This is a genomic window from Corynebacterium afermentans subsp. lipophilum (genome assembly GCF_030408375.1).
In the GTDB taxonomy this organism is placed as follows: domain Bacteria; phylum Actinomycetota; class Actinomycetes; order Mycobacteriales; family Mycobacteriaceae; genus Corynebacterium; species Corynebacterium lipophilum.
Map to the genome: position 1 here is coordinate 339,238 of NZ_CP046530.1, position 110,042 is coordinate 449,279.

The following is a 110,042-nucleotide window of genomic DNA, read 5'->3' on the forward strand; positions in this document are numbered from 1 at the left end:
CTGAGGAGAAGGACGAGTTCGACGTCGTTCTCGAGGACGCTGGCGACAAGAAGATCGGCGTGATCAAGGTTGTCCGCGAGCTGGTTCCGGGCCTGGGCCTGAAGGACGCCAAGGAAATGGTCGAGGGTGCCCCGAAGGCAATCCTCGAGGGCGCCAACAAGGACGACGCCGAGGCTGCCAAGACCAAGCTCGAGGAGGCTGGCGCAAAGGTCACCCTCAAGTAAGAGCTTTTTGCTTGACGACGATCACCCCCTCCGGTTCGCACACGCGGCCGGAGGGGGTTTCGCGTGTGTGGCTGCGGTAAAGTAGCCCACCATGCTGCCCACTTCCCGCATTCTTTCCGTGTTGCTCGCCGGCGTCGGTGCTGCGCTGGTGGTGGCGGGGCTGCTGGCGCCGAGCGTGCTGCTTTCCGGCAACCGCCTGCCGCTGGCGCTGGGGGAGGCCACGTGGACCATCGCGGACCCGAACGGCACCCGCGAGGGCGAGGCGGCGCCGGTGACGCGCCAGCTGCACATGGAGATTCAGGAGCCGTCCGACGGTGACTCGGCGAGCGTGCGCGTGGGCGACACGCTGCGGGCGGGGGAGTCCGGCTCGGACTTCAACGACCTGCTCACGGCCTCTACGTGGTCCTACGCCGTGGATCGCGTTTCAGGCGCCGCGCAGGGCCCGGCGGAGGCGCTTTTGGTTATGGGCATGCCCGCAACGCAGGTGCCTATCGACGGCGCGTGGTTGACCTTCCCCGCCCCCGCGCCGCAGGACACCGTCGAGGTCTTCGACACGGTGCTGCGTGGCGCGGCGCCGGCGGAATTTTCTGGCGAGGAGGAGATCGCCGGGCGCACGGTGCACCGCTATACCCAGCGCATTGCGCCGACGAACGTGGCCAAGCGCTACGCCGACCCGCGCAACACGCTCACAATGGAGGATGAAAACGGCGAGCCGCAGCGCACCTTCCTGCACCACGCCGCGGAGCGCGAGATCCTGGTGGACCAGGAGACCGGCGTGGTCGTGGGCATCGACGAGAAGGTGGACGATTACTACGCCGACGCAGAAGGCAACGGCGTGAACAACGTGGTCACCTATGACGGGGTGATGGACCGGCAGGACGTCGAGAAGCTTGTGCGCAAAGTGGATGATGCGCAGACCGCCGCGGCGGACCGCGGGCTGTGGCGCGTGCTGGCCTGGATTGGTGCAGCGCTGAGCCTTGCGGGCCTGGCGGGCGCGCTGCGGCCGGGGCGTGCGGCGCGTCGCGATTGACCGCGCGCGCATGCCGGGTGGTAGGCTTCCGGCAGCAACCGCACGAGTGGCCCAGACGGCATCGGGCAGACCGGCGGAAGTGATGGCGGGGGCCTTTACAAACGGGGGAGATTACTCTATGGTTGTTCTTTGCGCTGGAAGCCGTCTCCAGTACGCATAGAGAGCCTTGTGCAACGGGAACGAAAAAACCCGATTTGACAAGGTGATTTTGTTGTCTCTGGGGGCGGGTCTTCCGAAGCAGACCGAATGCTAACTTATCCTGCGGAAACGCCGCCGGACCGCGAAGCCAGACGCGGTGCGGCGAGCCTCCGCCAGAGGTGCTGGAAGGACCCAACTTGGCAGTCTCAGACCAGACCATGAACATGGCTGATACCCCCGGGGCTCCCGAACGTTACTCGTTCGCGAAGATTAATGAGCCGATCACCGTCCCGGGGCTTCTTGATGTGCAGCTCGAATCGTTTGCGTGGCTCGTCGGCACGCAAGAGTGGCGCGAGCGCGAACAGGCCAACCGCGGCGACGATGCACGCATCACGTCCGGCCTGGAGGACATCCTCGAAGAGATCTCCCCGATCGAGGACTACTCCGGCAACATGAGCCTGACGCTGTCCGAGCCGCGCTTCGAAGACGTGAAGTACACGATCGACGAGTGCAAGGACAAAGACATCAACTATTCCGCGCCGCTGTACGTGACCGCGGAGTTCATCAACAACGACACGCAGGAGATCAAGTCCCAGACAGTGTTTATCGGCGACTTCCCGCTGATGACGGACAAGGGCACCTTCATTGTCAACGGCACTGAGCGTGTCGTCGTCTCGCAGCTGGTGCGCTCCCCGGGCGTGTACTTCGACGAGACCATTGACAAGTCCACGGAGCGCCCGCTGCACTCCGTGAAGGTCATCCCGTCGCGCGGCGCGTGGCTGGAGTTCGACGTGGACAAGCGCGACACCGTCGGCGTGCGCATCGACCGCAAGCGCCGCCAGCCGGTCACCGTGCTGCTGAAGGCCCTGGGCTGGACCACCGAGCAGATCACGGAGCGCTTCGGCTTCTCCGAGATCATGATGTCCACCCTGGAAAACGACGGTGTGTCCAACACCGACGAGGCGCTGCTGGAGATCTACCGCAAGCAGCGCCCGGGCGAGCAGCCGACGCGCGACCTTGCGCAGTCCCTGCTGGAGAACTCGTTCTTCAAGGCCAAGCGCTACGACCTCGCACGCGTGGGCCGCTACAAGACCAACCGAAAGCTCGGCCTCGGCGGCGACCACGACGGTCTGATGACGCTGACCGAAGAGGACATCGCCACCACGCTCGAGTACCTCGTGCGCCTGCACGCCGGCGAGACCGAGATGACCTCCCCGGCCGGCGAGATCATCCCGATCAACACCGACGACATCGACCACTTCGGCAACCGCCGTCTGCGTACCGTTGGCGAGCTGATCCAGAACCAGGTCCGCGTCGGCCTGTCCCGTATGGAGCGCGTCGTGCGCGAGCGCATGACCACCCAGGACGCGGAGTCCATCACCCCGACGTCCCTGATCAACGTGCGCCCGGTCTCGGCCGCGATCCGTGAGTTCTTCGGTACCTCGCAGCTGTCGCAGTTCATGGACCAGAACAACTCCCTGTCCGGCCTGACCCACAAGCGCCGCCTGTCCGCGCTTGGCCCGGGCGGTTTGAGCCGTGAGCGCGCCGGCATCGAGGTGCGAGACGTGCACCCGTCGCACTACGGCCGCATGTGCCCGATTGAGACCCCGGAAGGCCCGAACATTGGCCTGATCGGCGCGCTATCCACCTACGCGCGTGTCAACGCCTTCGGCTTCATCGAGACGCCGTACCAGAAGGTCAACGACGGCAAGCTCACCGGCCAGATCGATTACCTCACCGCCGACGAGGAAGACCGCTACGCCATCGCCGAGGCCGCGACCCCGATGGACAAGGACAACAACCTCACCGGCGAGCGCATCGAGGTCCGTCTCAAGGACGGCGACATCGGCGTTGTCGGCCCGCAGGGCGTTGACTACCTGGACATCTCCCCGCGCCAGATGGTTTCTGTCGCTACCGCGATGATTCCGTTCCTGGAGCACGACGATGCGAACCGTGCGCTGATGGGCGCGAACATGCAGAAGCAGGCTGTGCCGCTGCTGCGCGCCGAGTCCGCCTACGTTGCCACCGGTATGGAGCAGCGCGCCGCGTACGACGCGGGCGACACCGTCATCTCCAAGAAGGCCGGCGTGATCGAGAACGTCACCGGCGACTTCATCACCGTCATGGACGATGAGGGCGGCCGCGACACCTACATGCTGCGCACCTTCGAGCGCACCAACCAGGGCACCTGCTACAACCAGACCCCGATCGTCTCCGCGGGCGACCGCGTCGAGGCCGGCCAGGTCATCGCTGACGGCCCGGGCACCAAGGACGGCGAGATGGCGCTCGGCCGCAACCTGCTGGTTGCGTTCATGCCGTGGGAAGGCCACAACTACGAGGACGCCATCATCCTCAACCAGCGCGTGGTGGAGGAGGACATCCTCACCTCCGTGCACATTGAGGAGCACGAGATCGACGCCCGCGACACCAAGCTGGGCGCCGAGGAGATCACCCGCGAGATCCCGAACGTCTCCGAAGACGTGCTCAAGGATCTGGACGAGCGCGGCATCATCCGCATCGGCGCGGACGTGCGCGACGGCGACATCCTCGTGGGCAAGGTCACCCCGAAGGGCGAGACCGAGCTGACCCCGGAGGAGCGCCTGCTGCGCGCCATCTTCGGCGAGAAGGCCCGCGAGGTCCGCGACACCTCCCTGAAGGTGCCGCACGGCGAGCAGGGCAAGGTCATTGCCGTGCGCCGCTTCTCCCGCGAGGACGACGACGATCTGTCCCCGGGTGTCAACGAGATGATCCGCGTGTACGTGGCTCAGAAGCGCAAGATCCAGGACGGCGACAAGATGGCCGGCCGCCACGGCAACAAGGGCGTTGTGGGCAAGATCCTGCCGCAGGAGGACATGCCGTTCATGGCTGACGGCACCCCGGTGGACATCATCCTGAACACCCACGGTGTGCCGCGTCGTATGAACATCGGCCAGGTCCTGGAGATTCACCTGGGCTGGCTGGCCAAGGCCGGCTGGACCGTGAACCCGGACGACCCGGCAAACGCCAAGCTGCTCGAGACGCTGCCAGAGCACCTCTACGACGTGCCGGCTGATTCGCTCACCGCAACCCCGGTGTTCGACGGCGCGACCAACGACGAGATCGCAGGCCTGCTCGCCAACTCCAAGCCGAACCGCGACGGCGACGTCATGGTCGACGGCGAGGGCAAGACCACCCTGTTCGACGGCCGTTCCGGCGAGCCGTACAAGTACCCGATTTCCGTCGGCTACATGTACATGCTCAAGCTGCACCACCTGGTGGACGAGAAGATCCACGCCCGTTCCACCGGCCCGTACTCCATGATTACGCAGCAGCCGCTGGGCGGTAAGGCCCAGTTCGGCGGCCAGCGCTTCGGCGAGATGGAGGTGTGGGCGATGCAGGCGTACGGCGCCGCCTATACCCTGCAGGAGCTTCTGACCATCAAGTCGGATGACGTGGTGGGCCGCGTGAAGGTCTACGAGGCCATTGTGAAGGGCGACAACATCCCGGATCCGGGCATTCCGGAGTCCTTCAAGGTGCTGCTCAAGGAGCTGCAGTCCCTGTGCCTGAACGTGGAGGTCCTCTCCACCGACGGCACCCCGATGGAGCTCGACGGCGACGACGACGAGTTCGATCAGGCCGGCTCCTCGCTTGGCATCAACCTTTCCCGTGACGAGGGTGCAGCGGCGGACACCGCCTAAGCGCCAGGTAGCCGTCGTGAAGCAATTGCTTTTCGACGGCACGACGAACGAACAGCACACATCTAGAAGAAAAGGAACTTTTACGTGTTTGACGTAAACCTCTTCGACGAGCTTCGCATCGGCCTGGCCACCGCCGACGACATCCGCCGTTGGTCCCACGGCGAGGTGAAGAAGCCCGAGACCATTAACTACCGCACCCTCAAGCCGGAGAAGGACGGCCTGTTCTGCGAGCGCATCTTCGGCCCGACCCGCGACTGGGAGTGCGCCTGCGGCAAGTACAAGCGTGTCCGCTACAAGGGCATCATCTGTGAGCGCTGCGGCGTTGAGGTGACCAAGTCCAAGGTGCGCCGCGAGCGCATGGGCCACATCGAGCTGGCCGCTCCGGTGACCCACATCTGGTACTTCAAGGGTGTCCCGTCCCGCCTGGGCTACCTGCTGGACCTGGCGCCGAAGGACCTCGAGCGCATCATCTACTTCGCGGCGAACATCGTCACCTCCGTTGACGAAGAGGCCCGCCACACCGACATGTCCACCCTCGAGGCGGAGATGTTGATGGAGAAGAAGGATGTCGAGGACGACACCAACTCCGAGATCGCGGACCGCGCGCAGAAGCTGGAGGAGGACCTCGCCGAGCTCGAGGCTTCCGGTGCGACCGCCGCTGCCCGCAAGAAGGTGCAAAACGCTGCGGACAAGGAAATGCAGCACATGCGCGAGGCCGGCGAGCGCGAGGTTGAGCGCCTGGACGAGATCTGGACCACCTTCCAGAAGCTCGCGCCGAAGCAGATGATCATCGACGAAAACCTCTACGAGGAGCTCGTCGACCGCTACGAGGACTACTTCACCGGCGGCATGGGCGCCGAGGCGATCCAGACCCTGATCCGCAACTTCGACCTCGAGGCCGAGGCCGAGGAGCTGCGCGGCATCATCGCCGAGGGCAAGGGCCAGAAGAAGGTCCGCGCGCTGAAGCGCCTGCGCGTCGTCGCGGCCTTCCAGCGCTCCGGCAACGACCCGGCCGGCATGATCCTGGACGCGATCCCGGTGATCCCGCCGGAGCTGCGCCCGATGGTCCAGCTCGACGGTGGCCGCTTTGCCACCTCCGACCTGAACGACCTGTACCGTCGCGTGATCAACCGCAACAACCGTTTGAAGCGCATGATCGACCTGGGCGCGCCCGAGATCATCGTGAACAACGAGAAGCGCATGCTGCAGGAGTCCGTGGACGCCCTGTTCGACAACGGCCGCCGCGGCCGTCCGGTCACCGGCCCGGGCACCCGCCCGCTGAAGTCCCTGTCCGACCTGCTCAAGGGCAAGCAGGGCCGCTTCCGCCAGAACCTGCTGGGCAAGCGCGTGGATTACTCCGGCCGTTCCGTGATTATTGTCGGCCCGCAGTTGAAGCTGCACGAGTGCGGTCTGCCGAAGCGTATGGCGCTCGAGCTGTTCAAGCCGTTCGTGATGAAGCGCCTGGTGGACAACGACTACGCGCAGAACATCAAGTCCGCCAAGCGCATGGTGGAGCGCCAGCGCCCCGAGGTGTGGGACGTGCTGGAAGAGGCGATTTCGGAGCACCCGGTGCTGCTCAACCGCGCACCGACGCTGCACCGCCTGGGTATCCAGGCCTTCGAGCCGAAGCTGGTCGAGGGTAAGGCCATCCAGCTGCACCCGCTGGCCTGTGAGGCGTTCAACGCCGACTTCGACGGCGACCAGATGGCAGTCCACCTGCCGCTGTCTGCTGAGGCGCAGGCTGAGGCCCGCGTGCTCATGCTGTCGTCGAACAACATCCTGTCCCCGGCGTCCGGTAAGCCGCTGGCTATGCCGCGCCTGGACATGGTCACCGGCCTGTACTTCCTGACCATGGAGAAGGGCCCGCAGGAGATCGGCGGCGAGGGCGCGTACGCACCTGCCGACGACAACGGCCCGGCCCGTGGTGTCTACTCGTCCTACCGCGAGGCCATCATGGCCTACGACCTGGGCGTTTTGGGCCTGCAGGCGCCGATCAAGGTGCGCATCGACCACCTGCGTCCGACCCCGGAGATCGAGGCCGAGCAGTTCCCGGACGGCTGGGAAAAGGGCCAGGCCTGGATGACGGACACCACGCTCGGCCGCATCATGTTCAACGAGCTGCTGCCGTTCAACTTCCCGTACCAGGAAGGCGCCATGGTCCGTAAGGGCGGTGGCGGCGGCAAGCTGCTGCTGGGCGACATCATCCAGTCCATGGTTGAGAAGTACCCGATGATCACCGTCGCGCAGGTGCTGGACAAGATGAAGGACGCCGGCTTCTACTGGGCCACGCGTTCCGGCGTCACCATCTCCATGGCCGACGTGCTCATCCTCCCGAACAAGACCGAAGTCCTCGAGCAGTACGAGAAGGAAGCCGAGGCCATCGAGCGCAAGTTCTGGGAGAAGGGTGCGCTGACCGAGGAGAACCGCTACGACCGCCTGGTCGAGCTGTGGCAGGATGCCACCAACAAGGTGGGTCAGGCCGTGGAGGATATGTACCCGGACCACAACCCGATTCCGATGATCGTGAAGTCCGGTGCTGCCGGTAACATGCGCCAGATCTGGACCCTGGCCGGCATGAAGGGCATGGTCGTGAACTCGCGCGGCGAGTACATCACCCGTCCGATCAAGACCTCCTTCCGCGAGGGCCTGTCCGTGATGGAGTACTTCAACAACTCCCACGGTTCCCGTAAGGGCCTGGCCGATACCGCGCTTCGTACCGCGGACTCCGGCTACCTCACCCGTCGTCTGGTGGACGTGGCGCAGGACGTCATCGTCCGCGAAGAGGACTGCGGCACCCGCCAGGGCGTCCGGGTTCCGGTTGCGGTCGAGTCCGGCGACTCCTTCGTGCGCCACGACCTGGTCGAGACCTCCGTGTCCGGCCGTGTCCTGTCGTCCGATGTCAAGGGCGCCGACGACAAGGTCATCGCCGAGGCGGGCACCGAGCTGACCGAGGAGCGTATCGACGAGCTCGTGGCAGCCGGCGTCACCGAAGTCAAGGTCCGTTCCGTGCTGACCTGCCAGACCCCGACCGGTGTCTGCGCCAAGTGCTACGGCAAGTCCATGGCGTCCGGCCAGCTCGTCGACATCGGCGAGGCTGTCGGCATCGTGGCCGCCCAGTCCATTGGTGAGCCGGGTACGCAGCTGACCATGCGTACCTTCCACCAGGGCGGCGTCGGCGGCGACATCACCGGTGGTCTGCCGCGTGTGCAGGAGCTGTTCGAGGCCCGTGTGCCGAAGAACCGCGCCCCGATCGCGTCCGTTGCCGGCACGATCTCGCTCGAGGACGAGGGTAACTTCTGGACCCTGACCATCCACCCGGATGACGGCTCCGACGTGGTGGTCTACGAGAAGCTGTCCAAGCGCCAGGGCCTGGCCCAGGTGCGCCGCCCGATGGAGTCCAACCCGGACGCCATGATCGAGCGCGGCCTGCGCGAGGGCGACCACGTCGAGGTGGGCGAGCGCCTGCTCCGCGGCGCCGCCGACCCGCACGACGTGCTCGAGGTCCTCGGCCGCCGTGGTGTGGAAAAGCACCTGATCGACGAGGTCCAGGCTGTGTACCGCACCCAGGGTGTGTCCATCCACGACAAGCACATCGAGATCATCATCCGCCAGATGCTGCGTCGCGGCACCGTCATCGACTCGGGTTCCACCGAGTTCCTGCCGGGCACCCTGGTGGATCTGTCCGAGGCGCGCCAGGTCAACGCCGCAGCTGTGGCGGACGGCGGCGAGCCGGCGGAGATGCGCTCCGAGATCATGGGCATCACCAAGGCCTCGCTAGCCACGGAGTCCTGGCTGTCGGCGGCCTCCTTCCAGGAGACCACCCGCGTGCTCACGGACGCCGCGATCAACAAGCGCTCCGACAAGCTGATCGGCCTGAAGGAGAACGTGATCATCGGCAAGCTGATCCCGGCCGGTACGGGCATTTCCCGTTACCGCAACATCCAGGTCAAGCCGACCGAGGCGGCACGCTCCGCGGCGTACTCCATCCCGACGTTCGGCGACTCCATCTACGGCGACGAGGGCTACGGCGAGTTCACCGGCGCCTCCGTGCCGATGGACGAGTTCGGCTTCGAGGAGCTGTAAACGCAAGGCCCAGCACTCTGGCTTTTAGCTAGGTCTGCGTAGAAAACGCCCGGCCTCCCCGCAGAAGGGAAGCCGGGCGTTTTGCATATCATCGGGGCCATGACTGGGTTTTCCGACGCAGAACGCGAGGCCATGCGCCAGCGCGCCGAAGACCTGGTACGGAATGCCCGTGTGGGAGAACGCGGACGGGGTTGTGGTGTTTTTGCAGGTAGCGTCCAAATTCGGCGTGCGCTACTCCACCCTCGGCTTCCAGGACGGCGCGCAGCTCGACGAGGGGGATATGTGGCCGACGAGTTACGCGGTGCGATCGCTTAACGACGCCACCAAAGGCCGGATCCGCGACCTGATCCGCCGCGCCGCCGGCGACGCCGCCGGGAAGTGACGTAAGAAGGCGCCTTACTCCACGTGGGCGCCGCGGGCCGCGCGGACGATTCCCACGCCGCCCATCAGGGCGAGGCCGCGGACGCGGACCACCGGGGCGTCGGCAGGCAACTCCGCGACGGAGACGGTGCAGGAGGGGTGGTCCTCCACACCAAAGCCGCCCATGATGCCTACACCGTCGTCCACGACGCGGACATCGTCGGGCACGATGATCTCGATGCCACCCATCAGCGCAAGGGCGTTGATTACCGTCTCCTGGGCCGCAAAGCGCGCGTCCCGCAGATCCAGCGAGTTGCCGCCCATGAGCGCGACCGAGGTGTGCGTCGGCGCGACGAGCCATTGTCCGGTGCGTTCGGCGCCGCCCATGAGCGACAGGGAGAACGCGGAGCCGTTGCTCTCGCCGGTGACCACTGCGCGGGAGCTGGCGCTGGCCGTCGCGGGGGTGGGGCGGTCCGGGCGCTCGACGGGGGAGAGGTCTTCTACCAGGGCGGGAAGCTCGTCGGAGTAGGTGGCTGCGTAGAGGGCGCGGGAGCGGTCGTCGAATTCGGTCAGGGAGATTTGACCGTCGGCAAATGCGGCTTGGAGATGTTTGGCTGCTTTATCGCGCTCCGAGTCGGAAGCGCGTTTGCGGGGCGGGTTGGGGTTGTTCATACTTTGGACAGTAGTCGCCGAAGGTGGCGTCGGCAGGCGAAAGGCGCGCAGAAATGCCCGGATTCTGCTTAGATTCCACGTGTGAGCGAAAAGTCGGCGAAAAGCCAGCGCATGCGGGGGCTGGCAAAGTCGGTCGCGGCGGACTTCCGCACGAGAACCAACGCGACCATCGCGGGGTTGCTCGCGCTTGCCGGCGTGACCGGGATGGCCGGCGGATTCGAGGAAGCGGAGCCGGAGGAGGTTGTCACCGCCAGCGAGGTGGCGGACCCGGTTGCGCAGCCGGAAGAGCTGGAGATTGCGCCGCTGACAATCCAGGTGCAGCGCGCTTACGTCCTCGACGGCGCGCGGGTGGTGCACATGCGGCTGACTAATACCGCGGAGCGGCCCATCTACGCGGAGCAGTGGCACCAGGCGTTTAACCTGGAGGAGTCCGCGGCAGATACGCAGCCGAAGTTCCAGAAGACCGACGTACGGCTCACCGGCGACGACAGCCTCGAGAGTGTCCCACTGCCGGATAACCAGGTGCTCAACCCGGGTGTGCCGCAGGATATCGCGCTGGTGTTCAGCGGCGATGGCGTCGGCGACACGCTCGCAGTGTGGTCGATGGAGTACCGCAAGTCGTTCCTGGACGGCGATTCCACCTGGTTTGTCAAAGAGCGCGTGGCGGAAGTGGAGCTGCGATGAAGTTCAGGCGTGTGTGGACCACAGCCGCGGCATTGGCGCTGCTGGTGCTGGGCATGCAGATCCGCGACGTGCTGCCCAACGCCGCAGACCGCGCCGCCGAAAGCTTCGACTACGACAATTCCGCCCCTGTCATCGGTGCGGTGGATGACGTGCGAGCCACCGTAGCGGAGACTTTCAACGGCGCCGCCTCCAACGCCAAGTGGGTGGTGGTGGACTACCAGTTCACCCAAGACCAGGAGGTGCTCATCGGCGCGGAGATAGAGGCGGCCGGCGGCAACCTGTATGCGCCGCAGAACTCCCCGGGCAACGCGTGCGAGCTGACCTACCCGGGCTTAGGCAGCCCCTGCACCCTGGCGTTTGAGATGCCGGAGGAAGAAGTCGACGGCGCCACGTTGTACTTCTACGTGGCCAACCGGATGGGCCCGCGCGTGGTTGTGCAGCTGCCTGAGGCGCAGCAAGACCGCGACGTGGCCCGGGAGGCGGTGTGGCTGTGAGGAAGCTTTGGTGGTTAGGCGCGCCCGTGGCTGCCGGGCTGATGCTGGCGGCGTCGTCCCAGCCGTACTTCAGCCTGGTCAGGCCGTGGACGTGGTCGCAGGAGCAGGTGATTGAGGCGGGTTCTCCGGGCAGCTTCGACCTACCGATCGCGGATTTCGGCGCAGCGAGACACCATGCCGACATCGAAGTGCTCGGCTTCCAGTCGGTGGAGGACGAAAGTCAGATCGGCCTGCATGCCCCGGAGGGCTTCACCATCTGGGCGGTGCTGACACAGTGGAATGCGCCGGAAGAGTCGGTACTGGAGAACTGCCGCATGTGGGTGACCGGCTCAGACGGCAAGGAGTATCTGCGCAAGGACAAGCTGTTCGGCACGCCCATCGACGACTTCAGTGCCATGCACGCCTGCACCCCGCCAGGGGAGGCCGGCCCGGTGGTCCGCGTGGGCGAGATCGGCTCCACCGAGAAGCATCTCGAGCCGGGAGATCCTCGTCCGGGGCAGTGGCGCAAGGTCACCCCACTCGCGCTCCCGGACGGGGTGCAGCCGGAGAAGCTTCACATCGGGTGGGATGTTCCCCACTACGCAACGGTGGAGCTGCCGGAGCCGAAGGTTTACGTGGACACGCCGGCGGACTCCTCCTCTGCCGGGTCTGCCGAGTCTTCCGGCGAGTAGCTGTGGCGCAGGAAGAAATCCAGGCCTGAGGCGATCAGGCACACCACTACCAGCAAGTACACCGCCCGCGCTACAACGAGCAGGTAGTTGAGGGCCTGTTCTGCGACCATCTTGCTGTCCACGGGGCCGATCAGCGCGCGCCCTAGCTCCACCACGCCGAGCTCCACGCTGGTGGCGAGCATGAACACGATGCAAAAGATCGTCATCGGCACCAGCCCCGCTCGCGCAAGCGTGCGCAGTCCCTTCAGCGTCGCCTTAATCGGCCCGGCCACGGGCTTGATTGCCTCGTCGACAGCGTGCTTGGCTTCGTTGTGGGCGGCGGTCTGCATGCGCTTGCGAATGCTTATCGACGACCCCTTCGGCACCTCTTCGCCCTGTTCAGCCTCCGTTTTCGATGTTTCGGCCTTCTTGGCGGCGAGCGTGGTGCCAAAGATCACGGCGCCGAGCGTCAGCCACGCAATCGGAATGGTCACCAGCTGGTTCAACGCCGGCAGCTGGGCGGTAAGCCACGCCCACGCGTCGCCGAGGACGCCGGAATGTTCGGCCACGTCGGTTTTCAGCCCCTCGTAGGCCTGGTGAGCGGGCGCGAGACTGCGGCGGGACAGCGCCCAGTCCTGCACGGCGCTTAAGCGGTTGGTCAAAAACACCGACACCGTGGTCATCCACAGTACTTCCAGGTAGGCCGCCAGGTAGCTCAGCCCGAGGCCTTTTTCCGCCAGGGCGAAGTAGCCGATGATCTTGCGCAGCAGGATCGTGCCGACGATCAGGCCGATCAGGGCGGCGGTGTCGTCGATAAATACGCGCGAGAAGTCCGCCTCGAAGCCTTGATTGAAGTACTCGTCGTAGGTGGCGGCGCGCCTGAAGGCGGCGAGGTCCTCTTTGAGCAGGCCGTGAGTGGAATACACGGTGAGAAAGGAGATGAGCATGCCGCCGGCGGAAAGCAGCCGCACTCGCGAGGAGCCGTCCTTGCGGTCCGGGAACGTCGCCGCGAGGAAGGGCAGCGAGGGGCGCAGAAGCCACAGTGAGAAAATGATGGACAGCATCACCATCAGCGGCGCGAGCGGCATGATGAGGCTGGCGGCCAAGCTGCTGAAGGTGGACAGCCACACCGCGAGCCAGATCACGGCCTGGCGCCCGGCAAGCCCGAGGCAGATGACAGTGACCAGCTGGGGCAGATGCCGAAACAGCAAGCTCACCGCGCGTATTGGAATCACCGCGGACTCGACTGCCACGTCACGCAGCGACCGGGAGACACCCGTCCAAGGAGTCATATCGGCAGTGTAACCGGAGGATCGTCGGCACGCAGTTTGCTTTGCAGCGATCCTCCGGTGTATTTTTGACGAGGTTTCGCCCGTACCACGCGGTGCGAAGTACTACGAACTCCGAGCGACTCGTTCACACGGTAGTTCATGCAATCGGCAGGGCCCCGAAGAAGAGCCCCCATTTTTGCATGTATGGCCGGGTGTGAGCGGGAAGCGCTAACAGAAAGAGCGTGAATGCCTACTATTCAGCAGCTGGTCCGCAAGGGCCGCCACGATAAGTCCACCAAGGTGGCAACCGCTGCGCTGAAGGGTTCCCCGCAGCGCCGCGGTGTGTGCACCCGCGTGTACACCACCACTCCGAAGAAGCCGAACTCTGCTCTGCGTAAGGTCGCCCGTGTGCGCCTGACCTCCGGCATCGAGGTTTCCGCATACATCCCGGGTGAGGGCCACAACCTGCAGGAGCACTCCATGGTGCTCGTGCGCGGCGGTCGTGTGAAGGACCTGCCGGGTGTGCGCTACAAGATCGTCCGCGGCGCTCTGGATACCCAGGCTGTGAAGGACCGCAAGCAGGCTCGCTCCCGTTACGGCGCAAAGAAGGGACAGTAATCAATGCGTAAGCAGCAAGCACCGAAGCGTCCCGTCGTTAAGGATCCGGTTTACAACTCCGAGCTGGTCACCATGCTCGTGAACAAGATCCTGCGGGACGGCAAGAAGTCCACCGCAGAGCGCATCGTCTACGGCGCTCTCGAGCAGTGCCGCGAGAAGACCGGCACCGACCCGGTTGGCACCCTGGAAAAGGCAATCGGCAACATCCGCCCGGACCTCGAGGTTCGTTCCCGCCGTGTCGGTGGCGCGACCTACCAGGTGCCGGTGGACGTTAAGCCGGCCCGCTCCACCACCCTCGCCCTGCGTTGGCTGGTCACCTTCACCCGCCAGCGTCGCGAGAACTCCATGATGGAGCGCCTCGCCAACGAGATCCTGGATGCTTCCAACGGTCTCGGCGCCTCCGTGAAGCGCCGAGAGGACACCCACAAGATGGCCGAGGCCAACCGCGCCTTCGCCCACTACCGCTGGTAATCGCTGGAGCAAGGCGACGCATGGACACCCGGAAACTGCATACCCGCTTCCACGTGGAGCGAGCTGGTGCGTTTCCGGGTTTTTCCAGCTGAGTCGAACCTCACGCTGCTACTTCCGCGATGAAGTGGCAGAATTGACAAAGGACAACTGACCGACATAGGCGCCGACAGGCGTCGACGACTTCAAAGTTGGGGTATTTAACGTGGCACAAGAAGTGCTTAAGGATCTGAACAAGGTCCGCAACATCGGCATCATGGCCCACATTGACGCCGGTAAGACCACCACTACCGAGCGCATCCTCTTCTACACGGGTCTCAACCGCAAGGTTGGCGAGACCCACGACGGTGGCGCCACCACTGACTGGATGGAGCAGGAGAAGGAGCGCGGCATCACCATTACGTCCGCCGCTGTTACCTGCTTCTGGAACAACAACCAGATCAACATCATCGACACCCCGGGTCACGTGGACTTCACCGTTGAGGTGGAGCGCTCCCTGCGCGTGCTCGACGGCGCTGTTGCCGTGTTCGACGGCAAGGAAGGTGTGGAGCCGCAGTCCGAGCAGGTGTGGCGACAGGCCGCCAAGTACGACGTCCCGCGTATCTGCTTCGTCAACAAGATGGACAAGCTGGGCGCCGACTTCTACTACACCGTCGGCACCATCGTCGACCGCCTCGGCGCGAAGCCGTTGGTCATGCAGCTTCCGATCGGCGCTGAGGACAACTTCGACGGCGTTGTCGACCTCATCGACATGAAGGCCCTCCTGTGGCCGGGCAAGGTCGAGACCGGCACCCCGCCGCAGATCGAAGAGATCCCGGAGGATCTCAAGGAGAAGGCTGAGGAGTACCGCGAGAAGCTGCTCGAGACCGTCGCTGAGTCCGACGAGGAACTCATGGAGAAGTACTTCGGCGGCGAGGAGCTGACGAAGGACGAGATCCAGGCGGCTATCCGCAAGTTGACCATCGCCTCCGAGGTCTACCCGGTGTTCTGCGGCACCGCATACCGCAACAAGGGCATCGAACCGATCCTCGACGCTGTTGTCTCCTACCTGCCGAGCCCGATCGACATCGGCGAGGTGCACGGCACCTCCGTCAACGGTGAAGAGGACCTGACCCGCAAGCCGTCCGTCGAGGAGCCGTTCTCCGCTCTGGCGTTCAAGATCGCCGTCCACCCGTTCTTCGGCAAGCTCACCTACGTGCGCGTTTACTCCGGCCAGGCAATCCCGGGCGAGCAGATGCTCAACTCCACGAAGTCCAAGAAGGAGCGCGTGGGCAAGCTCTTCCAGATGCACGCGAACAAGGAGAACCCGGTCGATCACGCTGACGCCGGCAACATCTACGCGTTCATCGGTCTGAAGGAAACCACCACGGGCGACACCCTGTGCAACCCGGACCACCCGATCATCCTGGAGTCCATGGACTTCCCGGATCCGGTGATCCAGGTGGCTATCGAGCCGAAGACCAAGGCTGACCAGGAGAAGCTGGGCACCGCTATTCAGAAGCTCGCCGAAGAGGACCCGACCTTCACCGTCCAGCTGGACGAGGAGACCGGCCAGACCGTCATCGGCGGCATGGGCGAGCTGCACCTTGACGTGCTGGTGGACCGCATGAAGCGCGAGTTCAAGGTCGAGGCGAACATCGGCTCCCCGCAGGTTGCGTACCGCGAGACCATCCGCAAGAAGGTCGAGTCTCTGGACTACACCCACAAGAAGCAGACCGGTGGCTCCGGCCAGTTCGCAAAGGTCATCGTCACCATCGAGCCGTACTCCCCGGATCCGGAGGAGCTGGAAGAAGGCGAGTCCGCTTCCTACAAGTTCGAGAACGCCGTCACCGGTGGCCGCGTGCCGAAGGAGTACATCCCGTCCGTCGACGCTGGTATCCAGGACGCGATGCAGTACGGCTTCCTCGCCGGCTACCCGCTGGTGAACATCAAGGCCACCCTCGAGGACGGCGCGTACCACGACGTCGACTCCTCTGAGATGGCGTTCAAGCTCGCTGGTTCCCAGGTGCTGAAGGAAGCTGTCGCTAAGGCGAAGCCGGTCCTGCTCGAGCCGGTCATGGCCGTCGAGGTTGTGACCCCGGAGGAGTACATGGGCACCGTCAACGGCGACATCAGCTCCCGCCGTGGCCAGGTCTTCGCAATGGAGGACCGCTCCGGTGCGAAGGTTGTCAAGGCGAAGGTGCCGCTGTCCGAGATGTTCGGCTACATCGGCGACCTGCGTTCCTCCACCGCCGGCCGCGCGAACTTCACCATGGTGTTCGACTCCTACGCTGAGGTTCCGCAGTCCGTGGCTCAGGAGATCATCGACGAGCGCAACGGCAACTAAATAGTCGCCGCCCCTCCCTTCTCAACGGGCCGCACCGCGTGCCAGCGGTGCGGGATTAACCCTGTGGGATAGGGAGAACGGAGGGCAGCGGCCGCGCTGAGATACCGCACGAACCGACAAGGCGGGCGGTGTCTGAGCCGGCCGTTACCCTCTAGGTCGATCCGGGGGAAACGGCAAGGCCGGTTTGAAAAACGGCCGCTGGAAACCTAGGATCTTGTAACTGGCACATTGTGAAATGGCTCCCGTATCCGTGCCCTGCGCTGGGCGCGGGCCGGGGCGTATGTAAACCACGTGGCTGCGAAGGTCGTAGCCACCATGAAGTCCAGGAGGACAACAGTGGCAAAGGAAAAGTTCGAGCGCTCTAAGCCGCACGTGAACATCGGCACCATCGGTCACGTCGACCACGGCAAGACCACCACCACCGCCGCTATCACGAAGGTGCTGGCTGACCAGTACCCGGAGGAGAACAAGGCCTTCGACTACGCGATGATCGACAAGGCTCCGGAGGAGCGCGAGCGCGGCATCACCATCAACATCTCCCACGTGGAGTACAACACCCCGAAGCGCCACTACGCTCACGTGGACGCCCCGGGCCACGCCGACTACATCAAGAACATGATTACCGGCGCTGCTCAGATGGACGGCGCAATCCTCGTGGTTGCTGCTACCGACGGCCCGATGCCGCAGACCCGCGAGCACGTGCTGCTGGCTCGCCAGGTTGGCGTTCCGTACATCCTCGTTGCGCTGAACAAGTGCGACATGGTCGACGACGAAGAGATCATCGAGCTCGTCGAGATGGAGGTCCGCGAGCTGCTGGCTGAGCAGGAGTACGACGAGGAAGCTCCGATCGTCCACATCTCCGCTCTGAAGGCTCTCGAGGGCGACGAGAAGTGGGTTCAGTCCGTCGTTGACCTCATGCAGGCTTGCGACGACTCCATCCCGGATCCGGAGCGCGAGACCGACAAGCCGTTCCTGATGCCGGTCGAGGACATCTTCACCATTTCCGGCCGCGGCACCGTGGTTACCGGTCGTGTGGAGCGTGGCGTGCTCAACCTCAACGACGAGGTCGAGATCATCGGTATCCGCGACAAGGCCACGAAGACCACCGTCACCTCCATCGAGATGTTCAACAAGCTTCTCGACACCGCTGAGGCCGGCGACAACGCAGCTCTGCTGCTCCGCGGCCTGAAGCGCGAGGACGTCGAGCGTGGCCAGGTCGTTATCGCACCGGGCGCTTACACCCCGCACTCCAAGTTCGAGGGTTCCGTCTACGTCCTGTCCAAGGACGAGGGCGGCCGCCACACCCCGTTCTTCGACAACTACCGTCCGCAGTTCTACTTCCGCACCACCGACGTCACCGGTGTTGTGAAGCTGCCGGAGGGCACCGAGATGGTCATGCCGGGCGACAACGTCGACATGTCCGTCGAGCTGATCCAGCCGGTCGCCATGGACGAGGGTCTGCGCTTCGCTATCCGCGAGGGCTCCCGCACCGTCGGCGCTGGCCGCGTCACCAAGATCCTGGACTAATTCCAGACCTGGTGTAACCAGCTGAAGTAAAAGCCGTCTTCCCCGCTGGGGAGGGCGGCTTTTCGCATGCGTTAGGCTCTGATGCGTGCACGACCCCACCCGCATCCCACGACTGACGCAGGCCCTCCAGCGCGCCTGGGAGGGCCAGCCGGACCTCACTCTTGCCCAACTGATCGGGGTGCTGGAGAACAGCGGCTTGGGCTGGGGCACAACAGACGAGGAAGCCGTCGAGTTGCTCACAGCGATGGAGCGCGAGCATCCGTCGCTTATCGACGCCGCGTCCGGCCCCCACACCATCACGACCGTCAACCCGCCCCATCTAGTCACAATCACAAACGGATACGTCGTGGTGCGAAACGGCGCCGACCCCGAGCGCATGCCGGCGGTGTGGCACATGGGCGGGATGCGCAAGGCGGGACCCGGCCTACCGCTGGTTATCGCCGATGCGGAAGGGGTGGAGCACCGGCTGGGGATCGTGTTGTGAGTGATCTTCGAAATGTAGCCCACTGGCGCTCTTTGAAAAGTAGCCCAGTGTGGTCGTAGTTATTGTGCCTGATTTGCTTGTGGTGTAGTGAGTTCGCGTCCTTTGATGCGGTGGCTTACTCCTCGGTGTTGGAAGATTTTTGCGTGGTGGACGATGCGGTCGACCATGGCAGTTGCGACGGTTATGTCTCCGAAGCATTGGGCCCATTGGGAAAAGGCCAGGTTGGATGTGACGATGATGGATCCGTGTTCGTATCGGCGTGAGACGAGTTGGAAGAAGAGGTTTGCTGCGTCTGCTTCAACGGGGATGTATCCGAGTTCGTCGATGATCAGCAGGTGGTATCTGTTTAGGCGTTTGAGTACGGATTCGAGTCGTCCGGTGTTGTGTGCCTCGGTGAGTGTGTTGATCCATCCTGCGGCGGTGTCGAACAGTACTCGGTAGCCTTGCTGAGCAGCGGTTATGCCTAGGGCTGTGGCGAGGTGTGTTTTTCCGGTGCCTGGTGGGCCTAGAAGGACGACGTTTTCAGCGGTTGCGACCCAGGCTCCGGTTTCTAGTCGGGCGATGTCAGCGCGGTCGATGCCGGGTTGGGCGGAGAAGTCGAAATCGGCGATGGTTTTGACTGCTGGAAAGCCGGCTCGTTTAACGCGTTGGCGTGCTCCGGATTCAGCGCGTGCGGTGGCTTCTACTGAAAGTACCGCGGCGAGGTATTCCTCGTAGGTAAACGATTCTGCGCGCGCTTGTTCGGCAATGGTGGCGTAGACGGTGTTGATACGTGGGGCTTTCAGCGTCTGTGACAGGTGCGCAATCGTTGCTTGGGTGTCGTGGGCGTGTGTGTGGGGCATAGTCGAATCCAATCTTCTTTGGGGCTAGGCGATTGAGTCGTAGATGGCCAAGTCGGCTACCTCTACGTCGTTGTCTGGTGTGTGGGTGTGTTGTTGGGCTCCGGTGATGAGCTGTCGCATGCGTCGTGCGGCGTGTTGGTGGGCGGGGTCGGTGATGACGTGGTGTTTGCCCCAGTAGCGCCGGTGGCAGGCGGCGATTTCGCCGGATGGTCCTGTGACAGTGATTTCTTCTAGGCAGGTGCGCACGGTTACGAGCCTGTCGATGAAGGTGGGGTCGACGCTGTATTGGTTGGTATCGACGGTGATGTAGTAGTTGCGTGGCAGACGTACCGCAGGACGGATCCCGATCGTTGGGGTATACGGCGGAAGTGGACGCATGGACTGTTGGTCGGTGTGAAACAGATCGATCGGGCGGGTTTTCAACGTGGCGTGGGTGCGGGTATTGGCCACGGTGCTAAACCATTCATCGAGCTGGTCTTGCACGTCCTGCGGGTTGCTGAAGTGCCGGCCTGGGAAAAAGGAGCGCTTCATATAGCCGTTGGTGCGTTCAACGATGCCTTTCGATTCCGGATCTCGCGGCGGGGCTTGGACGATCTTGGTGCCAATTGCACCGGCGAACGCAGCGACTGGCTCACACAGACGGGCCTTACCGATGCCCGCTTCGCGGTCCCATACCAGCCGGTCGGGCACGGCTTTGAAGTCACGCTCGATGAGCTGCCACATCCCAGCGATCAGGTCATCCGTTCTACGAGTCGGAAGCAGACAGGCGGCGGCGAATCGGGAATGCGATGCCGCCATCACCAGCACCGGCAATGGCCGGTGCACACCATTTGCATCGGGCAACCCGCCGGCGGCAAACGTCAGGTCGCACTGGATTTCACGTCCGGGAAGATGGGTGAGCGTGTCCACGGGGTCTGCGGGAAGATACTCGGGTCGGATCCGGGCAACGTTTTTGCGCAGCCACGATTCTGACCCAGTCCACCCAACGCGTTGTCCGATGACTTTTGCGTTAAGACGTGGAGTTTCAGCCAGCAGCGCTCGTACTTGTGGTTCAAAGGCATCGAAACTTGTGGTTTTAGCCCGACGCGGCGGGTATTTCGGAGGTGAATCCGAAGCGAGTGCTCGCTCGACAGTCTTCTTCGCGCAGCCAACCTCGTTGGCGATCTTGCGTATCGATAAACCCTGCCCACGCAGGTACCGGATCTGTGCCCATTGTTCCAAAGAAATCACCCGTCCAATCTTTTTCGGATGGGCTACTTTTCGGGGAGCGTTTTGGGCTACTTTTCAAAGAGCGCTGACACGTGTCTTTGTTAACGCGACTGGAGGGGGCACCGGAGGTGTCGATAAGCATGGCCCGCGAGGACGTGGGTAATAGGCGATGGCTAGTGCTTTTCGACGATGGCACGCGGGCCGTGGTCGGGCAGCGCATCCGTATCTGGCGGATGGAAAGACGCAGCGTGGTGAGTGAACGTATCGCCTGGAGCGAAATTGTGCGCTGCAAACCGGGCACGGAGATGGAAATAGCCCCAGCGGGCGGCGGAAAGCTGCGCACGCTGGGGCTGGTCAAGCTCGTGCTGGAACTGGAACGCTAAGCGGTAATCCGGTCCAGGTGGAGCTTCCACACCGTGTCGATTTCCATGGTGTGGTTGGCTTCGCGGAAATCCTTGTCCGCGCCCTCGATGACACGCACGGCATCATCGAACGGGTACTCCGGGTTGGCGAAGACGGTAAACGTCGCGGTAGGGCGCTTGCCCACCATCGCCACCTTGGAGGAGGCGCGGCGGATCTCATTGGCGTGCTCCAGGGAAGTGCAGGCCGCCTCAGACACGCGCTGGACGTTGACGATCGTCTCGCCGTGTTCCGGGTCTGCCGGCAGGATGCCGCGGTTCGAAAACGCGCGGGACCGGATATTCGCCAGCAGGATCCACAGGCCCAGGATCGCTGAGACGACAGCGCCGATGATCAGGGCGGTGACGTAGAAGTCCTGGTAGCCCAGGTCGATCAGTCGGGTGCGGTCGACGAAGTCGGCCGCGTCGACCAGGTACGGGATCTGCCAGTACTCGGCGATCGGGAAGAGGCCAGCGAGAATCAGCAGCAAGCCGAGCAGGAAAACCACCAGGCGGTTGAAGAAGCTGAGCGTCTTAGTCATCGCGACACCTCCGGGGTCGTCTCGGCCGAAGCGGATCCGGCCGCCTGCTGAGGCGCGTTAGCGCGCTGCGCGGCGACCTGTTGCGCGGCTGGGTTGGGCAGCAACTTCACGGACACCGCCGGCGGCGTCTTGAGCACACGGAACTCGTCGTTCAGCGCACGAGTGATGCGTTCCTGCATCGCCGGGCCGGAGCCATCCTCGACCACCTGTACCTTCACGGACTTCCGGTTCGCCTTCGTGCTCACCTGCTCGCCGCCGAGGTCGCCGCGGGTGGTGAACGTCGACTTGCGGGCGATGTCCACCGGGCGGGTCCAAATGGAGGCGGGCGAATCCACGCGCACGTGCCCGTGCGGGCGCGGTTTGAACGTGAAGAACAGCAGGATCAAACCAAGGAGCACAAGCAGAATGCCCACCACGACCGCGGTGACATCCGCTGTGAAGGAACCGAGGAAATCCCAGGTGCGGCCGAGCCAGGAACCCGACGGGGCCTCATCGCCGTAGAAGTGGTACCACAGGTCGCGTGCAGCCACACCAGCCAGCGAGAGCAAAAGCAGGCTGATGAGCACCGCAAACCAACGCGATGCCGGGTTGCCCAGCGGCTCGTCGCCCGGGTGCGGGCCGACAGCTGCGTTGGAAGATGCTGCGTTGGCGGGCGCGGTGTTAGCGGGAGCGGTCATAGTACTTCACCACCGGTTCAATCGTGATCTGCTTAAGCGGCTTCGGCGCTGGTGCCTTGGGCACAATCACCGGCCGCGGCGCGGGTGTGGAAGACAACGGGGCCCGCGGCGCCGGCTCCACCACGATGGGTTTGAGCGGCGGGCGGTTGACCGTGATCGGCTTCAACGGCGCGCGGTTCGGCATCGGGACATCGTGGGGCTGTGCGAAACGCTTGATGTCCACGGGCTTGAGCGCCTGCAGCGGAGGCAGCTGCGGGTGACGGGGGATAACCCCGTTCGCCTGCGGTGCCCACGGCCGGATCGGCTCCGGCGGGAACGGCACGCGCGCTTCCGTCCGCGAGGTGTGGATGGCAGCGAGGCGCTGCGGCTCCGGGACCTCGGGAGAGAACGTGCGCACCGGCTCCGGGGTTGCAACGCTTGCCGCGCGCGGCGGCTCCGGCTGCTCGGGGTGCTCCACCTCGATCGGGGCGGGGACAACGACGTCGCGCATGTCGTCGACAAGCGAGCGCGCCTCGACCGGCGCGAGCTGCTGAAGCGGTTTCGTCGTGGGGTGCTCCACGTGGGTCGGGGAGACCTCGATGGGGGTCGGGATCACGAAAGCCTCGTGCTCCGCCACCTGGTCCCAGGTCACGCGGCCGGTGTCGGGGAGAGTTTCCACATTGGCCACGGTGACTTTCACGCGGGAGACGTCAAGGCCCACCAGCGTGCGAATGTGCGCGATGATGGTCGCGCGCACTGCGTCGGTGATGGCAGCAACCGGGGCGGGGTAGGAGGTGGCAATTTCGGTGTCCACCGCCACTGTGCCCGTCGCCTGGTCCAACCGGGCGTTGATCCGCGGGAAGCTACGTCCCGCGAGCCCGGCCAACTTTGCGTCGATAGTCCGGCAACCCGGAACCGCCGCAGCTGCCACCTCAGCGACACGCTCGATGGTGCGCTCACTGACGTGGTAGAAGGAATTATCCATTAGCTTCGGCCTCTGCCGGTGCCGTTACTCAGGGCCGCGGACAGATCCAGACGGCCGTCGAGCTGGGCCCCGACAACCCCGCCGATGATTGTGAACAGCAGCAGCCAGAGCAGGCCCGGCCAACCGCCGAAGGTGACAAAGAAGGCGACCACAACACCAATGAGAATGCCGGTCAGCGCCTTGTTAGCAAAAAGATTCATAATAAAACCACGTTTCGGGTTATGAGGTTGGGGCGGGCACCGCTACTGCGCGTCGCCTGCGACAACGTCCACGAACTCCGCGTCGGATGCGCCGAGCACAGCCGCGCGGACATCCTCGGCCACATCCTGCACCTGGCGGCCGGACGCGACGTCGAAGACGAAGTGGACTTCAAATCCGTTTCGGCCGTCCCGCGAAATGGCCTTCAGGCCTTCGATACGGGCGTTGGGCAGGTAGGTCGCAATCTCGCCGACACGGCCGCCGTGCAATGCGGCGACCCCGTCGACGGCGACGGCGGCATCGCGGACGCCCTCCGCAACCTCGCGGCTAACGGGGGTGTACGCCATGGCTTACTGGTTGATCGGCTGGTTGACGGCCTGGTAGTTGGCGTTGGAGTTGGTCTCCTCGTACTGCTCAGCGCCCTCCTGCTCCGGCAGGTGCACGTCGTGCACGGTGACGTCGACGCGGTCGACGACCAGGCCGGTCATGCGGGTGATGGCGACGGTGACGTTCTCACGGATCGCGTTCGCGAGCTCGTGGATAGCAACGCCGTACTCAGCGATGATGGCAACCGCGACGGAAGCGTGGCCGTCCTCGACAGCGACGTTGACGCCCTGCTGGACGTTGGTGGAGGAGGTCAGGGACTCGCGCACAGCGCCCCACATACGGGCTGCGCCGCCGCCGAGGTTGTTCACGCCGGAGACCTCGCGGGCAGCAATGCCTGCGATCTTGCCCACAACGTTGTCGTCGATGACGGTGGAGCCGTGCTCGGTCTCCAGGTTTTCGTTGCGCGGGCGAACCTGCTCCGGCTCCACGGCGGTGGAGGAGGAAGCCGGGGTGTTTGCGCCGGTCTTCGCTGCAGCAGTGTTCGGGGTGTTTGCAGAGGTCTCGGTGGTGTTCTTGTCGGCCATGACGGTCCTTTCGTTCTGTAAATACTGTGAATCCGCGCGTCCTGAATTACGAAGCGCACGGCCTAGAAACAAAGGGTACACACATATTTCAGGTAGAGCTGGGCCACAAACAAGGTGATACCAAGTTGAAATAATCCGGGACTGGCCGAAGGTTCGTCGAGAAGCGGGCTTGTGCTTCCTGCAACCTTGTGTTTTAATACCCGGGTTGCCTTGACATGGGTCGGAATAAACCGGCCGGTGGCCAGGCAAACATGACACCTTCCAACCGGAAGAACCGGAGAAGGGCCATGGTAAATTCACAGCGGCAGTACGCAAGGGTCACGCGCCCTTCCGAGTCTGACACCCAGGCATGTGCTTATAGACGGACACGCCTTGGCGGAAGCACTGAAACAGCATGAATTTGCTCGGTCACCTTCCGGACGTGTCATGACAGTCAGAAACGACACTGGCGTTGAGCCATGGGCCCAGCCCGGACAACGTTATAGAGAAACTAGAAGCTACAAACCCCACCGCTTCGGCCCGTTTCTCACTCCGTTCGAAACGAGCGGAAGAGAAAAGGACGAACGTGGGGATGCGAGGAAGAGGTAAGCGTGGCGGGACAGAAGATCCGCATCAGGCTCAAGGCTTACGACCACGAGGCGATCGACGCATCCGCGAAGAAGATCGTCGAGACGGTCACCCGCACGGGTGCCCGCGTCGTTGGCCCGGTGCCGTTGCCCACCCAGAAGAACGTGTACGCCGTTATTCGTTCTCCCCACAAGTACAAGGATTCTCGCGAGCACTTCGAGATGCGCACTCACAAGCGCCTCATCGACATTCTCGACCCGACGCCCAAGACGGTGGACGCGCTCATGCGCATCGACCTGCCGGCAAGCGTCGACGTGAACATCCAGTAGAGCAATCCCCAACGCAAGTAGTGGAGAACTAACAACATGTCTGAGAACCAGATCAAGGGCATTCTGGGCAAGAAGCTCGGCATGACCCAGATCTTCGACGAAGACAACCGAGTTATCCCGGTTACCGTCGTCGAAGCTGGGCCGTGCGTGGTCACCCAGATCCGTACCCCTGAGACCGATGGCTACTCCGCCATCCAGATCGCCTACGGCGACATCGATCCCCGTAAGGCAAAGAAGCCGCAGGCCGGCCACTTCAAGAAGGCCGGCGTGAACCCGCGCCGTTTCGTCACCGAGATCCGCATGGATGACACCTCTGGTTACGAACTCGGCCAGGAATTCAACGCAACCATCTTCGAGGGCGACTCCTACGTGGACGTCGCCGGCACCACCAAGGGTCACGGCTACGCCGGCGCTATGAAGCGCCACGGCTTCGCCGGCCAGGGTGCCGCACACGGTAACCAGGCTTCGCACCGCCGCGTGGGCTCCATCGGCGCCTGCGCAACCCCGGGCCGCGTGTTCAAGGGCACGCGCATGGCAGGCCGTATGGGCGGTAACCGCGTTACCACCCAGAACCTGAAGATCCAACGCATCGACGGCGACAACAACCTCATCCTGATCAAGGGCGCCATCCCGGGCGCTAAGGGTTCCGTTGTTACCGTCAAGACCGCAGTGAAGGGCGGTGCTCACGCATGACGAACCTGACGCTTGACGTCCACACCGCTGACGGAGCCACCAAGGGCTCTGTCGATCTCCCGGCCGAGTTCTTCGACCGCGAGGCATCCGTGGCGCTGATGCACCAGGTTGTGAACGCACAGCTTGCTGCCGCACGCCAGGGCACCCACGCGACGAAGACTCGCGGCATGGTCTCCGGTGGCGGCAAGAAGCCGTTCCGCCAGAAGGGCACCGGCCGCGCACGCCAGGGTTCCATCCGTGCCCCGCACTACACCGGCGGTGGCACCGTGCACGGTCCGCAGCCGCGTTCCTACGCGCAGCGCACCCCTAAGAAGATGATCAAGGCTGCCCTCGCGGGCGCCCTGACCAACCGCGCACAGAACGAGCGCATCCACATCGTGGAGGACCTGGTTCCGGGCCAGACCCCGTCGACCAAGTCCGCCCGCGCTTTCATCGAGCGCCTCACGGACCGCAAGTCGGTTCTGCTGGTGATCGGCCGTGATGACCAGAACTCCCGTCTTTCCGCAAGGAACCTGCCGGGCGTCCACGTCATTGAGCCGACTCAGCTGAACGCATACGACGTACTCAACGCTGACGATGTCGTGTTCTCGGTCGAGGCGCTGCACACCTTCGTCAACCGCGGCAAGGAGCTCGCTACCGCCGCTGCGGAGGAGGAGAAGTAAATGGCTAAGATCGCGAACCCGCGCGACATCATCATCGCGCCCGTGCTCTCTGAGAAGAGCTACGGCCTGATGGAGCAGAACACCTACACGTTCTTCGTCGCTCCGTCGGCCAACAAGACCCAGATCAAGATTGCCGTGGAGCAGATCTTCGGCGTCGACGTCGCTTCGGTGAACACCGTCAACCGCGAGGGCAAGCGCAAGCGTTCCCGCACCGGCTACGGCCAGCGCAAGGACACCAAGCGCGCCTACGTCACGCTCCGCGAGGGCAGCGACTCCATCGACATCTTCGGAGGTGCGACGGCCTAACGGCTATCGCACAGCGAAGAGGACGATAGAAAAGGAACCATTATGGCTATTCGTAAATACAAGCCGACAACTCCGGGTCGCCGTGCCAGCTCCGTCTCCGCGTTCGACGAGATCACTCGCTCGACCCCGGAAAAGTCGCTGCTGCGCCCGCTCCCGAAGAAGGGTGGCCGTAACTCCCACGGCCACATCACAACCCGTCACCGCGGCGGCGGCCACAAGCGCCGCTGGCGCGTGATCGATTTCCGCCGCTCCGACAAGGACGGCGTGCTGGCAAAGGTCGCTCACATCGAGTACGACCCGAACCGCACCGCAAACATTGCGCTGCTGCACTACTTCGACGGCGAAAAGCGCTACATAATCGCGCCGAAGGGCCTGACCCAGGGCACGATCGTCGAGGCTGGTCCGAACGCCGACATCAAGGTCGGCAACAACCTGCCGCTGCGCAACATCCCGACCGGTACGACCATCCACGCAGTGGAGCTCAAGCCGGGTGCTGGTGCGAAGCTCGCCCGCTCTGCAGGCGCTTCCATTCAGCTGCTGGGTAAGGAAGGCAACTACGCAGTCCTGCGTATGCCGTCTTCCGAAATCCGCCGCGTGGACATCCGCTGCCGCGCCACCATCGGCGAGGTTGGCAACGCCGACCAGATCAACATCCGCTGGGGCAAGGCCGGCCGTATGCGCTGGAAGGGCTGGCGCCCGACCGTGCGTGGTGTGGTTATGAACCCGGTCGACCACCCGCACGGTGGTGGCGAGGGCAAGACCTCGGGTGGCCGCCACCCGGTGTCGCCGTGGGGCCAGAAGGAAGGCCGCACCCGCAACCCGAACCGTTATTCCAACAACATGATCGTGCGGCGTCGCCGCTCGAAGAAGCGCTAAGAGGAGGTAAACAGACATGCCACGTAGCCTGAAGAAAGGCCCGTTCGTCGATGAGCACCTCCTCAACAAGGTGGACGCTCAGAACGATGCTGGTACCAAGCAGGTCATCAAGACCTGGTCGCGCCGTTCGACCATTCTCCCCGATTTCATCGGTCACACCTTCGCCGTCCACGACGGCCGTAAGCACGTGCCGGTGTTCGTCGACGAGTCCATGGTCGGCCACAAGCTCGGCGAGTTTGCACCGACCAAGACCTTCAAGGGTCACGTCAAGGAACAGAAGGGACGTCGATAAGCAATGGCTGACACCATCACCACTGCATCCGCGACGGCCAAGTTTGTCCGCGTCTCGCCGATGAAGGCCCGCCGCGTGCTGGCTCTCGTCCGCGGTAAGGACGTTGCCGAGGCCCTCGCGATCCTGAAGTACGCGCCGCAGGGTGCTGCCAAGGACGTTGCGAAGGTTGTCGCCTCCGCAGCAGCCAACGCTGAGAACAACTTCGGCCTGGACCCGCGCACGCTCGTCATCTCCGAGTGCTACGCAAACGAGGGTCCGACGATGCGCCGCTACCAGCCGCGCGCTCAGGGCCGCGCCTTCCAGATCCGGAAGCGCACCTCCCACATCACCGTTGTTGTCGAGTCCAAGGAAGGGGCCAAGTAATGGGCCAGAAGATTCACCCGCACGGCCTGCGCCTGGGTATCACTTCCGACTGGAAGTCCCACTGGTACGCCGACAAGAACTACGCCGACTACGTTGCGGAGGACATCAAGGTCCGCGAGTGGCTTGAGAAGAACCTCGAGCGCGCCGGCATCTCCGACATCGTCATCGAGCGCACCCGCGACCGCGTGCGTGTGGACATCCACACCGCTCGTCCGGGCATCGTCATCGGCCGCCGCGGCGCCGAGGCCGACCGCATCCGCCGCGAGCTGGAGAAGCTCACCGGCAAGATGGTCGCGCTGAACATCATCGAGGTCAAGAACATCGATGCCGACGCAACCCTGGTTGCGCAGTCCATCGCCGAGCAGCTGGTCAACCGTGTCGCGTTCCGTCGCGCCATGCGTAAGGCCATCCAGTCCGCGATGCGCAACCCGCAGGTCAAGGGCATCAAGGTTATGACGTCCGGCCGCCTCGGCGGCGCGGAAATGTCCCGTGTCGAGCGTTACCACGAGGGTCGCGTTCCGCTGCACACCCTGCGTGCGGAGATCGACTACGGCACGGCAGAAGCACACACCACCTTCGGCGTCATCGGCGTCAAGGTGTGGATCTACAAGGGCGACGTCGTGGGCGGTGTCCGCGAGTCCGAGCTGAACGCCCCGAAGAACGAGCGCGGTGGCCGAGGCGACCGTCGCCCGCGTCGCGGTGGCCAGCGTCGCCAGCGTGCAGAGCAGAAGAAGGAGGGCTAATTCATGCTCATCCCTAAGCGCGTGAAGTACCGCCGTCAGCACCGCCCGAACCGCTCGGGTGTGTCCAAGGGCGGCAACACCATCACCTTCGGCGACTACGGCCTGCAGGCACTCGAGCCGGCGTACATCACCAACCGCCAGATCGAGTCCGCACGTATCGCCATCAACCGCCACGTCAAGCGTGGTGGCAAGGTGTGGATCAACATCTTCCCGGACCGTCCGTTGACCCAGAAGCCGCTCGGCGTGCGTATGGGTTCCGGTAAGGGCCCGGTAGAGAAGTGGGTGGCCAACGTTAAGCCTGGCCGCATCCTCTTCGAAATGTCCTACCCGAACGAGGAGACTGCAATTGAGGCTCTGCGCCGCGCTGGCGCGAAGCTTCCGTGCAAGGTCCGCGTGATCAAGAAGGAGGACCAGTTCTAATGGCAACCGGTACCCCCGCATCTGAATTCCGTGAGCTGAGCGATGACGAGCTGCGCACCCGCCTGACCGAGGCGAAGGAAGAGCTGTTCAACCTGCGCTTCCAGCTTGCTACCGGCCAGCTCACCAACAACCGCCGCATCTCCACCGTGAAGCGCGACATCGCTCGCATCTACACGGTGCTGCGCGAGCGCGAGCTCGGCCTGTCCGTCGTCCCAGAGTCCACGGGAGCTGAGGCATAACCATGAGTGAGGCAAACGTGACTGAGAACACCAAGGTCAAGGCAGTGCAGAAGCGTCGTCGTGGCTACGTCGTGTCCGACAAGATGGACAAGACGATCGTCGTTGAGGTCGAGGACCGTAAGTCCCACGCCTTGTACGGCAAGATCGTGCGTACCACCACTCGCGTGAAGGCACACGACGAGGACAACACCGCCGGCGTCGGCGACCTCGTTGTCATCGAGGAGACGCGTCCGCTGTCCAAGGACAAGCACTTCCGTCTCGTCGACATCATCGAGAAGGCTCGCTAAGAGCACTTAGCTTCTCGACGACGTACCCGTCCAACCTGTGTTGGGCGGGTATTTTCGTTTTTGGTGGGTCCCATCACGCAAGTTCGACAAGTGTTTACCTGGATTTCCCACTGGCCGGACGGTGTCGACTACGTTCCGCGCCCGGCTGTTGCACAGGTGTTCCGCACCGACGGCCAGAAGATCGGCATGGAAAAGGCATAAGGTGCAATCCGATTAACCCCGCCGCTGACCACGAATGTGGTCCGGGGCGGGTTTTCACTTTTTACAGACCCCTATACAGGAGTACGATTTTTCCCATGTGTGGAATCGTTGGATACGTCGGCGCCGGAACCGCTGAGCGCGACGCGAAAAATGTCATTGTCGAGGGACTTCGCCGCCTCGAATACCGCGGATACGATTCCGCAGGTGTTGCCGTGGCCAACAACGGCGTCATCGAGTGCCGTAAAAAGGCCGGCAAGGTCGCGGACCTCGAAGCCGAAATTGCCGATAACCCCATCGCCTCTTCGAAGCTGGGCATCGGGCACACCCGCTGGGCAACCCACGGCGGCCCGACCGACGCCAACGCCCACCCGCACGTGGTCGGCGACGGCCGCATGGCTGTGGTCCACAACGGCATTATCGAGAACTTTTCGGCGTTGAAGGCGGAGCTCGTCGATAAGGGCTACCGCTTCATCTCCGAGACCGACACTGAGGTTGCCGGCACCCTGCTGCTGGACATCTACGACAGGGAAGCCGACGGCGACCTCACCCGCGCGATGCAGCTGACCGCACAGCGTCTTGAAGGTGCGTTCACCCTGCTGGCGATCCACGCGGAGCACCCGGACCGCATCGTCGCCGCACGCTGGAACTCCCCGCTGGTCATCGGCGTGGGTGAGGGCGAGAACTTCCTCAGCTCCGACGTCGCCGGCTTCATCGAATTCACCCGCGACGCGGTGGAGATGGATAACGGCCAGATTGTCACCCTCACCGCCGACAGCTACGAGGTCTGCGACTTCGACGGCAACCCCGCCGAGGCCAAGCCGTTCACCGTTGAGTGGGACGTCACCGCTGCGGAGAAGGGCGGCTTCAACTCCTTCATGGAGAAGGAAATCCACGACCAGCCTTCCGCCGTCCGCGACACGCTCTACGGGCGTTTCGACGAACACGGCAAACTCATCCTCGACGAACTGCGTATCGACGAATCCGTGCTGCGCTCGATCAACAAAATCATCATCGTCGCCTGTGGCACCGCTTCCTACGCGGGCCAGGTGGCGCGCTACGCCATCGAGCACTGGTGCCGCATTCCGACGGAGGTAGAGCTCGCCCACGAGTTCCGCTACCGCGACCCGATTGTCAACGAACGCACCCTAGTGGTGGCCGTGTCCCAGTCCGGCGAAACCATGGACACGCTCATGGCCGTGCGCCACGCCCGCGAGCAGGGCGCGAAGGTGATCGCGATTTGCAACACCGTCGGTTCCTCCATCCCGCGCGAGGCAGACGCGTCGCTGTACACCTACGCCGGCCCGGAGATCGCCGTGGCGTCGACGAAGGCGTTTATCTCCCAGATCGTCGCCGCCTACCTGCTCGCCCTGTACCTGGCGCAGGTGCGCGGCAACAAGTACGCCGACGAGATTCGCCAGATCGTTGACGAGCTGCAGGAGATGCCGGACAAGATCCAGAAGGTGCTTGACAACGAGGGGCAGGTCAAGCAGCTGGGCCAGGACATGTCCGATGCGAAGTCTGTGCTGTTTTTGGGCCGCCACGTCGGCTTCCCGGTCGCTCTCGAAGGAGCTTTGAAGTTGAAGGAAGTGGCTTACCTGCACTCAGAGGGCTTCGCAGCCGGCGAGCTCAAGCACGGCCCGATCGCGCTCGTGGAGGAAGGCCAGCCGGTGTTCATCATCGTGCCGTCCAAGCGCTCCCGCAATAACCTGCACGCCAAGGTCGTCTCCAACATCCAGGAGGTCCGTGCCCGTGGTGCGGTGACCATCGTGATCGCGGAAGACGGCGACACGGACGTGGAGGCCTACGCCGACCACATCATCCGCATCCCGGAGTCCGCCGGCCTGATGCAGCCGCTGTTGTCCACCATCCCGCTGCAGATCTTCGCCTGCTCCGTGGCAGAGGCCCGCGGCCTGAACGTGGACCAGCCGCGCAACCTGGCCAAGTCGGTCACGGTGGAGTAGGGAGTTTTTCGGCTTTTCGGGCGCCGACCCCGGGCGGTGCCGCCCGGGGTCGGCGCCTTTTTCGTGCCGGTTGTGCGGATCGTCTAGCAGTGGGCCGGAGCGTGCTAGACGATCAAGCGTTGGGCGAGACGTTTGCCCAGGTGATGCTGGAAATGTTTGCCGTTAGGAGTGTGATCGTCTAGCAGCGGCGGCGTGCTGCTAGACGATCAACGCGGCGGGTAAGCACCTACCCCAGTTCGTGCAGGTACGGCGTGTCGGCCCCGGTGCGGGCGACAGTGACGGCGGCGGCGCGGGCGGCGAAGTCGAGGATCTCGCGCCACTCTTCCGCGCCAAGGTCCAACAACGCGCAACGGTCGAGGCCGCGGGCGTCGAATTGGTGCACGAGCGCGGCCATGACTGTGTCGCCGGCGCCGATGGTGTCCGCGACCTCAACCTGCGGGGCCTGTACTTCCGCGGTGCCGAAGGGTGCGCGGACGCGGATTCCGCCTCCTCCCAGCGTGGTCACAACAACGGGCACGTGCGAGGTGTCGCCCAAAAACTCCACTTCCTCGTCGGAGAGTTTCAGCACCGTAACTGCCTCAAGCATGCCGCGCAGAAAAAGCCGGTGCTTCTCGGATGCGAAGGCAGGGCGGATGTTCGGGTCCAGGCACACCACGGCCCCGGCGTCCGCGGATTGTCGGGCGGCTTCGGCGTAGCGCAGCGACGCGGGTTCCAACGCGAGCGAGAGGGTGCCGAACACTGCGTAGCCGCCGCTCACCGGCACCGGTTCGGCCAGCCTGTCGGCGGTGCCGTCCACGTAAAAGGTGTAGGTGGCGGCGCCGTGTGCGTCGAGTGACGCGACGGAGAGGGTGGTCGGTTCTTCGCCCGTCAGGCAGTGGGAGAGATCCACCCCGTCGGCGGTGAGGGAATCGCGCAGCGCCGCGCCGTACGCGTCGGCGGAGAGACGCGACTGGAAGGCCACAGGAGACCCGAGACGCCCCAACGCGCGGGCCACGTTGAACGGGCCGCCGCCGAGCGCGGGCGTGAGGGGCGCGAGCGGGCCGGCACCGGCGGGGACGAGGTCGACCAGGGCTTCGCCGTACACGGTGATGGAGGAGGTCATGCCCCGTAGACTACGGAACCATGCCGTACCGGCCGAAACATTGCTTCACAGCGCCGCAGGAAGCCGGTTACACCCCGCCCGCGAGCCGGTAGAGGCGGTGGAAGTGGTGCACCGGCCCGTGGCCGCGGCCGATGTGGAGCTCGTCGGCGTGGGCGATCGCCTCGTGGAGCCACTCGGATGCCCAGGTAACGGCGTCAGTGGCGCTGCCGAGCGCCATGCGTGTTGCTAACGCGGAGGACAGGGAGCAGCCGGTGCCGTGGGTGTTTTTCGTCGCTACGCGGGGCACCTCGGCGATGTGGGTGGTGCCGTCGGGGGCGACGAGCGCGTTGGAGGCACGCTCGCCGCTGAGGTGGCCGCCTTTGACCAGGACATGCACGTCTGCCTCGCGGGCGTAGCGCTGCCCCAGCTCCACCGCCGCGTCGAACGAATCCGGCTCGGGCTCGCCGGTGAGTACCGCCAGCTCCGGGATGTTCGGGGTGACCACGGTGGCGTGGTCGGCCACTAGCTGGCGCAGCGCGGCCTCGGCGTCGGCGGAAAGCAGCCTGTCGCCGGAGGTGGCCACCATCACCGGGTCCACCACAACGACCGGCACAGGGTGGGCGGCGAGGTAATCGGCGACGGTGCGGGTGGTCTCCACGTCGCCGAGCATGCCGATTTTCACGGCGTCGACCTCGACATCGTCGAACACCGCGTCGAGCTGCGCACGCAAAAATGACTGCGGGGGTGTGTGGATCTCGCGCACACCCTGGGTGTTTTGCGCAACCAGGGCGGTGACCACGCTCATGCCGTACCCGCCGGCGGCGGCGATGGCCTTCAGGTCGGCCTGGATGCCGGCGCCTCCGGTGGGGTCGGTGCCGGCGATGGACAGAACTCTGGGAATTTGTGCCATGCCCGCCGACCGTACAGGGAAACTAACCGGCGGCCACGGCGATGCGTTCGACGAAGCGGGAGTAGTCCTCCCGGATGGCCAGAAGCGGCTCGACGACGGCGGTCTGGGAGACTTCCGCGACCTGTTTCTGCACCGCCGAGTGGGTGCGCCGCTTGACCCCGGAGCCGAGCATCCCGCCGAACACCGCGGAGATCAGGCCAATGACTAGGCCGGTGAGCAGCCCCGCCATGATCAAAAGCGTCGGGATCGGCCAGCCCTCCGCGTCGGGGACGAGGTCGCCGCCGAGCAGCGGCGTGAGCACGCCCGGCACGAACGCGACCAGGAGGTACCACAACACGCCTACCAGGGCGGCCAGCAGCGCCAGCCACTGGATCACGGTGAGCAGCGACCAGCCCTTGGACGGCTCCGCGGGCAGCGTGGTGCGGGCCACGGCGCGGTCCAGCTCCGCGGGCAGGCCGGCGGAGACCTCCTCGGCGCGGTCGGCTACGGCGGCGGACCACTCGTGCGGCAGCCCGTCGGAAACGGCGCCCGCGTAGTCGCGCACGCCCCGGTTGGCTACGGCCTTCGAGGCGGCGTCGAGCTCCGGCATGGAGCTGCGGTGCACACCGATCTCGTCGGATGCTTCGCGCAACCCCAGACGGCGTAGTGGGTCGGGCTTGAAGCGGGTGATCCAGGAGGTCAAAAGCCACCCGGTGCGCTCGCGCAGCCGTTTGCGGTAGGCCGCGGCGGTGGTCTCAGCGATGCGGTCCGCGCCGGCGGCCTGTGCGAGCACGGCGTCCATGTCGCGTTTCGCATGCTTTGTCACGTCTCCGGCACCCTTCACCCCGGCGTACCCCTCGGCAACGGAGCGGATGTCCGCCTCGATGCGCGCAGTCTGCGCCGTGTGGGCCTTGGCCACTTTCGCGATCGCGGCGCGCAGATCCCCGATGCCGGCACCGGTCAGGGTGGAGGTGGGGACGACTTGGACGTTGGAAAGGCCGTCGTCACGCAACAGCCCCGCATAGGAGTCCGCGACGGTGCCGACATCGCCTGCGGAAAGCAGGTCGGACTTGTTCAGCACCGCCAGCGTCACGGCGGAGTGGTTGGCGTGCGGGCGGATGAACTGGTCGTGGATGACGGAATCCGCGTACTTCTCCGGGTCGGAGACCCACACCAGCACGTCCACCTGGCCGGCGAGCCGCTCCGCGATGGCGCGGTTGGACGCTTCCACCGAGTCGAAGTCGGGCAGGTCCAGCAGGATCAGCGGGCCGGCGCCGCGGGCGAACTCACCTTCGCGGGCGCGGCGGTCTTCCACACCGAGCCAGTCCAGAAGTTCCTCGGAGCCGTCCGGTTCCCAGATCGCGGCCAGCGGCGAGGAGGTGGTGGGGCGCCGCGCGGCGGCCTTGCCCAGGTCCTCGCCGACAACCGCGTTGAACAGGGACGTCTTGCCGGAGCCTGTGGCACCGAAGAAGCCCACCACGGTGTGGTCGCCGGACAGCGCGCGGCGTTCCGCGCCCGCCTTCGCCACGCGCTCGAGACCCTCGCGGTGTGCGGGGGAGAGGTACGGTGCGCCGATCTGCGCGGCTTCTTCCAGCGCCGCGAGCCGCTCGGTCAGGCCAGCCTTCTTCCTAAACATTGCCGTCTCCCTTGCCAAAGTTGCCGCGCAACTGGTCGAACAAGCCGCGCAGCGTGCCGCGCTCGAAGCTTTCCTCCACGTCGTCTCGGGTTGCAGGAACTGCAGGAGCCGCGGGCTTATCGACGAGCCCAAGGAGCCTCACGTCCACAGCCCGCTTCGCCTCCGCAGTCGCCCCGCGCAGCTGCTCGGCGGTCGCGCCCTCGAGCAGGGGATCCGTGAAGGCGTGGTAGCGGTCTCGCTCCGCGGCGAAGAGCTCGCCCAGGCGCTGGTTCAGGTCCTCGCGGGCCTCGGTGACCATGCGGCGCACGGTGTCCTCGCCGAAGATGGTCTCCAACAGCTTCTGGCCCACGACGGCGGAACCGCCCGCAATGGCGACCTCGCTGCCAGTGATACCCGCGGTGGAGGCGAACACGGCCAGCATCAGCGCCACGGTGACCACGTTGAGGCCGAAGGACATGATGCGGGCGCGCTGGCGCTTGTCGCCCGCGGTGTCCTGGATGCGGGTGACCATGTCTTGCTGCCAGTCGCGCACCAGCTGCGCGGCCTGCTCGGAGATGTCGGCGCTGGCGCGGGCCAGTGCCGGGTCCGCGTCGGCCCGCAGCTCCGGGGCTACTGAACCGGCGTGGGACCAGGCGCGCGAGGCGGCGGTTTCGGCGGCGTCCACGATCACGGCGTGGAGGCCGGACTCGATTTCCGTTTCCACTTCGCGCAGGGGCGCGGGCTGGCCGGTGAAGAAGCTGCCCACCTTGTCCACGGCGCTGGAGAACCAGCGCTCGAAGCCGCGGAATACGTCGGAGGTGCCGATGACGTCCTGCCAGCGGTCCATCACCTCGGAGCGCAGCAGCTTGCCGTCGGAGGTGGCGTCGATGACGTGGCGGTTCGCGGCGGTGTAAAACTCGTGGATCGACTCGTCCAGCTGGTTGGCAAAGTTTTCCTGTCGCTCCCGGCGGCCCACCAAGGCGTCCACGCGGTGAAGTGCCGATTCCACCGCGCCAGCGACGGTTTTGCCGGCCACGTCGCGCCGGGCGGCGGTGTCGTCCGCGAGCGTGGTCAGGTAGTCGCGCAGGTCAGCGACGAGCTCCTCGCCCAGGAACTCGCTGGATTGCTCGCCGCCCAGGTCCGCCACGAACGGGACGGTAAACACGGTGGCCTTGGACAGGCCGGCGTCGTTCATCATGCGGCGCAGGTCGTCCGGCACGGTCTCCGCGGCCTTTTCGTCGAGGCGGTTGAGCACGACTACGACCTCGATGCCGCGGCCGGCGGCGTCGTTGAGGAAGCTCCACACCAGCTGATCCGCGTAGCGCGCCGGGGTGGTAACGAAAATCCACAAGTCCGCCGCGGCGAGGAGCTGGGACGCCAGTGCCCGGTTCTGGTCGTCGATGGAGTCGAAATCGGGGGCGTCGAGAAGCGCTAGACCCTCCGGGATGCGGGGCGTGTCCACGACACGCAGTGTGGTGGAGCGCTCGTCTCCTGCGCCGTGGGAGCGGGCGAGGCCAGGCAGGACTTGCGGGGAGTTGAACCAGTCCGAGTCGGCAGGGTTGGCCACCAGCACCGGCTGGCGGGTAGTCGGACGGATCACGCCCGGGTTGGACACCCGCTCGCGCAGAAGCGCGTTGACGAGGGTGGACTTGCCGGAACCGGTGGAGCCGCCGATGACGGCAAGCAGGGGAGCGTCGAGGTTGGCCAGGCGCGGCAGCACATAGTCGTCGAGTTGATTGACTATGGCACGGGCTTCGGAGGCGACGTCGACAGGCAATGCGGTGTCCGCTACCGCATCGCGCACGCCGCGCACGGCCTGAAGGACATCTGGAGCCGAATGGGAAACAGGTGTATTCACCTGTCCCATTCTGGCAGACGGTGAGAGACTAGTCCTTGTAGTCCGTCTTCGTGCGGTTGAGCCAGCCGTACAGGCCGCCCATGATCAGGCCGCCGCCGACGAAGTTGCCCAGCCACACGACGACCCAGTTGCGGATGACGTTCCAGTTAGTGAAGCCCTCGATCACATCCGGGCCGAGCGTAAAGCCGCCCAGGCTGGTGAGAATGAAGTTCGCGATGGAGTGCTCGTAGCTCATGGTGGCGAACGACGGGATGATCAGGATGACACCCCACAGCTTCGCGCTGTAGTCCTTGCCCGCCTGGGTAGCAAGCATGAAGGCGATGTTCACAACGACGTTGGCCAAGATGGCCTCGACAAACAGCGTTTTACTGGATTTCTGCAGCTTGGCCACAAGCAGGTCGTGGAGGAATCCGTCCACCTCAACCAACTGGCCCATGGTGGTTCGCGAAATCAACCACGCGATGGCCACAGAGCCGATGAGGTTGAAGATGGTGACAAACAGGACCAGCAGCAGGCCCTTGGGAACGCTGTTCTTCTTGTGGATTGCGCCATAGGTCATGAACATCATGTCGCCTGTGGCGAGTTCGCCTTGCAGCACGATGATGATGTACAGCGTGGAAGCGAAGATGGCGCCGAACGCGTACTTGCCCCAGCCTGGGGCGTAAACGTCCAGCAGTTGGGCGGTGGAGGCGGCGAACGCCGTCATGATGCCCAGGTACACGCCCGCCAAGACTGCACGGGTAGCAAACCTGGCGGGTTCTTGGGTAAAGAGGTCAACCTTGTTCTTGATCGCCGTAGGGGCGGCTTCGTAAAAACTCACGGGTTTTAACGTACAAGAGGTAATACTTTTAGGGAAAACTAGCGATGAATAGCAAAATCGCGATGACCTGCGGTGTTAATACATTTACCGCCCGATGTGTCCAGATTCACAGACACAAGTCACTTTTTCAGGCGGCCGTTCGAGTAGGGGCTGACGGTGCACGCGCGTTGTGGCGGGGCCGGATTTGGGGAATCTGCCCAGCTCGTGGTTGAATACCCCAGTTGTCTACTGCTGGTCGGATGCGACGCGCGTTTCCGAGCTGAACATCCGAGACCCTTCGACCACGGTGCGCTCTCCTCGTGCGCGAGGAACGAGCGTACGAGGTTCGTCGATAAGCAATGGGCACCGAAAGCATTGACCACGTGCGTGCAGGACGGAAATCTGGCGCACATTGATCCAGGTCAGGAGACCAACTGTGATTCAGAAAGAATCGCGTCTGAAGGTCGCCGACAACACTGGTGCACGCGAAATTCTGTGCATCAACGTTCTCGGCGGTTCTGTTCGACGCTTCGCCGGCATCGGCGACACGATTGTCGCCACCGTGAAGGAAGCAGCCCCGGGCGGCAACGTCAAGGAAGGCGAGGTTGTCAAGGCCGTCATCGTGCGCGCCAAGAAGGAAACCCGTCGTCCGGACGGCTCCTACATCTCCTTCGACGAGAACGCTGCCGTCATCATCAAGAACGACACCGAGCCGCGCGGTACCCGCATCTTCGGCCCGGTTGCTCGTGAGCTGCGCGACAAGCGCTTCATGAAGATCGTGTCTCTCGCACCGGAGGTGATCTAACTTATGAAGATCAAGAAGGGCGATATGGTCCAGGTCATCGCCGGCAAGGACAAGGGCGCTCAGGGTCGCGTCATCGAGGCGTACCCGCAGCGTGACAAGGTCCTGGTCGAGGGCGTGAACCGCATCAAGAAGCACGTCGCCAACTCCTACACGGAGCGCGGCGCCGAGTCCGGCGGCATTGTCACCCAGGAAGCCCCGATCCACGTGTCCAACGTGATGATCCTGGATTCCGACGGCAAGCCGACCCGCGTCGGCTTCCGCTTCGACGAGGACGGCAAGAAGATCCGCGTGGCCAAGTCGAACGGGAAGGACATCTAATGACTGAGAGCATTCAGAACTACACCCCCCGCCTGAAGACGCGTTACCAGGACGAGATCCGCACCAAGCTCAACGACGAGTTCTCCTACGACAACGTCATGCAGATCCCGGCCCTGACCAAGATCGTTGTGAACATGGGTGTGGGCGACGCTGCCCGCGACTCCAAGGTCATCAACGGCGCACTCGAGGACCTCACCGCGATCACCGGCCAGAAGCCGCAGCTGCGTCGCGCGAAGAAGTCCATCGCTAACTTCAAGCTCCGCGAAGGCATGCCGATCGGCGCGAAGGTCACCCTCCGCGGCGACCGCATGTGGGAGTTCCTGGACCGTCTGCTGACCGTGGCCCTGCCGCGTATCCGCGACTTCCGCGGCCTGAACGACAAGCAGTTCGACGGCAACGGCAACTACACCTTCGGCCTGTCCGAGCAGACCATGTTCTACGAGATCGACATTGACAAGATCGATCGCGTCCGCGGCATGGACATCACGCTCGTCACCACTGCCACGAACGACGACGAGGGTCGCGCCCTGCTGACGCACCTCGGCTTCCCGTTCGCTGACAAGGACGGCAAGATGAAGCGCGCGTAAGCGTTTTGCTTTGCAGCTTTGCGACGATGCCTCCGGTTCTCCTTGAACCGGGGGCATTCTCGCGTCTTGGTGGGATTTTCGCTGTGTGTGGGCGGTGATGCTTCTGGCCGTGCCATCCCGGGCAGAATTCGAACGCTAGATTACGAAAATGGCCTTGAATCTGGCCATTTTCGAAGTCCTCCGTTCGAAAACTTGCTTTGGGGTGCGGATGCGCGGCGCAAGCTAAACCTCAAGATCTGGGTTGTGGCTCTTGTCGGCGATTTTGCGGTAGTAACGAGCTGCAACTAACGAGTTCTGTGGGTGGGCTCGGGCGGGGGAACCTCGGCGAGCTTCAGTGGGCAGTCTGTGGTGAATGGAAGCTTTTTGTTCCACGCGACTGCGAGATATGATTCCGTTCGTAAATTATGCAGACGAGACGGCAGGAAGCGTCCATGTCAATCTTCTCCCGGGGCGCGATCATCGCGCCTAAGGAATTCAACCGCTGGCTCATCGTCCCGGCGGCGCTGGCCATCCACCTCTCCATCGGTCAGGTTTACGGGTTCTCCGTGTTTAAAAAGCCGATGATGGAGCACTTCGGGGTGGGGGAAGTTGCCGTGGGCTGGATCTTCTCGCTGGCGATCGGCATGTTGGGCACCTCGTCTGCGCTGTTCGGCTCGTGGGTGGAAAAGGTCGGGCCGCGCGCGTCCATGTCTGTCGCCGGCCTGCTGTGGGTGGCCGGGTTCCTGGTTGCCACGCTGGGCATTCACACCGGCAACCTGTGGCTGGTATACGTCGGATACGGGTTCATCGGCGGCATTGGTCTGGGCATCGGATACATCTCGCCCGTGTCCACGCTGATGAAGTGGTTCCCGGACCGGCCAGGCCTGGCCACCGGGCTAGCGATCATGGGCTTCGGCGGCGGCGCGCTTATCGCGTCGCCGGCGTCTAACCGGCTGATGGAGGCGTTCGGCGGAGGCGCTGAGCTCGCGGACCGCGCCGCGGGGCTCGAACCGACGTTTATCACGCTTGCGGTGGTGTACCTGCTGGTCATCGCTCTGGGCGCGTACTGCATCCGGCTGCCGCACCCGGATTGGACCCCGTCTGGCGCGCCGAAGTTGAAGGTGAAGCCTGCGAAGGTCGCCATCGTTGGTGCCAATGTCAGCGCGAATAACGCGATCCGCACGCCCCAGTTCTGGTGCCTCTGGGTGATCCTGTTCTGCAACATCACCGCCGGCATCGGCATCTTGGAAAACGCCGCGCCGATGGTGCAGGACTACTACCCGGCGCTGACCGCCGCGGCTGCCGCCGGGTTTGTCGGGCTTTTGTCGCTGGCCAACATGGGCGGGCGCTTCATCTGGTCCTCCGCCTCCGACGTCATTGGCCGCAAGAACATCTACATGGTCTACCTGGGGGTTGGCCTGATCTTCTACTTCGTGGTCGCATCCGCCGGCCACACCAGCCTGGCGCTGTTCGTGGTGAGCACCTTGATCCTGCTCACCTTCTATGGCGGCGGGTTTTCCACCATCCCGGCCTACCTGCGTGACCTCTTCGGCGTGTACCAGGTCGGCGCGATCCACGGCCGGTTGCTCACCGCCTGGTCCGCGGCGGGCGTGGCGGGCCCGCTGATCATCAACATGGTGGTGGAGCGCCAGGCCAGCCGCGGCAACTCCGGCCCGGAGCTGTACCAGCTCTCGCTCTACATCATGTGCGTGCTGCTCGCGGTCGGCTTGATTGCGAACATCTTGGTCAAGCCGGTTCACAAGAAGTGGTTCGAGGACCCGGAGACGGTGCAGGCCAAGGTGGAGGCTGATCGGGCGTCGGCGAGAGCATCCGCTACGACGTCTACCGGCAGCGGCGCTGGATCGCTGCACGCGCTGGCGGCTGTGGTGCTCGCGGTGGTTATCGCGGCGCTGCTCGTCTATGGGCTGTGGGAGACCGCGGTGAAGGCCTCGCAGATGTTCGCCGGTTAGGCCCCCTTAAGCCCCGGCGTAGACGCTGAAGCGCTCCTCGTTCACCTCGCCGACGAGCACCGTGTTGGTGGCCCGGGCAAGCTCTACTGCCATCGACGTCACGCCGGCAGTAGTGGCCACCGCGCCGAACCCGGCCGCCGCGGCGGCGCGCACGATCTCGAAGCCCACCCGCGCATCGGTTGCAAGGGTGAGGGCGGGGGACGCGGAGGCGTCGAGAAGCATGTGCCCCGCAATCTTGTGCACGGCGTTCAAGGCATCGAGGTCCTGGCGACCCGTGCCACCCGCGACGGCGGTGGGCAGGTCGCGCGTGCGGTGCTGCGACAACACCGCAGGAAGTGCGAAGATCTCGGAAGGCTCGAGCTCCATGAACGTATCTCGCACGTCGAGGTTGGCGGCGAGCTCGCGCACCCGCTGCTCGGCGGAAATGCCGCAGGCGTCGCCTGGGATCGGGTCGATGAACTGCGGGGAAGCGGGGCGCGCGAGCTGGATATCCAGCAGGTTGTACGTGTTCTCGCCGCCGATCGCGCCCTCGCAGTAGCGGGCGGTGACCACGTCCTCGACGCGAGTGATCATCCCGCGCGCCAGCAGCAGGCCGTGCGCGAGCTCGATGTCGTGGCCTGGGGCGCGCATAAGCGTAGCGACGCTCACGCCACCGGCCCGGATCTCCAGCGGCTCTTCAACCGCGACCTGGCCCGCGCGGGTGTCGCGGGTGCCGTCGGCGGAGATTTTGGTGACTGCGAAGCTGCGTTTGGTCCTGCTCATTGCCCCGATGCTAGTTGCCGGGGTTGACGGTTGTGGCGGGCGTATGCTGTGCGCCATGCAAGCGATTGTGTACAGGCAATACGGCGGCCCTGAGGTTGTGGAGCGCACGCAAGTCGACCGCGCGGAGCCCGCACCGGACGAGCTGTTGATCCGCACCAGCGCAGTAGGGCTCAACCCCGTTGACGTGATGCAGCGCAACGGCAGCTTTAAAGCGCTCGACCCGTACACCTTCCCCAAGGTCGCCGGCAATGAATTGAGCGGCACTGTAGAGAAGGTCGGTTCCGCCGTCGCGTCCTTTGCCGTGGGCGATGAGGTGGTGGCTCGCGTTGGGGTCAGCGGCCTTGGCGCGTTCGCGGACTATGTTGCGGTCCGCGCGGACTGGGTGGCCAAGGCCTCGCGGGAGCTGTCGCTAGTGCACGCCGCCGGGCTCCCGCTCGCCGGGTTGACCGCGCAGCAAGCCCTGGGCGCGGACCACCTGGCGGTGGGGCAGGGGGACCGGCTGCTCATCACCGGCGCTTCCGGCGGGGTGGGATTGATTGCGGTGCAGTTGGCCAAGCTCGCGGGTGCGCACGTCACGGTTACCGCCTCGGAAAAGGGGGAATCGCTCGTGCGCGAAGCGGGCGCCGACGCGGTGATCAACTACACACAGCGCTCCGTCGCCGAGGGCGGGGAGCGCTTTGACAAGGTGCTCGACCTTGTCGGTGGCGACCAGGTAGCTGAGCTGTTCCAATCGGTGGAGGCCGGCGGCTGCGTGGTCAGCGTGTCCGGTGCGCCGACGCCGGGCAGCCTCGAATCGGCAGCGGCGCCGAAGCGACGGCTGCTGGCCAAGATCGTCTCGCGGCTCGGCAGCGTCAGCATCCGCCGCGCAGCGAAGCGGGCCGGCGTGCACTACGAGTTTTTCCTCATGCACCCGGACGGTGCCGGGTTGGCCGACCTTGTGCGCCTCGTCGACGACGGCAAACTCCGTCTCACGGTGGATACCGTCTACCCGTTGGATGAGTACCGGGCCGCGTTAGAGCATCTCGAGTCGCGCCGGGCGAAGGGCAAGATCGTCATCGACTGGAGCTAGCGCTTACCAATCCAGGTCGAACTCGGTGGTTCCCTTCACCTGCTGCGGATCGGTGCGGGTGGCGATGCTCACGCGGTTGAAGGTGTTGATCGCGCAGATGGAGACCAACAGGTTGTGCGTGCCATCTTCGCCGAAGTGCTCCACTGCGGCGTTCCAGAGCTCGTCGGGCACGGAGGCGTAGCCGTCGATGTGCGTGACCGCGTCGGTGAGCGCAAGGACGGCGCGCTCGTCGTCGGTGAACTCCGCTTCGTGGTTGGTCCAGTCCTCCGCGGCGAGAATGCGCTGCTGGTCCATGCCGTCGGCGCGCGCGTCGCGGCGGTGGGTGGCAATGCAGGCTTTGCAGTCGTTGAGCACGGAGGCGCGCAGGGCGATTAAGTGACCAAGTTCGGCTGGGACGGTGTGCTTCGAGTGCTTGACCATGGGCAGCAGCGAGCGCATCGCCTCACCGCGCATCTGTGTCCGGGGTTCGACCATGCGGCCAATGTACCTGCGAAAACTCCGGTTATCCACAGGGGATCGGACGCGAATTCCACAAGCGTAAAAACACAGGCCTTGACGCCCCGCTACAACTGCACCCACACATCCGAACACAGAAAGGGGTGGGTGCGTCCGATGCGTACCGAAGACAAGATCAAACAACGGCTGCAAAAACTGCTCAACCAGGCCCGCGACCGTGAGGGCACACCGGAAGGCGACGCGTTCTATGCCAGAGCCTTCGAGCTCATGGCCGAGTACGGCTATGAACAACGCGACCTCGACACCGATGACGGCGACGAGGTGGGTCAGCGCGTTTACGAATTCGCCGGCGCCTACACGGAGATGCAAGCGAACCTGCTGCTGACCATCGCGTTCGCGCTGCACTGCACGGGCTTTTCGCAGCGCGTGTACAACTCCACGCGCATGAAAGACGCCGTCATCTTCGGCTGCGCGCGCCACCTGGAGCGGGTGGACATGCTGTACGCGCTGCTGCTGCCCGTGATGCTTGCGGATGCTCAGAAGGTGCGCGCGACTAGCTGGGGTGAATCGGCGGTCGTGCGCCGCCGCAGCTTCATGTCCGGCTTCGCCGCCAGCATCGGCGCGCGCCTCGCCGAGGCGGAAAAGACCGTGGAGGAAGCGGACGGCGAGTATGGGCTCGTGCTGGTCAGTGATTTCCAAAAAGCCACCGAAGCCCGCGACACATTCGCCGAAGAGATGGGCTTCTTTCTCGGCAGCTTCTCGTCCAAGCGGTCCTTCGACGCGGACGCCTTCGACCAGGGCCACGAGGCGGGGCAGCGCTCCGACATCGGGCAGACGCGGGTGCGTTCGCGCCCGGCGCTGCCGTTCTAGCCGCGCTGAAGGGGAATCTAGGTCGAGGGGCTGTGGCCCATCGCGATTGTGCAACTTTTCTTGTATGGTCATCGTGCAAGAAAAGTTGCACATTATTTGGAGAATCGATGACACCACGCGAATACCACCATCCAGTAGTTGAAGAAATCACTCTGACCAGGGTGCTTGGTGCTTTGAGTGATCCCACTCGGCTAGAGATGATCCGTCGGCTCGCCGACGGGTTGGAGCATGACAGTCTTGAGTTGGCAGACGATTTGCCCCGGTCGACGCTCACGTACCACACGCGGATATTGAGGGAGGCGGGTGTGACGTGGACCCGAGGGGAGGGGCGCGCGTGCTTGATCCGATTGCGGCGGGACGATCTAGATCGTTTGTTTCCCGGTGTGCTTGCAGCAGTGATCGCCAACACGGCTACCGAGGGGGAACAGGGATGATGCGTCGGCTATGGCCTTTCGTGCTGGGGAGCGTGGCGCTCGGCCTAGACGCATATGTCGTAGCGGGACTCCTGCCCGCCATAGCAGCTGCCCTCGGCACGCCGGAAGCTACGGTTGGGCTGGGGGTTGCGGCATTTACGGCTTCGTATGCCGTCGTGGGGCCGTTGCTCGCGGGGAGGGCAGGGCAGCGGTCGCGGCACAGCCTGATCATCGCCTTGCTGGTGTTTACGGTAGCCAACTTGGCCACGGCGTTGTCGCCAACTGTCTGGGTTTTCCTGGGGTCTCGCGTGGTGGCGGGCGCAGCAGCTGGTGTGTATTCGCCGCTATCATCTGCGGTCGCCGCGGAACTCGTGGGGCAAGAACACCGAGGGCGAGCACTCGCGCTAGTCCTTGCTGGCTTAGCGGTCGGCACTGTATTCGGCGTGCCCACCGGTCTGGTGCTAGCACAGCATTGGGGTTGGCGCGCCGCGATTCTGCTGATCGTGGTCATTGGAGGTGTAGCACTCGCAGGTATCGCATTGCGAGGAGGGGATCTGCCGGCTATCCCAGCGTCTGGTCCCGCCGGCCGTCTGCGCTCGATTACACGCCCGAAGAATCTCCTCACGGTCACTGTGACGCTGTTGACCGGCGTCGCTTCTCTGGGGCTTTACACCTACCTTACTGTCGTGCTGTCAGGCGGAGCCCTTGCGTCGCACCAGAACGTAGCGATTTGGGTATGGGGGCTCGGCGGAGCGGCCGGAGCATTGGGGATTGGGCGGCTCGCGGACAAATATGACCCGCTGCGGTTGAGTGCTGTGATTCTCGCGGGCCTCACCTGTGCGTTGCTCGGTATGACCCAAGGCCAGATTCCGGTGTTAGTGGTAGTCAGTCTGTTTGTCTGGGGGTTGTGCGGTTGGGCTTCCCTCGCGCCCCAGCAGCAAGTGCTACTTCAAGCGAATCCCACTGATGGCGCAACAGCCGTAGCTGCGAATGCTTCGGCCAACTACCTAGGTTCGGCACTGGGCGCGCTTGCTGGATCGCTTTTGGTAGCTGCAAATACGACGCCGACCGTACTGTGTGGTTCAGCAGCGGTCGTGGCCGCGTTCGCGTTGTTCTGCCAGCTTGTTCGGCAGCGCATGGATTCCAACCCGTGAGCCAAATCCTGCTTACGCCGCGCCATCCACCAGCCAAGCGGCTGCCGCCACGATCATGGCCTCGGCCGCACGGTCAAGCGTGGGCTGCAGGTCGGGTGCGAAGGACGGGGAGTGGTTGCCGGGCGCGTTCTCCCAGTCCGCAAAACCGCCCAAGCCCCAGTAGGTGTACGGCACGCCGAGCGCGTCCGGGATGATGGAGAAGTCCTCCGAAGCGGTGATTTGGCCCAAGTCCACCGCCTCGTCGCCGAAGTGGGCGTCGAATGCGCCGCGCACACGAGCGGTCATCGCCGGGTCGTTGTGCGTGAGCGGGTACTCGTCGTAGAACGTGATCTCCGGCTCGCGGGGGCTGCCCGCTGCGGCGCACTCGCCCTCCACGATGCGGATAATCGTGCTGCGCAACCGGTCGCTGACCTCCCGGGTGTACGCCCGGGTGTCCACCAACAGCTCGGCGGTTTCCGGGATCACATTCGCTTTGACGCCGGAGTGGATCGCGCCGACGGTGAGTACGGCGGTGTCCTTCGCCTCGATCTCGCGGGAGACCACGGTGTGCAGCCGGGTGACAATGTTGGAGGCCAACAAGATCGGATCCACGCCCTTGTCCGGCATGGAGCCGTGGGTGCCTTTGCCCCAGACGGTGATTTGGGCGGAAAAGGACTGGGACATAAACGGCCCCGGGTGGGTGCCCACCACACCTGCGGGCAGCATCGGCAGCACGTGCTGGCCCAGGTACACATCTGGCTTCGGCATTGCCTCGCGGATGCCGTTAGCCAGCATCACCCGGGAACCGGCGTAGGCCTCCTCCGCGGGCTGGAACACGGCCACCAGCGTGCCGCTCCAGCAGTCGCGGTTGGCCGCGTACGCCTCCAGCGCGCCGAGCACGCCCATGATGTGGAAGTCGTGCCCGCAGGCGTGGGCGACGTGTTCCTCGCGGCCGTTGACGGCATCAACCTGCGTGGCGGTGGAGGCGTAGGGCTTGCCGGAGCGCTCCTGCACCGGCAGGCCGTCGATGTCCGCGCGTATCGCCACCACCGGGCCGGGGCCGTTTTCCAGCACGCAGACTGTGCCGGTTTCTCCGACCTGCATGTGCGTGAGCTGCAGCGCGTCCAGCCGCGAGCGGATTTTCGAGGATGTCTGCAGCTCCTGCAGCGACAGCTCCGGATGTTGGTGGAACCACACGTACAGTGCTTCGCGCGCCTCGCGCGTGGCGGCCAGCGATCCAACGAGCTGAGCAAGAGCAGATTCCATAGAGCTTCAGTCTATGAGGTCGCGTGGGTGACCGGGGATCGGTGGTGGCGGAGTTCGTCGATAAGCGATTTGCTCATTGGCGCAGGAAAGCGGTAAGTTACCCCCTCGGACTTGCGCGCCGAGGATTCGGCGTGCGCAAGCCGAAGTACATTTGAACATCCAACTTTGTTGCAGGCCCCCCGCCAAGATGCGGACCGCGTGCAAGGGAGGCGGCGAGCGGCCCACGCTATTGAGTGTGGGCAGCGTGAGTAGCCCCCGACAGACCATGCGGAAAACGCGACCTCAAGCGCTCACGCGCGGCAGGTCACCCGGTGGATGGGAACCGCAACGAGAAAGGTAACGGTCACCACAATGACCATGACTGATCCGATCGCGGACATGCTGTCGCGCGTGCGCAACGCAGCAACTGCGCAGCACGACACCGTGTCTATGCCTTCGTCCAAGATCAAGGTGAACATCGCCGAGATCTTGAAGCAGGAAGGCTACATCGAAGACTACAAAGTTGAGGAAGAGAAGGTCGCCAAGTCGCTGACGCTCAACCTCAAGTACGGCCCGACCCGCGAGCCTTCTATCGCTGGTCTGCGCCGCGTGTCCAAGCCGGGCCTGCGCGTGTACGCGAAGTCCAACGACCTGCCTCAGGTGCTCGGTGGCCTGGGCGTGGCAATCATCTCCACGTCCCACGGCCTGCTCACCGACCGCCAGGCTCAAGAGAAGGGTGTAGGCGGGGAAGTCCTCGCTTACGTCTGGTAAAGGGGAGGTTGAAAGACTTATGTCTCGTGTAGGTAATGCACCCATCGCAATCCCGAACAACGTCGAGGTGAAGATCGACGGCCAGCACGTCGAGGTCAAGGGCCCGAAGGGCACCAAGGGCCTGGATATGCCGGCACCGATCACCGCTTCCGTCGAGGACAACCAGATCCTGGTGGCCCGTCCGGACGACCACCGTGACAACCGTTCGCTTCACGGCCTGACCCGCTCACTGATCAACAACATGGTCGTGGGTGTGACTGAGGGCTACAAGATCGACATGGAGATCTTCGGCGTCGGCTACCGCGTGCAGCAGAAGGGCAAGGACCTCGAGTTCTCCCTCGGCTACTCGCACCCGATCCTGATCGAGGCGCCGGAAGGCGTCACGTTCTCCGTCGACGGCAACACCAAGTTGGCCATCGAAGGTTCCGATAAGCAGCAGGTTGGCCAGATTGCGGCAAACATCCGCCGTCTGCGTAAGGATGACCCGTACAAGGGTAAGGGCATCCGCTACGCCGGCGAGCAGGTCCGCCGCAAGGTCGGAAAGACGGGTAAGTAATCATGAGCAATACTGCAGAGAACACCAAGCGCACCCCGGTTGGCAAGGACATCTCGTCCCGCCGCCGCGAGGCACGCGCACGTCGCCACAACCGCATCCGCAAGACGCTGCGCGGCACCCCGGAGACCCCGCGTCTCGTTGTGCACCGCTCCTCGCGTCACATCCACGTCCAGGTCATCGACGACCTCGCAGGCCACACCCTGGTGTCCGCGTCTTCCATCGAGCCGGACGTGCGCAACCTGGAGGGCGACAAGAAGGAAAAGGCTGCCAAGGTTGGCCAGCTCGTCGCTGAGCGCGCCAAGGCTGCAGGCATCGAAGCAATCGTCTTCGACCGCGGCGGCTACAAGTACCACGGCCGCGTCGCGGCCCTGGCCGAAGCAGCTCGTGAAGGTGGTCTGAAGTTCTAATGATCACCGCAAACATCACCATCAACGGAAGGATCGCGTAATGGCCGAACGTGAACGGCGTGACGGCGGGCGCTCCGCCGACAACCAGAACAAGAACGACCGCAACGACCGCGGCAACCGTGGTGGCCGCGGCCGCCGCGACGACCGTCGCAACAACCAGAACGACGAGCGCGATAAGTACATCGAGCGCGTCATCACCATCAACCGTGTTGCCAAGACCGTCAAGGGCGGCCGCAACATGTCCTTCACCGCACTCGTCGTCGTCGGCGACGGTGAGGGCATGGTCGGCGTCGGCTACGGCAAGGCAAAGGAAGTCCCCGCCGCAATCCAGAAGGGCGCAGAGGAAGCTCGCAAGAACTTCTTCCGCGTCCCGATGATCGGCGGCACCATTCCGCACCCGGTTCAGGCAGAAGAGGCCGCAGGCATCGTCATGCTCCGCCCGGCTGCCCCGGGTACCGGTGTGATCGCCGGTGGCGCTGTCCGTCCGGTGCTCGAGTGCGCTGGTATTCAGGACATCCTGGCCAAGTCCCTTGGCTCGGACAACGCCCTGAACGTGGTCCAGGCAACCGTCGCTGGCCTGAAGCAGCTTGTCCGCCCCGAAGAGGTGGCTGCCAAGCGTGGCAAGTCCGTCGAGGAAGTTGCACCGGCTCGTATGCTGCGCGCACGCGCAGGACAGGAGGCCTAAGCACCATGGCACTGAAGATTACGTTGCACCACGGCAAGATCGGCGAGAAGCCGGTTACCCGTAAGAACCTCGAGGCTCTCGGTCTGCGCAAGATCGGCCAGTCCGTCGTGAAGAAGGACAACGCTGCTACCCGCGGCCAGATCCTCAAGGTGCGCCACCTCGTCACCGTTGAAGAAGTTGCAGGGGAGTAGATACAACATGGCTGACATCATCAAGCTCCATGATCTGCGCCCGGCAGAGGGCGCAAACAAGGCCAAGACCCGCGTTGGTCGCGGTGAGGCCTCCAAGGGCAAGACCGCCGGCCGCGGTACTAAGGGCACCAAGGCTCGTAAGCAGGTTTCCGCTGCTTTCGAGGGTGGCCAGATGCCGCTGCACATGCGTCTGCCGAAGCTGAAGGGCTTCAAGAACCCGAACCGCGTCGGGTACCAGGTGGTCAACGTCGCGGATCTGGCCGAGGCCTTCCCGGAGGGTGGCGACATCGCCATCGCCGACATCGTTGCCAAGGGCCTCGTTCGCCCGAAGCAGCCGGTGAAGGTGCTGGCAGAGGGCGACATCAACGTCGCGCTCAACGTCACCGCGAACAAGTTCTCCAAGTCCGCTGAGGAGAAGATCAAGGCTGCTGGCGGCTCCGCCAACGTCATTGAGTTCTCCAAGCGTGCTCCGAAGGCTGAGGGCGGCTCCACCATCGTGGAGTAAGCCTGAGCTTTTCGACGTCACCCCCGTCCCGGACGTTTCCCGTCCAGGGCGGGGGTTTCGCCGTTGGTGGTGGGGTGCGCTGACAGATTACGGCGGCCGTTTGTGCCGACCTGGGCGTTTAGGTCCTGCCTGACAGATTCCGCCGCGAAGTGTCGGGAGCGGACGCGGAAAAGTTCACTCGCGCATCACCCGACCGTGAACTTTCACGCACCGCCACCAAAGCGACCTGCGGAAAATGAACTATTCCGCCAGCGGTTGTAGACAGATTCATCGGCGGGTGAACTTTCCTGCACCGGGCCCGGAGCGCAGATAACCCAACCTGAAATATCAACTTTCCAACGGGTGCTGTTAGTGTAGTGGGGTCAAAAGACCGCCCCGCCGGTTTTCGCGTGCCGTGAAACCAGGGCGAGGAGTCGAATGTCCACTACCTCCCGTCCGTGGCGCGGCGGGGGCCAGGAGGCTTTGTGTCCGCTATTGCTCAGGCGTTCAAGGACCCGGATCTACGCAAGAAGATCCTGATCACCCTTGCGCTGATGTTTCTGTACCGCGTCGGCGCCCAGATCCCCACTCCGGGCGTGGATTACGCGCTGATCAACTCCCGCCTCGAGGAGATCTCCCAGGGCGACCAGGCGACGATGTTCTCCATCATCGGCCTGTTTTCCGGCGGCGCGCTGCTGCAGCTTTCCATCTTCGCCATCGGCATCATGCCGTACATTACGGCGTCGATTATCGTGCAGCTGCTCACCGTGGTGATCCCGAAGTTCGAGGAGCTGAAGAAGGAAGGCCAGTCCGGCCAGGCGAAGATGACGCAGTACACCCGTTACCTCACGGTGGCGCTGGCTCTGCTGCAGTCCGCCGGCATCGTGGCGCTGGCGGACCGCGAGCAGCTGCTCGGCCAGGGCATGCCGGTGCTGGTGGAGGACCGCAACATCTGGACGCTTCTGATGATGATCATCGTCATGACCTCCGGTGCGGTGCTGATCATGTGGCTCGGCGAGATCATCACTGAAAAGGGCGTGGGCAACGGCATGTCCCTGCTCATCTTCGCGGGTATCGCTACCCAGATCCCGTCCGAGGGTGCGTTCATCCTCCAGCAGTCCGGCGCTGTCACCCTGACCCTGGTGGTGCTCGCCCTGATCGCACTCGTGGTCGGCATCGTGTTCATCGAGCAGGGCCAGCGCCGCATCCCGGTGCAGTACGCCAAGCGCATGGTGGGCCGCCGCCAGTACGGCGGGTCCTCGACCTACCTGCCGCTGAAGGTGAACCAGGCCGGCGTGATCCCGGTGATCTTCGCGTCCTCGCTGATGTACGTGCCGGTGCTGATCACCCAGATCGTCACCATGAACAACCAGACCCCGCCGGACAACTGGTGGATGAACCACGTGATGGCGTGGTTGCAGAACCCGGGTTCCTGGCAGTACATCCTCACCTACGTGGTGCTGATCATCTTCTTCTCCTACTTCTACGTCTCCATCCAGTACGACCCGGTGGACCAGGCGGAGAACATGAAGAAGTACGGCGGCTTCATCCCCGGCATCCGCCCGGGCCGCCCGACCGCGGAGTACCTGGCGTTTGTGATGAACCGACTGCTGTTCGTCGGCGCCATCTACCTTGCCGCGATCGCCGTCCTGCCGAACCTGGCCATGGACGCCGGCATCACCGGCTCCGGCCAGATGGGCATGAGTGCGTTCGGCGGCACCGCGATCCTGATTATGGTTTCCGTGGCCCTGACCACGGTCAAGCAAATTGAATCCCAGCTCCTGCAATCCAACTACGAAGGACTTCTGCGATAATGCGTCTCGTTCTCCTTGGCCCTCCCGGTGCCGGCAAAGGCACCCAAGCCGCGATCCTCTCCGAGAAGCTCGGTGTGCCGCACATCTCCACGGGCGATCTTTTCCGCGCCAACATCGGCGAGGGCACCCCGCTCGGCGTTGAAGCGAAAGGCTACATCGATGCCGGCAAGCTCGTGCCTACCGACGTCACCGCGCGCATGGTCGAAGACCGCCTGAACCAGGAGGACGCGAAGGACGGCTTCCTGCTGGACGGCTTCCCGCGCACCGTGGAACAGGCCGAGATCCTCACCGAGCTGCTGGCTAAGAAGGGTGAGAAGCTCGACGGCGTGCTCAACTTCGTGGTCGACGAGGACGTGGTGGTCGAGCGCATGCTCGCCCGCGGCCGCGCAGACGACAACGAGGAGACCATCCGCACCCGCCTCGGCGTCTACCGCGACGAGACCGCCCCGCTGATCCAGCACTACGGCGACCAGATCATCTCCATCGACGCTGTTGGCGACGTGGAAGAGATCAACCAGCGCGCCATGGAAGCGCTGGGCAAGTAGCCCTTTCGATCGAAGGCCGGTGTGTTCGCACCGGCCTTTCGCATTTTTGCTTATCGACGAACCAAAGGACCACAACGCAATGGTTTTCAGAAAACGCAAGATCGCGGCCAAGACGCCGGCTGAGCTCGACGCCATGGAGGCCGCCGGTCGCATCGTCGGCATCGCCCTGCAGGAGGTCCGCGCCGCCGCCAAGCCGGGCGTAAGCACCCTCGACCTCGACAAGGTGGCCGAGACGGTGATCCGCGATCACGGCGCGACCCCGACGTTTTTGGGCTACCAGGGGTTCACCGGCTCCATCTGCGCGTCGGTGAATGAGGTGGTCGTGCACGGGATTCCGTCGTCAAGCGTTGTGCTCGAAGAAGGCGACCTGGTCTCCATCGACTGCGGCGCGACATTGAACGGCTGGGTGGGCGACAGCGCGTGGTCCTTCGGCGTCGGCGAGCTGGCGCCCGAGGTGGACGCGCTCAACCGCGCCACCGAGTGGGTGCTCGCGGAAGGACTCAAGGCGATGGTGCCGGGCAACAAACTCACCGACGTCTCGCACGCGCTCGAGCTGGCCACCTACGCCGCCGAGGAGCGCTTCGGGGTGGAGCTGGGCATCGTCGACGGCTACGGCGGACACGGCATCGGCCACACGATGCACGAGGATCCGTACTTGGCCAACGAGGGCAAGCCGAACCGCGGCCCCGTCATCCAGGAGGGGTCTGTGCTGGCCATTGAGCCGATGCTGATCCTCGGCGGGGAAGTGGACACCGAGGTGCTCGAGGACGAATGGACCGTGGTGTCTGTGGACCGCTCGCCCGCGGCCCACTGGGAGCACACCGTCGCGGCGACCGCCGAAGGCCCGAAAATTCTTACGTCGCGCGTGTAAATTTCTGGCGCGTTGTAGTGCGTTTGTTGGCAAAAGGGTTATACTTCCGCCATGTCTTACCGTCCCCGCCACGCAAAGCCGTCGCCGCTGAAGCGGCGCGCAACCACCTTCGCCGCCGGTCTCGGTGTCGTTGCCTCCCTGGCCGCCCCGGTGAACGCGCAGGCTGCGCCTTCGCAGAACCCGGTCGCAATGTCCAGCCTGGACTCGCTGTCCGAACAGGCCACCTCGGCCTTTGCCGACCTGGACAAGTCCGCGCGCGAAACCGCGTGGAACATCCGCAACGGTCTGCGCCAGCAGGCCGACGGCCTGGCCGCCATCAACCCGGAGCTGCCGGCGAAGGCGAAAAAGCGCATCGACGAGATCCTCGAGACCTTTTTCCCTGGCCTGATCGCGGAGAAGACCCCGAAGCCGAAGCCGGCTCCCGCCCCGAAGCCTGAGCCGGCACCGGCTCCCGCCCAGGCACCGGCACCGCAGCAGAACCCGCGCGGGGACTTCAACTACGGCCCGTGCCCGGCTGACGCGAAGGCCTGCGTCGACATCGACGGCCGCCGCTCCTGGCTGCAGAACAACGGCGTCATGTACTACCAGTCCGGCCTGATCGGGCCGGGCAAGCCGGGGCAGGAGACCCCGCGCGGCACGTTCTACGTCAACCGCAAGGTCAAAGACGAGATTTCCTGGGAGTTCGGCAACGCGCCGATGCCGTACGCGACCTACTTCACCTACAACGGCATCGCATTCCACCAGGGCGACCCCAACTACCTGTCCAACGGCTGCGTGCGCATGTACCGCGGCGACGCGGAGCGCTACTTCAACGACCTGCAGATCGGCGACAAGGTTTACGTGTTCTAACACTCGCCCGCTACAAGCCCCGGCTATCGCTGGGGCTTTTTGCGTTTTCGCAGGTAAATGGCTAATGTAGTCCAGCGGTGTTTGTGCATACCTGCACGAGCGCCGCATGTAACCGGTAAATACGTCTGCTGCCTGCACTTTCAGGCGGCGTAGGAAGTGGAGTGTATGGCGAAAGAAGGCGCAATCGAGGTTGAGGGCCGCATTGTCGAGCCCCTGAAGAACGCGATGTTCCGGGTCGAACTGGACAACGGGCACGAAGTTCTCGCCCACATCAGTGGCAAGATGCGCCAGCACTACATCCGCATCCTCCCGGAGGACCGCGTCGTGGTGGAGCTTTCCCCCTACGACCTGGACCGCGGGCGTATCACTTACCGCTACAAGTAAGCATTTCAAGCCTCCTCACCCAGATCCGCCCGACGGCGGATCGTGCACCTCTGGCCACGGTGGCTGGAGCCGCGCGTAATCTCAACCCACTCTCCGGCACGGCCCGGACAAAGCGTTGTTTGGCGTGGACGGGTGGGGAGAAAACCACCGTAACAACCCGAAAGGCACGTACCTCATGGCACGTCTAGCTGGTGTTGATCTCCCGCGCAACAAGCGCATGGAGATCGCACTTACCTACATTTACGGCATCGGTGCAACCCGAGCCAAGGAACTGCTCGAGAAGACCGGTATTTCTCCGGACCTGCGCACGGACAATCTGTCCGACGATCAGCTCGCTGCTCTGCGCGACGCGATCGAGTCCTCCTACACCGTAGAGGGCGATCTGCGCCGCGAGGTGCAGGCAGATATCCGCCGCAAGATTGAAATCGGCTCCTACCAGGGCATGCGCCACCGTCGTGGCCTGCCTGTCCGCGGCCAGCGCACCAAGACCAACGCGCGCACCCGCAAGGGCCCGAAGAAGACCATCGCAGGAAAGAAGAAGTAACCTATGGCTGCTCAGACTCGTTCCGGCGCGCGTCGCGGACGCCGCGCCGTCAAGAAGAACGTGGCCGCAGGCCACGCGTACATCAAGTCCACCTTCAACAACACCATCGTGTCCATCACGGACCCGCAGGGCAACGTGATCTCCTGGGCATCTTCCGGCCACGTCGGCTTCAAGGGCTCCCGTAAGTCCACGCCGTTCGCCGCGCAGATGGCTGCCGAGAACGCCGCCCGCAAGGCAATGGACCACGGCATGAAGAAGGTCGACGTCTTTGTCAAGGGTCCGGGCTCCGGCCGCGAGACCGCAATCCGTTCTCTCCAGGCCGCCGGCCTGGAGGTGTCTTCGATCTCCGACGTGACGCCGCAGCCGTTCAACGGCTGCCGTCCGCCGAAGCGTCGTCGCGTTTAAGGCTGAAAGGAAAGAGGTAAAGAGACATGGCTCGTTACACCGGCCCTGCTACCCGTAAGTCCCGTCGCCTCCGCGTCGACCTCGTCGGCGGCGACATGTCCTTCGAGCGTCGCCCGTACCCTCCGGGGCAGGCTGGCCGCGCCCGCATCAAGGAGTCCGAGTACCTGCTCCAGCTGCAGGAGAAGCAGAAGGCTCGCTTCACCTACGGCGTGATGGAGAAGCAGTTCCGCCGCTACTACGAAGAGGCGAACCGTCGCCCGGGCAAGACCGGCGACAACCTGCTGATCCTGCTGGAGTCCCGCCTGGACAACGTGATCTACCGCGCTGGTCTGGCTAAGACCCGCCGTCAGGCACGTCAGCTGGTCTCCCACGGCCACTTCACCGTCAACGGCAAGCACATCAACGTGCCGTCCTTCGCGGTGACGCAGTACGACATCATCGATGTCCGCGACAAGTCCCGCAGCATGCTGTGGTTCGAAGAGGCCCAGGACGCCCTGCTCGACGCCGTCGTTCCGGCGTGGCTGCAGGTCGTTCCGGACACCCTGCGCATTCTCGTGCACCAGCTGCCCGAGCGCGCCCAGATCGAGGTGCCGCTGCAGGAGCAGCTCATCGTCGAGCTCTACTCGAAGTAAACTTTCGTTTGCTTCACCCCGCGCACTGCCGACGTGTTCGGTCGGTGCTCGGAATCTTCCAATATCCGTTCCTACCGGCTTCAAATAGCGGGAGCCGACAAAGGAGAAGTCCATGCTCATTTCTCAGCGTCCTGAACTGACCGAGGAGTACATCGACACCAACCGCTCGAAGTTCATCATCGAGCCGCTCGAGCCTGGTTTCGGTTACACCCTGGGCAACTCTCTGCGCCGCACGCTGCTGTCGTCCATCCCGGGCGCGGCCGTGACCTCCATCAAGATCGACGGTGTGCTCCACGAGTTCACCACGATCACCGGCGTGAAGGAAAACGTCTCTGAGATCATCCTCAACATCAAGGACATCGTGCTGTCCTCCGACTCTGACGAGCCGGTTGTCATGCAGCTTGCTGTTGAAGGCCCTGGCGACGTCACCGCAGGCGACATTGAGCCGCCGGCTGGTGTGGAGATCCACAACCCGGATCTGCACATCGCGTCGCTGAATGAGCAGGCTCGCCTCGAGATGGAGCTTGTCGTCGAGCGCGGCCGCGGCTACGTCCCGGCTATGCCCAACTCCGGCGGTGAGGCCGGCCGCATCCCGGTCGACCAGATTTACTCGCCGGTCACCCGCGTCGCCTATAAGGTTGAGGCGACCCGTGTTGAGCAGCGCACCGACTTTGACAAGCTGATCATCGACGTGGAGACCAAAAACTCCATGACCGCACGCGACGCCCTCGCGTCGGCCGGTTCCACCCTGGTGGAGCTCTTCGGCCTGGCGCGCGAGCTGAACACCGCGGCCGAGGGTATCGAGATCGGCCCGTCGGCGCAGGAGACCGAGTACATCGCCGCGTACTCCACGCCGATCGAGGACCTGAACTTCTCCGTTCGCTCCTACAACTGCCTGAAGCGCCAGGACATCCACACCGTCGGTGAGCTCGCAGAGTGCAGCGAGTCTGACCTGCTGGATATCCGCAACTTCGGCCAGAAGTCCATCAACGAGGTCAAGATCAAGCTCGCCAACCTGGGCCTGACCCTCAAGGACGCTCCGGAAGATTTCGACCCGACCCAGATCGAAGGCTACGACGCCGAGACTGGCGACTACGTCGACACCAGCGCGGACGAGACCGAGTAACACCACAGAGCACGCGCTCAACTAACCGCACACGAGGAGTACGAAAATGCCTACCCCGAAGAAGGGCGCCCGTCTCGGAGGCTCGGCCGGCCACCAGAAGCACATTCTGTCCAACCTGGCCCTGGCCCTGTTCGAGCACGGCGCAATCAAGACGACGGACGCGAAGGCACGTATGCTGCGTCCGTACGCCGAGAAGCTGATCACCAAGGCGAAGAAGGGCACCGTGGCTGACCGCCGCGCCGTGGCCGCTGAGCTGCCGAACAAGGAAGTCGTTGCTTACCTGTTCAACGAGCTCGCACCGAAGTTCGCCAACCGCGATGGCGGCTACACCCGCTCCATCAAGCTGGAGAACCGCGCCGGCGACAACGCTGCGATGACCCAGATCTCTCTGGTGCTCGAGGAGACCGTGTCTTCCGAGGCAACCCGCGCAGCACGCGCCGCCGCTTCCCGCCAGGCCGAGGAGGCCAAGGCTGAAGAGGCTCCGGCTGAGGAGACCAAGGCTGAGGAGACCACCGAGGCTCCGGCCGAGGAGACCGCAGAGGAGAAGTAGCCGCAAGCTACGCACCCCCTTTTGCGCCGAGCGCCCGGGAGTCACTGCAACGTCAGTGCCCCCGGGCGCTTTGCTGTGCGCGCCATTTCCGGCGATACAATGCCTCACCATGGACAACACGCTGCGCCTGCGCCTGGACATCGCCTACGACGGCACCGACTTCCACGGCTGGGCCCGCCAAAAGGGGGACCTGCGCACCGTCCAGCAGACCATCGAGGACGCTCTCTCGCTCGTCTTGCGAACTGACGTGGCACTCACCGTCGCCGGCCGCACCGACGCGGGCGTACACGCCGCCGGGCAGGTCGCGCACACGGACATTCCGGCGGAGTCGCTCAACCAGCGCTCGATTGACGGGGATCCGGGGCGGCTGGTGCGTCGATTAGCAAAATTGCTTCCTGAAGACGTCCGCGTGTTCGGCGTCGCCTGCGCCCCCGCGGGCTTCGACGCGCGTTTTTCCGCGCTTGCCCGCACCTACGTCTACCGGGTGACCACCCACCCCGCGGGTGCCGTGCCCACCCGCGCGCGAGACACCGCTGTGTGGCCGAAACCCGTGGACCTGGGCGCGGTGCAAGCCTGCGCCGACGCCCTGGTCGGCCTGAACAACTTCGCCGCCTTCTGCCGCCCAAAAGAGCACGGCACCACGATCCGCGAGGTGCACAGCTTCACCTGGCGCGAGGTCGAACCGCACCTTTATGAAGCCCGCATCACCGCCGACGCGTTCTGCTGGAACATGGTCCGCGCACTCGTGGCCACCTGCCTCACCGTCGGCGAAGGCAGGCGCGCGCCGCAGTGGCCGGAGGAGCTTTTGCTTCTCGACGCCCGCTCGCCCGACGTCCCCCTGGCCCCTGCCCGCGGCCTGACATTGGTGGGCGTGGAATACCCGGCAGATAGTGACCTGGCGGCGCGAGCCGAAGCGACCAGAGCCACCCGCGAGATGTAGCATGCTTGGGTTACATCAGAACCGGGAGGTGCCATAACCACCATGACTACAGTCGCAGCCGCGTGGTTCGCCGTGGTGTTTTTCACCCTCCCCGGCTTCGTGTTTTCTTGGGTCGCCGGCATGAAAGCTCCGGCCGCCGGCGCGGCCGCGCTGCCGGTGACCTTCGGCCTGTTCGGCGTGACCTCCTGGTTTTGGGGGCTGACCAGCGCGCCGTACAACCTGTGGACCTTCGGCGTGAGCATGGTTGTGGCGCTGTTGGTGGCCGCTGCGTGGCGGTTCATGTTCGTGCGGCGCGCGCGCCGCGGCGGGGCAGTGAGCTGGCGTAGGGCGCTGTTTCCCGGTGACGTGCGAAAGGGCAGCATCGCCGACCCGTACTGGGTGCTGCCCGCCGCCGGCGTCGGCGTGGGGGCGTTCATGGCGGCGTCGGCCAGGCTGCGCTGGCTCGAGCGCATGCCCAACGGTGTTTTCAACATCGTCCAGGGGTGGGACGTGCAGTGGCACGCAAACCTCGTGCGCTTCATCATGGACGACGGCATCGCCTCGGCCACCCGGATGGGCGAGCTGCAAAACGTGGAGTCGCAGCTGAAGCTGTTCTACCCGTCCGCCTACCACGCAGGCATTGCCCTGTTCGGCGAAACGGCGGGCCTGGACCCCATCCCGGCGCTGAACATCGCCTCCGCCGTGCTGCCCGCGCTCGCGCTGCCGGCCACACTCGCGTGCCTGGTGTTCGCGTTTTTGCGCTCCACCGGGGTCACGGCGCAGATCGCCGCGGCGCTCGCCGCGATCATGGGATATGCCGCCCCGCAGCTGTTCTGGATCCCGGATTACGTGGGCATGTGGCCCTACCTGTTCGCCGTGGCACTCACCGGCACCGTGACGTGGCTGCTTGTCACCGTGCCGCGCCGGCGCGCCAGCGCCCTGCCCACCGCGCTCGCCTTCGTGGCGGTGCTGTGCGTGCACCCGTCCGCAGTCACCATCGTCGTGCTCGCCGTGGGCTTCTACTGGCTGACCTCCACCCTGGTTCGCCCCGAGCGCTCGCGGCTGACGGACACGCTGTGGATCGCGCTGCCCGCCGTCGCCGGCGTTGCCATGTTCGTCCCGCAGGTGCTCGCCGGCTCCGCCCAGGCGGGCGAGGTGGCCTCTTGGCGCCCCGAGGAAACCCTCGGCGTCGGCGGGGCGTGGGGCACAGCGCTGCGGATGGAAACGCGCCACGTGCTGCAGTTCTTCCCCGCGTACGACTCCACCGTGCTGCTCTGGCTCGCCGCCGCCGGCGCCGTGGTGTGCCTGTTGTGGCGCCGCCAGATCTGGCCGGTGCTGTTCTACGCGGTGTCCCTGGCCATTACCGCCAACGCCTTAGTCCCGTTCGGCAACACCTTGGGCCGCCTGCTCGACTACGTGGGCAACCTGCACTACAGCACCGGCCACCGCCTGATCATGCCGGTGGTCATGGCTGTCACGGCCTCGGCCGCTATTGCGGTGGCAGCGGGGATTCGCGTGGTCACGGCAGCGCCCGTCGCTAAGCGGTATGCGAAAGGCGAGCGCATCAGCGCAATCGCGAGCATCGTCGTCGCCTGCATCGTGGCCTCCGCCGCGATCCCGATGATCCGCCAGCACACCGACCACGGCGCCGAGCAAACCTACGCCGCAGCCCGCGTCATCGACCGCATGGTCGACGCCGACGACCTCGAAGCCTTCGACTGGCTGGCCACCCAACCCGCCGCCTGGGAAGGCCTGACCGCGGGCGACCCGGCCGACGGCTACTCCTGGATGTACGCCTACAACGGCGTGCCCACGTTGAACCGCCACTACCTGTGGCCCAACGGCGGCCGCGGCACCAACGGCGACATCATGTACTGGAACGCCGACTTCATCGGCGAAGGCGAGCACAACCTCGTCGACGAGACGGTGGAGAACTTGAACGTGAAGTTCTTCCTGCTCAGCCCCGGTCCGTTCTGGCACTACCAGTACCCGCCATACGAGATGCTGCGCGACTTTTGGGTCTCAGAAGGCGTGACACCGGTGTACCGCAAGGGCTCCACGGCGATCTTCGCGGTGAACAGCCAGTTCAGCGAGGCGGAGCTGGAGGACATGGTCGCAGACGGGCAAGAAAACGGCTCCGACGAGCTGTTTGCGCTCGCGGAGGCCGGTACTGCGCAGTAAGCTTTGCGCCAGGTGTTTTTCTCGGGGGGAGGGGAATTGTCATGGCGAAGCTTTTGCCAACCACGCGTGCCCAGGTGTCGGGGCATAAGTTCATGCGCCGCCGCATGGAGCACGGCCTGATCTTCGGCGACATCCGCATGATCCACGATCCGCTGGCCGCGCGGCGGCGCGCCACCATTTTCGGCACCGCGGCGGTGGTGATGATCGCGGGCGTGATGGGGCTGTTTGCGTGGATGCGTCCGAACGCGGATCCGGGGGATGCGCCGATTGTGCGCGCCGCGGACGGCACGCTGTACGTGCGCGTGGGGGAGGCGGCGCACCCGGTGACGAACTTGGCGTCGGCGCGGCTGATCGCCGGCCAGGCGGCTGAGCCGGCGCGCATCGGCGACGAGAAGCTCGCCGAGTTGCCGCGCGGTGTGCCGGTGGGCATCGTTGCAGCACCCGGCATGTTCGCGCCCGAAGGCACGCCTGTGGCCAGCTGGTCGGTGTGCGGCGCGGACACGATTACGGTGGTTGCGGGTGAGGCTCCGGAGCCATTGCCTATCGACGCCGCAGTCCTCGCCGCCGATGCCACCCGCGAGTGGGTCGTCACCGCTGAGGGGCGGCGCTTGCTGCCGGAGGCCAACACCCCGCAGGGTCGAGTGATCCGCCGGGCGCTGGGAATCACTCCGGACACGCCCCGGTGGTCGCCGCCGACGCAGGTTATCTCGGCGTTGCAGGAGCTGCCGCCGGCGGCGCTGCCGGATCCGCTGCCGCAGATCATCGACGCGGACGATGCGTCCTGGGCGCTTTTAGACGGCCGCATCCAGCCGATCACCGCCACCCAGCGCACCATGCTGCTGGACGCCGGCGCGAAGGCCGCCGTCGCTGACCGCGAGTCCCTGGCCACCTACCCTGACGCGGAGGAGGAGCTGCGCCTGCCGGGGGAGCGGCCGCGGTGGATCGAGCCGCACCTGGCGTGCGTGGACCAGGGGCGCGGCGGGGCAGCCGTAGACGAGGCGCCGGAAGGCATCGCGCTTTCCGGCACGTCCGTTGCAACGCACTTCGCGGGGCTTCACGGCGGTTCTGTCGGGGTGGATTCGGGCCACGGGTTCCACGTGGTCTCCGCCAACGGGCTGCGCCACCGCGCACCGGACGCGGAAACCCTGGCCACGGTGGGCGCGGCGCACGTGGAGGACGTGCCGTGGGAGATCGTTGCCTTGCTGCCGGAGGGCGCGGAGCTTACGCGCGACTCGGCGCTTCAGGCGACCTATTAGGCCCGTATTACCGTCGGCCGGCGCGCAGCGCGACCACCAGGGCCGCCATGGCGAGCGCCGCCCCGGCGAGCAGTCCGAGCCTGCCCACGGCCGCGTTGGGCTGCTTATCGACGGCGCGCACCTGCGCCGTTGGGCGGTCCGCCAGTTCGTGCGGTGTCAGTTGGGTCAGCGCGGCAAGCGGGTCGATGGCACCGCCGCCGGGTTGAGCGGAGGCGTCGATAAGTGAGCGCACATGCTCCGGAGTAATGCCGGGGTAGCGCGACTGCAAAAGCGCCACCGCGCCGCTGACCACCGGGGTGGCGAAACTCGTGCCGGCGTAGGGGCGCACGCCGTCTTTTTCCAGCGTGCCCTCTGCCCACCCACCCGGCGCGAGCGCCGCCGGGACATGGCCTGGCGCGGACAGCGCGGCGGGCAGGGAGTAGTCGGCGAGGGTGTGGTCGTCGGCGCGCGCGGCCACCGCGAGCACGGTGGGGAAGCGGGCGGGGAAGACCTCGAAGCCGGGTTCGCAGTCGGGCCCCGCGTTGCCGGCGGCGGCAACGACCACCGCGCCTTGCGCCTCGGCGCGGTGGAGGGCACCGGTGATGCCGGAGGCATCGATGCGCGCCGCGAATCCGGGTTCCAGGCAGGACACGACGGAAATGTTGAGCACGCTCGCGCCTTCGTCGAGGGCGTTGTGGATCGCGTCGGTGAGCGTTTGTAGGTTGCCGGCGTCAACGTCGCGGTAGTGCGCCGAGGTCTGCCGGACCGAGATGATCTCCGCGTCCGGGGCGATGCCGAGGGTGCGCCCGGCGATCACCCCGGCGACGGCGGTGCCGTGGTTGTCGCAGTCGTGCAGCGCGTCCGCGGCCACGAAGTCGCGGCCGCCGCGCAAGTGGGTGATCTCGGGGTGCGGGGCGACCCCGGTGTCGATCACCGCCACGCGCACCCCGGCGCCGGTGGCGAAGTTCCGCAGGTTTTCGGTCGCGGGGGAAGCAGCAGGCTTGTCGACGAGCGCCGGCACCGCGCACGCCACATCCTGGGCGGAAGCAGACACCGGTGTGAGGCTCAGCGCGAGCAGGGCGATGACGGTGAGTTTGCGCATCTTAAAGCCCCCGGATCAGGCCGAACAGCCCGGTCAAGTGCACCGCCAGCGGGATCACGGCGATGGTGGCGGCGATCTCGGCGCGCTCGAACCACACGATGGTGGTCGGCTCCACATCCGGCACGCGCGGCGCCCACGCGACCGTCGCCGCGGCAGCGATGGAAGCGAGCGCAGCGACGGCGATGCACGCCGGGTGCCCGGTCTTTGCGGCGGCGGCCGCGGCGGCGATGACGGCGGAAAGGGCCACCGCGGTCAGGCAGGCGCGCGGCACAGCCCAGTGCTGGCGTGAGGCGTAGACCACCAGTGCCGCCGCAACACCCAGGCAGAATGCGAACGTCCACTCCCCGCCGGCCCGGCCCAGCCACCAAAGTGCCGGCACGCAGCACGCGGCGATTGCCGCCGAGATAGCGGAGGCGATGGTGGCAGCGGCGGCGCTGCGGGCGTCCACGTCGTGTTGGTAGTCGTCGGAACGGTCGAACTCCTCGCCGGCGGTGGGCACCCGCGGCACGGTCAGTCCTGCCGCGCGGGTGGCCGCGCCGGGCGTGGCCACCACCCCGAGCACCCCCGTCAGCACCGTCAGCGCGGGCGGGGCGAGCGGGCCCGGCAGCCACACGCCGGCCGCCCCGGCGCCGCCGAGCACGCAAACCGCGGCCGTGAACGCCACCTGCGCCGCCCCGGCCAACCCCAGGGCGACGCCTATGCCGACAGCCACTGCCGCCGTGAGCAGCGCCGCCAGCGCCCCGAAGCCGAGCGAGACAGAGTCTGTGCCCGCATCGCCGCCGCCGGCGACCCACGCGCCCGCGGCGAGCCCCGCCAGCAGCGGCACGGGAGCAAACGCCGGGCGCGACCTGCCTATCGACGCCACCGCCAACGCCAATAGCGCCACCGCACCCAACGCGACCGGCCACGGCGCGAACACCCGCGCAAGCAGGAGCACCGCCGTCAGACCCGCGAACGTCGCCGCCGCGTCCAACCCGCGGATTTGCCGCGCCGACTCGGCTGCCCCGGCCAGGGCGTCGGCCGCGTCGCGCACCACCGGCGGGGGCGTGGGTTCTTGGGGGTGGAGGGAGACGGTGGCGCCGTCGTGAAGCTTGAGCGCGTACAGCGGCGTATGCATATCCAGCACCGCACCGCCCGCGGTGGTGGCTTGCCACGGGCGGTGCACCTCCGGCAGTTCCACCAGGCGCGCGAGCTCCGGCAGCACCTCCGCCAACGTCGACGACGTCGGCAGCGTGACGTCGATGTCGCGGTGGAACGCGACAACCGAAATGCGGACAGTAACGCGCACGATGTGGTGCGCAGACGTTGCAACCAACTTTCAAACCCCCGAAATATCAGGCGCGGCCCCCATTCGCCGCGCGACGGGACACAGTATGGCCTACAATCCACAGCACGTCCACAGTTCGGGGGGAACTGTGGGAAAACACAAGGGGGGAAAATCCACGATGCTTGGCCTCGACTACGACCAGGTGCTCGCACCAACAACCGGCGCACCAGATGCCGCGATCGATGCCGCGCCGCCGCCGACCGGCGCCTTGCGCGCCGAGCCCGTGCCCGCGGCGCAGAAACCGCAGTCGCCGCCGGTGATAAAAATCCTGCTGCCGGTGGTGATGGTGGTGGCAGTCGGCGCGGTGATGGTGCTCATGGCCACCTCCGGCCGCGCTGTGAGCCCGATGATGCTGATCTTTCCGCTGATGATGCTCTTCGGGCTCGTCGGCATGTTCAACCCGCAAGAAAAACAGAGCGACATCGACGAGACCCGCCGCGTCTACCTGCGCCACCTAGACGCGCTGGCGAAAAAGGCCCGCGCGAACGCCGCGACGCAGCGCACGCACGCCACCGCGCTGCACCCCGCGCCGGGCGAGCTGGTGGCCGCGGTGCCGGTGGAGCGCATCTGGGAGCGTGCAGGCGCCCCGACGGTGCGGCTGGGCACCGGTGCGGGCGCGCTGTGCACCCCGGTGGACGTGGACGACCCCGGCAGCCCCGAGGATTTGGACCCGGTGTGCGCGGTGAGCCTGCGCCGCGCCGTCGCGGCGGTGAGCACGGTGCCGGGCATGCCGATGCTGGTCCAGCTCGACGCGTTCGACGCGATCACGCTCGCCGGGCCTGCGGCGGCCGATGTGGCGCGTTCGATCGTGTGCCAGCTGGCGTTTTTCTACGGCCCGGAAAAGGTCCGCATCGACGCGCCGTTTGCGTGGGCGAAGTGGCTGCCGCACGCTCGCAGCGAGGGGGCGTTTCGCATCTCGCTTATCGACGGCCACGACTCTCCCGCCCCCACCGACTCCGACCTGGTGGTGACCATCCACGACGACCCGGACTTCTTCGCCGACCCGGACGCGTTCCACCTGGTCTGCACCGACGTGCTGGAAGCGGTCACGGCACAGGGGGTGGAGCAGCTGGGCGTGCCGGATGGGTTCACGGATGCGGAGGCGGAGTTCGTCGCTAGGCATCTAGGCTTCTACCGCCGCCCCGACGGCGCGGTCGAGGCTGGCGGGGATTTTCTGTCCATGCTGGGTGTGCCGGACGTCGATGCGCTGGATGCGCACACGATGTGGCCGGGGGTGCGCAACAAGCTGACCGTGCCCATCGGCGCGACTCCCGACGGCGCGCCTGTGTACCTGGATTTGAAGGAGGCGGCGCTTGGCGGGATGGGCCCGCACGGGCTGTGCATCGGGGCGACGGGCTCCGGCAAGTCGGAGCTGCTGCGGACCCTGGTGGTGGCGCTGGCGGCGACGCACTCGCCCGAGGAGCTGAACTTCGTACTCGTGGACTTCAAAGGCGGCGCGACGTTTTTGGGCTGCGAGGCGCTGCCGCACACCGCCGCGGTGATCACCAACCTGGAGGACGAAGCGGTGCTGGTGGAGCGCATGTTCGACGCGATCTCCGGCGAGATGCACCGCCGCCAGGAGCTGCTGCGCAAAGCGGGCAACTTCGCCAACATCACGGACTACACCAAGGCGGGAAACACGCTGCCGTCGCTGGTCATCGTGGTCGACGAGTTCACCGAGTTGCTCACCCAGCACCCACACTTTGCGGACCTGTTCGTGGCGGTGGGCAGGCTCGGCCGTTCGCTGGGCGTGCACCTTTTGCTCGCCTCGCAGCGGCTGGAGGAGGGCAAGCTGCGCGGGCTGGATTCGCACCTGTCCTACCGCATCGGCTTGAAGACGTTCTCCGCCGGCGAGTCCCGCCAAGTCCTCGGCGTGCCGGACGCCTACGAGCTGCCCGGCGAGCCCGGGTCCGGCTACCTCAAAGCCGGCATGGAGCTGACCCGCTTCCGCGCGGCGTACGTCTCCGGCCCGCTGACGCGCACGGTGGTGGAGCACCCCGGCGAGCAGCACGTGCGGCTGTTCACCGGCAACGAGATCGAACTGGTGCCCACCGCCTACGTTGAGGAGGACCGCTCCACCACGCTGCTGGACGCGGTGGTGGCCAAGGCCCGCGAGGTCGCCGACGCCCGCGGCATGCACGCGCACCAGGTGTGGCTGCCGCCGCTGCCGGAGCGCATCCCGCTTTCGCAGCTGGCGCAGACGGACGGAGCGCTCGGGCTTATCGACGAACCCTTCAAGCAGCGCCAGACCCCCTTCCACCTGGACCTGGACAGCGCCGGCGGGCACGTTGCCATCGCGGGCGGGCCGCAGACGGGCAAGACGATGGCGGTGCGGAGCATCGTGGCCACGCACATGCGCGAGGGGTTGGCCGTCTACGTCATCGGCGACGTACCGGAGCTCGAGGCGCTGCCGCATGTCGCTGGCGTGGCCAGCATGAAAGACGCCGAGCGCACCCGCCGCATCGTCGACGAAGTCACCGGGTTCCTCGACCACCCGCGGCCGGTCATGCTGGTTGTCGACGGCTGGCACGCCCTCGACGAGGACCTGCGCGAACCGCTCGCCCGCATCGCCTCCGAAGGCCCCGACGCCGGCATCCACCTCGTGGTGACCACCCAGCGCTGGAGCGCGATCCGCCCAAACGTGCGCGACCTCATCGGCACCCGCCTCGAGCTGCGGCTGACCGAACCGATGGACTCGTTGATCAACCGCAAACACCAGGAGAAGCTGCCCGCCATGCCCGGCCGCGGCCTGACCCCGGACGGCAAAACCGTCCAGCTCGTCTTCACCAGCGGCGAGGACATCGCCCACCTCGCCGCCACCGCCGACCAGGCGCCGGTGGAAAGGTTGCGGGTGCTGCCGGATGCCGTCGATACGCACTCGCTTCTCGACGGCCAAAGGATCCCCCTCGGCATCGGCGGGCCTGCCCTCGAACCTGTGTACTCCTCCGGGCACGTCTTCGTCGTCGGCGCTGGCGGCTGCGGGAAATCCACCTTCATCGCCAGCACAATCGCCGCGGTGGAGCACATGGGCCGCGAGGCCGCCCGGATGGTGGTTCTCGACCCGAAGCGCGCGCACCTCGGCCGCGCCGACGAGGACATGGTCGCTGCGTACGCCGCATCCACCAGCGCGATCACGCAGGCCGCCAAATCGCTCGCCGTCACGCTGCAGTCGCGGCTGCCCGGCGCCGAGGTGACCCCGGAACAGCTGCGCGAGCGGTCCTGGTGGAGCGGGCCCGAGCTGTACCTGATCATCGACGACTACGAACTCGTCGGCGAAGACCCGCTCCGGCCGATCGCGGAACTGTTGCCGCACGCGCGCGACATCGGCCTGCACGTCGTGGCCGCCCGCAAATTCGGCGGCGTCTCGCGCGCCCTGTTCGGGCCGTTCTTGACTGCCCTGAAGGACCTGCAGCCCGACGTGCTGCTCATGGACGGCACCCGCGACGAAGGCGCCATCTTCGGCGTGCGACCCAGCCCGCAACAACCCGGCCGCGCCACCTGGATCCAGGGCGAAGCGCGCGGCACCGTCCAACTCCCGGAGGCACCATGACCGAGCTGCGCATCACCGCCACCGACGCATCCACCGTGATCACCGGTGCAGCCAACATCCACCGCTTCGACGCGCCCACTAGCCGCGAAATCGCCGGCACCGTCCGCAGCGTGCTCGGCCCCGACCCGCACGGCGCGCCGGTGCACATCGCAGCCGACCCACAACGCCTCAGCGAGCTCACACACGCGCTCGCCGACTACGACATCGAGCTGACCACCGAGCCCCTCCAACCCGTCGCGCCCACACCCGACGACACCCCAGAACCCTTCCACCGACCACCGCCGCCCGAACAGGAATCGCGCTCCGGCGTGTGGATCATCGCTGCCGTCGTCGCCGCGGTCGCCCTCGCCTGCGCCGCAGTGATCTGGGGTCTGACCAGCGGCAAGTCGCCGGGGGAGGAGGAACCGCCACCGTCGCAGCCGCCGGAGACGCAATCAGCGCCAGTGTCGTCTCCTGTGCAGGAGGAGGAACGGGCGGAGCAGACGTCGATAAGCATTGAGCGCGACGGCTTAACCGTCCAACTCCCCGCAGGCTTCACCCTCGAAGCCGACGACGACATGTGGCGCGCCACAGGAAGCGACCCCAACTTCCGTCTGCAGATCGCCGTCGAGCACCTCTACCAGCTGCCTGCGCGCACCATGGCCGAACAACTCCTCGCGGACATCGAAACCGACCCGGAGGTCGAACTCGTCGACACAGACGGCATCTCCGTGACCTACCTGGAGCGCGCCGGCGACGGCTCGCAATCGCTGTGGAAAACCTGGCCCAACGGGACGGTGCAACTGTTCGTAGGTTGCCACACGCGCGCCGAACCCACCGTCGTGCAACGCGCCACCTGCCGCATGGCCATGGAATCCGCTGAATATAAGGGGGCTGACGTGGGTCCTTAAAAAAGTTTTGCAAACGATGGAACCGATTGGGCCAAACGGCAGTCAGATATACGGACAGCACAGAAGTTGTCCGTCCCAACACACACAACGAGGGGGAAAGAAAAACATGGAGCAGTTCGCAACCGAAGCCGAGGTCATGCGCGCCGCTGCAGACCGCACCGACGACACCAACGCCGACGTCAACCGCGAAATCGACCGCGTGCAGCAAGTCGCCGAAGCCACCCGCGGCTACTGGGTGGGCAACGCACAGCGCAGCTTCGACGAGCTCATGCTGCGCTACGACGACGCTCAAAGGCGGTTGTCCGAGGCACTGAGCGCGATCGCCGTGAACATCCGCGACAACGCCAAGAACTACGAAACCACCGACGCCACCAACACCGACAGCCTCCGCCAGATCGCCGGCGGACTCGCACTGTAAAGGGGAAACAATGCAGATCAAGTACGATTTCGCGCAGATCGCCGGCGCCGCAGAGGACATGCGCGCCTCCGCCTCCCGCATCAACGGCGACCTGGCTGAACTCAAGCAGATGCTCCAGCCCATGGCGCAAACCTGGGAAGGCACCGCAGCCGCGGCCTACCAGGCGCACCAGGCCAAGTGGGACCAGGCGGCGCAGGATCTGAACCAGATCCTCAACCAGATCGCCAACACCGTGGAAGACGGCAACACCACCATGCTCGCCGTCAACAACGCAGCCGCGAACAGCTGGGGCTAGAACACAACAAGACTTGCGTCGCAGGCCGTGCAAGGGGCCGTTTTCATCGGGGGACGGGCACGGCTTCACACGGCCCGCGGCGCAACCACTCGGGGGTTACGGGGGCGTGCCGCCGCAGGTGATGGGGGAATCACCTGCGGCGGCACTTTTTTGTTTTCGGGCAGGTGTGCCGTAGGGTGTTATCCCTGTGTGTCCCGCCGGATGCGCTTTTCGGGTCTCCACCGGCCGCCGTGAAGCGCAAAGGGGCAGACGAGGTTTTGGCCGGCAGCCATCTAGACAGACTTTAAGGAGTCATGCATGTCTACTTACCACCCGAAGAGCGGTGACATCACCCGCAAGTGGTACGTCATCGACGCAACCGACGTGGTGCTGGGCAAGCTTGCTTCCACCGTCGCAGACATCCTGCGCGGTAAGCACAAGCCGCAGTACGCACCGAACGTCGACACCGGCGACCACGTCATCGTGATCAACGCCGACAAGATCCACATCTCCTCCAACAAGCGCGAGCGCGAGATGCGTTACCGCCACTCCGGCTACCCGGGTGGTCTGAAGTCCATGACCCTGGGCCGCGCGCTGGACGAGCGTCCGGATCGCGTGATCGAGGAAGCTGTCAAGGGCATGATGCCGCACAACAAGCTTTCCCGTCAGTCCATCAAGAAGCTGCACGTCTTCGTCGGTGCCGAGCACCCGTACGCTGGCCAGCAGCCGGAAACCTACGAGTTTAAGCAGGTGGCACAGTAATGACCGAGCCGAACAACTTCGAAAACACCTCTGAGTCCCTGGGCACCGACGTCGACGCCGCAACCGCTGCGACGGAGGAGTTCAACTACACCATCGGCGACGCCATCGCCCCCGAGGCTGAGGCAACCGAGGAGACCGTTGAGGCCGCTCCGCTGCACGAGGGTCCGATCCAGACCGTTGGCCGCCGTAAGCGCGCCATCGCTCGCGTGACCGTCGTCGAGGGCGAGGGCAAGATCACCGTCAATGGCCGCGAGTTCGAGGACTACTTCCCGAACAAGCTGCACCAGCAGGACATCCTCACCCCGCTGACCCTGCTCGAGCGCGAGGGCCAGTTCGACATCAAGGCCAACATCTCCGGTGGCGGCCCGACCGGCCAGTCCGGTGCTCTGCGCCTGGCTATCGCCCGCGCACTGAACGTCTACAACCCGGCTGAGCGCACCACCCTGAAGAAGGCTGGCCTGCTCACCCGTGACGCCCGTGCCGTGGAGCGCAAGAAGGCAGGTCTGCACAAGGCCCGTCGCGCACCGCAGTACTCCAAGCGTTAATCGCTTTTACGCGTGCGTTGTACGCCGTCGTCCGTTTGGGCGGCGGCGTTTCGCGTTGCTAGGTGCGTGGTGGTCCGAAGAGTTGGTCGAGTGCTCCGCGGTCGGTGTTTTTGATGTGGTATCGGCGGGGTGAGACCCACCAGGGCGCGCCGCGGATCATGGTGATGCGTCCGCGGGATTTGCGCCAGGGGTCATCGTCGTTGATCCGGTTGTGATACCTGCATAGCGGCGCCAGGTTGTCCATGTTGGTCAGCCCGCCGTGTTTCCACGCTGTCACGTGGTGGATCTCGGAAGCGTAGGCGCCGTGGCGGCAACCCGGGAACGCGCACACGGGTGAGACCATGCAGGCAAGATCGCGTTGTTTCTGGTTGGCGAAGCGCTCGGTGTCGTAGAGGTTGACCGCCCCTTCCTCCGGGTGGAAGGCTGCGACCTCGAGCTCTTCGCCGAACTCTTGCTGGAGGTACTCCGCCCCGGTCATGCTGGTGCCGTCAGTCAGCGTCAATACAACGTCGCCGCCTCCTGCGAGGATGCGCGCGTGTGTGTCGATGGGCACCATCACAATCGGCCTGGGTGCTGCGGCGACGACCCCGCCGGTCTTGCCTTCGACGATGCGCCAAAACGCCTCCTCCATCTGGGCCGCGGCAGGCATGGCCGGGTCGATGTCTTGGCGCAGGCGGTGCTCGAGGTCTGCGGCGTTGCGGTCGGTGGTGTCGATGGTGATGCGTGCGCGTCCGTTCTTCGGCTGCGAGAACGCGACTTGTTTCTTCGTTGGGGCGGTGTCGTCGCGGGGGATGAGCTCGCGGGCGGCGCGTTCGATAGCTTTGTACCCGCCGGTGACATCCAACAGTTCCAGTCGCAGCCGCCACCGCTCGCCGGCATCTTTCACTCCGTTGATGCGCCGTTCGATTAGTCCGAGTTCGTCGAGGGAGAACCCGTGGGCTTTCTGCACCGCGTGGGCTTGTTTGCGGGTGAATTTTGTTTTCCCGTAGTAGACGTTCTGCATCTCATCCCAGGCGCGGGCCTTATCCGGCGCCATGCCAGCCGAAAGCGCAACCGGCAGGTCGAAGTGCCGCAGTGTCTCCATGGATACTGCGGACATCGCTTCGATGAATGCGTCGAACGGGTTCATGGCCACAGACCCTAAACCCAACGCAACCCCACCCCGGCCCGCCCTGTGGAATTCGCAACACCACCCCTGTGGATAACTCGCAAAACGCCAGGTTAAATTGCGCGAGAGTTGGGGTGGCGGAGCGATCGTCGATAGGCAAGTGCATAATTGTGCGCATGACTCGATTGTTCGGAACTGACGGTGTCCGCGGCCTGGCTAACGAGGCCCTCACCGCATCGCTTGCCCTCAAGCTCGGCGCCGCGGCTGCGACCGTGCTGACCAAGGACCGCGGCTCGGAGAAGCGCCGCCCGATCGCGCTGATCGGCCGGGACCCGCGTGTGTCCGGCGAGATGCTTGCTGCCGCGATGGCGGCCGGTATGGCGTCGAAAGGCGTGGACGTGCTGCGCGTCGGCGTCATCCCCACGCCGGGCCTGGCGTTTCTCACCGACGACTACGGCGCCGACATCGGTGTGATGATCTCCGCGTCCCACAACCCAATGCCGGACAACGGCATCAAGTTCTTCGCCGCCGGCGGCAAGAAGCTGCCGGACGACATCGAAGACGAGATCGAGCGCGCCATGGCCGTGCTGGAGGAAACGGGCCCGACCGGCACCGCCATCGGGCGCGTGATCGAGGAGGCGCCGGACGCCCAGGAGCGCTACCTTGCCCACCTCAAAGAGGCCATCACTGAGCCGCTGAACGGCATCAAGGTCGTGGTGGACTGCGCCAACGGCGCCGCCTCCGAGGTCGCCCCGAAGGCCTACGCGGCCGCTGGCGCCGAGGTCACCGCCATCCACAACACGCCGAACGCCTACAACATCAACGACGGCTCCGGCTCCACCCACATGGACCAGATCCAGGCGGCCGTGGTCGAACACGGCGCGGACCTGGGCCTGGCGCACGACGGCGACGCCGATCGCTGCCTGGCCGTGGACGCGCAGGGCAACGTCGTCGACGGCGACCAGATCATGGCCATCCTCGCCACCGGCATGAAGGAATCCAACAGCCTGAAGGACAACACGCTCGTCGCCACGGTGATGAGCAACCTGGGCCTGAAGCTGGCCATGGAGCGCGAGGGCATCTCGGTGCGCGAGACGAAGGTGGGCGACCGCTACGTGCTCGAGGAGCTGGGCAACGGCGATTTCTCCCTGGGCGGCGAGCAGTCCGGCCACATCGTGGTGCCGGCCCACGCCACCACTGGCGACGGCGTGCTGTCCGGCCTCATGCTCATGGAGCGCATGGCGGAGACCGGCAAGACGCTCGCCGAGCTGGCGGAGGTCATGACGGTGCTGCCGCAGACGCTGATCAACGTGCCGGTGTCCAACAAGGCGCTGATCCTGCAGGACCAGTCCGTCAAGGACGCCATCGCCGAGGCGGAGGCTGAGCTGGGCGATGCCGGCCGCGTGCTGCTGCGCCCGTCTGGCACGGAGGAGCTGTTCCGTGTCATGGTGGAGGCCGCTGAGGAGGAGCAGGCGCGCAAGGTTGCCGGTCGCCTCGCGGCGGTCGTTGCCGCGGTGTAGGTTTATCGGCGGTAAAAGTTTTTTGCCCCGGCAGGGAACCGCCGGGGTGTTGGGGGAGTCTAAGTAAAGGTAAGACAGTTCAACTGCGAGCCTTTCGGGGGTGGGCATATGACACATGTTGGGGCGCTCGACATCGATATCGATGCGGTGCGCACGAAGTACACAGAGGCTATCGACGCGTACCGCGGCGCCGCGCGCGAGCTCGACGCTGGGCGGCCGGTGGTCGCCGCGTCGGCGTTCGGCGCAGGGTTTGCGCGGGAGGGCCAGCGCATCGTGGATGCGTTGGAGGCGTTGCATTCCACGTCGCAACGTTTCCTCGCGGCGCGCGGGGAGAATTGGGAGCAGGTGCTTTTGCTTAGCGACGCCACCGTCGCCGCCGACCAGCTCTCATCCGAGTTTTTAGAGTCTATTGCGGGTGGGGTGGATAACGCATGATGGCGGCGGTGAAAGACGACGTCCAGTCGCTGGTGCGCGCGGTTGATGTCGCGCCGGAGGTGGGGCCGGCGCAGCGCGCCGCGGTGCACGGCCTGGCCGGCGAGCTGCTGGAGCAGGTCGCGGAGACCGACGGGTTAGATCTGAGCGCGTTTCTAGCCGCTGGCCTGCGGTTGTCTGCGGGCGGGCAGCGCCCGGAGACGCCGGCGCGGACGTGCTCGTGCGATGAGAGCGCCTGGTTCGACGAGGTGGGCATCCGCGAGCGTGAGCTTTGCGACGAAACACGCGAATCCGAGCATTTCGACCGCGCGAAAACTGCCGGGGAGAGCATTGGGCAGTGCGGGGAGGCGATCAAAACGATCGTGGACACCGCGGAGTCGGCGGTGCGTGCCCTGCTGGAGCCGGCGCGGCGCATGCTGGACATCGTGCTGAACTGCGGGATTGCGCAGTTGATCCAGCCGGCGGTGGAGATGGTCATCGAGGCGCTGCGCAGCGCCCGCGAGACCACCAGCGACCGCAACTGCGTGATCAAGGAGTGCTTGGGGGAGGTTGCCACCCGCGTCGACACGGCGGCCGCTGAGCAGCCCGCCCCGCCGGTGGATTTCGGGGAGAAGACGCATTCGCCGTGCGACGTCAGCACGCGCCCCGCCGCCGCTAAAACTTCCGATGAAGCTTCTCGCAGCGCCTCGTCCAGCGCTGGCGCCGATTTGGGTCTGGAGCTGACGCTGGGGCTGACGTTGGAAGCGAACCTGGAAGCGACGCTCGAGGTCGACGAGACGGCACTCGAGGACTGCCCGACCGAGCCGGCGGCGACGCCGGAGTGCGAGCCAGAACCAGAGCCTGAGCCTGAGCCGGAACCAGAGTGCGAGCCGGAGCCAGAACCTGAGCCGGAGCCCGAGCCTGAGCCGGAGCCCGAGCCTGAGCCGGAGCCTGAGTGCGAACCCGAGCCTGAACCGCCACCGCCGCCACCGCCCGCGCCTGCAGGTGACGGTGTGATCGCTCCGCCGCCGGAGCTGTCGCAGGTGGAGGAGCCGGCACCGCCGCCGAAGAAGCTGGAGAATCTGGAAACGCAGCCGGCGCAGGCAGGAGATGCTGGCGACACCGGCGGCACCGACGGGGTGGATGCTGATCCGTGGGCAATGAAGAAGTCAGGGGAGTGGTAACGATGGATTTCGAGCAGTTTGTGGCCCAGTACCAAAGGCGCACCGCGAAGCGCATGGCGGACTTCGAGGCGTTGATGAAGGAAACGCAGCAGAAGATGGAGATGACCGCCAAGCACCACGCGCGGGCCCGGGAGACGATGCCGCGGCAGCCGGTGACGGTGCCGCGGGGGGATTACAGTATGCCGCGGCCTCGTCGTAACGCTGCGCAGAAGTCGCAAAAGCAGCAGATCCAGGCGGTGCTGCGCGCGATTGGCCCGAACGGCGAAAACCCCGTCGTGTAAAGCACACGACGGGGTGGGGAGACGGGGGCTAGAACAGGGAGAAGCTGGCGTTGTCGCGCGCCAGGCCGGCGGCCTTGGACAGCTTCTCGCCGGTCAGGGATGCCACGCCGGAGCCTTCGGCGTCAGGCTCGGAGTAGGAGGCGTAGGACTTGTCTTCGTCGAGCTGGTGCAGAAGGTAGCCCACGAGCAGGCCGCGGATGGTCTCCTGCAGGCCGCGGTCGGACTTGCCCAGGCCGAGGAGGCGCTTGACCAAGGTGTCCTCGGAGAAGGACTGCTGGTCGCCCTTCTTCGGCGCGCGGTAGACCACCTCGCCGGCCCAGTTGTAGGCCAGTTTGGCGGGGTTGCCGGGGTCGAACAGCGAGTCGCCGTCTTCGCCGGGGCCGACGACCATGCCGGGGACGAACAGGTTGCGCGCCGCCTCGACTGCGGACGGCGCCACGTTGGCCGGGTACACCGCCGCCACGGCCTTCGCCTTCGGGTTGTCCACCGCGGCGAGCACGGCGGCACCGCCGCCCATGCCGTGGCCGACAACGCCGAGCTTGCCCGGGGAGATGGAGATGTTGCCGTTGCCCAGGCGAACACCGCCGAGGATCTGCATGGCGGTTTCGAGGTCGGCGGCCAGGCCGGTGTGGTCGGGCTTGAAGCCGGTTTCGGTGTCCGGCGCGGCCACGGCGATGCCCCAGCTGGCCAGGTGGCGCAGGGTGTCCTCGTAGGCGGCGACGTCCTTGAGCCAGTCGTGGCCGAACGCCACGCCGGGCAGGTTCTTGCCTTCGGCGGGGGTGTAGACCTTGCCGGGCAGGCCGGTGTAGCCCAGGTCGCCTTCCAGGACGCGGTGCGGGCCGCGCTTGGATAGGTCGGAGAGTTTCTTCAGCTTCGCAGACACGCGGGCAATCCTACTGCAATCTTTCCTCGACTAGGGTGAGTCCGACATTGCCAGGCAACCCCGCACACTCAGGAGGTCGGATGCTCGGTGCTTTGCAGCTGGCGTTCATCGATTCGGTGAATCTGCTCCTCATCGGCGTCATCGTCGCGGTCGGTATCGCCGCGCGGCGCAACTACGCCAAGACCACGGCGCTGCTGATCGCGGGCGATTGGTGCGGGGTCGCAGGTTTAGCGCTGATCATGCTGGTGATTTTCGACGGCCTGGGCCCGGTGGTGCAGCGCTTCGTCGAAGGCCCGGTGTTCGGCATTTTGCTCATCGCCACCGGCATCCTCACAGCGATCCTGGCGCTGCGCGGCGGCGACAACCGGGCGCTGACGCAGAAGATCATGCGCCCACTGCACACCCCCGGTCCGGCCACGGTGGCCACCGGCGTGGTGCTCGGCCTGATTCAGTCGGCCACGTCGGTGCCGTTTTACGGCGGGCTCGCGCTGTTGTCGGCCGCCGGCATCGAGGCGCAGGTGCGCTACGCCGCGATCCCGCTGTATGCCACGGTGGCGCTGTCGCTGCCCACGTTGGCGGCGTTGGCCGTCGGCTGGGTGCGTGCGAAGCCGGAAAGCGCGGCGGCGCGCGGCTTCAATTGGGCGCGCGCCCACCCCGACCAGGTCACGGCCGCGGCGACGTGGTCGGTGGCGGTGCTGCTCATCGTGTTGGGCATCACCCACGTGATGTAATAGGCCCGTGCTGACAACAACGATCGATCTGGACGCTATCGCGCACAACACCCGCCGCCTGCGAGAGCAGACATCGGCGGAGCTGATGTGCGTGGTCAAGGCGGACGCCTACAACCATGGCATCGAGCGCTGCGTGCCTGTGATGGAGGCGGGCGGCGCGGACGCCTTCGGCGTGGCCACGTTCGCGGAGGCGCGCCGGGTGCGCGAGCTGACGGCCAAGCCGGTGCTGGCGTGGCTGTGGGACCCAAAGGAGGAGCTGCCGGCTGGGGTTGATGTGGGGGTTCCGTCGTTTGCGCATTTGCATTCGCTTATCGACGCACCAACGGCGCCCACCGTCTACCTCAAGGTGGACACGGGGATGCACCGCTCCGGCATCGATGAGGTCCGCTGGCAGGAGGCCTTCGAGCTCGCCCTGGACGCGCAGCGCGAAGGCAAGCTCACGGTCGCGGGGCTGATGACGCACCTGAGCTGCGCCGACGACCCTGCCGACCCGTACACCGATGTGCAGGCCGCCGCGTTTCGCCGCGCGATCGCCCAGGCCCGCCAGGTGGGCCTTCAGGTGCCGCGCAACCACGCGGCGAACTCGCCGGCGACGTGGACCCGCCCGGACCTGCACTTCGACATGGTCCGGCCGGGGGTGAGCCTGTACGGCCTGGAGCCGGTTGACGGACTCGACCACGGGCTCAAACCCGCGATGACCTGGTCGGCGCCGGTGGTTGCGGTCAAGCCGATGCGCAAGGGCGAGGCCACCAGCTACGCGCGCACCTGGGAGGCGCCGGCGGACGGGTTCACGGCCGTCATCCCGGCGGGCTACGCGGACGGGGTGCAGCGCTCCTGGCAGGGTGCGGTGGAGGTCGACATCGCGGGCCGGGCCTACCCGCAGGTGGGCCGGGTGTCCATGGACCAGATCGTGGTCTGGCTCGGCGACAACGACGCTGGTGTCGCCGCGGGCGATGAGGCCGTAATCTTCGGCGACGCCACCGCGTTGGCCAAGCGTGCCGGCACCATCAACTACGAGGTGGTCTGCGCCCCGCGTGGTCGCACCACCCGCACGTACATCGGGGAAGGCAAGTAGATGAAGTCGAATTTTCCGGCACAGGGCGAGCGGCTGTGCGAAGGTACTGCGGATACGCAAAAGCTCGGCGAGGAGCTGGGCGCGGCGCTCGAGGCGGGCGACCTCGTTGTGCTCGACGGCCCGCTCGGCGCGGGCAAGACCACCTTCACGCAGGGCATCGCGAGGGGGATGGGGGTCAAAGGCAGGGTGACAAGCCCGACGTTCGTGATTGCGCGGGAGCACTCGTCGATAGGCAGTGGCCCCTCGCTTGTGCATGTCGACGCCTACCGGCTCGGCGACGACCCGCTAGGCGAGCTCGACGCCCTCGACTTAGACAGCGCCCTCGAGGAGGCCGTGGTGGTGGCCGAGTGGGGCGGCGGGCTGGTGGAGCAACTCGCGCAGCGCTACGTGCACGTCACGCTCGATCGGCGCACGCACGCGGAGACGGAAGCGCGCATCATCTCCTGGCGCGTCGAGGACGGGATGTAGGCTTACACGCATGCTCAACCTCACTAGCCAGTCCCGCCGCTGGGTCGTGCTCGCAGCCGTGCTGTGGCTCGTGCTCCTCGCCGGGATCATCTTCATCCCGCAGTCCCGGTCCAACGATCTCGCTCAGGTCGAGCCGACGAACTCGCTGTCGCGCTCGCTGCAGCAGACCCGCCCGGGCGGCGACGCCGTGGCCGCGCAGCTGGTGGATCCGGCGCGCATTTACGACCCCGGGCGTTACCTCGGCTACACCACCCTGTGCCCGGGCGAGCCGCAGGAGCTGGTGGACGCGAAGCTCGAGGCCTTCGGCGTCAGCGCCGAGGACCTGGACCTCGGCGGCGACCTGGGCTACGTGCTGCTCATCCCGGGCGGCGAAGACGTAGCACCCAAGGTGGACCCGGTGGAGCTGAACAAGGTGGATATCTGCACCGTCCCGCAGTCCGAGTCCTTCCCGCTGAACACGGCTATGCCGTTCCACATGAACCAGGGCCGCTGGACCCTCGGGTTGGGCCAGTAATGCTCGTTCTCGCCCTGGACACCGCCACGACTGACCTGGTCGCAGGCATCGTGGACGGGGACCGTGTGCTCGCGGAGACGGCTGTGGCCACCCGCGCGCACAACGAGACGCTCATGCCGGAGATCACCCGGCTGCTGGGGGAGGCGGGCGTCGAGTTCGCGGACTTGGGCGCGATCGTGGTCGGGCGCGGCCCGGGGCCCTTTACGGGCCTGCGTGTGGGCATGTCCACCGCGTCGGCGCTGGGGCAGGCGCTTTCCATTCCGGTGCATGGGGTGTGCACGCATGACGCGGTTGCTGCGTCGCTTGGCGGCAAGGCGCTGGTGGTCACCGACGCGCGCCGCCGCGAGGTGTACTGGGCGCGCTACTCAGGCGGTAAGCGGGTGGCGGGGCCGGACGTGTGCAAGCCGGCGGATCTTTCCGCGCCCGCGGTGGACGTGGTCAGCGTGCCGTCGTCGCTAGCGGAGCTTTTGCCTGTCGACGCCCGAAGGGTGACCTACCAACCCCCAACCCCCGCCGGCTTAGTCTCAGTCGCCGACCTGGACGCCCAGCCGGAGCCGCTGGTGCCGCTGTATCTGCGCCGTCCCGACGCTGTGCCGCCGAAGCAGGCCCCGAAGTCGCCGGCGCTGCCATGAGCGTGCGCTTCCGCGAGCTGACGGTCGCGGACGCCCCGGCGGCCGCGGCGATCGAGGCGGTGCTGTTCGCCGGCGACAGCCCGTGGTCCGAGGCGGCGTACCGCTCCGAGATCGCCGCGCGCCACACCTTCTACCTGGGCGCCTTCGACGGCGAAGAGCTGGTCGGGTTTGCGGGCCTGGCCATGCTCGGGCCGAAAGATGACCCGGAGTTTGAGATCCACACCATCGGCGTCGACCCCTCCAGGCAGGGTGAAGGCCTAGGCCGTGCGCTGATGGACCAGCTCATGCACACCGTGGACCTGTTAGACGGGCCGTGCTTTTTGGAGGTGCGGGTGGACAACACGCCCGCGATCCGGCTGTACGAAAGCTTCGGGTTTTTCACCGCGGGCGTGCGCAAGAACTACTATCAGGCCTCCGGCATGGACGCGTACACCATGACGCGGCCGAAGAAGAGCGAAAGGCGAGACCAGTGATTGTGTTGGGCATCGAGTCCTCGTGTGACGAAACCGGCGTGGGCATTGTTGAGTTGCACGACGACGGCACGATGGACATCCTCGCCGACGTGGTCGCCTCCTCGATGGAGCAGCACGCCCGCTTCGGCGGGGTCGTGCCGGAGATCGCCTCGCGCGCCCACCTGGAGGCCATGCCGCAGGTAATGGAGAAGGCGCTGGCGGACGCCGGCATTGCCAAGCCGGACGCGGTGGCCGCGACCGTCGGCCCGGGTCTGGCAGGCGCGCTGCTGGTCGGCGCGTCCGCGGCCAAGGCCTATGCGGGCGCATGGGGAGTGCCGTTTTACGGCGTGAACCACTTGGGCGGGCACGTCGCGGTGGCCAACCTGGACGGCGAGCCGCTGCCGCACGCGGTGGCACTGCTGGTCTCCGGCGGGCACACGCAGCTGCTGGAGGTTGCAGCTGTGGGCAAGCCGATGCGGGAGCTGGGCACCACGCTCGACGACGCCGCCGGCGAGGCCTACGACAAAGTCGCCCGCCTCCTCGGCCTGGGCTACCCCGGCGGCCCGGTGGTGGACAAGCTCGCGGCCGAGGGCAACCCGGAAGCGGTGAAGTTCCCGCGGGCGCTTTCGCGCGCCGAAGACCTGCGCGGCGAGCACCGCTACAACTTCTCCTTCTCCGGATTAAAGACCGCGGTGGCCCGCCACGTCGAGGCCGCCGAGCGCGACGGCCGCGTGATCTCGCTGGAGGACGTCTGCGCGTCGTTCCAGGAGGCGGTGTGCGACGTGCTCACCGCAAAAGCCGTCATGGCCTGCGAGGACACCGGCGCGCGCACGCTGCTGCTCGGCGGCGGCGTGGCCGCCAACCGCCGGCTGCGGGAGCTGGCGCAGCAGCGCTGCGAGGCCGCCGGCATCGAGCTGCGGGTGCCACGGTTCAACCTGTGCACGGACAACGGCGTGATGATCGCGGCGCTGGCCGCCCAGCTCATCCATGAGGGCGCCGCCCCGTCCGGACTGGGCGTGGGCACGGACACTTCGCTGGAGGTCGAGGTGCCGCTCGTGTCGTCGTAAGGCACGAAGTGCTGGATGCGGATACGCTTGGGGCCTGCACGTCTTGTTCGACGAAAGGATGACCCGTGTCCGCTGAAACTACTGAGCAGTTCGACCAAAACCAGGCCGACCGTGAGCGGTTCGGGTTCCTGGTCAACCCGGATCTGACCTACCGCCGCATCGTCTTCGACGAAGACACAGTGCGCGAGACCCTCGGCAGCGTAACCGAGAAGTTCGACGATGTCGCCTTCGACCAGGACGGCAACCGTTTCCACGCGATCTTCCGCCCGGACGCGGCACAGCTGGGCCAAGAGCCGAACCCGGTGGCGTCCCTGGCGCGCAACACTGCCGAGACGGACAACCCGGAGTTCCTCACCGACCCGACCCGCGCGGTGTGCGGCCCGGTGATCTTCACCGCCGCCGACGGCGGCAGCGTGAATGAGGACACCATCGCGGAAGTGCTTCAGGCGATCCGCGCGGTGGAGAACTACCGCGACGACAACGCCGAGGAGTTCGATCTCTGGCGAAACGCGGTGCTTAACCGCTAGACCCCACCTCCGCACAGCCTGTGGTTGTTGGCTGGCACTCTCGGGGGTAGAGTGCCAAAGCAGGTTGTGTGAAGCACAGTTGTTCACCCGCGACGACGGCTGCGCCTCTTCAGACCTGAACTGTTGAATCATTCACCAATGAAAGGTTGCTGATCATGGCAAACGTCAACATCAAGCCGCTGGAGGACAAGGTCCTCGTCCAGATCGCCGAGGCTGAGACCACCACTGCGTCCGGCCTGGTTATCCCGGATTCCGCTGCGGAGAAGCCGCAGGAAGCCGTCGTCATCGCTGTCGGCCCGGGCCGCCTGGACGACAACGGCAACCGCGTCGCCGTGGACGTCAAGGAGGGCGACACTGTCATCTTCTCCAAGTACGGCGGCACCGAGCTGAAGTACGGCGGCGAGGAGTTCCTGCTGCTGTCCGCTCGTGACCTGCTGGCCGTCGTCGAGAAGTAAGCGCCATGGCAAAACTCATCGCATTTGATCAGGAGGCCCGCGAGGGTATCCAGCGCGGCGTGGACACGCTCGCCGACGCGGTGAAGGTCACGCTCGGCCCCCGCGGCCGCAACGTCGTGCTGTCCAAGTCCTGGGGTGGCCCGACCGTCACCAACGACGGCGTGACCATCGCCCGCGACATCGACCTCGAGGACCCGTTTGAAAACCTCGGTGCCCAGTTGGTGAAGTCCGTCGCCGTGAAGACGAACGACATCGCCGGCGACGGCACCACCACCGCAACGCTTTTGGCCCAGGCGCTCGTCTCCGAGGGGCTGCGCAACGTCGCGGCCGGCGCGAACCCGATCGAGCTGAACAAGGGCATTAAGGCCGCTGCCGAGAAGGTCGTCGAGGAGCTCAAGGCCCGCGCGACCGAGGTGCAGTCCTCCGCAGAGATCGCGAACGTGGCCACCGTGTCCTCGCGCGACCCGGAGGTCGGCGAGATGGTCGCCGGCGCCATGGACAAGGTGGGCAAGGACGGCGTGCTCACCGTCGAGGAGTCCCAGTCCATCGACTCCTATGTGGACCTCACCGAGGGCATCTCCTTTGACAAGGGCTTCCTCTCCCCGTACTTCATGACCGACCCGGACGCCGGCCAGGCCGTGCTCGAGGGTGCCCGCGTGCTGCTGGTGCGCGGCAAGATTTCCTCCCTGCCGGACTTCCTGCCGCTTCTGGAGCAGGCCGCCTCCGAGTCCGTGCCGCTGTTCGTGGTGGCAGAGGACATCGAGGGTGAAGCGCTGCAGGCGCTGGTGGTCAACTCCATCCGCAAGGTGCTTAAGGTCGTCGCCGTGAAGTCGCCGTACTTCGGCGAGCGCCGCAAGGCGTTTATGGACGACCTCGCGGTGGTCACCGCCGCGACCGTGATCGACCCGGAGGTCGGCGTCAACCTCAAGGACGCCACCCTGGAGCACCTCGGCTCCGCCCGCCGCGTGACGGTGACCAAGGACGACACCGTCATCGTCGACGGCGCCGGCACCGCCGAGGCAGTGGAAGACCGCCGCAACCAGATCCGCCGCGAGATCGAATCCACCGACTCGACCTGGGACAAGGAGAAGGCGGAAGAGCGCCTGGCCAAGCTGTCCGGCGGTGTGGCGGTGCTGCGCGTCGGCGCCGCCACCGAGACCGAGCAGAACGAGCGCAAGCTGCGCGTCGAGGATGCCATCAACGCCGCCCGCGCGGCGGCGGAGGAGGGCATCATCGCCGGCGGCGGCTCCGCGCTGGTGCAGATCGCCAAGCAGCTCGAGGAGTTCGCCGACGGCTTCGACGGCGAGCAGAAGACCGGCGTGCTGGCCGTGGCCCGCGCGCTGTCCAAGCCGGCGTTCTGGATCGCCGATAACGCGGGCCTCGACGGTGCCGTTGTGGTGTCCAAGATCGCCGAAATGCCGAACGGCGAGGGCTTCAACGCCGCGACGCTCGAGTACGGCAACCTCATCGAGCAGGGCATCATCGACCCGGTGAAGGTCACCCACAACGCGGTGGTCAACGCCGCGTCTGTGGCGCGCATGGTGCTCACCACGGAAGCGTCTGTGGTGACCAAGCCCGCCGAGGAAGACGAGCAGGAGGACCACGCGCACTAGTCGCGCATTGCCGAAGGTTCGTCGCTAAGCAAAAACGCCCCGAAAACGGGGCGTTTTTCGTGTTCCGTCCTACTTGGCGGAAGCCGCGGCGACCTTCATGCCGCCGGCGGTGCCGCGCAGGATGGCAGAGCGCTCGGATTCGCTCAGGCCGCCCCAGATGCCGTACGGCTCCGCTACGCGCAGCGCGTGCTCGCGGCACTGGGTGAGCACCGGGCACTCGAAGCAGATGGCCTTGGCGCGGTTTTCGCGCTGCGTGCGCGCCCGGCCGCGCTCCCCGTCGGGGTGGTAGAAAATCTCGGAGGCCTCCCCCCGGCACTTGCTGTGTAGCTGCCAATCCCAGAAGTCGGCGTTGGGTCCGGGAAGCTGGTGCGGCAAAGACATAATCGGGAGTGCTCCTTTGTGGAAGTACCTCAAACGTGTGACCGGCACCGAGTGTGGACTGCTCTGGTTAACGTTTGGTGTCGCTGCGGTTACGGTCTGCTGTCGCCTAGTCGAACCGCGTGAAAATACCCGTGTCTTACTGCACTAACGCTCGTGGTTACGGGCAGGTGAATTCCTGGCAAAAGGTCGGTAGCGCAAATGCTAAGGCAAGAGCGTTTATTATGAACGGGTTACGCGAAACTAGTGCAAGCTGACAGACGAGGGAAGGAGATGCGCGTGGCTGCAGGCGATGAAGACACAGAACTCGCTGGCCTGGTTCCCGCCGCTGCGCAGGGTGACAGGCGGGCGCTGCAGCGCATCATCTCCATCATCCACCCGCGAGTGCTGCGCTACGCCAGGGCGCGCATCGGGGGCGGGCGGATGCCTACCCCCGAAGATGTCGCCCAGGAAATCTGCCTGGCGGTAGCGACGAGCATCGACCGCTACCACGACACCGGGCGGCCGTTTATGGCGTTCGTGTACGGCATCGCGTTTAACAAGGTCGCGGACGCGCACCGTGCGATGGCGCGCGACAAGCTCAGCCCGGTGGAGGAGGTCCCCGACACCGAAGTGGCGACAATCACTCCCGAGGACGCGGCGATGGTGTCTGCGGGGAGTAACGCTGTGAGGGCTTTGCTCGATTCACTTAATGAGAAGGCCCGCGACATCGTGATTCTGCGAGTGTTTGTGGGCCTGTCCGCGGAGGAGGGTTAAACGACAAAAAGTGTGTCTGATTCAGCGTGTCGTGGGGGTTAGATTTGGCCTTTTTGGATGCCGATTGAGTGGGTGTAGTTGGTGTCGATAGCGTTGTCGTAGAGGGCTGGTCGTCCTGTTTCGTGGTCGGCTTGGTTCTCGGTTTGGGTCAGGGTGGATACTTTGGCGAGTTGGTCCTGGCCCCAGTTGGACTGCCTGGCGATTCGTACTGGATCGTCAGGCAGTTCCGTTTTTAGGTAGAGCCACCAATCCAGCATGCGGCGTTGTCGTTCGCCGGATCTGCCGCGGTGGGTTCTGGCGAGCAGTTTGAGCTGGGCGTTGATGCCGCCTTCTAAGCTGTTGGTGTTGGATTTGATCCGCTCTGGTTGAAGTACTGCTTTTGGCGGGTTGAGGTAGACGAACAGCATCTCGGACCGGAATAAGTGGTTGAGGCTGTTGTAGGCCTTGCGCACGTTGTGATGCGTCCACACCCGGGTCCATGCACCGGTTTTCGGGTCTTTCACCATGGTTTTCTCGTCCATCCATGACCGGTAGATCGTGGAGAACTCGTGCAGCTGCGCACCCCATGCGGCGGCTGCATCCAGCGTGGTGATCCGGGTCAGCTTCAGCGCAAGTCGGTAGATGGTGCGCCCGGCATCCGTACGCGGGTTGCTGGTGGTGTAGCGGCGCACCACGCGTTGGGCGTGGACGAGGCAGCGTTGAATTTTCGTGGCCGGCCAGCACTTTTTGATCGCGCTGTAGGCTCCTTGGCCGCCGTCGATGACGGCGATGAGTGGGGCTTCGATGCGTTCAAGCAGCAGTTGGTAGTCGCGGGTGGTTTCGTGTGTGCACCAGTGCCAGGCAATCACGTGGTCGATCGTCGCCGCGACGATCAAGCAGCCGCCGGCGGTGTAGGTGCCGTCAAGGAAGATCTGGTCGTAGACCCGCTTGTCGTGGCCGGCGGTGGGGTCAGGCACATCAACGAACCAGAACGGTTCGAATCGACGTTGCATCGTGCGCGGTGAGCACCCCACACGGCGGGCAACGGTATCGAGGCTGGCACCGGTGGTGAGGTGGTCGATGAAGACGGTGAACGCCGCCGCGTTGGTGATGTCGCTTCGGTGTTTCACGCTGGAGGCGCCACATTGTTTGCAGCGCCACCTGGTGGTGCCTTTGCTGGTGGTGCCGTTGCGTTTCATTTCACCGCCGCAGTAGCAGCGAGGTTGGTTCTTTGACATTGCGACACCACACCACGCCGCACATAGCACACCAACGCTGCCACACCGAGGATTGAACGCTCGAGACCTAGATATATGCCCCCGGAGCATATATTTCCCTGAAACCTACAGGTCAACCCCTGAAAATCGTAGATTCCAGACACACTTTTTGTCGTTTAACCCGCGGAGGAGACGGCTGAAGTCATGGGCAGCACACCGGGTGCAGTGCGTGTTGCCCAGCACCGTGCGCTGTCCAAACTGCGGAAGCAACTGGACGGAGGGCAAGCGGAGTTATGACACGTCAGGACGATCACATGGAGGAGTTCGCACGCAGCGACGCGTTCATTGACGCGCTCATGCTTGGCGACGATCCTTCGGCTGGCACCGACCCCCTCGCCGCCGCCCTGTTGGACTTGAAGGCTGATGTTGACCGCCCGATGCCGCCGGCGCCGCAGCTGTTCACGGAGCAAGCTCAGGCCTCTGGCAACGTCGCCTCGTTGGAAGAAAAGCGCGCGGAGAAGGCGAAGCGCCGCGTCAGCCCTTGGCTGTCCGGCTTGATCGGCGCGGCTGCGGCGACCGTGGCGTGCGTTGGCACCGGCGCCGTCCTGTTCGACAGCGGCGCTGCCGACGAGGACACCACCGTGGTGGAGCTTGCCACCACCCTCGACGAGCTTGAGATGGCCAGCGAAAGCGGCGACACGGCCGCCACCCGCGACCTGCTGGAGCAGGCGCGCGGCCTGGTGGCGACCATGCAGGAGCGCGAACGCCGCGCAGCCAGGGACGGCGCGTCCGCGACGGTGACGGAGACAAAGACGGTCACAGAGGCAGCCACCGAAGCGTCCACGGTGCCGGCGGAAGGCGCCTCCTCCGAGCGCCCGGCTCCGGAGCAGGTCCCCGCGCCGCCGGCGCAGCAGCCGACCCAGGCGCCCCAAGCCCCCGCGCAGCGCGGCCCTGGGGCGGGAAATGGTGCCGGCACTGGCTATCGGAAGCCCACGCAGTCCACCCAGCCGACGCCGTCGAGCCCGCAGCCGAGCACGACCGCGGGCAACACAGCACCGTCGCAGGGGCAGGACGCGGCCGGCGAATCGCCGTCGTCGGAAGCGGGTGCGGAGCAGGGGAGCCCGTCGCTGCGTGTCAACGACCCGGCAACGATGGTCAGCCCGCCGGCCGAGTTCGGCGCCGGTGCCTCCGGCGGCGCGGAGGGCGGCCCGGTCATCCTCCCGGGCGCCGGCAGCAGCTCCTAGCGCCCCTCTAAGCCGTCGAGGTAGCCCATGGCGTAGTCCCAGGGCACGTACGCCTCGATGTTCGGCTGCGCGCTGGGCTCATGCACCGGCGGGAGCTGGTTGTTCAACGAGGCGATCATGTTTTGCTCCATGATCTCCCAGTCGTAGTAGTGGACTTGGTCGCAGTCCTCGCAGAGGAACGACACCCCGAGAATGCCGCGGGGTTTGAGTATGCGCTTCGCGTCTCGAACGTGCGAGAGATCCTGGATCACTGCGACGCGTTCTGCGGGCGACAGCGGCTCGGCGTGCTCATCGTCCTCGATGAAGGATGCCGGGTCATTAGGGTCGTCCGCGAACGGGTCCAGTGGCATCATGTCGTCGTAGTTCACCCGTATAACCCTATACGGTGTGGCAAACCAGCTGGATCGCCCGCTGAAAAGTGCCCTGAACTGGGTGGCACGGTCGGTATTTGCGCCACGTTATATCATGGCGAAAAACATCTGCGCGGGAGAGGAGACAATGCGATGGCTAACGAGCGTGTGTGGACTGGTGGGGACGATCCGGAAAAGGTCGCGCTTCGTGGCCTGACCTTCGACGACGTGCTGCTGCTGCCGGCGGAGTCCCACATTGTCCCGTCCGAGGTGAGCACCGCCTCCCAGTTCACCAAGAACATCCGCCTGGGCATGCCTATCGCCTCTGCCGCGATGGACACGGTCACCGAGTCCCGCATGGCGATCGCGATGGCGCGCCAGGGCGGCATCGGCGTGGTGCACCGCAACTTGAGCGCCCAGGACCAGGCGGAGCACGTCGACATCGTCAAGCGCTCCGAGTCCGGCATGGTTTCCAACCCAGTGACCGCAACCCCGGACATGACGCTTGAAGACGTGGACGCGCTCTGCGCCCGCTTCCGCATCTCCGGCCTGCCGGTGGTGGACGACGGCGGCCGCCTGGTGGGCATCATCACCAACCGCGACATGCGTTTTGAGGCGGATTTCCAGCGCAAGGTGGCTGAGGTCATGACCCCGATGCCGCTCGTGGTGGCGCCGGAGGGCGTCGATAAGCAAGAAGCTCTGGCGCTGCTGTCCTCCAATAAGGTGGAGAAGCTGCCGATCGTGGCGGCGGACGGCACCCTGGCCGGCCTGATCACCGTGAAGGACTTTGTTAAAAGCGAGCAGTACCCGAACGCCTCCAAGGACGCCGACGGCCGCCTGCTCGTCGCCGCCGGCGTGGGCACCGGCGAAGATTCCTTCGACCGCGCGGGCCTGCTGGTGGAAGCCGGCGTGGACGCGCTTGTGGTGGACTCCGCGCACGCGCACAACAACCGCGTGCTGGAGATGGTCTCGCGCGTGAAGAAGGAATTCGGCGACCGCGTGGATGTCATCGGCGGCAACTTGGCCACCCGCAGCGCGGCGAAGGCCATGATCGACGCTGGCGCCGACGCGATCAAGGTGGGCATCGGCCCGGGTTCCATCTGCACTACCCGTGTGGTGGCAGGCGTGGGCGCGCCGCAGATCACCTCGATTCTCGAGGCATCCGTCCCGGCGAAGGCCGCAGGCGTTCCGATCATCGCCGACGGCGGCATGCAGTTCTCCGGCGACGTGGCCAAGGCGCTGGCGGCGGGCGCGTCCACCGTGATGCTCGGTTCCATGCTTGCCGGCACCGCAGAGGCCCCGGGCGAGATCGTGGTCGTGGGCGGCAAGCAGTACAAGCGCTACCGCGGCATGGGATCCATGGGCGCCATGCAGGGCCGCGGCCTGACCGGCGAGAAGCGCTCCTTCTCCAAGGACCGCTACTTCCAGGCTGATGTGACCAGCGAGGACAAGCTGGTGCCGGAGGGCGTCGAGGGCCGTGTGCCGTTCCGCGGCGAACTGGACTCCATTACCCACCAGATTGTCGGTGGCCTGCGTGCCGCCATGGGCTACACCGGCGCCGCCTCCATCGAGGAGCTGCAGACGAAGCAGTTCGTCCAGATCACCGCCGCCGGCCTGCGCGAGTCGCACCCGCACGACATCACGCAGACCGTCGAGGCGCCGAACTACCGCCAGTAAGGGATACTCATGCGCGACTACGTGGAAATCGGCCTCGGCCGCGAGGCCCGCAGGGCGTACGACTTGGGCGATCTTTCAATCGTGCCGAAGCGCCGCACCCGTTCTTCGAAGGACGTGGACACGAGCTGGAACATCGACGCCTACACATTCGACATCCCGCTCGCCTCTCACCCGACGGATGCGCTGGCCAGCCCCGAGTTCATCATCGAGCTGGGCAAGCAGGGTGGCCTCGGTGTGATCGACGCCGAGGGGCTTTGGGGCCGCCATGCAGATCTCGAGGGCGCGGTGAAGAAGGTCGTGGACTCGTGCGAGGACGCCTGGGGCATCGACTCGGAAGAGAAGTACCAGGAGTACATGGACTCGGAGGAGCGCTCCGTTCGCACGCTGCAGGAGCTGCACGCCGCGGAGCTTGATACCGATCTGCTCACTGAGCGCATCGCCCAGGTGCGCGACTCCGGCGTCACAGTGGCGGTGCGCGTGAGCCCGCAGAACGCGCGTGAGCTGGCGCCGGTGGTCATCGCGGCAGGTGCGGAGATCCTGTTCATCCAGGGTTCTATCGTCTCGGCCGAGCACGTGCAGCAGGGCGGCGAGCCGTTGAACCTGAAGGAGTTCGTCGGCTCGTTGGACGTGCCGGTGATCGCGGGCGGTGTGTACGACTACTCCACGGCAACGCACCTGATGCGGTCCGGCGTCGCCGGTGTGATTGTGGGCTCCGGCGATGCCAACACGGTGGTCAACGTCCCCATGGCGACGGCGGTTGCAGACGTGGCGGCAGCGCGCCGCGACTACCTGGACGAAACCGGTGGGCGCTACGTGCACGTGCTGGCGGACACTTCCCTGTGGGAGCCCGGCGCCGTTGCCCTTGCTATCGCGTGCGGGGCCGATGCGGTCATGCTCGGCCGAAATTTGGCGCAGGCGTCCGAAGCTGCGGCGGACGGGGTGTACTGGGAGGCGCAGACGGCGCACCCGCGCTTTCCCCGTGGTGGCGTGGTCAAGAATGCGGTATCCGGCAAGCGTGTGCCGTTGGAGACTGTGCTGTTCGGGCCGTCGAGCGATCCATACGGCGGTCTGAACATCGTCGGAGGTCTCAAGAGAATCATGGCCAAGTGTGGTTATACTGATGTGAAAGCTTTTCAGAAAGCAGATCTGGCAATCCGTAATTAAGAAATTGGATGAGTACGCCCATGCCTAGCCGTGTAACCCTTCTTCGCGACGCACCAGAGGGTGCCTCCCACGAGGTCGATGTCAACGACATCTTCTTCTCGGTCACCGACGCGAAGGGTGTGATGACGCATGTCAACAATGTGTTCATCAAGTACGCCCAGTACAGCGCGGACGAGATGATTGGCAAGCCGCACAACCTCATCCGCCACGACGAGATGCCGGGTGCCGCCTTCAAGCTCATGTGGGACACCATCGAGGATGGCCGCCCCTTTGCCGCGTACGTGCGCAACCGTGCCAAGAGCGGCTCGGCTTACGACGTGCTCGCCACCGTCACCCCGCTGCCCAACGGCGGCTACCTCTCCGTGCGCACCCGCCCGATGACGGAGCGCTTCGAGGCCGCGGGTCAGCTTTACCAGGAGGCGAACCTGGTGGAGCACGAGGCGAAGGACAACGGTGTCGGCCGCCGTGAGCGCGCCGTCATGGGCGCGGAGAAGATCGGCGAGCTGCTGCCGGATTACGACGCGTTCATCCAGGCCGCCCTGCCTGCCGAGATGCAGGCGCTTGAGGACGCCGGGTTTACCCTGCCGGACGGCTCGGGCGAGATCTACGAGTCGGCCCTCGCCCTGTACGGCGAGTTGGACCAGTTCATGTCCGTCCAGACCGCCATTCAGGACGCGGCCGACGAGCTGCGCAAGGCTTCCGCCACCCTGGTGGAGGAAAACGCCGTCACCAATAACGTGAAGGCGGAGATGGAAAACGTGGTCACCGAGGGTGCGTCGCGCACCCTGTTGCTCGCGCCGCTGCAGGTGTGGGCGACCATGCGCGGGATCATCGACGAGAACGCCGCCACCTTGGCAGAGGTTGCCGAGGAGCTCTACGCGAAGACCGCCAACGCACGCATGGCGATTGCACTGGCGCGTCTGCACACCGCACAGACTGCGCAGTTTTCCACCGAGTCCGGCGCGGACGAATCTATGCACCTGCTTGTGGACGCGCTCGAGGTCGACGTCCGGGAGATGGACGACGCGGTGTTCCTGCACTCGTCGTTCCGCCGCCGCGTGGAGCTGAAGGTCAACTCCATTACTGAGCTGACCAAGATTCCGCTGGAGATGATCCGCCGCTGGTCCCAGAACACCAACGAGTCCACCATGGGCGCCGAAGTGATGCCGCTGGTGGAGCAGGTCAACAACGCTATGGCCGCCGCCGATAATTCAATCGCCCAGCTGCAGCAGGCCGCCGATAAGCTTGCCCAGGCACCGTCCACGGACGAGGTCCGCGCCGCCCTGGAGCGCCTCAACTCGGCCGTGAAGTAACGCGTTCTACGCCCGCGACGAGCCAGTTTTCTTCGTCGCCCGCGCTGGTGCTGGTTATTCAGGGGTTTTCCTAGACGCCGCACAGGCAGTTGGGTCTCGCGCGGGATCGACTACGATCTAGGCCTGTGAATACTCCGCAAGCCCGCCCAGTCCTTGTCCTCGATTTCGGTGCGCAGTACGCGCAGCTGATCGCCCGCCGTGTGCGCGAGGCGAACGTTTTCTCCGAGGTGGTTCCCTCCACCATCACCGCCGCAGAAGTCCGCGAGAAGAACCCGCAGGCGCTGATCCTCTCCGGCGGCCCGTCGTCGGTGTACGCAGAGGGCGCGCCGCAGCTCGATGCTGAGATCTTCGAGCTGGGGCTGCCTATCTTCGGTATTTGCTACGGCTTCCAGATCATGACCCGTGCGCTCGGCGGCGAGGTGGCCGAGACCGGCGCGCGCGAGTACGGCCGCACGCAGATGCGCGTCGACGGCGGCGTGCTCCACGCCGGACTCGAGCCCGAGCACGCCGTGTGGATGTCCCACGGCGACTCTGTCACGCAGGCGCCTGAGGGCTTCGAGGTCACCGCCTCCACCCCGGGCGCGCCCGTGGCCGCGTTCGAGGACACCTCCCGCAAGCTCGCCGGCGTGCAGTACCACCCGGAGGTCATGCACTCCCCGCACGGCCAGGAGGTGCTCACCCGCTTCCTCACCGACATCGCCGGCCTGGAGCAGAACTGGACCGCCTCCAACATCGCCGAGCAGCTGATCGCGGACGTGCGCGAGCAGGTAGGTGAGGGCCGCGCCATTTGCGCCCTGTCCGGCGGCGTGGATTCCGCTGTCGCGGCGGCGCTGGTACAGCGCGCCATCGGCGACCGTCTCACCTGCGTGTTCGTGGACCATGGCCTGCTGCGCCAGGGCGAGCGCGAGCAGGTGGAGACCGATTTCGTGGCCGCCACCGGCGCGAAGCTGGTCACCGTGGACGAGCGCAAGGCGTTCTTGGACAAGCTCGCCGGAGTGACCGAGCCGGAGGCGAAGCGCAAGGCCATCGGCGCGGAGTTCATCCGCTCCTTCGAGCGCGCTGTTGCCGGCGTGCTGGAAGGCCAGCAGGTGGACTACCTGGTCCAGGGCACCCTGTACCCGGACGTGGTGGAGTCCGGCGGCGGCACCGGCACCGCCAACATCAAGAGCCACCACAACGTTGGCGGCCTGCCGGACGACGTGGAGTTCGAGCTCGTTGAGCCGCTGCGTCTGCTGTTCAAGGACGAGGTCCGCGCCGTCGGTCGCGAGCTGGGCCTGCCCGAGGAGATTGTGAACCGTCAGCCGTTCCCGGGCCCGGGCCTGGGCATCCGCATCATCGGCGAGGTCACCGAGGAACGCCTGGAGACGCTGCGCGCCGCCGACGCCATCGCCCGCGAGGAGCTGACTAAGGCCGGTATGGACGAGCAGATCTGGCAGTGCCCGGTCGTGCTGCTCGCGGATGTGCGCTCCGTGGGCGTGCAGGGCGACGGCCGCACCTACGGCCACCCGATCGTGCTGCGACCGGTCGCCTCCGAGGACGCGATGACCGCGGACTGGGTGCGCATCCCGTACGAGACCCTCGAGGTCATCTCCACCCGCATCACCAATGAGGTGGCCGACATCAACCGCGTGGTGCTGGACGTCACCTCCAAGCCGCCGGCCACCATCGAGTGGGAGTAAGCCAGTCACCTATGCCCGCGTCTTAGCGGGCGTAGTACGCGGACACGGACCCGATACGCTCTGTCACGTTGATCGTGAGCAACGCGCTGTCCTTGTCCGCGTTTTGCGTTTCTTCGGGGCAGGCGGTCTCGCCGATGGTGACTTGGCAGTTCACGTCGACCGGGATGTTGTCCGGCAGGATCACGTCCACCTTGCCGATGGTGTTGCTGACCTCGACGGTTTTCGGCTCGCGCAGCGGCTCAAGCTCGGAGAAGTCAAGGTAGGTCTCGCCGACGAAGCCGTTGACGCCCGGTTGGTCTGGCAGGGTGTCGATGTCGTACACGGTGATGTGCGCGCTGCCGAAGCGCCCGTAGTCGCCGTCGCGCAGGTCGCTGTAAAACGCAAGCGCCACGAGCGAGACCGCTGAGAGGCCCAAGGCGACCGGGATCCAGAACCAGTTGCGTTTTCTCGTCTGTGTTGGAGCCGGTTCGCTCGGCTCCGGCAGATGCCACAGCTCCGGCGCCGCGCCCAGTGGGTCCCAGGCGGGCGGGCGCTGGCCGGGGTGTTCGTGTCCTTCGGGCACCGTCAGATGGGAGGTGTCCACAGCGGGGCGGTTGCTTGTACGGGGCCCCTCCGGCTCGCCCACCAGCAACCCAGCCGGCGGCTCGGGATGGCGCTGGTGCAGGAAGTACCAGCCGGCGGCGAAGAGGATGAACGTGACCAGCACTGCCCGCAGATCGCCTGCGACGGAAACGGACGGTAAAAACAGGAAGAGTCCGAGCAGCAGCCACCAGCCGGTGTCGCGATCCTTTATCTCCGCTGCGGTCAGCTGCACTTTCGGAGTGATGATCGCGGCCCACGGGCTGCGGGTCAGCCCGAAGCGGGGCATGTTGATCCAGCACAGCAGGTAGAGGAAGATGCCGCCGCCGAACGCGAGCGAGAGCGCGACGAAAACCACGCGGATAAACGTGGGGTCGATGTGGAAGCGGGCGCCGATGCCTTCGCAGACGCCGCCGATGACGGCCTTGCCGCCCTGGTCCTCCGGGATGCGGGGCGGGCGGGTGTCCCACATCTGTGTGAGTGTGTTGTTCTCCATAGCTCTATCCTCCCGCGGGAGCGCGGGCCGCGGTATCGGGAACGACCCTGATTTTTCGTTTCAGGGTTTTCCCCGATGTGCCCTCAGGCGCACCCGTGCAACGATGGGGGTTATGTCTGCGTTGTATCCCCGGCTGACCCGGAACCGCTCCCGCCGCGTTGTGGCCGGCGTGGCCTCCGGTGTGGCCGACCACCTGGGGGTGGAGGACAAATGGGTGCGCCTGTTCTTCGTCGCGGCCAGCTTCGCGGGCGGGTTCGGCGCGCTGCTCTACGCCGGTTTGTGGATGTTTACGCCTCTGGACGACAGTGGGGCGCAGCGCCAGCGCCCGGGAACGATGGATCTTGCGCTTGTGGTGCTCGGGTTCGCAGGGGCGCTTATTGCGCTGCAGCTGTCTTCGGGCGCGGGCGCCACGGTGGTGTTCGTGCTGGGCGTGCTCATCGTCGGCGCGGTGATTGCGCTGCAGGCCTACGACCGCGGCACGGGGTCGTGGGGCAACATCGCCGCGCTGATGTTGGGTGCGCTGCTGGTCATGGCTGGGGTGCTGGCAGTGGCGTTTGTGGGCGAAAGCGCCGGGGTTGGCGGCGTGGTGGTCTCCGTGCTGGTCACGGTGGTGGGCGTGGCGGTGCTGGTTGTGCCGCTGATAGCCAAGCTGGCCAATTCGCTCGTCGCGGAGCGGGAGGCCAAGGCGGTGGCGGACCAGCGCGCGGAGATTGCCTCACGCTTGCACGATTCGGTGCTGCAGACCCTCGCGCTGATTCAGAAGCAGGCGGGCGATGCGGATGAGGTCGCTCGCCTCGCGCGCGCCCAGGAGCGCGAGCTGCGGGCCTGGCTTTTCGACGACTCCGTGCCCAACCACACCACTACCTTCGCCGCCCTGCAGAAAGCGGCCGGCGAGGTGGAGGACGCCTTCCGCGTGGTCATCCAACCGGTCACGGTGGGCGAGGACGTCGCCTTCAACGAGCGCACCGAGGCGGTCGTGCTGGCGGCCAGGGAGGCGATGGTCAACGCCGCCAAGCACGCCGGTGTGGACACCATCGACGTCTACGCGGAGCATCTCGCGGGCAGGCTCGAGGTGTTTGTGCGCGACCGCGGTTCCGGCTTCGACCCGGACGCCATCCCGGCCGATCGGCACGGTTTGCGCGACTCCATTGTGGGCCGCGTTCGGCGAGTTGGGGGAGAGGTGCACGTGGTGTCGTCGATAGGCAATGGCTCAGAGGTGGAGATAGCGTTAGAGCTATGACGAGCGTGTTCTTGGTGGACGATCACTCCGTGTTCCGCGCCGGGGTGAAAGCTGAGCTGGCGGACGCGGTGGACATCGTGGGTGAGGCCGGCACGGTCGCTGAGGCGGTGCGTGGAATCGAGCGTACGCGCCCGGACGTGGTGCTTTTAGACGTGCACATGCCCGACGGCGGCGGACTGGCCGTGCTCAAGCGGGCGCCGGGCCCGGCGTACCTGGCGCTGAGCGTTTCCGATGCCGCCGAGGACGTCATCGCACTGATCCGTGCCGGCGCGCGGGGGTACGTGACCAAGAACATCGCGGGCGCGGAGCTCGCTGAGGCGATCGAGCGGGTGCGCGGCGGGGACGCGTACTTCTCGCCGCGGCTGGCCGGGTTCGTGCTCGATGCCTTCGCCTCGGGGCCGGTGGTGGAAGAGGACGACCCGGCAGTCGACTCGCTGACCCGCCGCGAGCTCGAGGTGCTGCGGCTGCTCGCGCGGGGCTACACGTACAAGGAGATCGCCGAGCGTCTGTTCATCTCCGTCAAGACGGTGGAGACACATGCGTCGAACATTCTGCGCAAGACGCAGACCTCCAACCGCCACCAGCTCACCAGGTGGGCGGTGGCGCGGGACTTAGGCTAGAGCACGCCCGCCTGGGTGAGTAGCGAACGTGCCGTCTTGTCCGTCTCCTGCAGCATCAGCGGGTCGGTGCCGGGCATGGGGGAGATGGTGGTGTCCGCCCACTGCTTGCCGGTGGGGATACCCACGATGTGCAGGCGCGCGTCCAGCTCGCCGTCGGGGTGGACGGTGCGGCGGGTGTGATCGTCGGTTTCCGGGGAGGCGGTTTCCACGCCACCCGGTGCGAACGGGCGCACGCGGCCGGCCGCGCGCAGCGATGCGGTTAGCGCGTCGGGGGAGGTGCGGATGTCGGGGCTGGGCAGGAAGGCGTCGGCAAGTGCGGTGGCGCGCACCGAACGGGCGTGGCTGACCGCTGTGTACCCGCTGTCGGTGGTCTCCACCACGGGGTCGGGGCCTAAGAAGGTGACCAGGCCGGCGTCGGAAAGCGCGAGTAGCTCGCGGGTGCGGAACAGCGGCGGGCCGGAGCCGACCATCTGGCCGAACGCCATGTACTGCGCAAGTGCCGCCTCGCGGGGGCCGCGGCCGTTTTGTGTGGCGATCGCGCTGGGTTTGCGGCCCGCGGAGATGGCCCACAGGCCGGCCTTGAGCGGGGAGTCCCAGGCGGACACGGCCTCGGTGATGTCGGCTGCCATGCCCTCGGCGACGCGTCGGTTCAGTTCCTCCAGGTCGAGCGCCTCGGTGCCGGCGAGCGGGTCCACCCAGGCGGCCATGTCGAACGGTGCGGTGCTCATCCCGTCGAGAGCCTCGGTCAGCGCGTTCGCGACCGTCAGGATGTCGTCCGCGGTGGCAACCGCGGCAAGGTCGGCGGCGTCGATGGCTGCGAGGATCTCGTCGAGGGGCGCGCTGAGCGCTTCGGGACGCACACGGGCAAGCACGCGGTAGTACTCGGCGTAGGCGTCGCGGGCCAGCGCCGGCCACAGGTCGCGGCCGAAGGACACCGGCGCTTCGGAGGCATCGATGGCGGCGCGCAGGCGGGAAAGGTCGGCCTTCGGCGGCAGGGAGTGGTACTCGGATTTGGGCAGGTAGGGGTAGCCGCGCCCGGAGGTGACCACGAAGTGCGGCTCATTGCTGGTGGCCTCGTAGCGCAGACCGGAACGCGTGGAGGCGTCCTCGACGAAGCGGCCGCCGCGGTCGATGGTGGTCAGCGCCATGAGGTCGAAAAAGCCCATGCCCATGCCGCGCACCACGACGCGCTCGCCGGCCGGCAGCAGTGAGACGTCCTGCTCCACGGGGTTGCCCGGCGGGATGTAGGTCAGCCCCGACTCGGCGAACGCCTGCTGCGCGGGCGTGGGGGCGGGCAGTACCCAGCCGGAGGCGATGACGGTGGCGTCGGCGTGGACCACGGAGCCGTCGGCAAGTGTGATGGCGTCCTGGGTGCCCTCGGCCGCCAAGGACACGGCGCGGGAGTGGTGCTCGACCACCTCGACTGTGTCCGGTAGCTGCGCGAGGGAGACCTTCCACGCCCAGCGCAAGTACTCGCCGTAGAGCGCGCGCGAGGGGTTGGACTCGGGGCGGGTGGCGCGCAGCTCCTTGTTGTAGTGCTCGGGGAGGGAGGCACCGAAGGCGTCGATAAGCGGGTGTGTTTTCTCGCCGCGAAGCGCCTGGATCCACTCGTACATGGTGGGGCCTTCGAGCACGGGGGCGGCGACGGTCGCGCCGGGCTCGGTGAATAGTGTCACCGCGCCGGCGAGGGTGTTCATGCACAGCGTGCGGGTCTGGTCCGTTTCCCAGATGCGGCCGGCGCCGAGCTGGGCGTCGTCGATGATGTGCAGGGTGAGTGCCTCGCTGCGGTCGCCCAGGTAGGCGGCGATGCGTTCAGTGATGGAGATGCCGCGGGGTCCTTCTCCGACGATTGCGATGGATGCTGCCACGGTGAAAATACCTCCACGATTTCTGTGAATCTTTGATCGTATGTAGACTGCCTAGTCTATTACTAAAGAACCAGATTGTCTAACAGTGGTAATGTGCACTGCGTAACCGAAGAAAGAGGGCGATAACGTGCCTAAACCAAAGGTAGCCGCGACGCTTTCGCTCGGCGCCGCAGCCAGCCTGCTCGCCGGATGCGCAACGGCGGCCAACGGCGACGACGGTGACGTGCTCACCTACCTGGAATCCAGCTGGTTCAACAGCCTGTACCCGCCGGCCGCCGGGTTTTACCCCAACGGCGGCGTGGTCAACCAACTGACGGACCGGCTGCTCTACCAGAACCCGGAGACCCTCGAGCTTGAGCCGTGGATTGCCACGGACCTGCCGGAGATCAACGAGGACGCCACGGTGTTCACCTTCGACATCCGCACCGACGTGACCTACTCCGACGGCACGCCCATGACCGCGCAGAACATCGTGGACAACTTCGACCTGTTCGGCCTGGGCGACAAGGACCGGCTGCTTAACGTCTCGGAGCAGATCTCCAACTACGAGCGCGGCGAGGTCGTCGACGAAGACACGGTGCGCTTTTACTTCTCCGCACCTTCGCCGGGCTTTGCGCAGGCGACATCGACGTACAACGCGGGCCTGCTGGCCGATTCCTCGCTGCAGCTGCGCAACGAGGAGTTCGGCCCCGGCAACGCGGAAAACGTCATCGGCTCCGGCCCGTTCGTGGTGGACAGCGAGACCCTGGGCACCGACCTGGTGCTTAAAGCCCGCGAGGATTACGACTGGGCGCCGCCGTCGCTGGAGCACCAGGGCCGGGCTCGCCTGGACGGCATCCACTACACCCTGGCCGCGGAAGAGGCCATGCGCTCCGGCGCGCTACTGTCCGGCCAGGCCGACGCCGCCCGCACGGTCTCCCCGCCGGTGGAGCGCCACCTGAAGGACCAAGGCGTGCAGGTGGTCGCCGCCACCGCCAACGGCATGAACAACCAGCTGGCGATGCGTTTCAACCACCCGCTGTTGCAGGACATCCGCGTGCGCCAGGCGATCATCCACGGCGTTGACCGCGAGGAGATCATCCGCATCCTGCTGTCGGATTCCTACCCACTGGCCACCTCATCGATGACCTCGAAGGCCCTGGGGTACGCGGAGCAGCCAGGCGCGTACACCTTCGACCCGGATCAATCGCGCAAGCTTCTCGACGACGCCGGCTGGACCCCCGGCCCGGACGGCATCCGCGAGAAGGACGGCCAGCGCCTGAGCCTGTGGGTCAACCACGCCCTGCCGCAGCCGCGCTCCAAGGAGATTGTCACCATGATCCAGTCCGACCTGCGAGAACTGGGCATCGAGCTGAACATGGTTGCCGGCGACCGCGCCACCCAGAACGCGGCGCAAAAGGACATCAACCGCGTCCAGCTCATGCACACCATGGTGGGCCGCGCGGATTACGACGTGATCGAATCGCACCTGTCGGTGGACCGCCGCGATTCGCTTTTGAACAACGCCGGCGACGGTGAACCGATCGACGCGGAGCTGCAGGCGCTGTTGGACAAGGTGGTCTCCACCCCGGACGACGCCGGCCGCGCCGCCGCCTCCAAGGCAGTGCAGGACCACCTGACCGAAAACGCCTACACGCTGCCGCTGTTTGAAGAGCCGCAGGTCTACGCGCTCGCGCCGCACGTGAAGGGCTTTGACACTGAGGCGGTGGCGCGCCCGAGCTTCTACTCGGTGTACTTCGACCGCGAGGAGGACAAGTAGATGGGCAAGTACGTACTCAAGCGCATCGGCCAGGCGCTCATCGTGCTCCTTTTGGCCTACACCCTGGCGTTCTTCCTGCTGTCCGCGCTGCCTTCCGACGGCGTGGCCGCCCGCTACGCGGACCCGGCCCTGGGCCTGTCTCAGGCAGAAATCGAGCAGATCCGCGAGCAGATGGGCGTGGACAAGCCGCTGATCCAGCAGTACTTCGCCACCCTCGCTGGGCTGTTTACCGGCGACTTGGGCTACTCGGTGGCCACCGGCACGCCCGTGTTCGACCTGATCGCGGACGCCGCGCCGCACACGTTCGCGCTCGCCGCGACGTCCATCGGCCTTGCAATCGTGGTGGCGCTGGCCACCGCGTACGTGGCCACCCTGCCCGGAGCGGGGCCGCTGCGCAGCTTCTTCCGCGCGCTGCCGTCGTTCATGGTGTCCCTGCCGGGCTTCTGGATCGCAATCCTGTTGCTGCAGTTTTTCTCCTTCCGGCTCGGCTGGGTCAACGTGGTTGACCCGACCCCGCTGGAGGGGCTGATCCTGCCCACGCTCACCCTCGCGGTGCCGATGGCCGCGCCGCTGATGCAGGTGCTTATCCGCTCCATCGACGAGGTCCGCGCCCAGCCGTTCGTGCAGGTCGTGCGCGCCCGCGGCGCGAGCGAGGCCCGCATTTTCTGGCGCGACGTGCTGCGCAACTCGCTTCTGCCCGCGATCACCATGGCTGGCCTGCTGTTCGGCGAGCTCGTCGGCGGTGCCGTGGTCACTGAGACCGTCTTCGGCCGCGCCGGGCTGGGCTCGCTGACCGTGAACGCCGTGTCCAGCCGCGACATGCCGGTGCTGCTCGGCGTGGTGCTCATCGCCGCCACCGCGTACGTGGTGATCAACCTGATCGTGGACCTGCTCTACCCGGTGCTGGACGTGCGCCTGCGCGATCAGGCCGCGGCGGAGACTGCAAACACCCCGGCTACGACTGCAAAGGAGGCCGTCCGATGAGCACGACCAACCTGGTGCACAACCAGCGCGCGCCGCAGAAGGACCACCGGCCGCGAAAGGCCCGCAAGCACCGCCGCTGGAGCTCGCCGGCGACCATCCTGTCGCTGATCGTGCTGGCCATCGCCGCGCTGTGGGCGATCGTGCCCGGCATCTTTGCGCCGCACGACCCGTACAACGGCGTCGACGTGGCGCTCCTCGCTCCCAATGGCGAGTACATCTTCGGCACCGACGCGGTGGGCCGCGACCTGTTCTCGCGCGTGGTCTACGGTGCACGCCAGTCGTTGCTCGGCGCCCTGATCGCCGTGGCCGTCGGTCTGGTGCTGGGCACCTTGATCGGCCTGATCGCCGGCACGCAGCGCGGCTGGGTGGACACGGTGCTGATGCGCCTGGTGGATGTGCTGCTGGCCATCCCCGGCATCCTGCTATCGCTGTCCATCATCATCGTCACCGGCTTCGGCTCGCTGCAGGCGGCGTTCGCTGTCGGCATGACGTCGGTGGCCACGTTTGCGCGCCTGGCACGCTCGCAGGTGATCCAGATTGCTAACGCGGACTTCGTCGAGGCCGCCTACGGCTCCGGTGCCACCCAGGCCCAGGTGCTGTTCCGCCACGTGCTGCCCAACTCGCTGACCCCGGTGCTGGCACTGGCCGCGCTGCAGTTCGGCACCGCCATCTTGCAGCTGTCCATCCTGGGTTTCCTCGGCTACGGCGCGCCGCCGCCGACGCCGGAGTGGGGCCTGCTCATCGCGGAAGGCCGCGACTTCATGGCAACCGCCTGGTGGCTGATCCTGCTGCCCGGCCTGGCCATTGTGGCCACGGTGATGTCCGCCAACCACCTGTCCCAGGTGATCCAACAGGAAGGTGATGTGCAATGAGTGCGCCCCTACTCGAGGTAGACGGCCTGACCGTCGCGTACGGCGACGCGGACCCGGTGGTGCGCGACATTTCGTTTTCCGTCGAGGCCGGGAAGATGACCGCGATCGTGGGCGAGTCCGGCTCCGGTAAAACCACCTCCGCGATGGCGGCGCTGGATCTGCTGGGGCCTAGCGGCAACGTTTTGGACGGCAGCATTCGCTTCAAGGGCCAGGAGCTTTCCAACCTGACTAACGCCGAGTGGCGCAAGCTGCGCGGCACGAAGATCGGGCTGGTGCCGCAGGATCCGAACAACTCGCTCAACCCGTTGAAAACCATCGGCGCGTCCGTTGAGGACGGGTTGGAAATTCATGGGGTGGGGGATGCGGCGGAGCGCCGTCGTAAAGCAATTGCCCTGCTGGAGCGCGTGGGCATCGACGACCCGGAGCGCCGCTACGACCAGTACCCGCACGAGCTGTCCGGCGGCATGAAGCAGCGGGTGCTCATCGCGGCGGCGGTGGCGCTTGAGCCCGAGGTGCTGATTGCGGACGAGCCGACGTCCGCGCTCGATGTGACGGTGCAGAAAACCATCCTGGACCTGCTGGATGAGATGCGCGCTGATCTGGGACTTGGCATCATTTTCATCACCCATGACCTCGCTGTTGCGGGTGATCGGGCGGACGATGTGGTGATCATGGAGCGCGGCGAAGTGGTCGAGCACGGGCCGGTGGGCCAGGTGCTAACCAGCCCGCAACAGGACTACTCGAAGCGCCTGCTCGCCAACGTGCCCTCGCTTGCGGTCGCAGATGCTTATCGACGTCCTCCGGTTGCCCCGGAGACCCTCCTTTCCGTCAGTGGGCTGACCAAGCGTTACGGCGACTTCACCGCAGTTGAGGACATCTCCTTCGACGTGGCGCGCGGCTCCACCCACGCGCTGGTGGGCGGCTCCGGCTCCGGCAAGACCACCACGGGGCGCGCGATTTCTATGTTTAACCAGCCCACGGCGGGAAGCATCACCCTGGACGGCACCGAGCTGACTGGGCTTTCGCCGAAGCAGCAGCGCGGCCTCCGCAGGCGGGTGCAGATGGTGTACCAGAACCCGTACTCTTCGCTGGACCCGAAGATGCGCGTTGGCGAGATCGTCGCCGAGCCGTTGCGCAACCTCGCCGGCGCTTCCAAGCGTGAGGCGGCCACACGCGCCGACGAATTCTTGGACCGCGTGGCGCTGGACCCGGCCCAGTTTGCCAACCGCACTCCGGCGCAGCTGTCCGGCGGCCAGCGCCAGCGCGTGGCCATCGCCCGCGCGCTCATCGTGGAGCCGGAGCTGGTGGTGCTGGACGAGGCCGTCTCCGCACTCGATGTGACCGTGCAGGCCCAAATCCTGGAGCTGCTCGAGGACCTGCAGCGAGAACTCGGCCTGACCTACGTGTTCATCTCCCACGATCTGGCGGTGGTGCGCCAGATCTCGGATACCGTGAGTGTGTTCAGCCGCGGCCGCCAGGTGGAATACGGGGCGACCAACGACGTGTTTGCACACCCGAAGCACGAAGTCACCCGCGAGCTCATCAACGCCATCCCCGGCACCGTGTTCCGGGCCCGACAGTTAGGAGAGTTTGTTGTCTAACCGCACTGACATTATTGACACCCTGGCCGAGACTCCGGCGGAGCTCGCCGAGCTGCGCCGCCGCCGTCCCGAGGCGGTGGAGAACGCCCAGCGCAGCTTCGAGGCACTGTTCGAGCCGACCGACGACGCGCTGATCCAGGCGCTGCCGGTTGCCACCCGCTACGCCGTTGCCGCGTTCATCGCCGGCGTCTCCGGCGCGCAGCGCGCCACGGCGTTCTACACCGACCTGCTTACCGACGAAGACGAGTCGCTCGTCGCCGTGGTCGATGACGCGGTGCGCGCAGGTGTGTCTGCCGGACCCTACGCAGGCGGGGACTTTGTCACTTTCGGCGATGGTCCGCTTGCCGCGGCGTTCGACTTCGCCCACCTGCTTACCTTCCACCCGAAGGATGCCTCCCCCGCGGCGATCGGGCACCTGCAGGAGGCGGGCTACAACGAAAACGCGATCGTCTCGCTCGGCCAGCTCATTGCCTTTGTGGCGTTCCAGCTGCGTGTCGTGCACGGCGTGCGTGTGCTGGCAGGTGGCGGCGGGGTGCCGGAGGGCGTCGAGAAGCGTGCCGGCGTTGCGGATCCCGGTTGGGCGCCCGCCGCCGCCACCCTGCAGCCCGAAGTGGTTGCGCCCGAGACGTTTGTGGCACACCCGCTGGGCTGGAAGCCGTGGGTGGCGCCGCTGGAAAAGGGCGAGCTGACCGACGCGCACGTCGACGCCCTGATCAAGCCCGAGCGCGCCGACATGGAGTACTTCCGCCTGCTCGCGCGCGATCCGCAGGCGCTGAAGGCCCGCACGCTGACGGACCTGGACATCTTCTACAACACCGAAGGTGGGCTGGGCCGCGCCGAGCGCGAACTCGCCGCCACGGTGGCCTCTCGTTTGAACGGCTGCGAGTACTGCGCCTCGGTGCACCAGGGCCGTTCCAAGGATGAGGGCGGCGACGCGGAGGCCATTGACAAGCTGCTTGCCGACGGCGTGACCGCCGACCTCAACTCCGAGCTGTGGAACGCCATCCGCGACGCCGCGGTGGCGCTGACCCGCACCCCCTACGAATTCGGTACGTCACACGTGGACGCGCTGCGGGCCGCGGGCCTGGACGACCTGGCGGTGCTGGATGTGGTGAACTCGTCCGCGTTCTTCAACTGGGCGAACCGGCTCATGCTCACGCTCGGCGCGCCGGACGTGCCGAAGCGCTACCGCTAGCCGGTTTTTGGCTAGCGCCAGACCAGATCGTCGTTGCTGTTGGGACCTGCCGGCGGCTCCGGCTGGCGCGCGTAGGTGAAGAACCAGACGAAGAAGAACGCGGCGAAGCTAAGTAGCGTGCCTCGCAGATCCCCCGCTTGGCCGGCCGCAGGCAGGAACACGATCAGGCCGATGAGCAGCCACCACCCGGGCTTGCGTTCCTCGATCTCGTGCGGTGTGAGCTCGCTTTTCGGCGTGATGATCGCCTTCGCCGGGGTGATGTTCATGCCCACGCGCGGCATGAACATCCAGCACAGCAGGTAGGCGAAGATGCCGCCGCCGAAGACCAGACTGAGGATGACAAACGCGATGCGCACGGCCACCGGGTCGACCTTGTAGCGCTCGCCGAAACCGGCGCAGACACCGGCGATGACGGCGCGCCCACCCTCGTCCTTCGGGATGCGGTACGGGCGCGTGTCCCACATGTGCTTGAGCGAATTCGAAGATCCTTGAGCCATACGTGCCATTATCCGTGGGTTGGTTGGACTTCGCAGCCGGGGTTTCGGTGCGGCGGGGTTGTCTTGCTGTTTGCCGGCTGCGCCGTGCTGCCGACAGACCCCAAGTGACAAAGCCCGAGTATGCGCCGATTTCGGCCTTAATAGGGCTTTGCTACTAGGGGTCTGTGCGAAGGGGGTGCTCCTGCGGAGCTCGAAAGTTCTACGCGTACGCGAGGCGCCGCGTGCCGTCCACGTGCGGGTACATCACCCAGGCCGCCACCGCCGCCAGCACACCCGCAACCCACGCGCCCACCGCGGGCCAACCAGCCAGCGGCGCGAGCATGAGCAGCAGCCACCACAGCATCAGGGGGAGCACCATGCCTATCGACGGCACCCTGGCCACGTTCTTCTCCTCCGCAAACGCGCGGAGCTGTTTGCGGTAGGGGTGCAGCAGCGTCACGGCGACGGCGGCAACGACGCACAGGATCGCCACAACCGCCTTGATACCCAGCGGCGCCTGCGAGACCATCACGCCGACGGACCCGCCCACGCCGACAGAGCCCAGTGCTCGTACGACGGTCGGGGTGGGGATCGGCGTGACGCGGTTGCGGACCTCTGCTGCGCTGATCGGGATCATGCTGGGCAGCTTAACCGGTCAGCTTCGCGGAGTGACTATTTGCTTGCGCAGGACAATATATACGCAAGTATGTTCGACCAGGAGCGTTGCCTATGTCGGCCCCGGGGTGCATACTGTCTGGCGTGAGTGGAACACCTATTCGAGCTGCGTCGGCAGCGGCGGCAAACCTGGCGGTTGTGGATGAACCACCAGCTCAGCAGTCGCGTGCCGACCAGATTGCCGAGCTGCGCGCCCGCATGGCCGCTATCGGCGGGGAGGTTCCGCAACAGGTCGTCGAGGATGCGGAGATCCTGACGGTGGCGGGTGGGCTTTCGCTCGTTCTGCCGAACAGTGGCCTGCCGCGCCGGGCAGTCACGCACGTCAGCGACACCCCGGCGCTGATCGTGGAGCTCATCGGCCAGGTGGTGCAGGCCGGCGGGCGCGCGGGCGTGGTGGGCTGGCCGGAGCTGTCCTACGCCGGCATCGGCACAGACAGCGACGCAGACGCGATGGAGCGGGTGGTGGCGGTGCCGGACGCGGGCCTCGACGACCTCAGCGTCGCCGGCGTGCTCGCCGAGGGGCTCGACCTGGTGGTGCTGCGCACCCGCAGCCCGTTCCAGCTCACCCCGGTGCGCGCACGCCCCCTGCTCGCTCGGATCCGCAAAGGCCAGGCGGCGCTGGTGTGCGTGAACGTGGAAGTGCCCTCGCCGGCGCTGACCGTCACGGGCCAGCTCGCGCAGTTCCACGGCATCGGCCGGGGCACAGGCCGCATCACCGGCATCGCCTTCGACGTCCGCGCGCAGGCCAAGGGGTACCGTTCGGCGAGTGCGCGGGTGACGCTGGGCACCGGAGGCGTCGAGAAGCGAAGGCTGAGGGCCGTCACATGAGGGCCGCGGCGCTGTGGTTCCCGGACTGGCCGGTGCAGGCCGCGTGGCTGGAATCTGGCGATGAGCTGGCAGAACCGATCGCGATCGCGGCGCAGTACCGGATAAAGGTGTGCTCGCACGCCGCGCGCCAGGTGGGTATCCGTCGCGGGATGCGGGTACGCAACGCGCAGGCGGTCGCACCCGAGCTGACGGTGATAGAGGACAACCCGGACCGCGACGGGCGCATGTTCGCTTCGCTGGCCGCCAGCTTCGACGAGGTCGCCGCCAGCGTGGAGGTGATACGCCCCGGGCTCGTGGTGGTGGACGTGGACGCCGCAGGCCGCTTCCACGGCAGCGAGGGCAAAGCGCTCGAGATGCTTATCGACGCAGCCTCGCGCAGCGGCATCGACGCCTTCGCAGGCGCCGCCGACGAGATCGCCACCGCGCTGATCGCCGCGCGCTCCTCCCAGGTGATCCCGCCGGGAGGGTCGGCCGAGTTTTTGGCCGCGCAGCCGCTGGGTGTGCTGGTGGCGGAAGAGTCGCTCGCCGCAGACATGGACACCGTCAAAGCGCTTGGGCAGTTGGGCATCTCCACCCTCGGGGAGCTGGCGAAACTGCCGCCGAACGCGGTGACCACTCGCTTCGGCACCAAAGGTATGCGCATCCACCGCATAGCCTCCGCCGCGCCGGACCGCCGCGTCGCCCCGGAGCTGCCGGTGGAAGACCTCGCCGTGGCCATCACGCCTGAGGACCCGATCGAGCGCGTGGACGCCGCCGCCTTCGCCGCCCGCGCCCTGGCCGCCAGCCTGCACGAACGGCTCAAAGACGCTGGCCGCAACTGCCTGCGCCTGAAAGTTATCGCCGAGCTTCACGACGGCTCCCGCGTCGAACGCGTCTGGCGCACCCGCGAACCGCTCACCGAATCGGCCACCGCGGACCGCGTGCGCTGGCAGCTCGACGGCTGGCTGACAAACGGCGGCTCCGGCGCAATCACCAGCCTCACCCTCGAGCCGCTCGAATTCGCCGCGCCCGAACCAGTCGGCGAACTGTGGGCCGACGGCGCCTCCACCGACACCGCGCGCCGGGTGGTCGAGCGCGTTCAGTCCCAGCTCGGCATCGATGCGGTGCTTCAACCGCGGCTCATCGGTGGGCGCGGGGTGGCCGAGCGCGTGGCGATGGTGCCGTTCGGGGAGGAACCGGAGGACGTCGATAGGCAATCGTGGCCCGGTGCGATCCCTCAACCCCTGCCCGCGCGCCTCGGCGGCGGCATCGACCACCCGGCCTCGCGCATCATGCTTATCAACGCCACCGGCGCCCCCGTCATCGTCACCGCCGAAGCCCTGCTAAACAGCGAACCGTACGGGCTGGCCTGGGGCGACAAGCGCTACCTCGTCACCGGGTGGGCGGGCCCGTGGCCCGTGGACGCGGACTGGTGGACGCAAACCGAACTGCCCGCAGGCCGCGTCGCACGCATGCAGGTTGTGGGCCGCGAAGGAGGGGAAGAAGGTGCCGTGACCGGCTGGCTTTTAGTGTGGAGCCGGCGCAGCTGGCGCGTGGAGGCGGTGTACTAGCTACTTCTGCACGATATCCACGACAATGCGCGTGGGATCCTTGAGCACCTGCACCGAGTACGGCAGCTCGGAGCGCAGACCCACCACGACCTGGCTGCGGCCCTCGTACGTGCCGGCGCTGATCACGTCGATGACGTTGCCGGTGTCGCCCGCCATGGTCACCGGGACATCGTTGTCCTTGCCCAGCTCAAAGGGGTACACGGTGCCGTCGACGTTGATGTTGAGGAAAAAGTTGCCCGCCACCTGCAGCGGTTGGCCCACCGTTTCCTGCATCGGGGTGGAGGTGTAGTCCACGAACCAGCCCGGATCGCCGTCGCCTGCCAGGTCCACCACCACGCGGTCGAAGCCCTCGTGTGCGCCGACGCGCAC

116 protein-coding genes and 3 pseudogenes (2 of these 119 only partly in view) are annotated in these 110,042 nt (G+C 65.8%); 89 read left to right on the plus strand and 30 right to left on the minus strand.

All coding sequences use genetic code 11. From position 1 onward, the window contains the following. The 5 genes from rplL to CAFEL_RS01580 form a co-directional block, all read left to right on the plus strand. Positions 1-224, plus strand: partial view of a 50S ribosomal protein L7/L12 gene (rplL, locus tag CAFEL_RS01560; RefSeq protein WP_034997198.1) — the 3' portion only. The gene continues 166 nt to the left of window position 1, outside the view; the window shows 224 of its 390 coding nt (coding positions 167-390); its start codon lies off the left edge, out of view; it ends in the stop codon at positions 222-224. Between the two features lie 91 nt (positions 225-315). Beyond that, entirely contained in the window at positions 316-1,254 is a 939-nt protein-coding gene (pgfA, locus tag CAFEL_RS01565) for a cell envelope lipid trafficking protein PgfA (protein WP_194561149.1), read from the plus strand. Between the two features lie 317 nt (positions 1,255-1,571). Beyond that, on the plus strand, positions 1,572-5,069 hold the full coding sequence (rpoB, locus tag CAFEL_RS01570) for a DNA-directed RNA polymerase subunit beta (RefSeq protein WP_194561148.1): 3,498 nt from the start codon (positions 1,572-1,574) through the stop codon (positions 5,067-5,069). 84 nt (positions 5,070-5,153) lie between these two features. Further along, positions 5,154-9,152 carry a DNA-directed RNA polymerase subunit beta' gene (locus CAFEL_RS01575; protein WP_194561147.1) on the plus strand — a complete coding sequence of 1,333 codons (3,999 nt, stop codon included), beginning with the start codon at positions 5,154-5,156 and terminating at the stop codon, positions 9,150-9,152. 169 nt (positions 9,153-9,321) lie between these two features. Next, entirely contained in the window at positions 9,322-9,534 is a 213-nt protein-coding gene (locus CAFEL_RS01580; RefSeq protein ID WP_194561146.1) for a hypothetical protein, read from the plus strand. Between the two features lie 14 nt (positions 9,535-9,548). On the opposite strand, the gene CAFEL_RS01585 is transcribed toward CAFEL_RS01580, so the two are convergent. Then, positions 9,549-10,184 (minus strand): DUF1707 SHOCT-like domain-containing protein, encoded by a 636-nt coding sequence (locus tag CAFEL_RS01585; RefSeq protein WP_194561145.1) that lies wholly within the window; start codon positions 10,182-10,184, stop codon positions 9,549-9,551. A gap of 81 nt (positions 10,185-10,265) precedes the next feature. Between CAFEL_RS01585 and CAFEL_RS01590 the strand changes: the two genes are divergently transcribed. From CAFEL_RS01590 to CAFEL_RS01600, 3 genes are read left to right on the plus strand one after another with little or no spacing between them, the layout of a single operon-like run. Next, positions 10,266-10,868, plus strand: coding sequence for a hypothetical protein (locus tag CAFEL_RS01590; RefSeq protein WP_194561144.1), 603 nt, complete (start codon positions 10,266-10,268; stop codon positions 10,866-10,868). Further along, entirely contained in the window at positions 10,865-11,362 is a 498-nt protein-coding gene (locus CAFEL_RS01595) for a hypothetical protein (protein WP_194561143.1), read from the plus strand. Before CAFEL_RS01590 ends, CAFEL_RS01595 begins: the two co-directional genes overlap by 4 nt. A gap of 26 nt (positions 11,363-11,388) precedes the next feature. Next, complete coding sequence (locus CAFEL_RS01600; RefSeq protein WP_194561142.1) at positions 11,389-12,033, plus strand: hypothetical protein; 645 nt, start codon at positions 11,389-11,391, stop codon at positions 12,031-12,033. Here CAFEL_RS01600 and CAFEL_RS01605 read toward each other — a convergent pair. Beyond that, positions 11,973-13,304: a hypothetical protein gene (locus CAFEL_RS01605; RefSeq protein WP_194561141.1), complete on the minus strand. Its 1,332-nt coding sequence runs from the start codon at positions 13,302-13,304 to the stop codon at positions 11,973-11,975. The two genes, CAFEL_RS01600 and CAFEL_RS01605, sit on opposite strands and share 61 nt — an antisense overlap. 225 nt (positions 13,305-13,529) lie before the next feature. Here CAFEL_RS01605 and rpsL point away from each other — a divergent pair, with 225 nt between their 5' ends. The 5 genes from rpsL (at position 13,530) to CAFEL_RS01630 (ending at position 18,706) form a co-directional block, all read left to right on the plus strand. Then, complete coding sequence (gene rpsL, locus CAFEL_RS01610; RefSeq protein WP_194561140.1) at positions 13,530-13,901, plus strand: 30S ribosomal protein S12; 372 nt, start codon at positions 13,530-13,532, stop codon at positions 13,899-13,901. Positions 13,902-13,904: 3 nt separating this feature from the next. Continuing rightward, positions 13,905-14,372 (plus strand): 30S ribosomal protein S7, encoded by a 468-nt coding sequence (gene rpsG, locus CAFEL_RS01615; protein WP_070475014.1) that lies wholly within the window; start codon positions 13,905-13,907, stop codon positions 14,370-14,372. A 202-nt stretch (positions 14,373-14,574) separates the two neighbouring features. Continuing rightward, positions 14,575-16,695: an elongation factor G gene (gene fusA / locus CAFEL_RS01620; protein WP_194561139.1), complete on the plus strand. Its 2,121-nt coding sequence runs from the start codon at positions 14,575-14,577 to the stop codon at positions 16,693-16,695. Positions 16,696-17,031: 336 nt separating this feature from the next. Then, positions 17,032-18,222, plus strand: coding sequence for an elongation factor Tu (gene tuf / locus CAFEL_RS01625; protein WP_194561138.1), 1,191 nt, complete (start codon positions 17,032-17,034; stop codon positions 18,220-18,222). 85 nt (positions 18,223-18,307) lie between these two features. Continuing rightward, positions 18,308-18,706: a hypothetical protein gene (locus CAFEL_RS01630; RefSeq protein ID WP_194561137.1), complete on the plus strand. Its 399-nt coding sequence runs from the start codon at positions 18,308-18,310 to the stop codon at positions 18,704-18,706. A 59-nt stretch (positions 18,707-18,765) separates the two neighbouring features. Here the strand turns inward: CAFEL_RS01630 and istB are convergent, their stop codons facing one another. Both istB and istA read right to left on the minus strand, forming a co-directional pair. Then, positions 18,766-19,548, minus strand: coding sequence for an IS21-like element helper ATPase IstB (istB, locus tag CAFEL_RS01635; protein ID WP_194561163.1), 783 nt, complete (start codon positions 19,546-19,548; stop codon positions 18,766-18,768). Positions 19,549-19,572: 24 nt separating this feature from the next. After that, positions 19,573-20,778, minus strand: a complete 1,206-nt coding sequence (istA, locus tag CAFEL_RS01640; RefSeq protein ID WP_194561164.1) for an IS21 family transposase — start codon at positions 20,776-20,778, stop codon at positions 19,573-19,575. A gap of 155 nt (positions 20,779-20,933) precedes the next feature. On the opposite strand from istA, the gene CAFEL_RS01645 reads away from it, so the two are divergent. Then, positions 20,934-21,140 carry a hypothetical protein gene (locus CAFEL_RS01645; RefSeq protein ID WP_194561075.1) on the plus strand — a complete coding sequence of 69 codons (207 nt, stop codon included), beginning with the start codon at positions 20,934-20,936 and terminating at the stop codon, positions 21,138-21,140. Here CAFEL_RS01645 and CAFEL_RS01650 read toward each other — a convergent pair. From CAFEL_RS01650 to CAFEL_RS01675, 6 genes are read right to left on the minus strand one after another with little or no spacing between them, the layout of a single operon-like run. Then, on the minus strand, positions 21,137-21,697 hold the full coding sequence (locus CAFEL_RS01650) for a hypothetical protein (protein ID WP_194561074.1): 561 nt from the start codon (positions 21,695-21,697) through the stop codon (positions 21,137-21,139). The genes CAFEL_RS01645 and CAFEL_RS01650 overlap by 4 nt on opposite strands. Beyond that, complete coding sequence (locus tag CAFEL_RS11270; RefSeq protein ID WP_228496547.1) at positions 21,694-22,374, minus strand: hypothetical protein; 681 nt, start codon at positions 22,372-22,374, stop codon at positions 21,694-21,696. The genes CAFEL_RS01650 and CAFEL_RS11270 overlap by 4 nt, the downstream gene beginning before the upstream one ends. Next, positions 22,358-23,338 carry an Asp23/Gls24 family envelope stress response protein gene (locus CAFEL_RS01660; RefSeq protein ID WP_194561071.1) on the minus strand — a complete coding sequence of 327 codons (981 nt, stop codon included), beginning with the start codon at positions 23,336-23,338 and terminating at the stop codon, positions 22,358-22,360. Before CAFEL_RS01660 ends, CAFEL_RS11270 begins: the two co-directional genes overlap by 17 nt. After that, on the minus strand, positions 23,338-23,538 hold the full coding sequence (locus CAFEL_RS01665; RefSeq protein ID WP_034997223.1) for a hypothetical protein: 201 nt from the start codon (positions 23,536-23,538) through the stop codon (positions 23,338-23,340). The genes CAFEL_RS01660 and CAFEL_RS01665 overlap by 1 nt, the downstream gene beginning before the upstream one ends. A gap of 42 nt (positions 23,539-23,580) precedes the next feature. Beyond that, positions 23,581-23,883, minus strand: a complete 303-nt coding sequence (locus tag CAFEL_RS01670) for a hypothetical protein (RefSeq protein ID WP_194561070.1) — start codon at positions 23,881-23,883, stop codon at positions 23,581-23,583. Positions 23,884-23,886: 3 nt separating this feature from the next. Beyond that, on the minus strand, positions 23,887-24,447 hold the full coding sequence (locus tag CAFEL_RS01675; RefSeq protein WP_194561069.1) for an Asp23/Gls24 family envelope stress response protein: 561 nt from the start codon (positions 24,445-24,447) through the stop codon (positions 23,887-23,889). A 590-nt stretch (positions 24,448-25,037) separates the two neighbouring features. On the opposite strand from CAFEL_RS01675, the gene rpsJ reads away from it, so the two are divergent. The 12 genes from rpsJ (at position 25,038) to glmS (ending at position 32,386) form a co-directional block, all read left to right on the plus strand. Then, positions 25,038-25,343, plus strand: coding sequence for a 30S ribosomal protein S10 (gene rpsJ, locus CAFEL_RS01680; protein WP_034997227.1), 306 nt, complete (start codon positions 25,038-25,040; stop codon positions 25,341-25,343). A 36-nt stretch (positions 25,344-25,379) separates the two neighbouring features. After that, positions 25,380-26,036: a 50S ribosomal protein L3 gene (gene rplC / locus CAFEL_RS01685; protein ID WP_194561068.1), complete on the plus strand. Its 657-nt coding sequence runs from the start codon at positions 25,380-25,382 to the stop codon at positions 26,034-26,036. Further along, entirely contained in the window at positions 26,033-26,698 is a 666-nt protein-coding gene (gene rplD, locus CAFEL_RS01690; protein ID WP_070475004.1) for a 50S ribosomal protein L4, read from the plus strand. The genes rplC and rplD overlap by 4 nt, the downstream gene beginning before the upstream one ends. After that, complete coding sequence (rplW, locus tag CAFEL_RS01695; RefSeq protein ID WP_034997232.1) at positions 26,699-27,004, plus strand: 50S ribosomal protein L23; 306 nt, start codon at positions 26,699-26,701, stop codon at positions 27,002-27,004. Positions 27,005-27,046: 42 nt separating this feature from the next. Further along, entirely contained in the window at positions 27,047-27,880 is an 834-nt protein-coding gene (gene rplB / locus CAFEL_RS01700) for a 50S ribosomal protein L2 (RefSeq protein WP_034997234.1), read from the plus strand. Between the two features lie 16 nt (positions 27,881-27,896). Then, on the plus strand, positions 27,897-28,172 hold the full coding sequence (rpsS, locus tag CAFEL_RS01705) for a 30S ribosomal protein S19 (RefSeq protein ID WP_070363102.1): 276 nt from the start codon (positions 27,897-27,899) through the stop codon (positions 28,170-28,172). Positions 28,173-28,175: 3 nt separating this feature from the next. Next, a complete protein-coding gene (gene rplV, locus CAFEL_RS01710) occupies positions 28,176-28,535 on the plus strand; it encodes a 50S ribosomal protein L22 (protein WP_070475001.1) in 360 nt (119 codons plus the stop codon). Further along, complete coding sequence (gene rpsC, locus CAFEL_RS01715) at positions 28,535-29,278, plus strand: 30S ribosomal protein S3 (protein ID WP_034997239.1); 744 nt, start codon at positions 28,535-28,537, stop codon at positions 29,276-29,278. The genes rplV and rpsC overlap by 1 nt, the downstream gene beginning before the upstream one ends. Before the next feature lie 3 nt (positions 29,279-29,281). Next, on the plus strand, positions 29,282-29,698 hold the full coding sequence (gene rplP, locus CAFEL_RS01720) for a 50S ribosomal protein L16 (protein WP_034997241.1): 417 nt from the start codon (positions 29,282-29,284) through the stop codon (positions 29,696-29,698). Next, positions 29,698-29,937 (plus strand): 50S ribosomal protein L29, encoded by a 240-nt coding sequence (rpmC, locus tag CAFEL_RS01725; protein ID WP_070474999.1) that lies wholly within the window; start codon positions 29,698-29,700, stop codon positions 29,935-29,937. The genes rplP and rpmC overlap by 1 nt, the downstream gene beginning before the upstream one ends. 2 nt (positions 29,938-29,939) lie before the next feature. Next, positions 29,940-30,224: a 30S ribosomal protein S17 gene (gene rpsQ / locus CAFEL_RS01730; protein WP_194561067.1), complete on the plus strand. Its 285-nt coding sequence runs from the start codon at positions 29,940-29,942 to the stop codon at positions 30,222-30,224. Positions 30,225-30,520: 296 nt separating this feature from the next. Continuing rightward, positions 30,521-32,386, plus strand: a complete 1,866-nt coding sequence (glmS, locus tag CAFEL_RS01735) for a glutamine--fructose-6-phosphate transaminase (isomerizing) (RefSeq protein WP_194561066.1) — start codon at positions 30,521-30,523, stop codon at positions 32,384-32,386. A gap of 226 nt (positions 32,387-32,612) precedes the next feature. On the opposite strand, the gene CAFEL_RS01740 is transcribed toward glmS, so the two are convergent. The 5 genes and pseudogenes from CAFEL_RS01740 to CAFEL_RS01760 form a co-directional block, all read right to left on the minus strand. Continuing rightward, entirely contained in the window at positions 32,613-33,488 is an 876-nt protein-coding gene (locus CAFEL_RS01740) for a carbohydrate kinase family protein (protein ID WP_194561065.1), read from the minus strand. Between the two features lie 79 nt (positions 33,489-33,567). Beyond that, positions 33,568-34,377, minus strand: a pseudogene (gene thiD, locus CAFEL_RS01745) (bifunctional hydroxymethylpyrimidine kinase/phosphomethylpyrimidine kinase); the annotation flags it as partial. Positions 34,378-34,399: 22 nt separating this feature from the next. After that, the gene (locus CAFEL_RS01750) at positions 34,400-35,992 is read right to left on the minus strand and encodes a GTPase (protein WP_194561063.1); all 1,593 of its coding nucleotides are present in this window, start codon (positions 35,990-35,992) and stop codon (positions 34,400-34,402) included. After that, positions 35,985-37,829, minus strand: coding sequence for a GTPase (locus CAFEL_RS01755; protein ID WP_290172088.1), 1,845 nt, complete (start codon positions 37,827-37,829; stop codon positions 35,985-35,987). Before CAFEL_RS01755 ends, CAFEL_RS01750 begins: the two co-directional genes overlap by 8 nt. Positions 37,830-37,857: 28 nt before the next feature. Further along, positions 37,858-38,649, minus strand: coding sequence for a formate/nitrite transporter family protein (locus CAFEL_RS01760; RefSeq protein WP_194561061.1), 792 nt, complete (start codon positions 38,647-38,649; stop codon positions 37,858-37,860). Positions 38,650-39,064: 415 nt separating this feature from the next. Here CAFEL_RS01760 and rplN point away from each other — a divergent pair, with 415 nt between their 5' ends. The 4 genes from rplN to CAFEL_RS01780 all read left to right on the plus strand — a co-directional run bounded on the left by rplN (position 39,065) and on the right by CAFEL_RS01780 (position 42,287). Further along, positions 39,065-39,433, plus strand: coding sequence for a 50S ribosomal protein L14 (gene rplN / locus CAFEL_RS01765; RefSeq protein WP_070474984.1), 369 nt, complete (start codon positions 39,065-39,067; stop codon positions 39,431-39,433). Between the two features lie 3 nt (positions 39,434-39,436). After that, positions 39,437-39,751 carry a 50S ribosomal protein L24 gene (rplX, locus tag CAFEL_RS01770; RefSeq protein WP_063937568.1) on the plus strand — a complete coding sequence of 105 codons (315 nt, stop codon included), beginning with the start codon at positions 39,437-39,439 and terminating at the stop codon, positions 39,749-39,751. Continuing rightward, the gene (gene rplE / locus CAFEL_RS01775) at positions 39,751-40,338 is read left to right on the plus strand and encodes a 50S ribosomal protein L5 (protein ID WP_034997268.1); all 588 of its coding nucleotides are present in this window, start codon (positions 39,751-39,753) and stop codon (positions 40,336-40,338) included. Before rplX ends, rplE begins: the two co-directional genes overlap by 1 nt. Before the next feature lie 431 nt (positions 40,339-40,769). Next, complete coding sequence (locus CAFEL_RS01780; RefSeq protein ID WP_194561060.1) at positions 40,770-42,287, plus strand: OFA family MFS transporter; 1,518 nt, start codon at positions 40,770-40,772, stop codon at positions 42,285-42,287. 6 nt (positions 42,288-42,293) lie between these two features. Here the strand turns inward: CAFEL_RS01780 and CAFEL_RS01785 are convergent, their stop codons facing one another. Next, complete coding sequence (locus CAFEL_RS01785; RefSeq protein WP_194561059.1) at positions 42,294-43,049, minus strand: formate dehydrogenase accessory sulfurtransferase FdhD; 756 nt, start codon at positions 43,047-43,049, stop codon at positions 42,294-42,296. 55 nt (positions 43,050-43,104) lie between these two features. On the opposite strand from CAFEL_RS01785, the gene CAFEL_RS01790 reads away from it, so the two are divergent. Then, a complete protein-coding gene (locus CAFEL_RS01790) occupies positions 43,105-44,118 on the plus strand; it encodes an NADP-dependent oxidoreductase (RefSeq protein WP_194561058.1) in 1,014 nt (337 codons plus the stop codon). Positions 44,119-44,121: 3 nt separating this feature from the next. Here CAFEL_RS01790 and CAFEL_RS01795 read toward each other — a convergent pair whose 3' ends face one another. Then, on the minus strand, positions 44,122-44,592 hold the full coding sequence (locus CAFEL_RS01795; protein ID WP_194561057.1) for a carboxymuconolactone decarboxylase family protein: 471 nt from the start codon (positions 44,590-44,592) through the stop codon (positions 44,122-44,124). Positions 44,593-44,730: 138 nt separating this feature from the next. Here CAFEL_RS01795 and CAFEL_RS01800 point away from each other — a divergent pair, with 138 nt between their 5' ends. From CAFEL_RS01800 to CAFEL_RS01810, 3 genes are all read left to right on the plus strand, one after another. Further along, complete coding sequence (locus CAFEL_RS01800) at positions 44,731-45,444, plus strand: DUF2786 domain-containing protein (RefSeq protein WP_194561056.1); 714 nt, start codon at positions 44,731-44,733, stop codon at positions 45,442-45,444. Positions 45,445-45,551: 107 nt separating this feature from the next. After that, positions 45,552-45,878, plus strand: coding sequence for an ArsR/SmtB family transcription factor (locus tag CAFEL_RS01805; RefSeq protein WP_194561055.1), 327 nt, complete (start codon positions 45,552-45,554; stop codon positions 45,876-45,878). After that, positions 45,878-47,011 (plus strand): MFS transporter, encoded by a 1,134-nt coding sequence (locus CAFEL_RS01810; RefSeq protein ID WP_228496560.1) that lies wholly within the window; start codon positions 45,878-45,880, stop codon positions 47,009-47,011. The genes CAFEL_RS01805 and CAFEL_RS01810 overlap by 1 nt, the downstream gene beginning before the upstream one ends. Positions 47,012-47,023: 12 nt before the next feature. Here the strand turns inward: CAFEL_RS01810 and CAFEL_RS01815 are convergent, their stop codons facing one another. Then, entirely contained in the window at positions 47,024-48,256 is a 1,233-nt protein-coding gene (locus tag CAFEL_RS01815) for an amidohydrolase (protein WP_194561053.1), read from the minus strand. Between the two features lie 351 nt (positions 48,257-48,607). Here CAFEL_RS01815 and rpsH point away from each other — a divergent pair, with 351 nt between their 5' ends. The 19 genes from rpsH (at position 48,608) to eccB (ending at position 63,405) form a co-directional block, all read left to right on the plus strand. Then, the gene (gene rpsH / locus CAFEL_RS01820; protein WP_034997275.1) at positions 48,608-49,006 is read left to right on the plus strand and encodes a 30S ribosomal protein S8; all 399 of its coding nucleotides are present in this window, start codon (positions 48,608-48,610) and stop codon (positions 49,004-49,006) included. A gap of 19 nt (positions 49,007-49,025) precedes the next feature. After that, complete coding sequence (gene rplF, locus CAFEL_RS01825) at positions 49,026-49,562, plus strand: 50S ribosomal protein L6 (RefSeq protein WP_194561052.1); 537 nt, start codon at positions 49,026-49,028, stop codon at positions 49,560-49,562. A gap of 2 nt (positions 49,563-49,564) precedes the next feature. Next, positions 49,565-49,969 (plus strand): 50S ribosomal protein L18, encoded by a 405-nt coding sequence (gene rplR / locus CAFEL_RS01830; protein ID WP_181889819.1) that lies wholly within the window; start codon positions 49,565-49,567, stop codon positions 49,967-49,969. Between the two features lie 40 nt (positions 49,970-50,009). Next, on the plus strand, positions 50,010-50,654 hold the full coding sequence (gene rpsE, locus CAFEL_RS01835) for a 30S ribosomal protein S5 (protein WP_194561051.1): 645 nt from the start codon (positions 50,010-50,012) through the stop codon (positions 50,652-50,654). A gap of 5 nt (positions 50,655-50,659) precedes the next feature. After that, on the plus strand, positions 50,660-50,845 hold the full coding sequence (rpmD, locus tag CAFEL_RS01840; protein WP_034997282.1) for a 50S ribosomal protein L30: 186 nt from the start codon (positions 50,660-50,662) through the stop codon (positions 50,843-50,845). Positions 50,846-50,852: 7 nt separating this feature from the next. Further along, on the plus strand, positions 50,853-51,350 hold the full coding sequence (rplO, locus tag CAFEL_RS01845) for a 50S ribosomal protein L15 (RefSeq protein ID WP_194561050.1): 498 nt from the start codon (positions 50,853-50,855) through the stop codon (positions 51,348-51,350). Positions 51,351-51,814: 464 nt separating this feature from the next. Next, positions 51,815-53,143, plus strand: coding sequence for a preprotein translocase subunit SecY (gene secY, locus CAFEL_RS01850; RefSeq protein ID WP_194561049.1), 1,329 nt, complete (start codon positions 51,815-51,817; stop codon positions 53,141-53,143). Then, entirely contained in the window at positions 53,143-53,688 is a 546-nt protein-coding gene (locus tag CAFEL_RS01855; protein ID WP_194561048.1) for an adenylate kinase, read from the plus strand. Before secY ends, CAFEL_RS01855 begins: the two co-directional genes overlap by 1 nt. A gap of 79 nt (positions 53,689-53,767) precedes the next feature. Continuing rightward, entirely contained in the window at positions 53,768-54,559 is a 792-nt protein-coding gene (gene map, locus CAFEL_RS01860) for a type I methionyl aminopeptidase (RefSeq protein WP_194561047.1), read from the plus strand. Between the two features lie 51 nt (positions 54,560-54,610). Next, entirely contained in the window at positions 54,611-55,408 is a 798-nt protein-coding gene (locus tag CAFEL_RS01865; protein WP_070844967.1) for a L,D-transpeptidase, read from the plus strand. 165 nt (positions 55,409-55,573) lie between these two features. Beyond that, a complete protein-coding gene (gene infA / locus CAFEL_RS01870) occupies positions 55,574-55,792 on the plus strand; it encodes a translation initiation factor IF-1 (protein WP_019193979.1) in 219 nt (72 codons plus the stop codon). A 175-nt stretch (positions 55,793-55,967) separates the two neighbouring features. Continuing rightward, positions 55,968-56,336 carry a 30S ribosomal protein S13 gene (gene rpsM / locus CAFEL_RS01875; protein WP_034997293.1) on the plus strand — a complete coding sequence of 123 codons (369 nt, stop codon included), beginning with the start codon at positions 55,968-55,970 and terminating at the stop codon, positions 56,334-56,336. Between the two features lie 3 nt (positions 56,337-56,339). Beyond that, the gene (gene rpsK / locus CAFEL_RS01880) at positions 56,340-56,741 is read left to right on the plus strand and encodes a 30S ribosomal protein S11 (protein ID WP_063937554.1); all 402 of its coding nucleotides are present in this window, start codon (positions 56,340-56,342) and stop codon (positions 56,739-56,741) included. A gap of 26 nt (positions 56,742-56,767) precedes the next feature. Further along, positions 56,768-57,373 carry a 30S ribosomal protein S4 gene (rpsD, locus tag CAFEL_RS01885; RefSeq protein ID WP_034997297.1) on the plus strand — a complete coding sequence of 202 codons (606 nt, stop codon included), beginning with the start codon at positions 56,768-56,770 and terminating at the stop codon, positions 57,371-57,373. Positions 57,374-57,485: 112 nt separating this feature from the next. Beyond that, complete coding sequence (locus CAFEL_RS01890; protein ID WP_194561046.1) at positions 57,486-58,499, plus strand: DNA-directed RNA polymerase subunit alpha; 1,014 nt, start codon at positions 57,486-57,488, stop codon at positions 58,497-58,499. A 46-nt stretch (positions 58,500-58,545) separates the two neighbouring features. Then, on the plus strand, positions 58,546-59,049 hold the full coding sequence (rplQ, locus tag CAFEL_RS01895) for a 50S ribosomal protein L17 (RefSeq protein WP_194561045.1): 504 nt from the start codon (positions 58,546-58,548) through the stop codon (positions 59,047-59,049). Positions 59,050-59,158: 109 nt separating this feature from the next. Beyond that, the gene (gene truA / locus CAFEL_RS01900) at positions 59,159-59,989 is read left to right on the plus strand and encodes a tRNA pseudouridine(38-40) synthase TruA (RefSeq protein WP_194561044.1); all 831 of its coding nucleotides are present in this window, start codon (positions 59,159-59,161) and stop codon (positions 59,987-59,989) included. 42 nt (positions 59,990-60,031) lie between these two features. Beyond that, on the plus strand, positions 60,032-62,149 hold the full coding sequence (locus tag CAFEL_RS01905; protein WP_194561043.1) for a DUF6541 family protein: 2,118 nt from the start codon (positions 60,032-60,034) through the stop codon (positions 62,147-62,149). Positions 62,150-62,190: 41 nt separating this feature from the next. Beyond that, positions 62,191-63,405: a type VII secretion protein EccB gene (gene eccB, locus CAFEL_RS01910; RefSeq protein ID WP_194561042.1), complete on the plus strand. Its 1,215-nt coding sequence runs from the start codon at positions 62,191-62,193 to the stop codon at positions 63,403-63,405. Positions 63,406-63,412: 7 nt separating this feature from the next. On the opposite strand, the gene CAFEL_RS01915 is transcribed toward eccB, so the two are convergent. Beyond that, positions 63,413-64,486 (minus strand): S8 family serine peptidase, encoded by a 1,074-nt coding sequence (locus tag CAFEL_RS01915; RefSeq protein WP_194561041.1) that lies wholly within the window; start codon positions 64,484-64,486, stop codon positions 63,413-63,415. A gap of 1 nt (position 64,487) precedes the next feature. Next, positions 64,488-65,801: a type VII secretion integral membrane protein EccD gene (eccD, locus tag CAFEL_RS01920; RefSeq protein ID WP_194561040.1), complete on the minus strand. Its 1,314-nt coding sequence runs from the start codon at positions 65,799-65,801 to the stop codon at positions 64,488-64,490. Between the two features lie 130 nt (positions 65,802-65,931). On the opposite strand from eccD, the gene eccCb reads away from it, so the two are divergent. From eccCb to rpsI, 6 genes are all read left to right on the plus strand, one after another. Beyond that, positions 65,932-69,363, plus strand: coding sequence for a type VII secretion protein EccCb (eccCb, locus tag CAFEL_RS01925; protein ID WP_194561039.1), 3,432 nt, complete (start codon positions 65,932-65,934; stop codon positions 69,361-69,363). Further along, positions 69,360-70,253 (plus strand): type VII secretion-associated protein, encoded by an 894-nt coding sequence (locus tag CAFEL_RS01930; protein ID WP_194561038.1) that lies wholly within the window; start codon positions 69,360-69,362, stop codon positions 70,251-70,253. The genes eccCb and CAFEL_RS01930 overlap by 4 nt, the downstream gene beginning before the upstream one ends. A gap of 106 nt (positions 70,254-70,359) precedes the next feature. Beyond that, positions 70,360-70,671 carry a WXG100 family type VII secretion target gene (locus tag CAFEL_RS01935; RefSeq protein ID WP_194561037.1) on the plus strand — a complete coding sequence of 104 codons (312 nt, stop codon included), beginning with the start codon at positions 70,360-70,362 and terminating at the stop codon, positions 70,669-70,671. Positions 70,672-70,681: 10 nt separating this feature from the next. Continuing rightward, positions 70,682-70,966: a WXG100 family type VII secretion target gene (locus CAFEL_RS01940; RefSeq protein ID WP_034997309.1), complete on the plus strand. Its 285-nt coding sequence runs from the start codon at positions 70,682-70,684 to the stop codon at positions 70,964-70,966. A gap of 297 nt (positions 70,967-71,263) precedes the next feature. Beyond that, positions 71,264-71,707 (plus strand): 50S ribosomal protein L13, encoded by a 444-nt coding sequence (gene rplM / locus CAFEL_RS01945; RefSeq protein WP_034997310.1) that lies wholly within the window; start codon positions 71,264-71,266, stop codon positions 71,705-71,707. After that, positions 71,707-72,252, plus strand: coding sequence for a 30S ribosomal protein S9 (gene rpsI / locus CAFEL_RS01950; protein WP_194561036.1), 546 nt, complete (start codon positions 71,707-71,709; stop codon positions 72,250-72,252). Before rplM ends, rpsI begins: the two co-directional genes overlap by 1 nt. A gap of 58 nt (positions 72,253-72,310) precedes the next feature. On the opposite strand, the gene CAFEL_RS01955 is transcribed toward rpsI, so the two are convergent. Then, the gene (locus CAFEL_RS01955) at positions 72,311-73,381 is read right to left on the minus strand and encodes an HNH endonuclease signature motif containing protein (protein ID WP_194561035.1); all 1,071 of its coding nucleotides are present in this window, start codon (positions 73,379-73,381) and stop codon (positions 72,311-72,313) included. Between the two features lie 155 nt (positions 73,382-73,536). Between CAFEL_RS01955 and glmM the strand changes: the two genes are divergently transcribed. From glmM to CAFEL_RS01975, 4 genes are all read left to right on the plus strand, one after another. Beyond that, positions 73,537-74,880, plus strand: a complete 1,344-nt coding sequence (gene glmM, locus CAFEL_RS01960) for a phosphoglucosamine mutase (protein ID WP_194561034.1) — start codon at positions 73,537-73,539, stop codon at positions 74,878-74,880. A gap of 108 nt (positions 74,881-74,988) precedes the next feature. After that, positions 74,989-75,315, plus strand: coding sequence for a hypothetical protein (locus CAFEL_RS01965; protein WP_194561033.1), 327 nt, complete (start codon positions 74,989-74,991; stop codon positions 75,313-75,315). A gap of 8 nt (positions 75,316-75,323) precedes the next feature. Further along, complete coding sequence (locus CAFEL_RS01970) at positions 75,324-76,475, plus strand: hypothetical protein (RefSeq protein WP_194561076.1); 1,152 nt, start codon at positions 75,324-75,326, stop codon at positions 76,473-76,475. 2 nt (positions 76,476-76,477) lie between these two features. Beyond that, positions 76,478-76,756, plus strand: a complete 279-nt coding sequence (locus tag CAFEL_RS01975) for a hypothetical protein (protein WP_034997315.1) — start codon at positions 76,478-76,480, stop codon at positions 76,754-76,756. A 28-nt stretch (positions 76,757-76,784) separates the two neighbouring features. Here the strand turns inward: CAFEL_RS01975 and CAFEL_RS01980 are convergent, their stop codons facing one another. Then, positions 76,785-77,639, minus strand: a complete 855-nt coding sequence (locus CAFEL_RS01980; protein WP_194561032.1) for a poly(ethylene terephthalate) hydrolase family protein — start codon at positions 77,637-77,639, stop codon at positions 76,785-76,787. 80 nt (positions 77,640-77,719) lie between these two features. Between CAFEL_RS01980 and CAFEL_RS01985 the strand changes: the two genes are divergently transcribed. From CAFEL_RS01985 to groL, 10 genes are all read left to right on the plus strand, one after another. Continuing rightward, positions 77,720-78,370, plus strand: coding sequence for a GAP family protein (locus CAFEL_RS01985; protein ID WP_194561031.1), 651 nt, complete (start codon positions 77,720-77,722; stop codon positions 78,368-78,370). Positions 78,371-78,377: 7 nt separating this feature from the next. Beyond that, positions 78,378-79,445, plus strand: coding sequence for an alanine racemase (gene alr / locus CAFEL_RS01990; RefSeq protein ID WP_194561030.1), 1,068 nt, complete (start codon positions 78,378-78,380; stop codon positions 79,443-79,445). After that, the gene (gene tsaE / locus CAFEL_RS01995; RefSeq protein ID WP_194561029.1) at positions 79,446-79,913 is read left to right on the plus strand and encodes a tRNA (adenosine(37)-N6)-threonylcarbamoyltransferase complex ATPase subunit type 1 TsaE; all 468 of its coding nucleotides are present in this window, start codon (positions 79,446-79,448) and stop codon (positions 79,911-79,913) included. 10 nt (positions 79,914-79,923) lie between these two features. Continuing rightward, a complete protein-coding gene (locus tag CAFEL_RS02000; protein WP_194561028.1) occupies positions 79,924-80,427 on the plus strand; it encodes a hypothetical protein in 504 nt (167 codons plus the stop codon). After that, positions 80,427-81,059 (plus strand): tRNA (adenosine(37)-N6)-threonylcarbamoyltransferase complex dimerization subunit type 1 TsaB, encoded by a 633-nt coding sequence (gene tsaB / locus CAFEL_RS02005; protein ID WP_194561027.1) that lies wholly within the window; start codon positions 80,427-80,429, stop codon positions 81,057-81,059. The genes CAFEL_RS02000 and tsaB overlap by 1 nt, the downstream gene beginning before the upstream one ends. Then, positions 81,056-81,532: a ribosomal protein S18-alanine N-acetyltransferase gene (rimI, locus tag CAFEL_RS02010; protein WP_194561026.1), complete on the plus strand. Its 477-nt coding sequence runs from the start codon at positions 81,056-81,058 to the stop codon at positions 81,530-81,532. Before tsaB ends, rimI begins: the two co-directional genes overlap by 4 nt. Beyond that, on the plus strand, positions 81,529-82,578 hold the full coding sequence (gene tsaD, locus CAFEL_RS02015; RefSeq protein ID WP_194561025.1) for a tRNA (adenosine(37)-N6)-threonylcarbamoyltransferase complex transferase subunit TsaD: 1,050 nt from the start codon (positions 81,529-81,531) through the stop codon (positions 82,576-82,578). Before rimI ends, tsaD begins: the two co-directional genes overlap by 4 nt. 65 nt (positions 82,579-82,643) lie before the next feature. Beyond that, positions 82,644-83,105, plus strand: a complete 462-nt coding sequence (locus CAFEL_RS02020; protein WP_194561024.1) for a hypothetical protein — start codon at positions 82,644-82,646, stop codon at positions 83,103-83,105. Positions 83,106-83,260: 155 nt separating this feature from the next. After that, positions 83,261-83,560, plus strand: coding sequence for a co-chaperone GroES (groES, locus tag CAFEL_RS02025; protein ID WP_034997874.1), 300 nt, complete (start codon positions 83,261-83,263; stop codon positions 83,558-83,560). 5 nt (positions 83,561-83,565) lie between these two features. Further along, positions 83,566-85,173: a chaperonin GroEL gene (groL, locus tag CAFEL_RS02030; protein ID WP_194561023.1), complete on the plus strand. Its 1,608-nt coding sequence runs from the start codon at positions 83,566-83,568 to the stop codon at positions 85,171-85,173. A 69-nt stretch (positions 85,174-85,242) separates the two neighbouring features. Here the strand turns inward: groL and CAFEL_RS02035 are convergent, their stop codons facing one another. Continuing rightward, a complete protein-coding gene (locus tag CAFEL_RS02035; protein ID WP_070844984.1) occupies positions 85,243-85,554 on the minus strand; it encodes a WhiB family transcriptional regulator in 312 nt (103 codons plus the stop codon). Positions 85,555-85,824: 270 nt separating this feature from the next. Between CAFEL_RS02035 and CAFEL_RS02040 the strand changes: the two are divergent. Beyond that, positions 85,825-86,301, plus strand: a pseudogene (locus tag CAFEL_RS02040) (sigma-70 family RNA polymerase sigma factor); the annotation flags it as partial. A gap of 44 nt (positions 86,302-86,345) precedes the next feature. On the opposite strand, the gene CAFEL_RS02045 reads toward CAFEL_RS02040, so the two are convergent. Further along, positions 86,346-87,524, minus strand: a complete 1,179-nt coding sequence (locus CAFEL_RS02045) for an IS1249 family transposase (protein ID WP_194561165.1) — start codon at positions 87,522-87,524, stop codon at positions 86,346-86,348. A gap of 162 nt (positions 87,525-87,686) precedes the next feature. Between CAFEL_RS02045 and CAFEL_RS02050 the strand changes: the two are divergent. Together CAFEL_RS02050 and CAFEL_RS02055 are read left to right on the plus strand one after the other, a co-directional pair. Beyond that, a pseudogene (locus CAFEL_RS02050) lies at positions 87,687-87,800 on the plus strand (RNA polymerase subunit sigma); the annotation flags it as partial. After that, a complete protein-coding gene (locus tag CAFEL_RS02055; RefSeq protein WP_194560784.1) occupies positions 87,797-88,747 on the plus strand; it encodes a hypothetical protein in 951 nt (316 codons plus the stop codon). The pseudogene CAFEL_RS02050 and the gene CAFEL_RS02055, both read left to right, overlap by 4 nt. Here the strand turns inward: CAFEL_RS02055 and CAFEL_RS02060 are convergent. Next, positions 88,744-89,100 (minus strand): DUF5319 domain-containing protein, encoded by a 357-nt coding sequence (locus CAFEL_RS02060; RefSeq protein WP_194560937.1) that lies wholly within the window; start codon positions 89,098-89,100, stop codon positions 88,744-88,746. The two genes, CAFEL_RS02055 and CAFEL_RS02060, sit on opposite strands and share 4 nt — an antisense overlap. 150 nt (positions 89,101-89,250) lie before the next feature. Between CAFEL_RS02060 and guaB the strand changes: the two genes are divergently transcribed. The 4 genes from guaB (at position 89,251) to guaA (ending at position 94,930) form a co-directional block, all read left to right on the plus strand. Next, positions 89,251-90,774 (plus strand): IMP dehydrogenase, encoded by a 1,524-nt coding sequence (guaB, locus tag CAFEL_RS02065; RefSeq protein WP_194560785.1) that lies wholly within the window; start codon positions 89,251-89,253, stop codon positions 90,772-90,774. A gap of 9 nt (positions 90,775-90,783) precedes the next feature. Then, complete coding sequence (locus CAFEL_RS02070; protein WP_194560786.1) at positions 90,784-91,938, plus strand: GuaB3 family IMP dehydrogenase-related protein; 1,155 nt, start codon at positions 90,784-90,786, stop codon at positions 91,936-91,938. Positions 91,939-91,958: 20 nt separating this feature from the next. Further along, a complete protein-coding gene (locus tag CAFEL_RS02075; protein WP_194560787.1) occupies positions 91,959-93,251 on the plus strand; it encodes a PAS domain-containing protein in 1,293 nt (430 codons plus the stop codon). A 125-nt stretch (positions 93,252-93,376) separates the two neighbouring features. Continuing rightward, a complete protein-coding gene (gene guaA / locus CAFEL_RS02080; protein WP_194560788.1) occupies positions 93,377-94,930 on the plus strand; it encodes a glutamine-hydrolyzing GMP synthase in 1,554 nt (517 codons plus the stop codon). A gap of 22 nt (positions 94,931-94,952) precedes the next feature. Here guaA and CAFEL_RS02085 read toward each other — a convergent pair whose 3' ends face one another. Next, positions 94,953-96,005 (minus strand): PspC domain-containing protein, encoded by a 1,053-nt coding sequence (locus CAFEL_RS02085; protein WP_194560789.1) that lies wholly within the window; start codon positions 96,003-96,005, stop codon positions 94,953-94,955. A gap of 112 nt (positions 96,006-96,117) precedes the next feature. Between CAFEL_RS02085 and CAFEL_RS02090 the strand changes: the two genes are divergently transcribed. After that, a complete protein-coding gene (locus CAFEL_RS02090; RefSeq protein ID WP_194560790.1) occupies positions 96,118-97,245 on the plus strand; it encodes an ATP-binding protein in 1,128 nt (375 codons plus the stop codon). Next, positions 97,242-97,865 carry a LuxR C-terminal-related transcriptional regulator gene (locus CAFEL_RS02095; protein ID WP_181191502.1) on the plus strand — a complete coding sequence of 208 codons (624 nt, stop codon included), beginning with the start codon at positions 97,242-97,244 and terminating at the stop codon, positions 97,863-97,865. Before CAFEL_RS02090 ends, CAFEL_RS02095 begins: the two co-directional genes overlap by 4 nt. On the opposite strand, the gene CAFEL_RS02100 is transcribed toward CAFEL_RS02095, so the two are convergent. Then, on the minus strand, positions 97,862-99,742 hold the full coding sequence (locus CAFEL_RS02100; protein WP_194560938.1) for an FAD/NAD(P)-binding protein: 1,881 nt from the start codon (positions 99,740-99,742) through the stop codon (positions 97,862-97,864). The genes CAFEL_RS02095 and CAFEL_RS02100 overlap by 4 nt on opposite strands. Positions 99,743-99,860: 118 nt before the next feature. Between CAFEL_RS02100 and CAFEL_RS02105 the strand changes: the two genes are divergently transcribed. The 5 genes from CAFEL_RS02105 to CAFEL_RS02125 are packed head-to-tail and all read left to right on the plus strand — an operon-like array spanning position 99,861 to position 106,144. Next, positions 99,861-101,492: a TIGR04028 family ABC transporter substrate-binding protein gene (locus CAFEL_RS02105; RefSeq protein ID WP_194560791.1), complete on the plus strand. Its 1,632-nt coding sequence runs from the start codon at positions 99,861-99,863 to the stop codon at positions 101,490-101,492. Then, positions 101,493-102,476, plus strand: coding sequence for an ABC transporter permease (locus CAFEL_RS02110; protein ID WP_194560792.1), 984 nt, complete (start codon positions 101,493-101,495; stop codon positions 102,474-102,476). Beyond that, the gene (locus CAFEL_RS02115; RefSeq protein WP_194560793.1) at positions 102,473-103,348 is read left to right on the plus strand and encodes an ABC transporter permease; all 876 of its coding nucleotides are present in this window, start codon (positions 102,473-102,475) and stop codon (positions 103,346-103,348) included. Before CAFEL_RS02110 ends, CAFEL_RS02115 begins: the two co-directional genes overlap by 4 nt. Continuing rightward, complete coding sequence (locus CAFEL_RS02120) at positions 103,345-104,949, plus strand: dipeptide ABC transporter ATP-binding protein (protein WP_194560794.1); 1,605 nt, start codon at positions 103,345-103,347, stop codon at positions 104,947-104,949. The genes CAFEL_RS02115 and CAFEL_RS02120 overlap by 4 nt, the downstream gene beginning before the upstream one ends. Then, a complete protein-coding gene (locus CAFEL_RS02125; protein ID WP_194560795.1) occupies positions 104,942-106,144 on the plus strand; it encodes an alkylhydroperoxidase domain protein in 1,203 nt (400 codons plus the stop codon). The genes CAFEL_RS02120 and CAFEL_RS02125 overlap by 8 nt, the downstream gene beginning before the upstream one ends. 11 nt (positions 106,145-106,155) lie before the next feature. On the opposite strand, the gene CAFEL_RS02130 is transcribed toward CAFEL_RS02125, so the two are convergent. Then, positions 106,156-106,641 carry a PspC domain-containing protein gene (locus CAFEL_RS02130; protein WP_194560796.1) on the minus strand — a complete coding sequence of 162 codons (486 nt, stop codon included), beginning with the start codon at positions 106,639-106,641 and terminating at the stop codon, positions 106,156-106,158. A gap of 199 nt (positions 106,642-106,840) precedes the next feature. Next, positions 106,841-107,257: a hypothetical protein gene (locus tag CAFEL_RS02135; protein ID WP_194560797.1), complete on the minus strand. Its 417-nt coding sequence runs from the start codon at positions 107,255-107,257 to the stop codon at positions 106,841-106,843. A gap of 176 nt (positions 107,258-107,433) precedes the next feature. Between CAFEL_RS02135 and imuA' the strand changes: the two genes are divergently transcribed. Then, a complete protein-coding gene (imuA', locus tag CAFEL_RS02140) occupies positions 107,434-108,123 on the plus strand; it encodes a DnaE2-dependent mutagenesis accessory factor ImuA' (RefSeq protein WP_290172114.1) in 690 nt (229 codons plus the stop codon). Continuing rightward, complete coding sequence (locus CAFEL_RS02145; protein WP_194560798.1) at positions 108,120-109,673, plus strand: Y-family DNA polymerase; 1,554 nt, start codon at positions 108,120-108,122, stop codon at positions 109,671-109,673. Before imuA' ends, CAFEL_RS02145 begins: the two co-directional genes overlap by 4 nt. Here the strand turns inward: CAFEL_RS02145 and CAFEL_RS02150 are convergent, their stop codons facing one another. Next, on the minus strand, positions 109,674-110,042 hold the 3' portion of the coding sequence (locus tag CAFEL_RS02150; RefSeq protein ID WP_228496487.1) for an AMIN-like domain-containing (lipo)protein. 219 nt of this gene lie beyond the right edge of the window; 369 of the gene's 588 nt are visible here — the last part of the coding sequence; the start codon falls outside the window, past its right edge; the stop codon is at positions 109,674-109,676. It lies immediately after the preceding gene.

Excerpts from the sequence above, each read along its gene's own strand:
- pgfA (WP_194561149.1), top strand. The coding sequence starts at position 316 with ATGCTGCCCACTTCCCGCATTCTTTCCGTGTTGCTCGCCGGCGTCGGT.
- CAFEL_RS01585 (WP_194561145.1), bottom strand. The coding sequence starts at position 10,184 with ATGAACAACCCCAACCCGCCCCGCAAACGCGCTTCCGACTCGGAGCGC.
- CAFEL_RS01595 (WP_194561143.1), top strand. The coding sequence starts at position 10,865 with ATGAAGTTCAGGCGTGTGTGGACCACAGCCGCGGCATTGGCGCTGCTG.
- CAFEL_RS01605 (WP_194561141.1), bottom strand. The coding sequence starts at position 13,304 with ATGACTCCTTGGACGGGTGTCTCCCGGTCGCTGCGTGACGTGGCAGTC.
- rpsL (WP_194561140.1), top strand. The coding sequence starts at position 13,530 with ATGCCTACTATTCAGCAGCTGGTCCGCAAGGGCCGCCACGATAAGTCC.
- rpsG (WP_070475014.1), top strand. The coding sequence starts at position 13,905 with ATGCGTAAGCAGCAAGCACCGAAGCGTCCCGTCGTTAAGGATCCGGTT.
- istB (WP_194561163.1), bottom strand. The coding sequence starts at position 19,548 with ATGCCCCACACACACGCCCACGACACCCAAGCAACGATTGCGCACCTG.
- CAFEL_RS01650 (WP_194561074.1), bottom strand. The coding sequence starts at position 21,697 with ATGACTAAGACGCTCAGCTTCTTCAACCGCCTGGTGGTTTTCCTGCTC.
- CAFEL_RS11270 (WP_228496547.1), bottom strand. The coding sequence starts at position 22,374 with ATGACCGCTCCCGCTAACACCGCGCCCGCCAACGCAGCATCTTCCAAC.
- CAFEL_RS01660 (WP_194561071.1), bottom strand. The coding sequence starts at position 23,338 with ATGGATAATTCCTTCTACCACGTCAGTGAGCGCACCATCGAGCGTGTC.
- CAFEL_RS01665 (WP_034997223.1), bottom strand. The coding sequence starts at position 23,538 with ATGAATCTTTTTGCTAACAAGGCGCTGACCGGCATTCTCATTGGTGTT.
- CAFEL_RS01670 (WP_194561070.1), bottom strand. The coding sequence starts at position 23,883 with ATGGCGTACACCCCCGTTAGCCGCGAGGTTGCGGAGGGCGTCCGCGAT.
- CAFEL_RS01675 (WP_194561069.1), bottom strand. The coding sequence starts at position 24,447 with ATGGCCGACAAGAACACCACCGAGACCTCTGCAAACACCCCGAACACT.
- rplC (WP_194561068.1), top strand. The coding sequence starts at position 25,380 with ATGTCTGAGAACCAGATCAAGGGCATTCTGGGCAAGAAGCTCGGCATG.
- rplD (WP_070475004.1), top strand. The coding sequence starts at position 26,033 with ATGACGAACCTGACGCTTGACGTCCACACCGCTGACGGAGCCACCAAG.
- rplW (WP_034997232.1), top strand. The coding sequence starts at position 26,699 with ATGGCTAAGATCGCGAACCCGCGCGACATCATCATCGCGCCCGTGCTC.
- rplB (WP_034997234.1), top strand. The coding sequence starts at position 27,047 with ATGGCTATTCGTAAATACAAGCCGACAACTCCGGGTCGCCGTGCCAGC.
- rpsS (WP_070363102.1), top strand. The coding sequence starts at position 27,897 with ATGCCACGTAGCCTGAAGAAAGGCCCGTTCGTCGATGAGCACCTCCTC.
- rplV (WP_070475001.1), top strand. The coding sequence starts at position 28,176 with ATGGCTGACACCATCACCACTGCATCCGCGACGGCCAAGTTTGTCCGC.
- rpsC (WP_034997239.1), top strand. The coding sequence starts at position 28,535 with ATGGGCCAGAAGATTCACCCGCACGGCCTGCGCCTGGGTATCACTTCC.
- rplP (WP_034997241.1), top strand. The coding sequence starts at position 29,282 with ATGCTCATCCCTAAGCGCGTGAAGTACCGCCGTCAGCACCGCCCGAAC.
- rpmC (WP_070474999.1), top strand. The coding sequence starts at position 29,698 with ATGGCAACCGGTACCCCCGCATCTGAATTCCGTGAGCTGAGCGATGAC.
- rpsQ (WP_194561067.1), top strand. The coding sequence starts at position 29,940 with ATGAGTGAGGCAAACGTGACTGAGAACACCAAGGTCAAGGCAGTGCAG.
- glmS (WP_194561066.1), top strand. The coding sequence starts at position 30,521 with ATGTGTGGAATCGTTGGATACGTCGGCGCCGGAACCGCTGAGCGCGAC.
- CAFEL_RS01740 (WP_194561065.1), bottom strand. The coding sequence starts at position 33,488 with ATGACCTCCTCCATCACCGTGTACGGCGAAGCCCTGGTCGACCTCGTC.
- CAFEL_RS01750 (WP_194561063.1), bottom strand. The coding sequence starts at position 35,992 with ATGTTTAGGAAGAAGGCTGGCCTGACCGAGCGGCTCGCGGCGCTGGAA.
- rplX (WP_063937568.1), top strand. The coding sequence starts at position 39,437 with ATGAAGATCAAGAAGGGCGATATGGTCCAGGTCATCGCCGGCAAGGAC.
- rplE (WP_034997268.1), top strand. The coding sequence starts at position 39,751 with ATGACTGAGAGCATTCAGAACTACACCCCCCGCCTGAAGACGCGTTAC.
- CAFEL_RS01780 (WP_194561060.1), top strand. The coding sequence starts at position 40,770 with ATGTCAATCTTCTCCCGGGGCGCGATCATCGCGCCTAAGGAATTCAAC.
- CAFEL_RS01785 (WP_194561059.1), bottom strand. The coding sequence starts at position 43,049 with ATGAGCAGGACCAAACGCAGCTTCGCAGTCACCAAAATCTCCGCCGAC.
- CAFEL_RS01790 (WP_194561058.1), top strand. The coding sequence starts at position 43,105 with ATGCAAGCGATTGTGTACAGGCAATACGGCGGCCCTGAGGTTGTGGAG.
- CAFEL_RS01795 (WP_194561057.1), bottom strand. The coding sequence starts at position 44,592 with ATGGTCGAACCCCGGACACAGATGCGCGGTGAGGCGATGCGCTCGCTG.
- CAFEL_RS01800 (WP_194561056.1), top strand. The coding sequence starts at position 44,731 with ATGCGTACCGAAGACAAGATCAAACAACGGCTGCAAAAACTGCTCAAC.
- CAFEL_RS01805 (WP_194561055.1), top strand. The coding sequence starts at position 45,552 with ATGACACCACGCGAATACCACCATCCAGTAGTTGAAGAAATCACTCTG.
- CAFEL_RS01810 (WP_228496560.1), top strand. The coding sequence starts at position 45,878 with ATGCGTCGGCTATGGCCTTTCGTGCTGGGGAGCGTGGCGCTCGGCCTA.
- CAFEL_RS01815 (WP_194561053.1), bottom strand. The coding sequence starts at position 48,256 with ATGGAATCTGCTCTTGCTCAGCTCGTTGGATCGCTGGCCGCCACGCGC.
- rpsH (WP_034997275.1), top strand. The coding sequence starts at position 48,608 with ATGACCATGACTGATCCGATCGCGGACATGCTGTCGCGCGTGCGCAAC.
- rplF (WP_194561052.1), top strand. The coding sequence starts at position 49,026 with ATGTCTCGTGTAGGTAATGCACCCATCGCAATCCCGAACAACGTCGAG.
- rplR (WP_181889819.1), top strand. The coding sequence starts at position 49,565 with ATGAGCAATACTGCAGAGAACACCAAGCGCACCCCGGTTGGCAAGGAC.
- rpsE (WP_194561051.1), top strand. The coding sequence starts at position 50,010 with ATGGCCGAACGTGAACGGCGTGACGGCGGGCGCTCCGCCGACAACCAG.
- rpmD (WP_034997282.1), top strand. The coding sequence starts at position 50,660 with ATGGCACTGAAGATTACGTTGCACCACGGCAAGATCGGCGAGAAGCCG.
- rplO (WP_194561050.1), top strand. The coding sequence starts at position 50,853 with ATGGCTGACATCATCAAGCTCCATGATCTGCGCCCGGCAGAGGGCGCA.
- CAFEL_RS01855 (WP_194561048.1), top strand. The coding sequence starts at position 53,143 with ATGCGTCTCGTTCTCCTTGGCCCTCCCGGTGCCGGCAAAGGCACCCAA.
- map (WP_194561047.1), top strand. The coding sequence starts at position 53,768 with ATGGTTTTCAGAAAACGCAAGATCGCGGCCAAGACGCCGGCTGAGCTC.
- CAFEL_RS01865 (WP_070844967.1), top strand. The coding sequence starts at position 54,611 with ATGTCTTACCGTCCCCGCCACGCAAAGCCGTCGCCGCTGAAGCGGCGC.
- infA (WP_019193979.1), top strand. The coding sequence starts at position 55,574 with ATGGCGAAAGAAGGCGCAATCGAGGTTGAGGGCCGCATTGTCGAGCCC.
- rpsM (WP_034997293.1), top strand. The coding sequence starts at position 55,968 with ATGGCACGTCTAGCTGGTGTTGATCTCCCGCGCAACAAGCGCATGGAG.
- rpsK (WP_063937554.1), top strand. The coding sequence starts at position 56,340 with ATGGCTGCTCAGACTCGTTCCGGCGCGCGTCGCGGACGCCGCGCCGTC.
- rpsD (WP_034997297.1), top strand. The coding sequence starts at position 56,768 with ATGGCTCGTTACACCGGCCCTGCTACCCGTAAGTCCCGTCGCCTCCGC.
- CAFEL_RS01890 (WP_194561046.1), top strand. The coding sequence starts at position 57,486 with ATGCTCATTTCTCAGCGTCCTGAACTGACCGAGGAGTACATCGACACC.
- rplQ (WP_194561045.1), top strand. The coding sequence starts at position 58,546 with ATGCCTACCCCGAAGAAGGGCGCCCGTCTCGGAGGCTCGGCCGGCCAC.
- truA (WP_194561044.1), top strand. The coding sequence starts at position 59,159 with ATGGACAACACGCTGCGCCTGCGCCTGGACATCGCCTACGACGGCACC.
- CAFEL_RS01905 (WP_194561043.1), top strand. The coding sequence starts at position 60,032 with ATGACTACAGTCGCAGCCGCGTGGTTCGCCGTGGTGTTTTTCACCCTC.
- eccB (WP_194561042.1), top strand. The coding sequence starts at position 62,191 with ATGGCGAAGCTTTTGCCAACCACGCGTGCCCAGGTGTCGGGGCATAAG.
- CAFEL_RS01915 (WP_194561041.1), bottom strand. The coding sequence starts at position 64,486 with ATGCGCAAACTCACCGTCATCGCCCTGCTCGCGCTGAGCCTCACACCG.
- eccCb (WP_194561039.1), top strand. The coding sequence starts at position 65,932 with ATGCTTGGCCTCGACTACGACCAGGTGCTCGCACCAACAACCGGCGCA.
- CAFEL_RS01930 (WP_194561038.1), top strand. The coding sequence starts at position 69,360 with ATGACCGAGCTGCGCATCACCGCCACCGACGCATCCACCGTGATCACC.
- CAFEL_RS01935 (WP_194561037.1), top strand. The coding sequence starts at position 70,360 with ATGGAGCAGTTCGCAACCGAAGCCGAGGTCATGCGCGCCGCTGCAGAC.
- CAFEL_RS01940 (WP_034997309.1), top strand. The coding sequence starts at position 70,682 with ATGCAGATCAAGTACGATTTCGCGCAGATCGCCGGCGCCGCAGAGGAC.
- rplM (WP_034997310.1), top strand. The coding sequence starts at position 71,264 with ATGTCTACTTACCACCCGAAGAGCGGTGACATCACCCGCAAGTGGTAC.
- rpsI (WP_194561036.1), top strand. The coding sequence starts at position 71,707 with ATGACCGAGCCGAACAACTTCGAAAACACCTCTGAGTCCCTGGGCACC.
- CAFEL_RS01955 (WP_194561035.1), bottom strand. The coding sequence starts at position 73,381 with ATGAACCCGTTCGACGCATTCATCGAAGCGATGTCCGCAGTATCCATG.
- glmM (WP_194561034.1), top strand. The coding sequence starts at position 73,537 with ATGACTCGATTGTTCGGAACTGACGGTGTCCGCGGCCTGGCTAACGAG.
- CAFEL_RS01965 (WP_194561033.1), top strand. The coding sequence starts at position 74,989 with ATGACACATGTTGGGGCGCTCGACATCGATATCGATGCGGTGCGCACG.
- CAFEL_RS01975 (WP_034997315.1), top strand. The coding sequence starts at position 76,478 with ATGGATTTCGAGCAGTTTGTGGCCCAGTACCAAAGGCGCACCGCGAAG.
- CAFEL_RS01985 (WP_194561031.1), top strand. The coding sequence starts at position 77,720 with ATGCTCGGTGCTTTGCAGCTGGCGTTCATCGATTCGGTGAATCTGCTC.
- tsaE (WP_194561029.1), top strand. The coding sequence starts at position 79,446 with ATGAAGTCGAATTTTCCGGCACAGGGCGAGCGGCTGTGCGAAGGTACT.
- CAFEL_RS02000 (WP_194561028.1), top strand. The coding sequence starts at position 79,924 with ATGCTCAACCTCACTAGCCAGTCCCGCCGCTGGGTCGTGCTCGCAGCC.
- tsaB (WP_194561027.1), top strand. The coding sequence starts at position 80,427 with ATGCTCGTTCTCGCCCTGGACACCGCCACGACTGACCTGGTCGCAGGC.
- rimI (WP_194561026.1), top strand. The coding sequence starts at position 81,056 with ATGAGCGTGCGCTTCCGCGAGCTGACGGTCGCGGACGCCCCGGCGGCC.
- groES (WP_034997874.1), top strand. The coding sequence starts at position 83,261 with ATGGCAAACGTCAACATCAAGCCGCTGGAGGACAAGGTCCTCGTCCAG.
- groL (WP_194561023.1), top strand. The coding sequence starts at position 83,566 with ATGGCAAAACTCATCGCATTTGATCAGGAGGCCCGCGAGGGTATCCAG.
- CAFEL_RS02035 (WP_070844984.1), bottom strand. The coding sequence starts at position 85,554 with ATGTCTTTGCCGCACCAGCTTCCCGGACCCAACGCCGACTTCTGGGAT.
- CAFEL_RS02045 (WP_194561165.1), bottom strand. The coding sequence starts at position 87,524 with ATGTCAAAGAACCAACCTCGCTGCTACTGCGGCGGTGAAATGAAACGC.
- CAFEL_RS02055 (WP_194560784.1), top strand. The coding sequence starts at position 87,797 with ATGACACGTCAGGACGATCACATGGAGGAGTTCGCACGCAGCGACGCG.
- CAFEL_RS02060 (WP_194560937.1), bottom strand. The coding sequence starts at position 89,100 with ATGATGCCACTGGACCCGTTCGCGGACGACCCTAATGACCCGGCATCC.
- guaB (WP_194560785.1), top strand. The coding sequence starts at position 89,251 with ATGGCTAACGAGCGTGTGTGGACTGGTGGGGACGATCCGGAAAAGGTC.
- CAFEL_RS02070 (WP_194560786.1), top strand. The coding sequence starts at position 90,784 with ATGCGCGACTACGTGGAAATCGGCCTCGGCCGCGAGGCCCGCAGGGCG.
- CAFEL_RS02075 (WP_194560787.1), top strand. The coding sequence starts at position 91,959 with ATGCCTAGCCGTGTAACCCTTCTTCGCGACGCACCAGAGGGTGCCTCC.
- CAFEL_RS02085 (WP_194560789.1), bottom strand. The coding sequence starts at position 96,005 with ATGGAGAACAACACACTCACACAGATGTGGGACACCCGCCCGCCCCGC.
- CAFEL_RS02090 (WP_194560790.1), top strand. The coding sequence starts at position 96,118 with ATGTCTGCGTTGTATCCCCGGCTGACCCGGAACCGCTCCCGCCGCGTT.
- CAFEL_RS02095 (WP_181191502.1), top strand. The coding sequence starts at position 97,242 with ATGACGAGCGTGTTCTTGGTGGACGATCACTCCGTGTTCCGCGCCGGG.
- CAFEL_RS02110 (WP_194560792.1), top strand. The coding sequence starts at position 101,493 with ATGGGCAAGTACGTACTCAAGCGCATCGGCCAGGCGCTCATCGTGCTC.
- CAFEL_RS02115 (WP_194560793.1), top strand. The coding sequence starts at position 102,473 with ATGAGCACGACCAACCTGGTGCACAACCAGCGCGCGCCGCAGAAGGAC.
- CAFEL_RS02120 (WP_194560794.1), top strand. The coding sequence starts at position 103,345 with ATGAGTGCGCCCCTACTCGAGGTAGACGGCCTGACCGTCGCGTACGGC.
- CAFEL_RS02130 (WP_194560796.1), bottom strand. The coding sequence starts at position 106,641 with ATGGCTCAAGGATCTTCGAATTCGCTCAAGCACATGTGGGACACGCGC.
- CAFEL_RS02135 (WP_194560797.1), bottom strand. The coding sequence starts at position 107,257 with ATGATCCCGATCAGCGCAGCAGAGGTCCGCAACCGCGTCACGCCGATC.
- CAFEL_RS02145 (WP_194560798.1), top strand. The coding sequence starts at position 108,120 with ATGAGGGCCGCGGCGCTGTGGTTCCCGGACTGGCCGGTGCAGGCCGCG.